Origin of the sequence: Paenibacillus sp. MER TA 81-3, from assembly GCF_023713585.1 — a bacterium.
GTDB classification, from domain to species: Bacteria; Bacillota; Bacilli; order Paenibacillales; family Paenibacillaceae; genus Paenibacillus_B; species Paenibacillus_B profundus.
Genome location: NZ_JAMAWB010000008.1, coordinates 115343 through 230685 on the forward strand (window position 1 = coordinate 115343; position 115343 = coordinate 230685).

107 protein-coding genes, 2 pseudogenes, 2 CRISPR repeat arrays, 2 riboswitches and 1 other annotated feature (1 of these 114 cut by a window edge) are annotated in these 115343 nt (G+C 49.2%); of the genes and pseudogenes, 85 read left to right on the forward strand and 24 right to left on the reverse strand.

All coding sequences use genetic code 11. The features are described from left to right. Positions 1-193 precede the first annotated feature (193 nt). The 15 genes and pseudogenes from M3650_RS13255 (at position 194) to M3650_RS13325 (ending at position 12128) form a co-directional block, all read left to right on the forward strand. Entirely contained in the window at positions 194-1294 is a 1101-nt protein-coding gene (locus M3650_RS13255) for an ABC transporter substrate-binding protein (RefSeq protein ID WP_251575354.1), read from the forward strand. Positions 1295-1364: 70 nt separating this feature from the next. Continuing rightward, positions 1365-2477 (forward strand): ABC transporter ATP-binding protein, encoded by a 1113-nt coding sequence (locus M3650_RS13260; protein WP_251575356.1) that lies wholly within the window; start codon positions 1365-1367, stop codon positions 2475-2477. Between the two features lie 3 nt (positions 2478-2480). Beyond that, entirely contained in the window at positions 2481-3344 is an 864-nt protein-coding gene (locus M3650_RS13265) for an ABC transporter permease (RefSeq protein WP_251575358.1), read from the forward strand. Next, positions 3341-4159: an ABC transporter permease gene (locus tag M3650_RS13270; RefSeq protein WP_251575359.1), complete on the forward strand. Its 819-nt coding sequence runs from the start codon at positions 3341-3343 to the stop codon at positions 4157-4159. Before M3650_RS13265 ends, M3650_RS13270 begins: the two co-directional genes overlap by 4 nt. Before the next feature lie 16 nt (positions 4160-4175). Further along, a complete protein-coding gene (locus tag M3650_RS13275) occupies positions 4176-5312 on the forward strand; it encodes a M20 family metallopeptidase (protein ID WP_251575362.1) in 1137 nt (378 codons plus the stop codon). 30 nt (positions 5313-5342) lie between these two features. Further along, entirely contained in the window at positions 5343-6779 is a 1437-nt protein-coding gene (locus tag M3650_RS13280) for an NAD-dependent malic enzyme (protein WP_251575364.1), read from the forward strand. Between the two features lie 11 nt (positions 6780-6790). Further along, a complete protein-coding gene (sda, locus tag M3650_RS13285) occupies positions 6791-6940 on the forward strand; it encodes a sporulation histidine kinase inhibitor Sda (protein WP_251575366.1) in 150 nt (49 codons plus the stop codon). A gap of 354 nt (positions 6941-7294) precedes the next feature. Then, positions 7295-7504, forward strand: coding sequence for an ABC transporter substrate binding protein (locus tag M3650_RS13290; protein WP_251575368.1), 210 nt, complete (start codon positions 7295-7297; stop codon positions 7502-7504). 25 nt (positions 7505-7529) lie between these two features. Continuing rightward, positions 7530-7709, forward strand: coding sequence for an ABC transporter substrate binding protein (locus M3650_RS32295; RefSeq protein WP_251575369.1), 180 nt, complete (start codon positions 7530-7532; stop codon positions 7707-7709). After that, positions 7633-7905, forward strand: coding sequence for an ABC transporter substrate binding protein (locus M3650_RS13300; protein WP_251575373.1), 273 nt, complete (start codon positions 7633-7635; stop codon positions 7903-7905). Before M3650_RS32295 ends, M3650_RS13300 begins: the two co-directional genes overlap by 77 nt. A gap of 161 nt (positions 7906-8066) precedes the next feature. Next, positions 8067-8888, forward strand: a pseudogene (locus M3650_RS13305) (ABC transporter permease). A 1-nt stretch (position 8889) separates the two neighbouring features. Further along, positions 8890-9681 carry an ABC transporter ATP-binding protein gene (locus M3650_RS13310; RefSeq protein WP_251575375.1) on the forward strand — a complete coding sequence of 264 codons (792 nt, stop codon included), beginning with the start codon at positions 8890-8892 and terminating at the stop codon, positions 9679-9681. A gap of 92 nt (positions 9682-9773) precedes the next feature. Beyond that, positions 9774-11552: a methyl-accepting chemotaxis protein gene (locus M3650_RS13315; protein WP_251575378.1), complete on the forward strand. Its 1779-nt coding sequence runs from the start codon at positions 9774-9776 to the stop codon at positions 11550-11552. Between the two features lie 64 nt (positions 11553-11616). Then, positions 11617-11754 carry a hypothetical protein gene (locus M3650_RS13320; RefSeq protein WP_019423569.1) on the forward strand — a complete coding sequence of 46 codons (138 nt, stop codon included), beginning with the start codon at positions 11617-11619 and terminating at the stop codon, positions 11752-11754. A 188-nt stretch (positions 11755-11942) separates the two neighbouring features. Next, positions 11943-12128: a DUF2524 domain-containing protein gene (locus tag M3650_RS13325; RefSeq protein ID WP_251575380.1), complete on the forward strand. Its 186-nt coding sequence runs from the start codon at positions 11943-11945 to the stop codon at positions 12126-12128. 217 nt (positions 12129-12345) lie between these two features. Here the strand turns inward: M3650_RS13325 and M3650_RS13330 are convergent, their stop codons facing one another. The 4 genes from M3650_RS13330 to M3650_RS13345 form a co-directional block, all read right to left on the reverse strand. Beyond that, the gene (locus tag M3650_RS13330) at positions 12346-14463 is read right to left on the reverse strand and encodes an ABC transporter ATP-binding protein (RefSeq protein ID WP_251575382.1); all 2118 of its coding nucleotides are present in this window, start codon (positions 14461-14463) and stop codon (positions 12346-12348) included. Between the two features lie 19 nt (positions 14464-14482). Next, entirely contained in the window at positions 14483-16219 is a 1737-nt protein-coding gene (locus tag M3650_RS13335; protein ID WP_251575384.1) for an ABC transporter ATP-binding protein, read from the reverse strand. Between the two features lie 594 nt (positions 16220-16813). Beyond that, positions 16814-16954 carry a hypothetical protein gene (locus M3650_RS13340; RefSeq protein ID WP_251575386.1) on the reverse strand — a complete coding sequence of 47 codons (141 nt, stop codon included), beginning with the start codon at positions 16952-16954 and terminating at the stop codon, positions 16814-16816. Positions 16955-17198: 244 nt separating this feature from the next. After that, positions 17199-17651, reverse strand: coding sequence for a DUF441 domain-containing protein (locus tag M3650_RS13345; protein WP_019423563.1), 453 nt, complete (start codon positions 17649-17651; stop codon positions 17199-17201). An 89-nt stretch (positions 17652-17740) separates the two neighbouring features. Here M3650_RS13345 and pcp point away from each other — a divergent pair, with 89 nt between their 5' ends. Both pcp and helD read left to right on the forward strand, forming a co-directional pair. Beyond that, entirely contained in the window at positions 17741-18400 is a 660-nt protein-coding gene (pcp, locus tag M3650_RS13350; protein ID WP_251575388.1) for a pyroglutamyl-peptidase I, read from the forward strand. Positions 18401-18503: 103 nt separating this feature from the next. Further along, on the forward strand, positions 18504-20813 hold the full coding sequence (gene helD / locus M3650_RS13355) for an RNA polymerase recycling motor HelD (RefSeq protein ID WP_251575390.1): 2310 nt from the start codon (positions 18504-18506) through the stop codon (positions 20811-20813). Positions 20814-20945: 132 nt separating this feature from the next. Here the strand turns inward: helD and M3650_RS13360 are convergent, their stop codons facing one another. Then, the gene (locus M3650_RS13360) at positions 20946-21116 is read right to left on the reverse strand and encodes a DUF2642 domain-containing protein (protein ID WP_251575392.1); all 171 of its coding nucleotides are present in this window, start codon (positions 21114-21116) and stop codon (positions 20946-20948) included. Between M3650_RS13360 and M3650_RS31960 the strand changes: the two genes are divergently transcribed. Then, positions 21115-21243 carry a hypothetical protein gene (locus tag M3650_RS31960; RefSeq protein ID WP_285848445.1) on the forward strand — a complete coding sequence of 43 codons (129 nt, stop codon included), beginning with the start codon at positions 21115-21117 and terminating at the stop codon, positions 21241-21243. The two genes, M3650_RS13360 and M3650_RS31960, sit on opposite strands and share 2 nt — an antisense overlap. Positions 21244-21441: 198 nt before the next feature. Here the strand turns inward: M3650_RS31960 and M3650_RS13365 are convergent, their stop codons facing one another. From M3650_RS13365 to M3650_RS13375, 3 genes are read right to left on the reverse strand one after another with little or no spacing between them, the layout of a single operon-like run. After that, positions 21442-22365: a glycine betaine ABC transporter substrate-binding protein gene (locus M3650_RS13365; protein ID WP_251575394.1), complete on the reverse strand. Its 924-nt coding sequence runs from the start codon at positions 22363-22365 to the stop codon at positions 21442-21444. A gap of 6 nt (positions 22366-22371) precedes the next feature. After that, a complete protein-coding gene (locus M3650_RS13370) occupies positions 22372-23211 on the reverse strand; it encodes an ABC transporter permease (protein ID WP_019423558.1) in 840 nt (279 codons plus the stop codon). Continuing rightward, complete coding sequence (locus M3650_RS13375) at positions 23192-24427, reverse strand: quaternary amine ABC transporter ATP-binding protein (protein ID WP_251575396.1); 1236 nt, start codon at positions 24425-24427, stop codon at positions 23192-23194. The genes M3650_RS13370 and M3650_RS13375 overlap by 20 nt, the downstream gene beginning before the upstream one ends. A 346-nt stretch (positions 24428-24773) precedes the next feature. Between M3650_RS13375 and M3650_RS13380 the strand changes: the two genes are divergently transcribed. Further along, positions 24774-25334, forward strand: coding sequence for a GbsR/MarR family transcriptional regulator (locus M3650_RS13380; RefSeq protein WP_251575397.1), 561 nt, complete (start codon positions 24774-24776; stop codon positions 25332-25334). A gap of 957 nt (positions 25335-26291) precedes the next feature. Then, the gene (locus tag M3650_RS13385) at positions 26292-27488 is read left to right on the forward strand and encodes a GntR family transcriptional regulator (protein ID WP_251575398.1); all 1197 of its coding nucleotides are present in this window, start codon (positions 26292-26294) and stop codon (positions 27486-27488) included. Positions 27489-27557: 69 nt separating this feature from the next. Here the strand turns inward: M3650_RS13385 and trhA are convergent, their stop codons facing one another. Further along, entirely contained in the window at positions 27558-28199 is a 642-nt protein-coding gene (gene trhA / locus M3650_RS13390) for a PAQR family membrane homeostasis protein TrhA (RefSeq protein WP_019423553.1), read from the reverse strand. Between the two features lie 85 nt (positions 28200-28284). On the opposite strand from trhA, the gene M3650_RS13395 reads away from it, so the two are divergent. Continuing rightward, entirely contained in the window at positions 28285-28539 is a 255-nt protein-coding gene (locus M3650_RS13395) for a hypothetical protein (RefSeq protein WP_251575399.1), read from the forward strand. Here the strand turns inward: M3650_RS13395 and M3650_RS13400 are convergent. Next, positions 28505-28708, reverse strand: coding sequence for a hypothetical protein (locus M3650_RS13400; protein WP_083858936.1), 204 nt, complete (start codon positions 28706-28708; stop codon positions 28505-28507). The two genes, M3650_RS13395 and M3650_RS13400, sit on opposite strands and share 35 nt — an antisense overlap. 161 nt (positions 28709-28869) lie before the next feature. On the opposite strand from M3650_RS13400, the gene M3650_RS13405 reads away from it, so the two are divergent. The 9 genes from M3650_RS13405 to M3650_RS13445 all read left to right on the forward strand — a co-directional run bounded on the left by M3650_RS13405 (position 28870) and on the right by M3650_RS13445 (position 36560). Then, complete coding sequence (locus M3650_RS13405) at positions 28870-29634, forward strand: DUF3891 family protein (RefSeq protein ID WP_251575400.1); 765 nt, start codon at positions 28870-28872, stop codon at positions 29632-29634. A gap of 167 nt (positions 29635-29801) precedes the next feature. Continuing rightward, positions 29802-30329: a hypothetical protein gene (locus M3650_RS13410; RefSeq protein WP_019423550.1), complete on the forward strand. Its 528-nt coding sequence runs from the start codon at positions 29802-29804 to the stop codon at positions 30327-30329. 139 nt (positions 30330-30468) lie between these two features. Beyond that, the gene (locus tag M3650_RS13415) at positions 30469-30909 is read left to right on the forward strand and encodes an Rrf2 family transcriptional regulator (protein ID WP_019423549.1); all 441 of its coding nucleotides are present in this window, start codon (positions 30469-30471) and stop codon (positions 30907-30909) included. A gap of 109 nt (positions 30910-31018) precedes the next feature. Then, positions 31019-31786, forward strand: a complete 768-nt coding sequence (locus M3650_RS13420; protein ID WP_251575401.1) for a dioxygenase family protein — start codon at positions 31019-31021, stop codon at positions 31784-31786. A 195-nt stretch (positions 31787-31981) separates the two neighbouring features. Further along, complete coding sequence (locus M3650_RS13425; RefSeq protein WP_251575402.1) at positions 31982-32425, forward strand: GTP-binding protein; 444 nt, start codon at positions 31982-31984, stop codon at positions 32423-32425. Next, positions 32425-32697, forward strand: coding sequence for a hypothetical protein (locus tag M3650_RS13430; RefSeq protein ID WP_251575403.1), 273 nt, complete (start codon positions 32425-32427; stop codon positions 32695-32697). The genes M3650_RS13425 and M3650_RS13430 overlap by 1 nt, the downstream gene beginning before the upstream one ends. 259 nt (positions 32698-32956) lie before the next feature. After that, positions 32957-34702 carry a methyl-accepting chemotaxis protein gene (locus tag M3650_RS13435; RefSeq protein WP_251575404.1) on the forward strand — a complete coding sequence of 582 codons (1746 nt, stop codon included), beginning with the start codon at positions 32957-32959 and terminating at the stop codon, positions 34700-34702. Positions 34703-34841: 139 nt separating this feature from the next. After that, positions 34842-36179, forward strand: coding sequence for an MATE family efflux transporter (locus tag M3650_RS13440; protein ID WP_251575405.1), 1338 nt, complete (start codon positions 34842-34844; stop codon positions 36177-36179). A 138-nt stretch (positions 36180-36317) separates the two neighbouring features. Continuing rightward, on the forward strand, positions 36318-36560 hold the full coding sequence (locus M3650_RS13445; RefSeq protein ID WP_251575406.1) for a hypothetical protein: 243 nt from the start codon (positions 36318-36320) through the stop codon (positions 36558-36560). A gap of 72 nt (positions 36561-36632) precedes the next feature. On the opposite strand, the gene M3650_RS13450 is transcribed toward M3650_RS13445, so the two are convergent. Continuing rightward, complete coding sequence (locus M3650_RS13450; protein WP_251575407.1) at positions 36633-37031, reverse strand: hypothetical protein; 399 nt, start codon at positions 37029-37031, stop codon at positions 36633-36635. 524 nt (positions 37032-37555) lie between these two features. Continuing rightward, positions 37556-37749: riboswitch (cyclic di-AMP (ydaO/yuaA leader) on the forward strand. A 95-nt stretch (positions 37750-37844) separates the two neighbouring features. Then, positions 37845-38010: riboswitch (cyclic di-AMP (ydaO/yuaA leader) on the forward strand. A gap of 257 nt (positions 38011-38267) precedes the next feature. Between M3650_RS13450 and kdpF the strand changes: the two genes are divergently transcribed. The 6 genes from kdpF to M3650_RS13475 all read left to right on the forward strand — a co-directional run bounded on the left by kdpF (position 38268) and on the right by M3650_RS13475 (position 45664). Further along, positions 38268-38342: a K(+)-transporting ATPase subunit F gene (gene kdpF / locus M3650_RS32605; RefSeq protein WP_369011121.1), complete on the forward strand. Its 75-nt coding sequence runs from the start codon at positions 38268-38270 to the stop codon at positions 38340-38342. Positions 38343-38381: 39 nt separating this feature from the next. Continuing rightward, positions 38382-40061 (forward strand): potassium-transporting ATPase subunit KdpA, encoded by a 1680-nt coding sequence (gene kdpA / locus M3650_RS13455; protein ID WP_285848446.1) that lies wholly within the window; start codon positions 38382-38384, stop codon positions 40059-40061. 59 nt (positions 40062-40120) lie between these two features. Then, positions 40121-42154, forward strand: coding sequence for a potassium-transporting ATPase subunit KdpB (kdpB, locus tag M3650_RS13460; RefSeq protein ID WP_251575408.1), 2034 nt, complete (start codon positions 40121-40123; stop codon positions 42152-42154). Positions 42155-42179: 25 nt separating this feature from the next. Beyond that, entirely contained in the window at positions 42180-42785 is a 606-nt protein-coding gene (gene kdpC, locus M3650_RS13465) for a potassium-transporting ATPase subunit KdpC (protein ID WP_251575409.1), read from the forward strand. 144 nt (positions 42786-42929) lie between these two features. Beyond that, positions 42930-45254 carry a universal stress protein gene (locus M3650_RS13470; protein ID WP_251575410.1) on the forward strand — a complete coding sequence of 775 codons (2325 nt, stop codon included), beginning with the start codon at positions 42930-42932 and terminating at the stop codon, positions 45252-45254. 149 nt (positions 45255-45403) lie between these two features. Beyond that, positions 45404-45664, forward strand: a complete 261-nt coding sequence (locus M3650_RS13475) for a hypothetical protein (RefSeq protein WP_251575411.1) — start codon at positions 45404-45406, stop codon at positions 45662-45664. Positions 45665-45703: 39 nt separating this feature from the next. On the opposite strand, the gene M3650_RS13480 is transcribed toward M3650_RS13475, so the two are convergent. Next, positions 45704-46579, reverse strand: a complete 876-nt coding sequence (locus M3650_RS13480) for a LysR family transcriptional regulator (RefSeq protein WP_251575412.1) — start codon at positions 46577-46579, stop codon at positions 45704-45706. A gap of 210 nt (positions 46580-46789) precedes the next feature. On the opposite strand from M3650_RS13480, the gene M3650_RS13485 reads away from it, so the two are divergent. The 3 genes from M3650_RS13485 to M3650_RS13495 all read left to right on the forward strand — a co-directional run bounded on the left by M3650_RS13485 (position 46790) and on the right by M3650_RS13495 (position 50512). Further along, positions 46790-47896, forward strand: a complete 1107-nt coding sequence (locus M3650_RS13485) for a C45 family autoproteolytic acyltransferase/hydrolase (protein ID WP_251575413.1) — start codon at positions 46790-46792, stop codon at positions 47894-47896. A gap of 21 nt (positions 47897-47917) precedes the next feature. After that, complete coding sequence (locus tag M3650_RS13490) at positions 47918-48793, forward strand: AraC family transcriptional regulator (protein WP_251575414.1); 876 nt, start codon at positions 47918-47920, stop codon at positions 48791-48793. 498 nt (positions 48794-49291) lie between these two features. After that, complete coding sequence (locus M3650_RS13495; RefSeq protein WP_251575417.1) at positions 49292-50512, forward strand: amidohydrolase; 1221 nt, start codon at positions 49292-49294, stop codon at positions 50510-50512. A gap of 100 nt (positions 50513-50612) precedes the next feature. Here the strand turns inward: M3650_RS13495 and M3650_RS13500 are convergent, their stop codons facing one another. Then, positions 50613-53210 (reverse strand): TPM domain-containing protein, encoded by a 2598-nt coding sequence (locus M3650_RS13500; protein WP_251575419.1) that lies wholly within the window; start codon positions 53208-53210, stop codon positions 50613-50615. Between the two features lie 264 nt (positions 53211-53474). On the opposite strand from M3650_RS13500, the gene M3650_RS13505 reads away from it, so the two are divergent. Continuing rightward, on the forward strand, positions 53475-53675 hold the full coding sequence (locus M3650_RS13505; protein ID WP_251575420.1) for a hypothetical protein: 201 nt from the start codon (positions 53475-53477) through the stop codon (positions 53673-53675). An 11-nt stretch (positions 53676-53686) separates the two neighbouring features. Here the strand turns inward: M3650_RS13505 and M3650_RS13510 are convergent, their stop codons facing one another. Together M3650_RS13510 and M3650_RS13515 are read right to left on the reverse strand one after the other, a co-directional pair. Then, positions 53687-53866, reverse strand: coding sequence for a hypothetical protein (locus M3650_RS13510; protein ID WP_251575422.1), 180 nt, complete (start codon positions 53864-53866; stop codon positions 53687-53689). 46 nt (positions 53867-53912) lie between these two features. Next, entirely contained in the window at positions 53913-54806 is an 894-nt protein-coding gene (locus M3650_RS13515) for a hypothetical protein (RefSeq protein WP_251575423.1), read from the reverse strand. A 651-nt stretch (positions 54807-55457) separates the two neighbouring features. On the opposite strand from M3650_RS13515, the gene M3650_RS13520 reads away from it, so the two are divergent. Beyond that, positions 55458-55709, forward strand: coding sequence for a hypothetical protein (locus M3650_RS13520; RefSeq protein WP_251575424.1), 252 nt, complete (start codon positions 55458-55460; stop codon positions 55707-55709). Between the two features lie 75 nt (positions 55710-55784). Further along, positions 55785-56117, forward strand: a complete 333-nt coding sequence (locus M3650_RS13525) for a hypothetical protein (protein ID WP_251575425.1) — start codon at positions 55785-55787, stop codon at positions 56115-56117. A gap of 1062 nt (positions 56118-57179) precedes the next feature. On the opposite strand, the gene M3650_RS13530 is transcribed toward M3650_RS13525, so the two are convergent. Next, entirely contained in the window at positions 57180-57902 is a 723-nt protein-coding gene (locus tag M3650_RS13530) for a restriction endonuclease (RefSeq protein ID WP_251575427.1), read from the reverse strand. 78 nt (positions 57903-57980) lie between these two features. Continuing rightward, complete coding sequence (locus M3650_RS13535) at positions 57981-59423, reverse strand: serine hydrolase domain-containing protein (protein ID WP_251575429.1); 1443 nt, start codon at positions 59421-59423, stop codon at positions 57981-57983. 402 nt (positions 59424-59825) lie between these two features. Here M3650_RS13535 and M3650_RS13540 point away from each other — a divergent pair, with 402 nt between their 5' ends. Both M3650_RS13540 and M3650_RS13545 read left to right on the forward strand, forming a co-directional pair. Next, positions 59826-60416 (forward strand): hypothetical protein, encoded by a 591-nt coding sequence (locus M3650_RS13540; RefSeq protein ID WP_251575430.1) that lies wholly within the window; start codon positions 59826-59828, stop codon positions 60414-60416. Further along, positions 60392-60661, forward strand: coding sequence for a hypothetical protein (locus M3650_RS13545; RefSeq protein ID WP_251575431.1), 270 nt, complete (start codon positions 60392-60394; stop codon positions 60659-60661). Before M3650_RS13540 ends, M3650_RS13545 begins: the two co-directional genes overlap by 25 nt. Before the next feature lie 394 nt (positions 60662-61055). Here the strand turns inward: M3650_RS13545 and M3650_RS13550 are convergent, their stop codons facing one another. Then, positions 61056-62729, reverse strand: a complete 1674-nt coding sequence (locus tag M3650_RS13550) for an SLC13 family permease (RefSeq protein WP_251575433.1) — start codon at positions 62727-62729, stop codon at positions 61056-61058. Between the two features lie 672 nt (positions 62730-63401). Continuing rightward, positions 63402-64364: direct repeats of the CRISPR family, unit length 32 nt; unit sequence GTCGCATCCTACGCGGATGCGTGGATTGAAAT. Between the two features lie 160 nt (positions 64365-64524). Here M3650_RS13550 and M3650_RS13555 point away from each other — a divergent pair. From M3650_RS13555 to cas2, 13 genes are all read left to right on the forward strand, one after another. Next, complete coding sequence (locus M3650_RS13555; RefSeq protein WP_251575435.1) at positions 64525-65076, forward strand: insulinase family protein; 552 nt, start codon at positions 64525-64527, stop codon at positions 65074-65076. Positions 65077-65136: 60 nt separating this feature from the next. Continuing rightward, the gene (locus M3650_RS13560) at positions 65137-65853 is read left to right on the forward strand and encodes a hypothetical protein (RefSeq protein WP_251575437.1); all 717 of its coding nucleotides are present in this window, start codon (positions 65137-65139) and stop codon (positions 65851-65853) included. A gap of 19 nt (positions 65854-65872) precedes the next feature. Further along, positions 65873-66571 (forward strand): ATP-binding cassette domain-containing protein, encoded by a 699-nt coding sequence (locus M3650_RS13565; RefSeq protein WP_251575438.1) that lies wholly within the window; start codon positions 65873-65875, stop codon positions 66569-66571. 1067 nt (positions 66572-67638) lie between these two features. Beyond that, entirely contained in the window at positions 67639-68022 is a 384-nt protein-coding gene (locus M3650_RS31965; RefSeq protein ID WP_285848447.1) for a PH domain-containing protein, read from the forward strand. Between the two features lie 125 nt (positions 68023-68147). Further along, positions 68148-69002, forward strand: a complete 855-nt coding sequence (locus M3650_RS13575) for a PH domain-containing protein (RefSeq protein ID WP_251575442.1) — start codon at positions 68148-68150, stop codon at positions 69000-69002. Between the two features lie 99 nt (positions 69003-69101). Beyond that, entirely contained in the window at positions 69102-69242 is a 141-nt protein-coding gene (locus M3650_RS13580; RefSeq protein WP_251575443.1) for a hypothetical protein, read from the forward strand. A 55-nt stretch (positions 69243-69297) separates the two neighbouring features. Further along, positions 69298-71781: a CRISPR-associated helicase Cas3' gene (cas3, locus tag M3650_RS13585; protein ID WP_251575446.1), complete on the forward strand. Its 2484-nt coding sequence runs from the start codon at positions 69298-69300 to the stop codon at positions 71779-71781. Positions 71782-72033: 252 nt separating this feature from the next. Further along, a complete protein-coding gene (gene cas5c, locus M3650_RS13590) occupies positions 72034-72753 on the forward strand; it encodes a type I-C CRISPR-associated protein Cas5c (protein WP_251575634.1) in 720 nt (239 codons plus the stop codon). Continuing rightward, entirely contained in the window at positions 72750-74669 is a 1920-nt protein-coding gene (gene cas8c, locus M3650_RS13595; protein ID WP_251575447.1) for a type I-C CRISPR-associated protein Cas8c/Csd1, read from the forward strand. The genes cas5c and cas8c overlap by 4 nt, the downstream gene beginning before the upstream one ends. Continuing rightward, positions 74666-75529 (forward strand): type I-C CRISPR-associated protein Cas7/Csd2, encoded by an 864-nt coding sequence (gene cas7c / locus M3650_RS13600; protein ID WP_251575450.1) that lies wholly within the window; start codon positions 74666-74668, stop codon positions 75527-75529. The genes cas8c and cas7c overlap by 4 nt, the downstream gene beginning before the upstream one ends. Then, a complete protein-coding gene (gene cas4, locus M3650_RS13605; RefSeq protein ID WP_251575454.1) occupies positions 75519-76190 on the forward strand; it encodes a CRISPR-associated protein Cas4 in 672 nt (223 codons plus the stop codon). Before cas7c ends, cas4 begins: the two co-directional genes overlap by 11 nt. Then, the gene (cas1c, locus tag M3650_RS13610; protein ID WP_251575456.1) at positions 76174-77205 is read left to right on the forward strand and encodes a type I-C CRISPR-associated endonuclease Cas1c; all 1032 of its coding nucleotides are present in this window, start codon (positions 76174-76176) and stop codon (positions 77203-77205) included. The genes cas4 and cas1c overlap by 17 nt, the downstream gene beginning before the upstream one ends. Before the next feature lie 9 nt (positions 77206-77214). Continuing rightward, complete coding sequence (gene cas2 / locus M3650_RS13615) at positions 77215-77505, forward strand: CRISPR-associated endonuclease Cas2 (RefSeq protein ID WP_233695269.1); 291 nt, start codon at positions 77215-77217, stop codon at positions 77503-77505. A 188-nt stretch (positions 77506-77693) separates the two neighbouring features. Beyond that, positions 77694-78795: a CRISPR direct-repeat array (repeat unit 32 nt; unit sequence GTCGCATCCTACGCGGATGCGTGGATTGAAAT). A gap of 285 nt (positions 78796-79080) precedes the next feature. On the opposite strand, the pseudogene M3650_RS13620 reads toward cas2, so the two are convergent. Further along, a pseudogene (locus M3650_RS13620) lies at positions 79081-80104 on the reverse strand (IS3 family transposase). Between the two features lie 994 nt (positions 80105-81098). Between M3650_RS13620 and sigK the strand changes: the two are divergent. After that, a complete protein-coding gene (sigK, locus tag M3650_RS13630) occupies positions 81099-81806 on the forward strand; it encodes an RNA polymerase sporulation sigma factor SigK (protein ID WP_019422569.1) in 708 nt (235 codons plus the stop codon). A gap of 222 nt (positions 81807-82028) precedes the next feature. Next, positions 82029-82697, forward strand: a complete 669-nt coding sequence (locus M3650_RS13635; protein ID WP_251575460.1) for a carbohydrate-binding family 9-like protein — start codon at positions 82029-82031, stop codon at positions 82695-82697. A gap of 72 nt (positions 82698-82769) precedes the next feature. Here the strand turns inward: M3650_RS13635 and M3650_RS13640 are convergent, their stop codons facing one another. Together M3650_RS13640 and M3650_RS13645 are read right to left on the reverse strand one after the other, a co-directional pair. Further along, complete coding sequence (locus M3650_RS13640) at positions 82770-83162, reverse strand: VOC family protein (protein WP_251575462.1); 393 nt, start codon at positions 83160-83162, stop codon at positions 82770-82772. Between the two features lie 670 nt (positions 83163-83832). Beyond that, entirely contained in the window at positions 83833-84687 is an 855-nt protein-coding gene (locus M3650_RS13645; protein ID WP_251575463.1) for a hypothetical protein, read from the reverse strand. 437 nt (positions 84688-85124) lie between these two features. Between M3650_RS13645 and spoVAC the strand changes: the two genes are divergently transcribed. The 16 genes from spoVAC to leuS all read left to right on the forward strand — a co-directional run bounded on the left by spoVAC (position 85125) and on the right by leuS (position 101244). Next, on the forward strand, positions 85125-85622 hold the full coding sequence (gene spoVAC / locus M3650_RS13650; RefSeq protein WP_019422565.1) for a stage V sporulation protein AC: 498 nt from the start codon (positions 85125-85127) through the stop codon (positions 85620-85622). A gap of 44 nt (positions 85623-85666) precedes the next feature. Continuing rightward, positions 85667-86677: a stage V sporulation protein AD gene (gene spoVAD / locus M3650_RS13655; RefSeq protein ID WP_019422564.1), complete on the forward strand. Its 1011-nt coding sequence runs from the start codon at positions 85667-85669 to the stop codon at positions 86675-86677. Between the two features lie 9 nt (positions 86678-86686). Further along, entirely contained in the window at positions 86687-87037 is a 351-nt protein-coding gene (gene spoVAE, locus M3650_RS13660) for a stage V sporulation protein AE (protein WP_026011174.1), read from the forward strand. A gap of 242 nt (positions 87038-87279) precedes the next feature. Next, positions 87280-88236, forward strand: coding sequence for an AAA family ATPase (locus M3650_RS13665; protein ID WP_251575464.1), 957 nt, complete (start codon positions 87280-87282; stop codon positions 88234-88236). Between the two features lie 2 nt (positions 88237-88238). Then, entirely contained in the window at positions 88239-89492 is a 1254-nt protein-coding gene (locus M3650_RS13670; protein ID WP_251575467.1) for a DUF58 domain-containing protein, read from the forward strand. Between the two features lie 5 nt (positions 89493-89497). After that, positions 89498-91765 (forward strand): DUF4129 domain-containing transglutaminase family protein, encoded by a 2268-nt coding sequence (locus tag M3650_RS13675; protein WP_251575636.1) that lies wholly within the window; start codon positions 89498-89500, stop codon positions 91763-91765. 165 nt (positions 91766-91930) lie between these two features. Further along, complete coding sequence (locus tag M3650_RS13680) at positions 91931-92455, forward strand: YqeG family HAD IIIA-type phosphatase (RefSeq protein WP_019422560.1); 525 nt, start codon at positions 91931-91933, stop codon at positions 92453-92455. Further along, positions 92452-93573 (forward strand): ribosome biogenesis GTPase YqeH, encoded by a 1122-nt coding sequence (yqeH, locus tag M3650_RS13685; protein ID WP_251575480.1) that lies wholly within the window; start codon positions 92452-92454, stop codon positions 93571-93573. Before M3650_RS13680 ends, yqeH begins: the two co-directional genes overlap by 4 nt. Positions 93574-93615: 42 nt before the next feature. Then, entirely contained in the window at positions 93616-94497 is an 882-nt protein-coding gene (gene aroE, locus M3650_RS13690; protein WP_251575488.1) for a shikimate dehydrogenase, read from the forward strand. Between the two features lie 151 nt (positions 94498-94648). Continuing rightward, positions 94649-94939: a ribosome assembly RNA-binding protein YhbY gene (yhbY, locus tag M3650_RS13695; RefSeq protein ID WP_019422557.1), complete on the forward strand. Its 291-nt coding sequence runs from the start codon at positions 94649-94651 to the stop codon at positions 94937-94939. 20 nt (positions 94940-94959) lie between these two features. Continuing rightward, positions 94960-95568 carry a nicotinate-nucleotide adenylyltransferase gene (locus tag M3650_RS13700; protein ID WP_251575495.1) on the forward strand — a complete coding sequence of 203 codons (609 nt, stop codon included), beginning with the start codon at positions 94960-94962 and terminating at the stop codon, positions 95566-95568. Beyond that, entirely contained in the window at positions 95540-96124 is a 585-nt protein-coding gene (gene yqeK / locus M3650_RS13705) for a bis(5'-nucleosyl)-tetraphosphatase (symmetrical) YqeK (protein WP_251575511.1), read from the forward strand. Before M3650_RS13700 ends, yqeK begins: the two co-directional genes overlap by 29 nt. Before the next feature lie 15 nt (positions 96125-96139). Continuing rightward, positions 96140-96487, forward strand: coding sequence for a ribosome silencing factor (rsfS, locus tag M3650_RS13710; protein WP_019422554.1), 348 nt, complete (start codon positions 96140-96142; stop codon positions 96485-96487). Next, on the forward strand, positions 96484-97437 hold the full coding sequence (locus tag M3650_RS13715) for a CvfB family protein (protein WP_019422553.1): 954 nt from the start codon (positions 96484-96486) through the stop codon (positions 97435-97437). The genes rsfS and M3650_RS13715 overlap by 4 nt, the downstream gene beginning before the upstream one ends. A 127-nt stretch (positions 97438-97564) precedes the next feature. Beyond that, positions 97565-98341, forward strand: a complete 777-nt coding sequence (locus tag M3650_RS13720) for a class I SAM-dependent DNA methyltransferase (protein ID WP_251575521.1) — start codon at positions 97565-97567, stop codon at positions 98339-98341. A gap of 94 nt (positions 98342-98435) precedes the next feature. Next, positions 98436-98665: a binding site (T-box leader), on the forward strand. Positions 98666-98802: 137 nt separating this feature from the next. Next, positions 98803-101244, forward strand: a complete 2442-nt coding sequence (leuS, locus tag M3650_RS13725) for a leucine--tRNA ligase (protein ID WP_251575523.1) — start codon at positions 98803-98805, stop codon at positions 101242-101244. On the opposite strand, the gene comER is transcribed toward leuS, so the two are convergent. After that, entirely contained in the window at positions 101225-102070 is an 846-nt protein-coding gene (gene comER, locus M3650_RS13730; protein WP_251575525.1) for a late competence protein ComER, read from the reverse strand. The two genes, leuS and comER, sit on opposite strands and share 20 nt — an antisense overlap. A gap of 138 nt (positions 102071-102208) precedes the next feature. Here comER and M3650_RS13735 point away from each other — a divergent pair, with 138 nt between their 5' ends. From M3650_RS13735 to holA, 6 genes are all read left to right on the forward strand, one after another. Further along, positions 102209-102883, forward strand: coding sequence for a ComEA family DNA-binding protein (locus M3650_RS13735; RefSeq protein ID WP_251575527.1), 675 nt, complete (start codon positions 102209-102211; stop codon positions 102881-102883). 134 nt (positions 102884-103017) lie between these two features. Then, positions 103018-103536, forward strand: coding sequence for a deoxycytidylate deaminase (locus tag M3650_RS13740; RefSeq protein ID WP_251575529.1), 519 nt, complete (start codon positions 103018-103020; stop codon positions 103534-103536). Between the two features lie 133 nt (positions 103537-103669). Beyond that, the gene (locus tag M3650_RS13745) at positions 103670-106285 is read left to right on the forward strand and encodes a ComEC/Rec2 family competence protein (protein WP_251575531.1); all 2616 of its coding nucleotides are present in this window, start codon (positions 103670-103672) and stop codon (positions 106283-106285) included. A 236-nt stretch (positions 106286-106521) separates the two neighbouring features. Next, a complete protein-coding gene (locus tag M3650_RS13750; protein ID WP_019422546.1) occupies positions 106522-107070 on the forward strand; it encodes an RNA polymerase sigma factor in 549 nt (182 codons plus the stop codon). Then, complete coding sequence (locus tag M3650_RS13755; protein WP_251575533.1) at positions 107067-108338, forward strand: anti-sigma factor family protein; 1272 nt, start codon at positions 107067-107069, stop codon at positions 108336-108338. The genes M3650_RS13750 and M3650_RS13755 overlap by 4 nt, the downstream gene beginning before the upstream one ends. A 257-nt stretch (positions 108339-108595) precedes the next feature. Continuing rightward, positions 108596-109645, forward strand: coding sequence for a DNA polymerase III subunit delta (gene holA, locus M3650_RS13760; RefSeq protein ID WP_251575535.1), 1050 nt, complete (start codon positions 108596-108598; stop codon positions 109643-109645). A gap of 59 nt (positions 109646-109704) precedes the next feature. On the opposite strand, the gene rpsT is transcribed toward holA, so the two are convergent. After that, complete coding sequence (rpsT, locus tag M3650_RS13765; RefSeq protein ID WP_019422543.1) at positions 109705-109977, reverse strand: 30S ribosomal protein S20; 273 nt, start codon at positions 109975-109977, stop codon at positions 109705-109707. 243 nt (positions 109978-110220) lie between these two features. Between rpsT and gpr the strand changes: the two genes are divergently transcribed. Further along, a complete protein-coding gene (gene gpr, locus M3650_RS13770) occupies positions 110221-111222 on the forward strand; it encodes a GPR endopeptidase (protein WP_206096339.1) in 1002 nt (333 codons plus the stop codon). 101 nt (positions 111223-111323) lie between these two features. Here gpr and M3650_RS13775 read toward each other — a convergent pair whose 3' ends face one another. Continuing rightward, complete coding sequence (locus M3650_RS13775; protein ID WP_251575537.1) at positions 111324-112223, reverse strand: M23 family metallopeptidase; 900 nt, start codon at positions 112221-112223, stop codon at positions 111324-111326. A 346-nt stretch (positions 112224-112569) separates the two neighbouring features. Here M3650_RS13775 and M3650_RS13780 point away from each other — a divergent pair, with 346 nt between their 5' ends. The 3 genes from M3650_RS13780 to M3650_RS13790 form a co-directional block, all read left to right on the forward strand. Next, on the forward strand, positions 112570-113352 hold the full coding sequence (locus M3650_RS13780) for a response regulator transcription factor (RefSeq protein ID WP_285848450.1): 783 nt from the start codon (positions 112570-112572) through the stop codon (positions 113350-113352). Further along, a complete protein-coding gene (locus tag M3650_RS13785; protein WP_251575539.1) occupies positions 113349-115133 on the forward strand; it encodes a sensor histidine kinase in 1785 nt (594 codons plus the stop codon). The genes M3650_RS13780 and M3650_RS13785 overlap by 4 nt, the downstream gene beginning before the upstream one ends. A 118-nt stretch (positions 115134-115251) precedes the next feature. Further along, positions 115252-115343, forward strand: partial view of a stage II sporulation protein P gene (locus tag M3650_RS13790; RefSeq protein ID WP_251575541.1) — the start only. Its footprint extends 1255 nt past the window's final position; the window shows 92 of its 1347 coding nt (coding positions 1-92); the start codon lies at positions 115252-115254; its stop codon lies beyond the right edge, outside the window.

Consider the following 115343-nt stretch of genomic DNA (forward strand, 5'->3'; position numbering starts at 1 on the left):
TTTGCAAATATGTTTTCCGTAAGACATCGAAAATTCACGAATGTGTTCAATATTTTTCCTGATAAGTGATTAAAATGTGACAAAATTCATGGTATCTGTATTGAACATACCAAATCGCTGTGCTAAAATCAAACCAATATTCACTATTCATAAACAGTGTTCACTATATGTGAACGAATTAGGGAGGGAAATAATGAAGGTACGTCGCTGGGCTTCGTTGATATTGGCTTTGACGTTAGCAGGAACTTTGTTGGCAGCTTGCGGAGAATCGGTTTCAACCCAGAGTAATGGAAGCGATTCCAATTCAACTGCGCTTGCAGGCGAACTGATTGTTGCCGGAAACGGCGCGACGGTCGAAGCCTTGATGAAGGATGAAATTTTTAAGAAGTTCAATGACAAATACCCAGAGGTCAAGCTGTCATATGTGTCGGGCGTGTCGACTGATATTGTAGCGAAAGTCACTGCCCAGCAAGGCTCGCCACAAATAGACGTCACCGTCATCGAGGGCGGTGAACAAGAGGCGGGACGCGCAAAAGGGTTGTGGGAAACACTTGACTCGAGCCAAATTCCGAATATGTCCAAGGTTGACGAATCATTAAAGGTGAACGAGAACAGCGGCGTAACCGTCAACTTTACCCCAATGGGTATTTCGTATAATGCCAAGCTTGTACGGGAAAAAGGGCTGCCTGTCCCTGAATCATGGAATGACCTGGCTCGTCCAGAGATGAAGGGAAATATTACGCTGACGGAAATGTCCAGCAATTTCGGACGATCCGCTACCATTATGCTTGCTTATGCCAATGGCGGATCAGAGAAAGACATGACCGCAGGGTTCGATAAGCTGAAAACGATTGCCGGGTATATGCCGACCTTTGCGAAGACGGCCGCCCAGCTGCAGCAAAATTTGCAAAATCATACATCCGTGTATACAGCATGGACGATGGCGCGCAGCATTGTGCAGAAGGATCAAGGTGTGGAGCTTGAATTCGTTATTCCGCAGGAAGGGGCAAATATCGTGCCGAACGTTGCCTCTTTGGTGAAAGGCGCCAAGCATCCGGAGGCTGCAAAAGCGTTCATTGATTTCCTGTTGACGGAGGATGTCCAGATTCTGTACGCGACCAAGCTGTATTATAATACGGCCGTCGATGTGAAATTGCCGGAGGACACGGGGAAGCTGCTTGATTTCGACAAGAGCAAAATTGTCGCACTTGATTATGAAGTCATCAGCCAAAAAATGAAGGAATGGCTAGATACGTTTAATAAAGAAGTAGCACCTCAGGTCGGCAAACAATAATTCGTGTTCAAATAGAGACTTTTTTGAGCAACCATTCATGGCGAATACTTATCGGAGCGGAGGCATGTTCATGACACAATATGACGTAGAACTGCAGGGCGTGCACAAGCGCTTTGGAGGAACGGCCGTCGTTGACAATTTCAACTTGCAGGTGGAACGGGGAGAGTGTGTCACATTCCTCGGTCCTTCAGGCTGCGGGAAGACGACGACATTAAATATGATCGCTGGCTTCCTGGAACCGGATGGAGGGGAACTGCGCATTAAAGGCAAATCGATGAATGGGGTCCCTGCGAACAAGCGCGATCTCGGCATGGTGTTCCAGACCTATTCGTTGTTCCCGCATATGACCGTGGAAGAGAATGTCGCTTACGGTCTGAAGCTGAGAAAGACGTCCAAGCGTGATATGCAGGCACGCGTGCGCAAGGTGCTCGAACTGGTGAAGCTGCCGCATGTAGCCGATCGTTATCCGAAGCAGCTATCCGGCGGACAGCGTCAGCGTATTGCGATTGCCCGGGCGCTGGTGACAGAACCGTCGTTGCTCTTGCTTGACGAGCCACTCAGCAACTTGGATGCGAAGCTGCGGGAAGAATTGCGCGAGGAGCTGAAGCGGCTGCAGCAGGAGATTGGGGTAACGACTATTTTCGTCACGCATGATCAGGAAGAAGCGATGTACTTATCCGACCGTATCGTCGTCTTGGACCACGGGAAGGTGGAGCAAATTGGTGCGCCAGAGGACATATACCATTCCCCAGCGTCCGCATTTGTGCACGAGTTTATTGGGAAATCGAATCGATTTGAGGCGGTCGTCACCTCCCAGTCAAACGGCATGGGGGCGCTCGTGACGACAAACGGCATCACATTGAAGGCGGAGCAACATATGTATTCGTTCCAGGAAGGGGAGCGGGTGTCGGCTTATATCCGCCCCGAGCATATCCGAATGGCTGCAGCTCATGAGGAACGCGATGCCAAGGCAGGCCTTGGTGAAGACAATACAGTCTTTGGCACGGTTCGCCTCATCTCTTTCCTCGGATCCTATGGCGAGCTTATCGTTGACGTGGAGGGAGCTCCGGTTACCGTTCGTACGCATACGCTGCGCCGTCAGGCGGGGTTTGGCGAAGGGGAGCGCATCAAGCTCATATGGGATGCCCATGACGTCAGTGTCTTTCCGTGGAAGGAGGAGTAAGCGATGTCCAAGCTTGCGCGCAACAAAGTGTGGGCAGCGCTGCTGCTGCTCGTCCCGAGCTTCATTATTATCTTAGGCGTGTTCGTGCTGCCGATGCTATACATGCTAATGATTAGCGTTCGTGAAGACGGAGGAACGGGAGCGTGGACGGCTGCTCAGTATAAGCTCTTTTTTCAAGATCCCTATTATATTGAAGTGTTATGGCGCACGGTCAGGCTTAGCTTGTGGACGGTGCTGGCTTGCCTTATTCTTGGTTACCCTGTGGCGATGTATATGGCGAGAGCAACGCCCAAGATGCGCGGTTTCATTACTTTTCTTATTTTATCGCCGCACTTAATCAGTGTTGTCATACGCAACTTCGGCTGGGTCGTCATTTTGAGCGATAACGGCTTTATTAACAATACATTATTGAAGCTTGGGCTTATCGATAAGCCGTTGCGCTTGCTTTACAATGAGCTCGGCGTCGTAATAGGGTTAACGGATTCCCTTATTGTCTACATGGTGCTGGCGGTGGCCACGAGCCTGTATGCGGTAGATGCTTCATTATATAAGGCGGCCGGAATTCTCGGGGCATCCAAGGCGCGCATGTTCTTCAGCGTGACCTTGCCGCTCAGCATGCCTGGCATCTTTGCGGGGACGACGCTCGTATTCAGTCTGGCAATGAGCGCGTTCGTGACGCCGGCCCTTATGGGAGGCACTTCTGTGAAGGTCATGCCTGTCATCGCGTATGAGAAGATGATGGCTGCTTACGATTGGTCGCTCGGAGCGGCGCTTGCTTTCTTACTGCTCGGTTCGACACTGGGGTTGGTTGCGCTCTTTACGAAGCTGGTCGAGACGAAGCGATATAAGGAGGTGTTCTCATCATGATGAGGGAATCAGGACGTTTCCGCCTCACGCCGCTTGGCCTAATTACGTTCTTTGTCGTGCTGATGGTCATTTCACCACTGCTTATTATCGTTCCCACCTCGTTCACATCGACAGGTGTGCTGAGATTTCCGCCGGAAGGCTTTTCACTGCAATGGTATATCAAAATATTCGATCGTCCCGAATTCGTCGATTCCTTCTGGCTCAGCTTGAAGCTAGCGGTGCTGGCCGCTGTCATTGCAACGCTCTTCGGCACGCTGGCTGCGTTGGCGCTTCACAAATACAGGCCGCCTGGCAGCGGTGCGATTAACGCTCTCTTGCTGTCGCCGCTAACGGTGCCTTCACTCATTATCGGGATTTCAGCACTCTTATTTTTTACACGGATCGGGCTCGCAGGAACGTTTACAGGACTTCTCTTATCTCATATACTCATTTCGGTGCCGTACGTAGTGCGGCTGGTGTTAACTGGACTCAGCTCCTTCGATTATACATTGGAACGAGCGGCTGCTATATTGGGCGCTCACCCGATACGCACCTTCTGGGACATTACGCTCCCGGTCATCCGGCCAGCGATCTTCTCCGGAATGGTGTTCGCCTTCTTAACTTCATTCGATAACGTGACGGTATCGCTCTTTCTCGTTTCGCCGTCGACGACCACGCTGCCGATGGCGATATTCAACTATATGCAGGAGTCGCTGACTCCGCTTGTCGCTTCGATTTCATCCATCATGATTTTACTTAGTCTTATTTTTATTTTCATCTTAGAACGGGTATATGGATTAGACCGCTTATTCGGTTCCAATTCGCATTCCCATTAAGGCAGGTCGAGAACCTATGAATTTTGTATCGCAGCTCGAACGTTGGTTGCCGGACATGGTCGCTCTCTTGGCGGAGAGTGTCAACATGGATTCTCCGTCCACGGACAAGTCATTAACGGACCGGATGATCGGTTGGTATGCTGCACGCTGCAGCGAAGTTCTCCAAGCACAGGTAGAGCGCGTTCCGAACCGGCAATACGGAGATCGGTTGGCCGTTCGTGTAGGCAATGGTCCGAGGCAAGTTCTGCTGGTCGGCCATGCGGATACGGTATGGCCTGCTGGCGAGGCGAAGCTCAGGCCGTTCCGAATTGATGGGGATCGCGCCTTCGGTCCTGGCGTCTACGATATGAAGGCAGGTCTTATTCAAGCATTATTTGCATTAAAATTGCTGCAAACGACAAATAAACTTTCCCAACAGCTATCAATTGTGTTATTAATTAATAGTGATGAAGAAATTGGGAGTCCCACCTCCCGGCAATGGATCGAATCTTATGCGCGCAAGAGCGAGGCCGCCTTTGTGCTGGAGCCTCCCATGGAACCGTATGGAGCGGTAAAGACCGCCCGCAAAGGCAGCGGTCGCTTCCTGCTGTCCTTGGAAGGACGGTCAGCCCACGCCGGAGTCAACCCGGAGGCGGGCGTGTCCGCAGTCGAGGAGATGGCGCGACAGATTATTAGATTGCATACTTGGTCCGAACCAAGCCGCGGCATTTATATCAACGTAGGTGTCGTAAACGGGGGCATCGGTGCGAATGTCATAGCAGATCGCGCGACGGCGGAAATTGATGTTCGCGTGCAGACGATGGACGATTTTCGGCATTTTGCAGCGAGAATGAACCATCTGACGCCCTTTCATCCCGAAGTTCGCATGCAAATGACTGGGGATATGAATCGCCCGCCGATGGAAAGAACGAAGCAAATCGAACGACTGTTCAATATCGCCCGCGGGGCTGCCTGGGATCAATTGAACCTTGATCTCGGTGAAACGAGCACGGGCGGAGTCAGTGATGGGAATTTTATTGCAGCATGCGGAACGCCGACATTGGACGGGCTTGGAGTCCGCGGAGACGGAGCACATTCATCGTCAGAATATATATGGCTTACAGAACTTCCGCGCAGAGCCGCATTGTTGGCGGGCATCTTAGAACGCTTATAAAGGATCTTACGCCAAGGGAGAGTGACGACAATGGCCAAGTCGTTAGGGTCAAGCACGAATATTATTATTCGTATGGAAATTGATAAAAATCAGTGCACATTTGCACAAGTTGCAGCAGCTATCGGTGAAGGCGGCGGTGACATTGTTGCGATTGACGTCATTCGCGGCACAGCGACATCAACAGTTCGCGACATTACGGTTAACGTATATGACGGCAGCGTAGGCGATCGCATCGTCCAACATTTGAAGCAAGTGGAAGGCGTCAAAATCGTTAACGTATCGGACCAGACGTTCCTGCTTCATTTGGGCGGCAAAATTGAAATGCAGCCAAAGGTTCCGATCCGGAACCGCGATGATTTGTCGCGTGTCTATACCCCAGGTGTAGCACGTGTCTGTATGGCAATTCACGAGGATCCTTCTCGTGCCTATACGCTGACGATTAAGCGGGATACGGTTGCCGTCGTCTCAGACGGAACGGCCGTGCTCGGACTGGGCGATATCGGTGCGATGGCCGCGATGCCGGTCATGGAAGGGAAGGCGATGCTGTTCAAGCAATTCGCGAATGTCGACGCGTTCCCGATCTGTCTCGATACGCAGGATACGGAAGAGATTATCCGGACGATTCAGGCGATCGCACCAGCCTTCGGCGGCATCAATTTGGAGGATATTTCAGCACCGCGCTGCTTCGAGATCGAACAGCGTCTGAACGAGCTGCTCGACATCCCGGTCTTCCATGACGATCAGCACGGTACGGCTGTCGTCTTGCTTGCCGGTATTTTGAACTCGCTGCGCATCGTCGGCAAGCGGATAGAAGATTGCAAGATCATATTGTGCGGCATCGGCGCAGCTGGAATGGCATGTACGGAAATGCTAATGTCCGCTGGAGCGGTCAACGTTATCGGCGTCGATCGGCAAGGAGCGCTTAATCGGGATGAATTGTACGCGAACGAGGCTTGGAACCGTTTTGCGGCGAAGACGAATCCGAATGGTGAGCGCGGCATGCTGTCTGATGTCATTAAAGGGGCGGACGTGTTCATCGGCGTATCGGGTCCAGGTGTGTTGAAGAAGGAAGACGTATCTGCGATGGCGTCGGATCCGATCATATTCGCGATGGCGAACCCGACACCCGAAATCGATCCAGAGGAAATCGAAGGCATAGCCCGCATTATTGCGACTGGCCGCTCGGATTACCCGAATCAGATTAACAATGTGCTCTGCTTCCCAGGGTTGTTCCGTGGCGTGCTGGATTGCCGCGCCTCCAAAGTGACCGAGCGCATGAAGCTGGCGGCGGCCCATGCGATTGCGGAAGTGGTGTCCCCTGAAGAATTAAGTGAACTATATATTATTCCGAGCGTCTTTAACACGCAGGTCGTGTCCAAGGTTCGCGACGCGGTGGTGGATGCCGCGTATGCAGATGGTGTGGCTCGCCGGCGTGATTATCGAGACAGCACGAACAAAGGAGTATAGAGAGAGCAATCATGTTTGCGCTATTAAAAGACGAATCTTTGTTAGAAGCTTATCAAGAAGCGCTCCGTATGGAGTTAGAGCCTTCTTTCGTAGAGCTGCTGCGCATTGAAATCGAGAGCAGGAAGCAGGGAGGCAGCCATCTTCATCACACAACGCAATAAAGAAAAATTCACATTCGTGTGAAACATACATCCAACAAAGCCATCTTTCGACAGCAGTGAAGAAAGATGGCTTTGTTTATATATGGAACAAGAAAGCTATAAAACACCCATTTTCCACCTAAAAAATACCATAAATATCAAACGTTTATATTGACGAGACGGCATAAATATATACAATTATGTCAATGGTACGTTACTGGGTTCATGCTTTTGTACATTAAACCATAAAAACGGTAATTGACTATCGATGCGTCGCATTAGTGCAGATTATAATTCAGTCCATATCGTGGGAGACAAGCGCAGGATATCCCGGTTCTGTTTACTGCTGTAACGGACCCGATTGGGGCAGGCTTGGTGAAGAGTATGGAGAGTCCGGGCGGTAACGTGACGGGAACGACTGACCTGCACCCGGAAGCGATTTCGAAGCTGATGGAGTTTATCAAGAACAATGTGAAGGACGTAACGGCGGTCGGCATATTAGCCAACGAAGGCGAGCAAAACACGATCGTGAACGTGACACAAGCGGAGGAGTCGCTGACAAAGCTAGGCTTAACCCGTTCATAAAGCGCCGGTCACGAACAGCTCTGAAGTGAAGCAGGCTGCCGAATCGCTTGTTGGCAAGGTGCAGGCAATCTATGTGCCTTCCGACAATACGGTGGTCAGCGCATTAAGCGCTGCGGTTGGCGTTGCGAATGACAACAAAATTCCGCCTGTTTGTGGCAGAGAAAGATTCGGTCAAGAACGGCGGTGTGGCATCCTATGGCTTTGAATATTTCGATCTTGGTTACACGACAGGCAAAATGGCAGTAGAAATATTGAAGGATGGCAAGAAGGCGTCGGATATCGCGGCCAAATTCCCTGAATCGCTTGATCTGGCCTTGAACTTGAAGGCTGCGGCAGCGCAAGGCTTTGAAGTGTCGGATGCGCTGAAACAAGAAGTGAAGCCAGATAACTTATTCGAATAAAAGCGATATCGCATCTGCCGAGGTACTGAGCGGAACGAAATGTATGGTCGGCAAGAACGGTCGGCAAGGTGACGGCACGTTGTCCGGTGAAGACGGATAATACGACCTGCATCATTGCAGGCCGTTCTTTATTTTATAAGATTATTAAGGAGGAACAAGTGATGAGTGGATTTTTGATGGCAATGCAAAAATCAGTTGAACTCGGTTTGTTATATGCCATTATGGCGCTTGGAGTATATATAACGTTTCGAATTTTGGATTTTCCGGATTTGACGGTAGACGGCAGCTTTACGACAGGGGCGGCGATTGCCGCGCTATGCATTACATCGGACATTCATCCGTTAATCGGCACAGTGCTCGCCTTTTTAGGAGGGGGCATAGCGGGGATGATTACGGGGCTTATCCATACGAAAGGTAAAATCAATGCGCTTTTGTCTGGTATTTTGATGATGATCGCCCTTTATTCCATCAACTTGCGCATTATGGGGAAGGCCAACATCGGGATAGTGAACACGGATACGGTATTGACCCCATTGTCGCTAGGATACACGATGCTCATCGTTATGGGAGGATACGCAGCTTCGGCGTTCATACCGACAGTACACTTATACTCGGGGTCAGTCTCTCCAATGCGCTTGTTGCTTTCTCAGGCGCCTTGATCGCACAGTCACAAGGCTTTGCCGACATTCAATCAGGCGTGGGCATGATCGTAGTCGGATTAGCTTCGGTTATTATCGGCGAAGCCACCCTTTGGACATCGCACCATCGCACGGGCGACATTTGCCGTTCTTCTGGGCGCTGTATTATATCGTGTTATCGTCGCGATCGCGCTGCGTTTGCAGATGAACGCGACTGATATGAAGCTGCTTACAGCCGTCATCGTCATCGTTGCCTTGACGCTGCCTATGATTCGCCGCTCGGTGAATCAGCGCAACATAAGCCGTCAGCGAGCTATTCAATATACAAAAGAGGGCGGTGAGTAAAATGTTGAAAATTGAACAGGTCAGTAAATTTTTTAATCCGAACACAGCGGACGAGAAGTTGGCACTGACGCATATTCATTTGCATCTGAATCAAGGTGATTTCGTGACGATTATCGGCAGCAACGGGGCAGGCAAATCGACGTTGATGAATATTATATCTGGTGTAATCCTTCCCGACATCGGGAATGTAATCATCGATGACCGCGATGTGACATCGATGCCCGAGCATCGGCGGAGCCGCTGGATTGGCAGAGTATTTCAAAATGGCAGGTACGGCGCATGCGATGACGATCGAGGAGAACTTGGCTATCGCCGCAGCACGCATAGGAAGGCGTGGACTAGGCCCAGGAGTGAACCGTCATCGCCGTACGTGGTTCAAGGAACAGCTGGCCAGCTGCGGCTGGGCCTTGAGGATCGCTTGAGTGCGAAGGTCGGCCTGTTATCTGGTGGGGAGCGCCAAGCGCTTAGCTTGCTGATGGCGACATTTACGAATCCTAGCATTTTGCTGTTAGATGAGCATACGGCGGCCCTTGATCCGGCTCGTGCCGAACTGATTACACGTTTGACGGAAGAAATCGTCCGGAGGTCCTCGCTAACGACATTAATGGTGACGCACAATATGGAGCAGGCGATTCGGTTCGGCAACCGGCTGATAATGATGGATAAAGGCAGAATCGTGCTAGATATTGCGGCAGCTGACAAAGGCTCACTGACGGTCGAGGAACTGCTGCGTGAGTTCGAACGGGTGCTTGGAGAGCAATTCGTCGATGATCGTGTCGTATTGGGGGGATAAATGATCTAAAAAGATGCATACGCGCTTCCAAAAATATGATAAAATCCATGAAGATTACTTTATTGTAAGCAAGATTGAAAAGGGGGACGCTCATGGATTGGTTTAAGCGCAGCATCATTCCGAAGCTTATTTTGGTTTCGTACATCATTGTGATGGCGATTAGCGGCTTTTTCATCATGCGGGAGTATTCTCGTGAAAAAGCGTTATACCTGGACTTTTTACAACAAAAGCATGAATTGTTCGTGAAGATGGAATTAACCGATGTAAAGGGCGCGATCCGGCAAGCATCCGACATGCTGCAGAGCAAAGAAGCCAATGCGCCGATGGAAGATTCGATCTTCAGGCTCATACGCGGACGTCTTAATGTCATTGCCAAGGATGACATTGTAAACGCCTTCCTTATTGTGCCTGAAGGGAAGCAAGAAGGGGCGGAACGTGCCGCATTTCGTATTCTGCAAGCGAATAGCGGCCTTGAACAGCAAGGGGTGACCGCGAACAAGACCTACGAAATGCCGCCATCCATTGAAGAGGCATATAAAGAGATGATGAAGAAGGGACAAGCCTTGTCCGACGAGTTCCTTATCGGTGATGATACGCTGATTAGCGCGATTGCGCCGGTCAAGGATGATCGCGGCAAGACGCTTGCTTACTTTGTGCTTGATTTTGACTACACACCGGTCAAGCAAGAGTTCATGAACTACTTGAAGCAGGCGCTCATTACCGGTTTGGCGTTGGGATTCGTCGGCATGCTTATTCTCACTTGGTATATTTACCGCCAACTCAAGCCGCTTAACGTCATCCATCGTCTTAGTGAGCAAGCAGCGGAAGGCGATCTGACGGTGAAGCTGGATGTGAAGACGCAAGACGAAATCGGGCGGCTGTCAACCGTATTCAATCATATGATTGATCGACTGGGGAATTTGCTGCAGAGCGTACAGCAAGCTGCGAACAATGTGTCGATATCGTCGCAAGAGCTGAAGCGCGGCGCGGAAGAAACAGCCATCGCGGCGCAAGAAGCGGCAAGCGCGATGATGGAAGTGACGAACGGAGCGTTGGAGCAGCAGCATAACGCGAAAGAGACGAAAGCAGCGATGGGTGAAATTGCAACAGGCGTTCAGCAGATCGCGGCATCATCTGATCAAGTAGCGCTATGGATGCAGCAATCTTCAACACAGGCAAATACTGGGCGTAATGTCGTGGAACGAGCGGTCGAGCAGATGAATGTCATCCAATCCGCATCCGAAGAGACGCACCACGCTTTTTCAAGCTTGTCTGAAGTGGTCAACCAGATTAACGGGGCCGCCAGCTTAATCCAAAATAGTGTCAAGCAGACGGAGCTGCTCGCGTTGAATACCTCGATTGAAGCTGCTCGCGCCGGTGAGCACGGACGGGGCTTCCAGGTAGTCGCGTTGGAAGTGCGCCAATTGGCAGAGCATTCGAAGCGTTCACTTCATACTATTATGGAGTTGATTCATGAAGTTCATGCAAAGCAAATGATGACCGAGCAAGCCGCGCTGCGGCAGCAGGATGCGGTTATGCATGGTCTGACGGCGGTCCAAGAGGCAGATAACGCCTTCAGCAGCATATCCTCAGCCATTGCTCAGACGAATGAGCAGGTGGAGCAGTATCGAACGATCGCTAAGCAGATTGCGCAATCCTGCGAAGATGTCTCGCTGCTCGTCGAGCAGTTGTCCAGCGTCGCCGAGAGCTCCCACGATCATACGTCCCGCGTCGCTGCTACGACGGAAGAACAGTCGGCGCTCACGGAACAGATTGCCGCCTCTGCTGACAGCTTATTGTCATTGAGTCGGGATATGGAATCGATGCTGACGCAATTCAAGGTCAACTCGAACGACAGCAACAAGCAGTAATTGCATCATGTCCTTCGTCATAAAAGAGTGTGCTGTGGGAAGGATAAGGGTGGAGGTGAGCGGCATGCCGCACAATAAAGCGGAACGCATTCATCAACAGCAGAACAAATCAAGCCAAAAAGAAGAAAGCATCACGCTTAAGCCTGAGAAAGCGGGCGCCCGACCACCAAGCCTCAACCGCATTCCTAAGCAGGAAGGCTAGTTGATGGGAATTCATTTGAATTCATTCATTGCAGCATACTAAACCATGACAAAGGATGTGTATAACAATGGCACACAAACAGCAAGGGCATTCCAGACAAAACACGACGACACGCACTTCGGACGCCAACAACGCAAAAGGAAAAAACAAAAGCAAATAGCAGCAGGCTTTAGGCTGGAGGGATTACGATGCTCGACAATATTGAAAGTGATTATAACTGTGCGCAAGTAAACGACGATCTGCCCCAGCTTATAGCAGAGCTCGAGTCGTTGCGCACAAAAGCCATCGGCGGCATGTCCGATGAGATCGAGCAGGAAATGAATCGCGTGGAAAACCAAATTCATTTTATAAAAAACAAATGCTCTTTACACTAGCACGACCAGCGTAGGTAAGGAGAAAGGAGCTATCCCAAAAGTAGTTAAATCTCTTGAGGGACAGCTCAGTTCATTAAAACAAAAAATGGTGGGGCAGGTTCTATTCTGCTCCACCATTTTGCGTTTTTATACGGCTTATGCGTAAATAATGGGAAGGCCCTTTACCTTGAGCCCCTTTTCGTTTTTTAAAATGTAATTTAACAGTTCGCCCTAACGCCTACAGGGAGGGCACGATGGTGGCGGCAGACTGTGCCGCGGCGGTGTGCTGCACACCGTACACATCCGTATTTGTAGCTGTATTGCCCGCGCCTTGCTGCAATTGATACATTTTGTAATAACGGCCTTTTAGCGCCATCAGCTCATCGTGAGATCCGCGTTCGGCGATTTCACCCCGATGTAGAACGAGAATGACGTCGGCGCTGCGAATTGTGGACAGACGGTGAGCAATGATGAATGTGGTGCGTCCGCGCTTCAGCACGTCTAGCGCCTCTTGAATGATAGACTCCGTCTCCGTATCGATATTGGCCGTTGCTTCATCCAGAATAAGAATGGCCGGTTGAAAGGCGAGCGCCCGTGCGAACGAGATTAACTGCCGCTGTCCGGCAGACAGTGTGCTTCCTTTCTCAACGACGGGTTCGTCGAACCCGTTAGGCAGCCCTTTCAGCACACGATCAGCCCCGACAGCCCGCAATGCGTCCTCTACTTGTTGACGCGAAATTCGCGGGTCATTCAAGCTGACGTTGCTCGCAATCGTCCCGGTGAACAAATACGGGTCCTGCAGCACAATGCCCATATGCTCGCGTATCCACTGCTTTGGCACGCTCGTTATCGGTGTGCCGTCAATGCGGACCTCGCCTTTTTGCGGATCATAGAAGCGGAATAGCAGGTTCATAATCGAGCTTTTTCCTGATCCAGTATGCCCGACAAGCGCCACCGTCTGACCCGGCTTTGCTTCGAACGAAATTTGTTTCAATACAAAGTCTTCTTTATAGGCGAAGGAAACTTGATCGAACTCGACATGACCTTGGTAACGAGGCATAGAGCCTTCGGAGAGCACTTCGCCCGGTTCATCCATCAACTCGAATACGCGGCCCGCCGAGACGAGTGATGAATCCAAGCTGGCCAACTGGTTGACCATGCCTGTAATCGGTTGGAACAAGCGATTCAACAGGTCTGAAAATGCATACAGCACACCGAGTGTAATCACCCCAGAACCACTCAGCGACGCTCCTCCGAAATACCACAGCACTACCGCAAAAGAAATATTTCGCAAGACGGTAACCAAATTATGAGACGTTAATGCGTTCAAATTCAACATCTTGTTCTGATTCGCCAAATATTCTTCATTCCAATTTTCGAATTCCTCCATCGTTTCTTTCTGACGGCGGAACGAGCGAATGACCGGGATCCCTTGAATGGATTCGTTAATCATTGCATTGATGGAGCTCAATCGCGAGCGTATCACTTTGTTATATTTTGTTGCAAATTTACGGTAGAGCACAATCCAAATAATAATAATCGGCAGCACGAACGTGCAAATCAATGCCAGCTTCACATCCAGAATGAACAGTGCCACATAAATACCTGTAATCGTAATGATACCTGAGGTGAAGCTCTCCAGCACCGAGACGAACAGATCCTTCACTGCCTCCGTGTCATTCGTTACCCGGGAGACGACTTTGCCCGCAGGTAAATTGTCGAAATACGGGATTGGCAGACGCTGCACGTGCGCATATACATCGCCCCGCAGCTTGCGGATGACCCGGTTCGCCGCCGTCTGCAGCCCCAGTATCTGGCCGAAGCTCATTATGACGCTAACGAGCAGGAGACCGACATATAAAGCCATATTTTGAATAATGCCGATAATTTCAGGCTGATAAAACGTTAAAAGCTGCTGCAAGGTCATTGCCGTTGCAGGGGACGACCATGTGGCAGCTCCCGTGCCAATCGTTAATGTACCCCCTTCGTAGCGACGCTCTCCCGCAATAGCAGGGACAGAGCCGTCCACGAAGATGAATTGCTTGCCAACTTGTAAAATACGGACCTCTTTGCCTTTCGAATCCACTTCTGCAAAGCGATCCTCTCGCTTGAAGTGGCGTCCTTCATAAGCAATTGCGCCCTTCGCATCAGCAGACGTTTCATAGTAAGGCTTTTCGATGCCCAGTATATGTTTATCAATTATATTTTTTGCAATAAACGGACCAGAGAGCTGTGCAGCAACGGTTAAAATCAGCATGAGCAAAGCGATGATGAAGCTCGCTTTGTACTGCAAAGCATATTGCCACAGGCGCTTGCCGACATGTTTCGGATCGGTCGTCTGTTGTTCCACTTCCATATACGAAGTCCTCCTATAATTATAATCCGGATTCCAGCTGCTGACGTTCGTATTGTTCTTTATACCAACCGTCTTGCTTCAACAGCTCTTCATGTGTGCCTTCTTCAATGATTTTGCCGTCATCGAGCACGATAATCCTATCAGCATGCTCCACGGCGGACAGCCGGTGCGTCGTAATAAGCGTCGTCTTGCCGGAGCGCTGCTCGCGGATGTTGGCGATAATATTGGCTTCCGTGCGGGCATCTACCGCCGAGAGCGCATCATCGAGTATCAAGATTTCCGGCTCTTTAATGAAGGCGCGCGCCAACGAAACACGCTGCTTCTGGCCTCCGGACAATGCGACGCCTCTCTCGCCGACAAGGGTCTCCACTCCGTTTAAGAGAGTCGGGATGTCATGGGTGAAGGAGGCGGTGTCGATGGCGTTCATGACATCGTCATCGCTGCCGCCCGAGCAACCGTATAATATATTTTGCTTGACTGTTTTGGAGAATAATATCTGCTCCTGCGGCACGTAGCCGATCCAACTATGAATGCGATCGATCGGAATCTGCTCGACCGGAACGCCGTTAATCCGAAACTCGCCGTCGCCCATCGGATATTCGCGCAGCAGTTGCTTGACGAAGGTGGACTTCCCGCTGCCGGTCCGGCCGACGATGCCAAGCGTCTGTCCTTTACGCAAAGTCAATGACACATGAGCCAAGTTGTCTGCCGTCGAAGCCGGATACCGGAATCGGTAATTGCTCCAGGTGAGCATTTCCGGAACGGCGACATCTTTGGTCTGTGCAGCATCTTGAACGTCTGGAGTATAGAACAGCACTTCATTGACCCGGTCGAGCGAGGCGTTGCCGCGCTGCATGACGTTAATCAAATTACCGATGGCGAACATCGGCCATATCATCATCCCGAGATACATATTGAACGCGAGCAGTTCTCCGAGCGACAGCTCGTTATGAATGATGAGATAAGCTCCGTAACCCAATCCGATCATGTAGCTCAAGCCGATACACAGCCGAATTGTCGGATCGAACAAGGCGTCGACTTTGGCGACTTCAATATTTTTTTCATATACGTCCTGGGTAATGCCGCGGAAGCGCGCCTCATCGGATTTCTCCTGCACATACGCACGGAGCACCCGCACGCCGCCGACGGATTCGAGTACCTGATCGTTCATACCTCCGAACGCATTCTGAGCAACCGTATAGCGTTCATGAATCTTTTTGCCGAACACGTTCATGGCCACGGCAATGAAGGGAAGCGGCAGCAAGGCCGCCAGTGTCAGCTTCCACTGGAGCAGGAACATAGCGAACAGCACGACGACCAAAAATGCGGTCGAGTCTGTCAAAGTAAGCATGCCAAATCCCGTCGTTTGCGATACCGAGCGCAGATCGTTCGTGGCGCGTGCCATCAAATCACCGGTACGGTGTTTTTCGAAAAATGGAGGAGTCATCTTGAGAAGATGACGCATCAGCTTGGAACGAAGCTTGCGCTCGACCAAGTTCGCGCCCCCAAAAATTTGGTACATCCATACGTATGTGATTCCATAAATAACGACCATGGAGATAAGGATGTAGGATAGGTAACGCAATAGCGATTCCGCCGTAATGACTCCATATACGATGTCGTCGATGGCTTGCCCCAGCAGCCGAGGCGGTATCAGTTCGATTACGCCAACCACTATTAGCATCGTCACTCCGATGATATATCTCGTCTTATGTTCTTTAAAGAACCAACCGAGCTTGCCTAGTACAGACAGCATGAAATTTCACTTCCTTTGTCTCTTTAGAGGATAATATGTAAAAATAAAAAAGGTATATCGTTCGTAGACGATATACCTCTGGGTTACGCAAGGTGTATGTTCGAGCGATATTAGCGCCCGTCTTGTTCATATGAAGTGATCGCATCGCTTCGCCTTGGACTGTGTCCGAACAGGGCTTGCGAGGCACGCCAGCGTATGCTGCGCGCAAAGGTACACTTCATGAGAGAATCACGATCCGGTTCGATGCTGGTGCATTATGCTTACGAATGATCGTTTCTTCCGGCAGGGCTCCAAACATATGAAATTAGTTGATGGAATACATGATTCCGTTGATTGGTATCAAATAATTTGCGCATGGAGTTCACCCGCCTTTCTGAAGTAATGTTCACTGCGACGATGTTTCCGCTCAATAAATTGTACGAAAAAGTCGCTTCTGTTTGTTGATTCTAGCATCGTTCTTCAAGCATTGTCAACTAATTTTTGCATCATTTTTACACCTTGTGCGTTATATTCCACGTAATCTTGTCTGCGTTCGCACCTTATCGAAACGAGGTGAAGACGGCATTAGCCTAGCATATGACGGCGCGTTCAACCTCATTCCATCAGTAAATAAAAAGCCGCCGCTCTACAAAAATTCGATGATATCGCGTTCCACGGCGGCATCGCCGCCAAGCTGCTCTGGCCGTACCGCATTAAGGTGACGTCCTGTCCCGCAGCAGCGAGATGCCGCGCCAAGACCGTCGCCGCGGTTATTGCCTTTACCGACGAGTACGACCCAATGTCATCGCGCCCATGCGGTTATTTCGCTCTTTTTGAATCCTTTATCCCGATTGTAACGCTTCCATTCATTTGCTGGCAAACCGGATTCGTCGTATGATGTGTGAGGGCGAAAAGCGGTTCATGGAAAGAAAAGGACGCCCCGATCGAACCGTCCGAAGCGTCTTGTGCGTACTGTTTTACGATTCCTATATTGCAATGATTACGATTTGCCAATGAATAACGATAGAATCCCAGCGGCAATGAGCGGTCCGACTGGCACGCCGCGGAACAAGGCGACGCCGAGCACCGTGCCGACCAATAATCCGGCGACGATCGTCGGGGATTGGCCCATTAGCTGAGCACCCCGTCCACCTAGGTAAGCGACGAGCATTCCGATGACGACAGCCAAGAGCGATTTCCAGTTCACAAAGGAAGCCAAAATCGTCTCGACGGACATTTTTCCGCTTGCAATCGGCGACATGACCCCGATCGTTAAAATAATAATTCCGACGGTGAGCCCGTATTTTTCTATCCAAGGGAACAGGCTGTTCAGGTTGGTTACGCGCAGCAGCAGCAGCACGATCATGGCGATCGTAATGGTGGAATTGCCGCTAACAATGCCCAAACCCGCCATTCCGAGTAATAGAAGTGATGAGATATCAAGCTGTGACATAGTTCGCTGCTCCTTTCACACGTTGACAAGGATATCATATTTTCCGCCAGATTGAAATGAACCATACTATACATAAGAGGTGCATCAATATGAGCAAAAACTTATTACTAACGGGCTTTGACCCATTCGGAGCAGACAGCATCAACCCTTCATGGGAAGCGGTACGCTCCCTCCATGGACGTACTATTGGCAGTTACCAAGTACACGCGGTGCAGCTGCCGACTTCGTTCGCGCGTGCAGGAACTGCGCTGCGTGAAGCGATGAATACGTTCGCGCCAGATGCCATGCTCTGCATCGGACAAGCGGGAGGAAGACCGGATATTACATTGGAACGGGTAGCCATCAATCTGATGGATGCGCGCATACCGGATAACGACGGAGCACAGCCGACAGATGACGAGGTCATGCGGGGCGGACCTGCCGCGTATTGGTCGCGTCTGCCCGTAAAAGCGCTGCGCCAAGCATTGCGTGCTGCCGGCATACCATGCTCGATCTCATATACAGCGGGGACATTTGTCTGCAACGCGATCTTCTATACGTTAATGCATGAGCTTCATATTGAGCCTGACGGTTCAGGAAAGCGCGGCGGCTTCATCCATATTCCGTATTTGCCCGAGCAAGCGGCCGTCCATCCCAATGCCGCAAGCATGTCATTAAGCTCCATCACCCATGGCTTGGAAACCATCATTTTACATCTGGATGACGTTGAAGATACTAACTGTAGCGCCGGGACGTTACATGGGGCCTAAAGTAGGCTATAATAGTGCGTGTTCAAAAAAGACTTTTTGAACAGCTTTTATATATTTTGAAAATTGATTTCGTGTTGCCCAACGGGCAGAAAGGAGTGCCGACGTGCACGGTAAACCTTCTAACATAGATGACGAGCAGCTCTATTTAACGCGCGTGCTGCAGTTGATGGACCGACAGATCGCCGAATTGGAAGCGACCGTTGACGACCGTCAATCCGAAATTGTAGAAATGAAACGCCATTTCTGGGATGAGGTGACCGTCGATAAAGACGAGATGTTCGAAACGTATGTCAGCATCATGCAGCAGGCGAAGGACTTAGCGAGTCATGAGCGCGTTCAAGCGCACGCTGCCAAGTGGATGAACAAACTGCGCAAACATATTGATACTCCCTATTTCGGACGTGTCGACTTTGTGGAAACGACGGACCCAGAAGTGCTGCCAGTCTATATCGGCCTTATGTCCGTAACGGATGAAGCGAGCGGAGAGCATCTCGTCTACGATTGGCGCACGCCAATTGCGAGCCTCTTCTATGATTATGCCCCTGGGCCAGTCCGCTATCGAACTCCGGCAGACATGATTGAAGGCGAGATGACGTTGAAGCGGCAATATTTGATTCGAGGCGGACGATTGGAAGCCGTGTTCGATACCGGTATTCAGATCGGCGACGATATGCTGCAAGAAATGCTGAAGCGTAGCGCAGATACGAAGATGAAGACCATAGTCAGCACAATCCAGCGCGAGCAGAATGCGATCATTCGCGATGATGCGCATGATGTGCTCGTCGTGCAAGGTGCGGCAGGCAGCGGGAAGACGTCGGCCGCGATGCAGCGTATTGCCTATTTACTTTATAAATATCGCGACAGCATGCGGTCGGAGCAAATTGTGCTGTTCTCACCCAATGATTTGTTTAACGACTATGTATCTAACATTTTGCCAGAGCTGGGCGAGTCCAATATGACCCAGACAACTTACCAGTCATATATCGAGCATCGCCTTGTGACGGAACGCCGTATTGAGGATATTTATGACCAGAAGGAGCGGCTCATGGGCACTGCTTCGCAATTAGTGGGTGAAGACATCGCCGACATAGAATCGGTAGCTGCATGCTGGAAAGCGTCTGCCTCTTACAAGCTGGTGCTGGATACGTACATGGATTCGCTCAAGACAGAGGGAATGCGATTCATCCGCTTTGGTACACCAAAACGGACGATCATCTCGGCGGAGCAGCTGGCGGATCAATTTTACGGGCCGCTTGCGGATTGGTCCCTGCCGGCGCGCATTGATAAGCTGAAGGATTGGGTGCTGACCGAGCTGAAGGCTTGGGCGGAACGAGAGGTGAAGCGCGTATATCGCAAGCTGGCAGCCCAGCCTAATTATTTGGGAACGGATGATGAGCTGCGGAGCATGAGCAGGAAGCAGGTCAATAAATGGCTTAAGCTCATGCGCGTGCAAGCCAAGAAGCTGCGGTTTGTCGAATGGGAAGAAATGTACTTGGACCTGATGCGAGGGTTGCCAACCTGGACAGAGCAAGCCGGCGTAACTGTTCAGGAGTCTGGAGCGGCCACGGATCCGATGGCATCGGAGCGATATGCTGATGACATCGGCAAGCGCACGGTGGAACGTTTCGAAGCAGGTGTGATCCCGTTTGAAGATGCTTCACCGCTGTTATATTTAATAGAGAGCGTGGAGGGCTTCGACACATTTAACCATATCCGGCATGTGGTTATGGACGAAGCGCAGGACTATTCGCCGTTCCAGTATGCGCTGCTGAAGCGTTTGTTCCCGCGCAGCCGCTTTACGATATTGGGGGATTGGAACCAAGCGATCTATGAAGCGAACCGTATGAGCTCCGTCGCTTCGGTGGAGGAGATGTTTGCGGACAAGCAGGTTGGAGTCATCCGCTTGACGAAGAGCTATCGTTCAACGCTTGATATTATGGAGTTGGCCCGTACTGTTCTGCCTTATGGGGAAGAGGCGGAGCCATTCAATCGCGAGGGCGATAAGCCCGAGCTTCATATGCTGTCTGATGAGTCGGAACGATTGCAGTATTTGGATTCTTGCTTGCAGAGGATGAAGGCAGACAAGCTGTTATCGACAGCGATTATTACAAAGGATGAAGCGGCGGCAGAACGCGTGCACGCGCAGCTGCATGCTCTCCATCCGCAGCTGAAGCGCGTATCGAAGCATACGAAGCAGTTCGTATCCGGGCAATGGGTAGTGCCGTCTTACTTGGCAAAAGGCCTTGAATTTGACGCCGTCATCGTCTACGACGCAGAGGAACAGACCTATGGACACGAATCGGATCGGAAGCTGTTCTATACGGTATGTACGCGCGCATTGCACCGGCTGACGTTCCTCGTGGTCGGCCAGCCGACCTCGTTCCTGAATAATTGGTTATCTGCTATAAAATGATAAGAAGCGCCTCGTCAACGTAAAGCATTACATTCAGCCCATGTTGACAGGCGCTTTTCCTATTCAGGCGAGAGGTTGCAGGATGGCAGCAGGGGAAGTCCGGCTTGCTTTCCGCAACGCCCCCGGATTACTTTACATGAAATAGCAGATCTGATCGTACAGCACGTGTGCTTTCTTGCTGTGTGATCCGTGCGTCATGAGGGCCAGGTGATCGATACAGACGTCGCATAGCTTGCCTTCAAGCTTTCCGCATTTGGTTACTACCGTAATGTGCTCGCCCAGATGTTCCATAAGGTGTTCCATGAATTTCGGTCTTACATTCGTCACGTTGGCGGATGGCATCGGAGGAAGGCATGGCTTCGGTTTTTTCATGGCAGCTGGCTTCACCATCGGCATGGTCATGGGCATCGGCTTGGGACAACAACCATGATCAGGATAAGGGTAGCCACTCACGGCTTGGGGTCCATAGTTGGACGAACGGACATAGTGTGTCATCGGTGGAAATCGCTCCTTTTGGAATGGGATTATGACATGGATAGCATATGCCCTGTTCCGCAGCTGTGCGTGGATGAAAGCCTAGCATAACATGAAAAATCGGGGGCGGCATGCCCCCGATACGTTGTTTATTCTATTTCAATAAATCCTCGATCGAATTGATATCCATATATTTCGGTACAACGAGACCAATCTTCGTTCCGTCCAGATTCGGTCCCAAGTCGTCGATCTTGTCTTTAAATTTGTCATAGTAATCTTTGTGCGTTGTCGGCAGCCATGCCGCGACGATGGCGTCTACATCGCCGTTGGCGACGCCGGTCCACATCGGTCCGGCTTCCACCTGAACGAGATTTACCTTATATCCGAGTTTCTCTTCCAGCACTTGCGCGACAACATGCGTGCTTGCGATTTCCGAATCCCATGCGACATATCCTAGTTTTAGCTTCTGACCTTCGACAGGCTGTGCGCCGGACACCCACGCTTCAACTTTGTCTCCGTTTGCGCTAACCCATTCCTTAGCTGCTTCTTTTGGATCCTGTCCGTCATGAACGGCAACCATCACTTTCGCCATATCATCTGGGGTCCATTCAAATTGGTCCAACACCCTGTAAGCCTCAGGCTGATCTTCCTTCAGACCTGTGCGGGCGATCGTATGGATTTGCTCGTCTCCGCCGTATACGCCTTTTGGATCCTCTAAATATTTCAAATCATATTTGGCGAATTTCCAGTGGGGTGTCCAACCGGTTATAATGATTGGCTCTTCTTTCTTCATCGCTTTAGCCAAAGCGGCGGTCATCGCTGCTCCCGAGCCTTCAATAAGCTTCCAATCCTTCAAGCCGTATTGCTCGATCGCTTGTTCGGTCGCTTGCATAATGCCTGCGCCAGCATCAATGCCGATAATTTTGTAATCGACTTGAGCGCCTACGCTGCCCGTCTTCGTGTCTTCATTCTTTTTGGAGTCTGACGAACCCGATGAATTAGAGCAGGCGGCTAATGTCCATCCGATGACGACGATAAGTCCCAATACCATCCAACGTTTCATTGAGTTATGCTTCATGCACAATCACGCTCCTTGTTTTTGAGTATTGCGTTTCTTCAAGCTATGTTGGGAGAAACGGTCAATAATAATGGCCAGCAATACGACCGCGAGCCCGGCTTCAAATCCTTGGCCGATCTTGAGCTGCGTCACAGCCCGGTATACTTCAGCCCCGATGCCTTGAGCGCCGATCATCGATGCGATTACGACCATGGACAAAGACAACATAATCGTCTGATTGACACCGGCCATCAAGGTTGGCATAGCTACGGGCAGCTGGACTTTCCACAGTGTCTGCATCGAAGTGGATCCAAAGGCGGAGGCGGCTTCCATCATGTCATGGGGAACTTGCCTAATCCCTAGCTCGGTCAGTCGAATTGTAGGAGGAACTGCAAAGATAACAGAGGCAATAACACCGGGTACAATACCTAAACCGAAGAATGTTACCGCAGGCAGCAAATATACAAATGCTGGCATCGTCTGCATGAAGTCAAGCAGCGGGCGGACGATGCTTGATAATCGGTCCATTTTGCCGCATGCGATTCCTAATGGGATGCCGATGATAACGGACAACAGCGTCGATATAATAACGAGCGCCAACGTGTTCATCGTAGGCTCCCAGTAACCTAGCGCTTCAATAATAAAGAGACCAATGAGCGTCAACAAGGATAAGGACCACCGTCCTACCCAGAACGCCAGTAAAGTTAATATGATAATAAATACATAAGCAGGAGGCCATAAAAATAAGCCGGATATTCCGTCTACGCTGCCTTCAATCCCGGTCGACATCACCTGGAAAAAACCGTCCGCATACGTTGCCAGCCAATCTACGCCCTGCTCGACCCATTCACCGATGTTGAGCCGCATCAGGCTTCACTCCTTCCGTCTCTTCCGCGATGGCGCCGTTCGGCATATTGCCTGCCAGTGCGCCAAGTATGGCTCCGCGCACAATCGCTCCAAGCAGCTTGCCATCCGGATCGACAACTGCAATCGGCAGCTTCACTTCTCCAGACAAAGCAAATAAATCATTTAGTACGATGTCTGGCGAGACTACCGGAATGTCAGTCGTCATAACATCCTGCAGCGATTGTCCACTGCGGGCCGCTTCGCTCGCCTGCTCGGCCGTAACGACTCCTTGAAGAGACTTATCCTTTCCAACGACGAACAACGTGGAAATTCCGATATCCCGCATCAATTGCAGAGCGACACGCGGACCGCGGTCGAGGGATATCGTCTCCGGTCTGCGCATAATATGAGCAGCCGTTAACACTTTAGATAAGTCCACGCCTTCAACGAATCGCTCCACATATTCGTCCGCCGGTTCCATCAGCATTTGCTCCGGCGTTCCGATCTGCACGAGATTGCCATCTTTCAATAAGGCAATGCGGTCTCCGATGCGAAGCGCTTCATCCAGATCATGCGTAATAAAAATAATTGTCTTATGCATCTTTTGCTGCAGGGCAATCAGCTCATCCTGCATGTCGCGGCGTATGAGCGGATCGAGTGCACTGAATGCCTCGTCCATGAGCAATACGTCCGGATCGTTGGCCAAGGCCCTTGCGAGTCCGACACGCTGCTGCATCCCGCCGCTCAATTCGTCGGGATATTTGTCTTCCCATCCGTTCAGACCGACCAGACCGAGCGCTTCGCTTGCTTTCTTGTAACGCTCATCTTTCGGCATGCCTTGAATTTCCAAGCCGTAGGCCGCGTTCTCGAGCACGGTACGATGGGGAAAGAGGGCGAATTTCTGAAATACCATTCCGATCGTTTTGCGTCGGACCTGTCGTAAATCCACATCATTTAGCTTGGAAATATCGCGATCCTTCAACCAAATTTCACCTGCGGTCGGCTCAATCAGCCGATTCAGCATACGTACGAGCGTGGACTTCCCGCTGCCCGACAGTCCCATAATGACGAATATTTCGCCTTCTTCTACCGAGAAGGACACTTGATTGACAGCTACGGTCGCTTGTTTTTCTTTCGCAAGCCGTTCCCTTGACCACCCTTGCTGCAGCAGAGTGAACGCTCTTTGTTCTTGTGTGCCAAATATTTTCGTCACTCCATTGACGTTAATGATGGACACTCGCTTCACCTCTCTTGCGTGTTTGAATAGTGAGAGTAATCACTGCTTCTATTGTATCCTTTGGAAATTTTAGAGAACAACCTTGGAAACAGTTTGTATAATACGTTCAGAAAAAACTGTACAAACTTATCCGTCCATATCCTCCCGTATCCTGAATATTCCTACCCCATTTGGTGCTTTACTTTTCGTTTGGCCTCCCATACAATGTTTGTTGGAACCTTGGAGAAGACTTTTTATCAAGGATTTACAATAGAAATACGCAACAAATATAAAGTGAGCAGACAGCGGTTTCGAATCGATAGGAGCGCGTTGCATCTTTTACGATTCGGCACAGGAGGATTGGCATATGGCAACGTTCGCACAGTTGACGGAGTACCAGCAGAATATGGTGGAGAAGGCTCGCAATCGTGTCATTGAAGCGATCGGACAAAATATGGATTTGTACGGAATGACGCATTCGACAGGTCATTTATACGGATTGCTGTTTTTTAGCGACCATCCCATGACTTTGGATGAGATGGGAAAAGAAATGGAAATGAGCAAAACAAGCATGAGCACGGGTGTTCGAACGCTTGTCGATATGAAAATGGTGCACAAAGTATGGGAAAAAGGAAAACGCAAAGATTTGTATGAAGTCGAAGCGGATTGGTATCAGACATTTGCCGATTATTTCAGTTTAGAGTGGAGAAAAGCGGTTGAAATGAATCTGTTGGCGATACGCCGTTCGATGAGAGAGCTTGAAGGGCTTATGAACGAACATCTGGATGATGATACGCTGGCTGTCATTGTCAGACGGGATCTAACGAAGATGCACGAGGCTGAAGCTTATTATCATTGGTTGGAGCGGTTAATCGAGACGTTTGAAACCGGACAGATTTTTGATTTTGTACCGAAGACTGCGGAATAGAAAACCTGGTTGGAGCGGATAATTCCGCTCTTTTTTATAATTATTGAAAGTATAATTCCCCCTTTTACGTTTGAGCATCTCTAAGCTATCACTCCTGTACACTTTTCCTGTTTCGAATTGCTCTTTTGTCCACTCTCCCAATGAATCAGATTGCGTATTTTGGTTCGGTACTTATTGATCTAACGGGTTATTGGATGGAAAGTGGATGACTAAATGTTCTTTTGGAGCGGGCGACGCAGAACGCGTTTTTTTTCGTGGTCTGAGGTCGAGGCAAGTTGAAGTAAACGCCGTTGGAAAATATACAGTCAAATGTACGGACTCGGTGGCTAAACGGCGTGTGAACTGTAATTTGTCCAATGGATCGGGCTGTTTTCCAGCCATCGGAGCGGAGGGAGTGTCAATCGATTGGATGAACTCCAATGGAACCAACCGTAAAGAGCTCTACGTCGCTGTTTTATTGGATCAAATCCAATGGATGAGGCAAGGGGTACCCCAAACTATCCTTCTTGCTTTTTTCGAATTGAGCAGGAGGTAGGCCAGACGAATATCATCGAACACCACTTATGTTGGTCTCCACTGCAAGTACTAACGGCTTGGGCGGTACATATTTGCAAGCTTATTCGGACGAGTACTGCTACCGTTGCAATCTTGAGCTCGAATGCTTATGAGGATGGCAGATTCGGTATTGTTCGCAATTTTCTGAATAATTGGGATAGTGGCCGAAAGGTCTTTATGGCAAACCTTCTCTAGAAGCGCGAGCGGTTTCAAGCAAATATCTTAAATGGACTGTCTGAACAAGGCCCTTCTGCATGAGACGATATAACGAAACTTTAAACGCGGCCGCTCATTTTCGAAAGGGTCGATAGAGGTTTTTCTTATGTTTTAACCGCTTTAATATTGTATCTTGTTCGTAAATGATATATTATATATATTAAATTATAATTAAGGATGATTCGGATGAGTTATGATTCTCGTTCCCCGCTCTACATGCAGGTTCATCGCTATATTGAAGAGATGATTCAAAGCGGGAAGCTGCAAAGCAATGACCGTATTCCAACGGAAAAAGAGCTCATGGAGCAATTTCAAGTCAGCCGCATTACCGTAGTGAATGCGCTTGCAGCTCTTGTAAAGGAAGGGTGGATTTATCGCGTTCCTGGTCGCGGCAGCTTCGTGGCGACTAATCTCCCGCAGAGTGCGGGCCTTCGTGAAGAGGAGGAACAGAATGTTCCGAAGATGGCTTCTGCTTCACGTACAACGGGTATCGTGCCAAGAGATGCGGCAGACAGACGGCTGGTTGGTTTTCTTATGCCGACGCTTGATGATTATTTTGCAATTCGTTTAATTAATTCCATTCAGAACACGCTGCAAGAACGAGGCTATTCGATTATCGTCGCGTTCAGTGGCGGGTCTAAAAGCCGCGAAGAGCAGCAAATTCGTGAATTCATTCGAATGGGCGTCAACGGTCTGCTTCTCTTCCCGGTCGATGAGGACACGTATAATGAAGAAATTCTTTCTTTGAAGGTGAGCGGCTTTCCGTTTGTGCTTATCGATCGCTATTTGCCTGGGGTGGAGACACATTACGTCTGCTCTAATAACCGGAAGGGCGCGCAGATGGCGGTGGAGCATTTATGGGAGCTTGGACATCGCGATATTGCGATTTGTACGGATGCATATCGGGAATGTGTGAGTGTGCAGGATCGCATTACAGGATATATGAATGAGTTCGAACGCCGCGGGGCGATGATTAATCCGGCACTTATTTTGACGGACTTCTCGATCCCGGTGGGCACAGAGGCGGATGAGTCGGTGCTTGCCCGCTACATGCGGAGCCGGATGGCAAGTGCATATATCGCGCTGCATGGCAAGCTGGGCATGCGCATGGCTCAGATTGCGACACGTATGGGACTTCGCGTACCAGAAGATATTTCAATTGTAACGTTTGACGATCCGGAACATTTTGAAGAACGGGAGACGTTCTTCACCCATGTGTATCAGAATGAAGCGGAAATCGGTCGCCGCGCCGCCACCATTTTGGCCGATATTATGGAACAGGGCGCGCAAGAGGACGGAAGCCGAGACTTGACTTACCAGAAGGTAGTGCTTGAACCGGAACTGGTTGTCCGCCGCTCTACAGCACCATTTCAAGAAACATAGCCGTTCAGGTATATACAACAATCGCCAACCTCTGCCGAAGCGGGGATTGGCGATTACATATCATCGTTATTAAATCTGTACAAGCGACAGCACAGCGAAGAAGTGAGCCGCTGAACCCCCTAGCACGAATAGATGCCAAATCATATGATGAAACGGGAATCCGCGCCACACATAAAATATCGTACCTACCGTATATAGTATGCCTCCCGTCACTAGCAGCGTCAGCCCAGCTGGCGGCATCGCCGCCGAGAGCGGTCCCCATGCCCACACGATGAGCCAGCCCATTCCGATATAGAGAAGCGTCGACATAAAGAGAAAGCGCTTCGTAAAGAACGCCTTGAACACGACCCCGCCGGCGGCGAGCGTCCATACGACGGCAAAGAGCGTCCAGCCGAGCATCTTCGGCAATGCAATGAGAACGAGCGGCGTGTACGTTCCCGCTATAAATAAATAGATGGACGCATGATCGAACGTTTCGAACAGATCCTTGACTTTGCCTTCAGGAAAGCTGTGTACTAAGGTGGAGGATGTGTATAGGAGCAGCATGGAAATTCCGTAAATGATAAAGCTGACGACATGAATTGCGTCACCATATAACGCAGCAAATACGATGAGCAGTGTCAAGGCTGCGACACTGAGCACGACGCCGACGCCATGGGTGATCGCATTGGCGATTTCTTCGCCGCGAGAATAGGTATGCGTGTTGGCCATTGCGTTCTTCCTTTCTTTCCGAGCCATTCTTTATCCTTATTGTATAAGAGTATAAGGTGTCCTGCAAATGAGAGGAGGGTTTCCTATGCACAAATCCGTACTGGGTGTAATTATTGGCTGTTTTACTCTGGTCGCTCTATTTGTTTGCTATTTGTTCGTGGAGGAATTGGCATTTTTGATCGGAATAAGCATTATTGTCGCGTTGCAGAGCGTAATCGTAATGAATGTGTCAGAAAGTGCAAAGCTTGAGCGAGCCGCAGCTAGAAAGGAGCGTGAAGAGAGAATTAGGTGCAACAATAAGCGGGTTATCGAGCAATTAAATGCGGACCAGGAAAAATAAAAACAGCACCGTCGTCTATCCCTTTGCGGCATAGCTTCCGGCGCTGCTCGGCTCTCTTATTCGGTACGATTTGGGTACGCGGTTTGCGCGTCCAGCAATTGCGGATCAATTCCGGATTCATGTGTCCGGCGCGTTCGGCCTTTTGGCGCGATCGTTTCGCTTTGCTCATAATGATCTTCCCCCTATATACTTGTCTCTTCATAGCGTAAATTACAATGTGGAATAAATCAAGGCCATTTGGTCCTGATTCGGTTAATATAGTAAGAAAGCAGTTATTTCAATAGACATAGGAACTGATTCTCTTATCGTAAACATAAGGAGGAGACAAATATGATCATCCGCACAAATGAGCAAGAAATCATATTTATTCAGCAGCATGACCATGGTTTTCTTTCTGGTGAAATGGCGCGCCACTTTAATCCACAGCTGTTGGGACGCACGGAGCGCTTCGAAGATGTCGTATTAGCGGCTTATGAGCATGATCGCAGTTGGATTGGACTTGACAAGACTCCGATCTGGTACGATGCAGAGCAGGTGCCATATACGTTCATGGATTTTCCACTCGCGCTGAAGCTGGCCTTCTACCGGATCGGGCTCGATGAGATTGAAGCGATGAACCCGTATGCAAGCCTGCTGTGCAGTATGCACTTTGCGTCCTTCTTCCATCTGGAGGAGCAGCAGGAAGTGGTTGGGTTCCTGCGCAAAGAACGTGAACGGCAGAAGCGAGTGCGAGAACAGCTTGGCGAATTGCCCGAAGATCTTATTCATAGTCACTTCAGGCTGCTGCAATTTTGCGACGATTTGTCGCTGTTCGTGTGTCTTAATAAGCCTGGGGTGAGCAAGGAAGACGAGTTCCCGTGGTATCAGGAAGGCTTCGAACGGACGGAACCGTTCAACCGAGATACAGGCAAGCCTCTCGTTGCGGAGTGGGTGAGCGAGAAAGAAATTCGAGTCGCTCCATTCCCGTTCACGGTGCCGTTTACAACGATATTGAAATATAAGACGGTAGCAAAAGAGAACATCCACAAGCTAGGTATCGATAAAGCGTATCACGCAGCTTCGTGGCTGGAGCAGGAAATTACGTTTGTTCAATAAGTTGAACCAATAAAAGTTGACCCAATAAATTCACCCAGAATGCCAATTTTTTTGTCCCTATATTGAAGGAATGCTCATAGGTTGAAACGTCTTATCAGGGACAATGGAATAATGTCATTTAATTAAAGAAAATAGAAAAAAGAATTTGAAAGAAAAGGGTGAATCGCATGATAACAAGAAGAAATGCGGAAGCAAGCGTATTTATCGGATTAGGGCTGCTTCTCGTCTTATTTTCATGGAGCGGCTGGGGGAATTTACGGCTGAGCGACCCCGGATTTATTTTCGGCTATTTCTGGCCGATTCTATTTGTAATTCCGCTGGGAATTTTGTTTCATGTTATGTATTTCGTCTTTTTGCATAGACGGGCACCAGGGCTGTTAATTCCGGGAGGTATCTTGCTCGTCAGCGGCGTCGTATGTCAGATTTCAATGCTGTTCGACGCCTGGGAGTATATGTGGCCTGGATTTCCTTTGGCCGTCGCATTTGGACTGTTCGAATTTTATTTGCTCGGCATACGCAACAAATGGCTGCTTATTCCGGTTTACATTTTAGGAAGCATGTCCTTGCTTTTTTTCGCTATCTTTTCCTTCGGCGTATTTACGAGCTCTGGCGCCGGCAGCGGTACGCTCGCCTTGCTGTTGATTGTAGCCGGCATTGCGCTGATGTACCGGCGCAAACCTTCATATGAATATTGATGAGGTTCGAAGCGGCAGCGGGCTTGAGTAGTTCAAGCACGATGCCGCTTTTGTTTTGATTGCCCCGACGGAACGATCCGACACGTCTTGACATCCACCTGCGCTGTAACTATAATTGTTACAAGAAAGGGTGAGCAGCATGAAAATTAGCAGCCGCTTTAGTGTAGCCGTTCACATTCTGTCATTGTTGTCACTCGAGCCGAACGCACATCATACATCGGAATGGATGGCGGGCAGTGTTAACACGAATCCAGTCATTATCCGGCGCGTCACGAGCCAGCTGAAGAAGGCAGGCTTGGTGGCAGTTCGTTCGGGAACAGGTGGTGCCACGCTGATGAAGCCGGCAGAGCAGATCTCACTCCTCGACGTGTACCGGGCGGTGGAAGCAGTGGAGGAAGGCGAATTGTTCGGCTTCCATGAGCATCCGAATCCGCAATGTCCAGTCGGCGCCAATATTGAATCGGTGCTGCAGCTCGTAATGCTGCGTGCGCAGACTGCGATGGAGCAAGTGCTGGGGGAAATAACGCTCGACCAACTTTCAGCCGAGTTGAAGCATAAAATAGACGAGAAAATGTGCTAATTTTTTTAATGTAGTTGTAATTGATTTGGTTACAACTAGTTGAAGTTATTCTGGCTGTTTTATCTGCATTATAACGAGACGAGCACATGAGCAAAAAGGAGAGGAAATGATGGGCAAGTCGATTTTTCTAAGCCACGGATCACCGATGATTGCGGTGGAGAATAATGAATATACCCGCTTTTTGGCGGAACTGGGTGCAAGCTGGACTCCCGAATTTATCGTCATATTTAGTGCCCATTGGGAAAGTGACGACTTGACGCTCTCCTGCACAAATGAGACATACGAGACGATATATGATTTCTATGGATTCCCGGATGAGCTGTATCGCGTTCAATATCCGGCCCGCGGATCTGAGCAAGCGTCCGCTCGGTTGGAGGAGCTTTTTACCGCCAGTGGGATACAAGTCCAGCGGGATACATCGCGAGGACTTGATCACGGCTCATGGTCGCTGTTAAAGCACATGTATCCGCAAGCGAATATACCAGTCGTCCAAGTATCGGTCAATGCGTATTTGTCAGCTGAGGAGCAGGTGAAGATTGGAGCAGCTTTACGTGAACTCCAGCATGAAGATGTGCTTATCATCGGCAGCGGAGCTTCCGTCCACAATTTGCGCACGTTGAAATGGGGACAAAAGACAGCGGAGACATGGGCTCTTCAATTCGATGATTGGCTCATCGATAAGGTGGAGAGTAAGAAAATGAACGATTTATTTGCTTACCAAGACCTGGCGCCGCATGCTTCATTAGCGGTTCCAAGAGAGGAGCATTTTGTCCCGCTGCTGATCGCATTGGGAAGCTCTAATCCGGACAGCAAGGCCAAAGTGCTGCATCGCAGCTATGATGTAGGAACGCTCAGCTACTTGTGCTTTGAATTTTAAGCAATTGCATATAACGCACAGGCATATATCTGTCAATGAATGACGATGATGCTTGTGCGTTTTTTTGTGCTGTTAGATCGCGAAGTATCATCAGCTGTGGTTGAACTTGGGCAGAAGTTGCATTATATTCAACAACAGGACTTGATTCAACAAGTGAACAACGAATGAAGACATAGAGCGGCGAGGGGAAGCAGCATGGCTAAAACAACAGTAGTCCGGCGCAATGTGGGCGTGTTCGCCCATGTGGATGCCGGGAAGACGACGACGACCGAGCATATGTTATATGAAAGCGGGCAAATTCGCGCTGTGCTCCGCTTCAAAATCGAACCGGGCCCATGCGGAAGCGGTCTGCAGTACGACTCGCAGGTTCGTGCCGAGAATTTACTGCCCCAATATCAGAATGAAGTGGCGCGCCGCGTTCCTCAGGCTTTGCAGCAAGGGCTGTACGGCTGGGAAGTCGTCGACCTGAAGGTGACTCTTATCGAAGGGGAACACCATGTATGGCATACGCACCCGCTCGATTTTGCCGTAGCGACGCCGATGGGCATTATGGACGGGCTTGTCAATACGGAAACGATGCTGCTGGAGCCGATGCTGCAATTCCGCATTACAGTGCCCGAAGAGTTCGGGGGAAAATAATGAATGATCTTGTGCAAATGCGCGGTGTATTCGAAGCCCCGGTTCCGCATGGCGGGCGGATGACGCTGGAAGGGAGGATGCCGGCGGCCACCTCGTTAGACTATCCGATCAAGCTTGGCTCCATGACGAAAGGGCGCGGCACGATCGCAACCTTTTTTGACGGCTATGAACAATGTCCGCCGGACATCTCGGTTACTTGCCCGCGGCGAGGAGTTAATCCGCTCGATCAATCCAAATATATATTAAGCGTCCGCAAGGCGCTGCAATCATGAACTGGCTTCATGTCACGAATCGGAAGCGGTATGGGTAAGCGTGTCATCTTCTAAAGAGGGGCGCGCTTTTTTTTTGTAAAGAAAAATTCACATAAAATTTATTTAAAATTTAAACTATCGCTATTCATTTTTGTCGAATATTGACGATATATAGCTGGTAAAATTGCTACTACAGCAGACATACGGTACGTGTACACCGGCGACAACGCAAGGAACAGCCCGTATTCAACCTGCTCATCAGTCAAAAGGGGGCTAATCTATGAGAAACAAAAGTCTGGTATTCAAGTCTGTCGTCGCTATGACGGTGCTTCTCGCTGTCATGTCAGGTGTGTTCACGACCTTCTCTTACATGATGGAACGGAGCATTTACAATGGAGAACTATCTTCTCTCCATACGACCCTTACCAAACAAATCGAACTCGAATGGGAGGGCATCGCCGGAGCGGCCGAGAAGCTAAAATCGTTAGACGCATTGCAATATGTCAAGGATCAGAGTATTGCATGGATACATAATAGCTTGAATGGCATGATTCGGGACAATTTCATCAGCAATACGTATTTGCTCTTTCCCGAAATGATCGAACAGGATGGGAAATCGTATTTGAAATTGCTGCAGGGGAGCCAGTCTTTCATTGACACGGGCATAAAGCCTGGTGACAACTACGAGCTTCCGCCCGAGCTTATTCAAGCGGTTCAGGACATGAAGGAGACGGGCACCGGGCTTAGCGATATGTACGAGGATGAGGATGGGGAATGGATTACGGCCTTTAAACCAATCCAGAACAAACAAAATCAAACCGTAGCGATTTTTGCCGTCGATTTCAATAATGAAACAATTAATGACGACCTGAACGTGATGCTGTGGAAAACAGTTGGAGTCGGAGCGGCTACCGGTGCCATGTTTATTGCTATTATTGTCTTGCTGATCCGCCGTCTCATCCTGCCGTTGAAGCAATTGTCCGAGCTGTCGAAGCGGGCGGCGAACGGCGATTTGACCGTGACGATCCCGGTCACGTCCAAAGATGAGATTGGTGTTCTGTCAGACAACTTCAATGTGATGATGATCCACATTAAGCAGCTTGTTGCGAATGTAAAGTCTACGGCGGACCATGTGGCTGAATCGTCAGATCAACTATCGATTATCGCGGAGCAAACGGCTCAGTCGAGTCATGAAATATCCGGATCCATTCAGGAAGTCGCCTCCGGCTCGGAGACACAGCTGCAGGGTGCGGAAGAGAGCAAAGCGGCGATGTCGGAAATTGCGATCGGCATTCAACGGATCGCCGAATCAACCGCGACGGTATCAGAGCTCAGCCTTGAGGCAGCAGGTGCGGCGCAGCAAGGTAATGAAGTCGTGCAGCAGACGATGAAGCAGATGAATCATATCAACACCTCTGTCCACCGTTCCGTGGAGATTACGAAGTCGTTAACCGAACAATCGAAGCAGATTGAACAGGTTGTTGGCATTATCGGCAATGTAGCGACGCAGACGAATCTGTTGGCGCTCAATGCTTCCATAGAGGCGGCGCGAGCGGGCGAGCACGGACGGGGCTTCGGTGTGGTTGCGCAAGAAGTGCGGCAACTAGCCGAACAAACGAAGGCTTCGACAGAGCAAATCGCCGAAATGCTCCATTCCATCGTGAAGTATACGAGACAGTTGGCGGAAGCGATGGAAAACAGCGCGATTGAGGTGCAGGAAGGGGCGAAAATCGTTCAGGTCGCAGGCGATAACTTTCAACTGTTATGGACATCTGTGCAAGATGTTACTGAACAGGTTCAAGAAGTGTCTGCCGCAGCTCAAGAAATGTCCGCTGGCAGTGAAGAGGTGGCGGCTTCCCTTGAGAATCTGGCGGAAATTGCAAGAAGCTCATCAGAAAGTTCGCAGAGCGTGGCCGCTTCTTCCGAAGAACAATTGGCAATCGTCGAAGAAATTTCGGATTCTGCAGTCGTGTTGAATCGGAAAATGAAGGAATTGCAAGAAGAGCTGCGCAAGTTTACTTTGTAGTGATGAAAGTCCCTGCTCCATTAACGAGCAGGGGCTTTTTTCGCGAATTGACGGGAAATTGCTCATTGGTACTTCTGACCGCGTTCAGTATACTAGAACTCAGGCTTTACAAATCGATCATATTGAATGAGGACACAACATGAATGACAGCTCGATATCTGAACATCCCGTAACGTATAAGCAGATGCTTGCCTTTTTCCTGCCCTTAGGATTCTCTTCTACTCTTGTTACGGTATCCCACGTTATTATTAACAGTACGCTTGCAAGGTCACCGAATCCGGAATTTATTATTTCTACCTATGCCATCGCATTGAGCCTGTACAGCTTGACGGAGCGGCCGGGTATTCTGCTTAGGCAGACCTGCTCAACCTTGGTTCGGGATCGGAATTCTTTCCGGGCGATGACCTCAATCAGCAACTATGTGTTGGCCTGCATTATGCTGCTCAACACGATTATTGCATACACTCCGCTCGGTACGGTCGTATTTCGCCACTTCTTCGGTGTGGAGGAGGCAGCCTTAGAGCCGACGCTTGGTGTATACCGGATATTAATGTTCGTCAGTATATTTTCGGGAATCCGCTGCTTATATCATGGCATCATTATTTATAATATGCGGACGAAGTGGCTGACCATCGGGATGGTAATCCGTTTGGCTGCCATGTATGGTCTGTCGCTGTATTTTATTCGGACGGGTGTGAACAGCGGCAAGGCTGGAGCTATCATTTTTTTGTCGGGGATGGCTATAGAATGTCTGGTCGCTTGGTTGGAGGGACGCAACTTGTTGAGACATAGCATTCCCGATAAGGTGGAAGGTCACGCCATTACGAACCGATCCCATATTTTCAAATTCTATAAGCCGCTATTATATTCATCCTTTATTGCCGTTCTGATCGGACCATCTATCAATGCCATGCTGGGGAAAACGGCGGAACAGCAGCTTGCGGTTGCTTCGTTTGCGCTTGCGAGCAGCATTAACCTGCTTGTGCTCAGTTTTTTTACTTATTTGCATCAAATCGTGCTCAATTTCTATGCGAAGGATAGCAGGAAAGTCAAACGCTTTGCGTTTACACTCGCCTTTCTTCCCGGGTTGCTGACGGCTCTGCTCAGCTTCACACCGATTGGACCATGGATATTGACGCAGGTGATGGGGGCGAACGAGGAATTGATGCGTGCGAGCCTAGACACGCTGCGGGTCCTCATGCTGTACAGCTTCATTTTTCCGTGGATCGACTATGGCAACGGAATCATCATGATGCGCGGACAGACGAAAATGATGATGAGATCTCAAATGGGGAACGTCGTTCTTACGATTGCGACTCTCATCTTATGTGTCTGGATGACGCCTGGATGGAACGGCACTATCGGTGCGCTTGCCCAATCGCTAGGAGTGGCGGCGGAGTTGACAATCGTCATGATTGTCGTCAATTCGGGAAATACGCCTGTCCGCCCGGCTCGCGATAAGGGCGCTTCTCTATAAATTCATGCATAAGGATAAATGAGGTAATTGACTTCGCCTTTTAGGCTGTATTTATTATTTGGCGGGATAGGAGTCGGGTTTCTTCAAGCTTTACTGTTCAAGGTGCTGCCCTATTCTAGCTATGGTGTCTTGGACTTTATGTTTTATACGATTCCGTTAAGCGCGGTTGCTGGTTATTCCTTTCTGCTAGGAGTATGGCTGACGCTTATATCCAGCGATATCAAGTATTTGCCGTATGGCCTTTGGGCGAAAGCCGTTCTGATTTTGTTTCCCTTTATGGCCATTAGTGTTAATTCCCTGATCTCTGTAGCTGTATATGCTTACCTCGGTTATCTCGCATTTAAATACTCGGCCTCTTCTTTTGCGGAGCAAGCAGCCTGACTTATTCATTGAGTTCAAATATACATACGGCCCCCAATTTTTGGGGGCTTTCGCTGTTTATCCGCAGCCCATTCAGATAATGCAATAATAGGCTTGCGATCTCTCCATTAAGAGGCGTTCCTTTGGACAGAAACGGTGTCTGGACAGAGGAAGTAAATCCCTTAAGGCGAGCTTTGCAAGCTGAACTTTCTCAAAGCACCACGTTCCCTTCATCTCCTCCACAAGCTCGAATGCTTCCACTACAGTTTTCCCTTTTACCTGATCCAGCCGCCGCGACCAGTGAATGAGATCAAAGTGCGGAGCAGTATGATAAAACAGTAACTTGCCCCAACCAACGGCGCCGTTTGCGCAGGAAATTTTCAATACCAACGTTAGCGGCCTTGAGCCGCCTTCCAATCCGTGTCCGGACGACACAGATATTTGATACAATTCCAAATTGCTAATGATTCGTTCCGCTTGCTGCTTTGCCATGTTCATTCCCTCCAGGCATTGTCTTGCGCGCAGCGAAGCCATCATGACTGATTGCCGCGGGTTGCTGCGGCATAATTGAACAATCAGAAAGAATGATGGTGTACGACACGTATCTTACTCATTTCCTTTATGCTTTGTACAATGTGAAAACAGTTAAAAAACCGTATATTTTCATCGAATCGGCTGGGAAATTGGTTTTATTTACAAATAGGAACTGTTTATTTCGCGATTTTACGGTTGTTTCTTCGAAAAGCTAATGTTTTCTGAAAATGCAGAAACCGCATCACGATTTCTGCGCAAAATGGGTGAAGGGAGACTGTGCTCATATGATGCGCCCTACAGAGGAAGTATTCTGAAATACCGAGCAAGAACGAGATAATGAACGCGATAAATGGATTTAGAAGTATAAATCGATTTTGGCAGACCAAAAGCCGCCGTTTTCTAGTCATTTTTGGAAATTTGGCTGCTTTACAAAGTAACTGCCGAGACGTAATATACGTTCATGAATTAAATTATCCGTTCAGCATTCTGAATCGCTTAATTTCTGCACAGCAGAAAGCGGGGGAACCAACATCTGATCGAATTCCGATGTGAGAGTCGGAGAACGGTCATGGGGTGAATCCTGCGGAATTGGATTCTATGGGTCTAATTCCGGGGTAGGGCAACTCTCACTGCCCGAATCCGTCAGCTAACCTCGTAAGCGTAGGAGAGAGGATGAGGACTCGTGATCGATTAATCGGCCACAGGGTTTATGCCTCTGTGGCTTTTTATTGTCTTCTCATGAAAATAATGAAAATCATAGCTTGTACCTTTTCAAATTTATCGCTTAATTTCTGTAAAGCAGAAAGCGGGGGAACCAACGAGCTTGGGCGCATAGTTGACCGAGCTCACGGGGTGAATCCGACAGTTCACTGTCGGTAGGGCGACTCTCGCGCCCGAATCCGTCAGCTAACCTCGTAAGCGTACGGAGAGAGGCAACGATCGTCGTGTGTGACACGGTTTAATAGACTGTGCCCAGAAACCACGAGAAAGTTCCTTTTCTCGCAGGTTTCTTTTTTATTGCCTTTTTTGGGCGTGAGAGCACGATTGCGTGTTAAAAACAATGCTAATGAAGAGAGGTTGTCACATGTCTGATCTATATATGATTGCTGCTCTAGCCCTTGTCTTTTCCATGTTCTGCGGATTTTTGGCATGGTGCGGCAAAGTTGTCGAACAAACGGGAGGAGACGAACGATGATGTTCCTCACCATTTGTATCGTGTTTCTGTTCCTGTACTTAATTTACGCGCTGATTCATCCGGAAAAATTTTAACCGAACGACGAACTTATACATTAGAGGGGGAGCCTATCCATGGGGATTTTGCAAATTGCGGCGGTTCTTATTCTGCTGCTTCTACTTGTCAAACCATTAGGGAGCTATATGTACCATGTGTTCTCTAATCAACCGAACCGGACCGACAAGCTGTTTACACCGTTCGAGAATGTCATTTATGGCATTGCGGGTCTGAAGAACCGCTCCGGCATGTCGTGGAAGAAATATACGCTCAGTTTGATTTTGACCAACATTGTGCTGGTCGTGCTAGGATATATCATTTTGCGAGTGCAGAAGCTGCTGCCGCTGAATCCGAACGGCATCGACAATATGGAGCCGACACTCTCGTTCAATACGATTATCAGCTTTATGACTAACACGAATTTACAGCATTACAGCGGTGAATCCGGGCTGACCTATTTCTCGCAAATGGCGGTCATTATGATGATGATGTTCACGTCAGCGGCCACCGGTATCGTCGTGGCCATCGCCTTTATTCGCGGGATTACGTCCAAAGGAAATACGCTTGGCAACTTTTTCGTTGACTTTGTCAAGGCGCATACGCGCTTACTGCTGCCACTCGCAGTTGTTGTGACGCTTATTCTTGTTGCATTGCAAGTTCCGCAAACCTTCGGGGCTACGGTGCAGGCGACAACGCTGCAAGGAGACGTGCAATCCATTGCGCGGGGCCCGGTTGCCTCGCTGGTGTCGATTAAGCACTTGGGTACGAACGGCGGCGGATTTTTCGGGGTGAACTCTTCTCATCCGTTCGAGAACCCGAACCCGCTTACGAATGTGATTGAGATATTATCGATGTGGTGCATCCCGGCTGCATTGACTTACACCTTCGGCAAATTTGCCCGCAATCAGAAGCAAGGGTGGGTCATCTTCGGTGCGATGAGCATGCTGTTTCTCATGTTTTTGTCGCTGGCCTATTATGCGGAAAGTCAAGGCAATCCGGCGATAAACGCACTTGGCATCGATGCTGCGCAAGGCAGCATGGAGGGGAAGGAGGTGCGCTTCGGCATTGCCCAATCCGCCCTATTCACGACCGTAACGACGGCAGCTACGACCGGCACAGTCAACAATATGCATGATACATTAACGCCGCTCGGCGGCTTAGTGCCGCTGGGGCAAATGATGCTGAACTGTGTGTTCGGCGGAGACGGTGTCGGCTTGGTCAATATGTTGATGTATGCCATACTGGGCGTGTTCTTGTGCGGTCTTATGGTCGGGAGAACGCCGGAATTTCTGGGACGCAAGATTGAGGCCAGGGAAATGAAGTTGGTGGCGATTGCTATTTTGGCCCATCCGTTCATTATTTTAGTTCCAACGGCGATCGCTTTCCTGACCGATTTGGGCAGGGGGTCCATAACCAATCCGGGTTATCACGGCATCTCTCAAGTGCTGTATGAGTTTACGTCGTCGGCAGCAAACAATGGATCTGGATTCGAGGGGCTGGCAGACAACACGCCATTTTGGAATATTTCTACGGGCCTGGTTATGCTGTTCGGACGGTATATCTCGATTATTGCGCTGCTCGGTGTAGCAGACTCGATGGTTAAGAAGCAGTGGATACCAGAAACGATCGGAACGTTTCGTACGGACAATGCGCTGTATACGGCCATCCTCGTCGGAACCGTGTTCATTATCGGCGCACTGACCTTCTTGCCCGTGCTTGTATTGGGACCCATTGCGGAACATCTGACACTCCGATAGTAGAGGTTGTTCAATAATATCCCTTTTGATCAGGAACTAGTAGATGAGGTGAAACGGAAATGAACTCAGCCAACAAAAAATCGTTGTTAACCGGCGAATTGATCAAGCAAGCCGCGATAGATAGTATTAAGAAGCTCAATCCCGTAATCATGATGAAAAATCCGGTCATGTTCGTGGTTGAATTGGGAACGTTCGTCGTTCTTCTCATGGTGCTTCTGCCAGAAGTTTTTGGCGCGGAGGAGCGTATCGGTTTTAACGTGACCGTGTTCTTTATTTTGTTGTTTACCGTGCTGTTCGCCAACTTCGCAGAGGCCCTCGCCGAAGGGCGGGGCAAGGCGCAGGCGGATTCGTTGAAGAAGGCGAAGAAAGATATCGTCGCGAACAAAGTAGTCGGCAATGGAATCAAGGTTGTATCGTCGGCCAATCTGCGTAAAGGGGATATCGTCATCGTAGCGCAAGGCGATATGATTCCGGGTGACGGTGAAGTTATTAAAGGTCTGGCTTCGGTTGATGAATCCGCGATTACTGGTGAATCGGCCCCGGTCATCAAGGAAGCGGGCGGAGATTTCAGTTCCGTCACCGGCGGCACTCGGGTCGTCAGTGACAAGATTACGGTGAAGATTACGAGTGACCCGGGCGAATCGTTCATGGATCGGATGATATCGCTCGTCGAAGGGGCGAAGCGGCAGAAAACGCCGAACGAAATCGCATTGAACACGTTGCTTATCAGCTTGACGCTCATTTTCCTCATCGTTGTCATGACGCTTGCCCCGATAGCGAATTATTTAGGAATCGAATTGGAAATTCCAGTGCTCATTTCCCTGCTTGTCTGCCTCATTCCGACGACGATTGGCGGGCTGTTGTCCGCTATCGGGATCGCCGGGATGGACCGCGTGACCCAATTCAACGTACTGGCGATGTCCGGTAAAGCGGTGGAAGCGGCTGGAGATATTAATACGATGATTCTCGATAAGACCGGCACGATTACGTTCGGGAACCGGATGGCAAGCGAATTCATTCCTGTCAGCGACCAATCGCTCGCTGCAGTAGCAGAATGGGCAGCGATCAGCTCGGTGAAGGATGAAACGCCGGAAGGTCGATCGGTCATCGAGCTGATGAAGAAACAACTGCTTTCGTATGAAGCCTCTCTTGCGGAAGGCGGCGAATTTATCGAATTCAAAGCGGAAACTCGGATGAGCGGCATCGATTTACTGGACGGACGCCAAGTGCGCAAAGGGGCGGTTGACGCCGTGAAGACATGGGTGGCTGCGCAAGGCGGTGTCATTCCCGCCGACTTGGATGACAAAGCGAACGCGGTTGCGCGGGAGGGCGGCACGCCGCTGGCAGTCGCTGTCGACAATGTCATGTACGGCATCATTTATTTGAAGGATATGGTAAAGCCGGGCATGAAGGAACGGTTCGACCAGCTGCGCAAAATGGGCATCAAGACGATTATGTGCACGGGCGACAATCCGCTTACCGCTGCCACGATTGCACGGGATGCAGGCGTGGATGATTTCATTGCGGAGAGCAAGCCGGAAGACAAAATTGCGGTCATTCGCCGCGAACAAGCTGAAGGAAAGCTGGTCGCTATGACCGGTGACGGGACAAATGATGCGCCAGCCTTGGCGCAAGCGGATGTGGGACTTGCGATGAACAGCGGCACCGTGGCGGCGAAAGAAGCGGCGAACATGGTCGATCTAGACTCCGACCCGTCCAAAATTATCGAAGTGGTCGCAATCGGCAAGCAGTTGCTTATGACGCGCGGCGCACTGACAACCTTCAGTATTGCGAACGACGTGGCGAAGTATTTTGCCATTATTCCGGCGATGTTTACACTTGCAATTCCGCATATGGAGGCTTTGAACATTATGGGACTAGGTTCCCCGACTTCGGCGATTTTGTCAGCGTTAATCTTCAATGCGGTCATTATTCCGCTGCTCATTCCGTTGGCGATGAAAGGTGTAACGTACAAACCGATGAGCTCGTCGCAGCTGTTGAGCCGCAACATCATCATTTACGGTCTGGGCGGAATTATCGTTCCGTTCATTGGCATCAAGCTTATCGATATAGCCGTAAATCTATGGATATAGAGAGGAATGAAAAAGGATGAAACCAATGACAAATCAAACGACAGAGGACGTTTCTGGAAGTTCTTATCTATTTTCGATTGTCAGAATCGGCATTTTGTTTATTATTATGTGCGGATTTATTTATCCATTAGTAAGCACCGGTCTGGCGCAGCTCCTCATGCCCAGCTATGCGGAAGGGAGCTTCATCAAGAATGCGGAAGGCGGAATTATCGGATCAGAATTAATCGGGCAGAAATTTACGGATCCGCATTATTTCCAAGGACGCGTATCCAGCATTGAATATGTGGCAGATGCATCGGGATCGAACAACTACGGTCCGTCTAATCCTGAACTAGTGAAGCGGGTGCAGCAATCGGTTGCGGATTGGCAGAAGAGCAATCCTGATGTGCCGGTAAGCGAGCTGCCGGCAGATTTGATTACGAATTCGGGCTCAGGATTGGATCCTCACATCACTCCAGATTCGGCGGAAGTGCAAATTCCGCGAATAAGCAAGCTGACGGGAATTCCAGCAGCCGAGCTCGACAAGATCGTTGCGCAGCATACCGAAGGGCGCTCGCTTGGCCTCTTTGGCGAACCGCGGGTCAATGTGCTGAAGCTGAACCTGGCTCTGGATGAGCTGATGAAAAAATAAAGCTGCCGCCCTGCTTGCGTACCGCCCCGCTTCACTTCTGTAGAGCGGGGTTGCTGCAATAAACGGCAGGCACCGCAGCGTGGGTGTATGATGATAATAAGTCGTGGCAGTATGTGTGAACAATTACTGGAAAGGAGGAATTCAATGGACAGCTTTCGCCGCCGCACTCCGGAAGAGATTCTTGCCTCCATTTCCGACATCCGGCGCGGGAAATTAAAAGTATATATCGGTCCGGTCAGCGGCTCGGGGAAGACCTATCATATGCTGCGCGAAGGCCAGATATTGAAGAAGCAAGGCATTGATGTCGTCATTTGCGCTGTCTCTACGAATCAAAGTCCGGAAACGATCGGGCAGCTTGGCGATTTGGAACGGATACCGAGCATACACTGGCACAAAAGCGGCGTAGAACGCAAAGATTTGAACGTCGACTCGCTTATTGAACGGAACCCCGAAGTTGTGTTGACCGATGGCCTTGCTCACCGCAACCGCAAAGGTGCCCCGTTAGCGACCCGCGAGGAAGATATTCGCTGTTTGCTGCAGCATGGAATCAGCGTCATCACTACAGTTAACGTGTATGAGTTGGAAGGGGCGACAGAGATCGCCCGCCGCTTGACCGGCATTGCGGTGGAGGAGACGGTGTCGGCGGATGTGCTCAATCTCGCGGACGAAGTGAGATTGATTGACGTCACGCCGGAGACGATTTTGACGAGGGTGTCTGAAGGCAATCTAGGATATCATTCCGATGCCTCGCTGTTCCAGCGAGGGAACTTGGGTAAATTGCGGGAATTGGCACTCAGACTTGTAGCTGAAGATGTGAATGAGTCTCTGCAGAAGCACAGGGAACAGTTAGGCTTGGCAGGGCCTTCCGGCACGGCTGAACGAATTTTGGTATCTGCCCAGTACTATTGGAACGGCTCCATTCATGTCCGCCGCGGACAACAGATTGCCAAGCGATTGAATGGCGACCTATGGGTTGTATCCCTTGTGAATCCGCAGCGGCCGCTCACGAAGGACGCGGCAGCATTCAAGCGCTCTATATTGAAGCTGACCGACAAAATCGGGGCCTCATTCGAAGAACTGCATGTGCCTTCACGCAGAGCCATTCCGAAGGTGCTGGTCCGGTACGCGATAGAGCATAATGCCACGCGTATCGTTATCGGCCATTCGAAGCAGACGCCTTGGCAAGAGTTCTGGCGGGGTTCGATCGTCAACAATGTATTGACACGAATCCACAACATCGACGTTTTTTTCGTAGCTGACCGCTCGAATAAGGAAGGTGAGCGGATTCTTCCCACGAAGCGCAATGAGCAGGAGTCGGAACGCGATTGGTACCGCAGGCTGAGCAATAAAGAAATGGAGCAAAAAATTAAACAGATGAAGCGAGGGACGTTTAAAGTGTATATTGGCGCGGCCCCTGGTGTTGGAAAGACGTACACAATGCTGCGCGAAGGGAACGATTTGCTGCGCAAAGGGATCGATGTCGTCATCGGTCTTCTGGAAACGCATGAGCGTCAAGAGACGATGGAGCAGGTGGGAGATCTGTGCGCGATTCAGCGTCAACAGGTGCGTTATCGCGAATTTGAGCTCGAAGAGATGGATACGGAAGCGATAATCCGGCGCAATCCCGAAGTTGTGCTGGTCGATGAGCTGGCCCATACGAATGTGCCGGGAAGCAAGCGCAAAAAACGGTATGAAGACGTATCAGCCATCCTGGACGCAGGCATTTCGGTCATCTCTACGGTCAATGTGCAGCATTTGGAAAGCTTGAACGACGCGATCGAACAAATTACCGGGGTCCGGGTTCGGGAAACGGTGCCGGATAGTATTTTGAATATGGCAGACGAGGTGGAGCTGATTGACGTAGCGCCGAAATCACTGCAGCAGCGCATGAGGGAAGGGAAGATTTATGCACTGAACAAGGTGGATCAAGCATTGAACCACTTTTTCAAGACCGGCAATCTCATCGCACTACGCGAGCTGGCGCTGCGGGAAATCGCGGACGATGTCGATGAGAAGCTGGAGTCTTGGGATCGCAACGACTCCTTGCGCGGTCCATGGCGAAGACGAGAGGTTATCTTCGTCGGCGTGACAGCCAGCCCGAATGCGGAACGGCTTATCCGGAGAGGGTTCCGCATCGCCTATCGCTTGAAGGCGGAATGGATCGTCACATATGTCCATGACGAGATGAGCATTCCCGAATCGCTGCATCCGCGGCTGGAGAGCTTGCGAGCATTGACCAAGCGTCTGGGCGGAACATTTGAAGCGCATGTGACCCATTCTCCGCGGAACATTCCGCTGCTGCTGCTGGATAAGGCCAACGAAAAAAAGAGCACGCAAATCATTATCGGCCAGTCGCAACGCGGATTGCTGCATACGCTGCTGCGCCGATCCGTAGTGGGTACAATTCTTCGTTCAGCCCGCCATATGGATGTGCTCGTCGTTTCCGATTTTGTCCCAAATCACAAATAACACAACCCATCTAAAAATAACAAATTTACCTTTCGGAAAAACGTTCAACCAACTCGTGCTGGAGTTGAACCGTGGGGATAACATTCAGGAATACCGGATTCAATATTCAGATGAAGGCGAACAATGGCGGGATGCATTTATTAAAAATAATGCGGACACCTGACTTCTGGGTGGTCGTAGACGATCCGGAAGAGTATCTGAACGCAGATGTTGTTGCGAACACAGCCTTATCCCACCCCACGATGAAGACGGAAATCGGGCTGCCTGCAGTTATCGCTTCAGGGGATGCTTATCCAACCGTTGCCGTGCGGTCGAATGTGTATGGCAGCATGGGTGGCACACTGTTCCGAAATCGTACGGAGGAAGTGCTTATAACGGATGCAATTCTGTTAATTGCTGGTGCCGGATGACGATTTCAGTTACCATGGACGAAAGAAAGCTGTTACTCCTTATTCCTGCGTGTTCTTCAATAGTTCGATGAAGCTGCGCGCGCTCTTCGAGACATAATGATCCTTCAGCCAGATGAGCGCGGAGGATGCAGGCTGTGATCCTTCGATCTCCAGCGAATGAATGCCGGAGAATGGCTGCAGGCGCAACACGGATGCGGGTACGACGGCTGCTCCGAAGCCGGATGACACCAACGTCATTAACATCGCAATATCAGAGCATTCGCAGACGATGTCTGGCGTCAGCTGTCGGCGCGCAAACTGTTCCATTATCGTGTAATATACCCCAAGTCCTTGCGTGCTCGGCAGAATAAGCGGCCGATGCGCAATATCCTCGAACGTCACGGATGCAGAGTTGGAAGCAGGAGGATCTGAAGTAATATAATAGAACGGCTCTGCAGGCAAGTGCAGGACGGTGAAATCGCTCAGCTCGAGCGGAAGCCAGACGATGGCAAGCTCGAGTGTCCGTTCCTTGACCATGCTGCACAGCTGGGCTGACTCGTTCTGCCGGATCGAGTACGTGATATTCGGGTAGGTGGTCCTGAAGGAGCGCAAGAGCGCAGGCAGACGGACATTCGATAGCGTGTTCACGCCGATGGTCAACTGGCCGCGCAGACCGTTTCCGATTTCCTTCACTTCGGCCGCCGATTCATCCATCCGTTTCGTAATATGCAGCGCATGACGATACAGTGACCGCCCCGCTTCCGTCAACTCCAGAGCCCTTCCGTTTCGCAGCACGAGCGTTACGCCGAGCTCGGTCTCCATTTGCTTCAGCTGCTGGCTGAGCGGGGGCTGGGCTATATGAAGCCGGTTCGCCGCAGCCGTAATCTGCCGCTCCTCGGCAATCGCAATAAAATAGCGCAATTGTCTAATGTCCATTGTGCTGATGCCTCCCTTTGGCGCATGAACCGCGCCATACTGACCTATTTCATGTATTTTCATATCCTCTTCATTCGTATTTTTAATATAATATATGTTTTTCCTATATAACAACTCGCATCGGCAAAATAGCAAAAACTGTCCAAACAGTCTCAGCCTGTTTTTATACAATGAAGATATCTTGTTGAGCAGGAAATAGGAGGAGATAGGATGAAAGAGATAACCGGTTATTTTACGCAGCTGAAAGGCACAAGTGAGGAAGCAGGCAGGCAGCAAGGAGTGTTCGCCGTGGAACAATCGGCCTTTATGCGCATGGCGGTATTGCCGGAGCGCATGCCGGAGCAGCGGCTGCACGAGGCAATCAAGCTTCTGGACCAGTATTGCCCAGGCATTAATGACGAAATTCACGGTGCAGCTGAAGCGATTGGCGTGGAACCCGGGCGGATGGCCTACTATGCGGGCACAGACATACAAGCGGGCTGCAGTCATTGCGCCGTGCTGCCGGGCAAATCGGCGGACGGCCGGACTTACGTGCTGCGCAATTATGATTTATCGCCGGAGCTTACGGATATGCGGCTTTGCTATACGGACATTCAAGGTCTGTATCGGCATACAGGATTCTCCGCATCGTTGTTCGGGCGCACCGAAGGCATGAACGAGCATGGTCTATGCGTCACGTTCTCGGCTTGCGGGCAGCCAGTAGGTGAAGTGCAGGGCATGCGGCCTGCGAAGGTGCGCGGATTGCAGTTCTGGGCAGTCGTGCGCACGGTGCTGGAGCAGTGCCGGAGCACGGCAGAAGCGGTGGATGCGATTCGGGAGATGCCAATCGCCTCGAACATGAACCTGATTATAGCAGATCCGTCAGGGACGGCTGCGCTCATCGAGACGTTCGATGGCAAGCTGGCGGTACATGACACGGACGGGAGCTCCAGTCAGCCGTATGTTACTGCGACGAACCATCCTCTGTTTGCGGAAGTGGAACGGCTCGAACCGCGCAAGTTGAACCATTCCGTCATCCGTCACAGACTGCTGAATGACATGCTCGAGAAGCAGGATTCGGTTGGCAAGCAAGACTTGAAAGCGATGGTAGAGACTGAGTATCCGCACGGCCTGACCGTGCACAATTATCGCCAATGGTTCGGCACACTGCATTCCATCCTCTTCGATCTTAAGGAGCGTTCGATGGACGTTTGTTTCGGTTCGCCGCTTATGAACCCGTGGTATACTTTACGGATGGGGGAACAGCTTCCTTTTGCGAAGGTGAATGTACAGGTGGAGCATCGGGAGGCAGGTCCCGACTTCTGGAAGCTAGTATAACGAAAAAAAGGAGGCACCGGCATGGATCTGTCCTTGATAGAAAGTGCTGTTCAGTACATTGAGACTAATCTGAAGCAGCCGCTTCTTGCAGAAGATGTGTCGCGATCCGTACATGTCTCTTACTATCATTTTCACCGTATCTTTCATGCGATGACCGGAGAGACGATCGGGGACTATATTCGCAGGCGGCGGCTGACGGAAGCGGCACTGGAACTATTGGCCGGACAGCGGCCGATTTTGGACATCGCGCTTGATTATCAATTCGAATCGCAGGAGGCGTTCGGCAGGGCATTCAAGAAAGTGTTCGGTTTCACCCCGAACGGATTTCGCCGCAAAAGCGCTCGTCCTGTCGTCAATGAGAAGGGGGCGCTTGTCGGTCGGCGGCTGCAGCACCGTTTCGATAACATCAGCATTGAACCGGAACTTACAGAGCTGACAACCGCGATTTCCCTTGTCGGCCTGCAGGGACGAACGAATTTACGCGACAACCGCATTCCGCTGATGTGGTCCGAGCTCGTTCGGCGGCGGCAGGAGTTGACGAATGCAGGCGCAGGCGGTACCGCCTACGGCATATGTCAGGCGATGGACGCGATGCCGGTGCACGATTTGACGGAAGATACGGAGTTTACGCAATTCGTCGGCTTTGAAGGCGCTGAATGCGGCGATATCCCTTCCGGCATGTTGGTATATACGATTCAATGTGGAAAATATGCGGTGTTCCGGCACCGAGGGCCGACTGCCTTGCTAAGGGACAGTTACGAATACATTTGGGGAACATGGTTGTACAGCACGTCATACGAACTGGATAATCGTGATGATTTTGAGATGTATGGGGACGATTTCCGCGGAACAGAGAACGAGGAGTCCGTAATCTGGATCTATATTCCGGTGAGGTAGCTTGATTCATTATGTCATGTCATTGCTTAACTTGAATAGGAATACCGCTGGACCTGGCCATTCGGCCAGGTTTTTATTTCCAGTGTAGAAATTATAAAAGAGCCGGGCTTCCGTACAATGGCCCTTAGCTCCATTCTCCCATACAGTCAGAAGAGAACGAGGATAAGTCCCGTGCCGTTTCGTATATCATTCCATGAAGCGGCCGATTGTGTTGGCGGTTAACCAGAGTCGTCCGTAGGCATGCCGCCTACTGAAGGACGGGGAGATTGAAGCAAAGGGTTGGATGAGCGAATCCCCGTCAGTCTGAACGCGCCACCGCACATACGGAACGTTTGTTTCATCTTTGAAAGACCTTGATAGGGGTATTTACATTGATGAAGTATACACAATACATATGCAAAATAGATATTTTAAATATTTTTTATATACTTTTGGGCGTGGTAGCATGTAATCAAGCAAAGCAATAGTTGATGATAAATAGTGAGAGGATGAATGAGGATGGAAGCGAAATATTGGCTGACTGATGTATCGTTAGAGCACAGCTTTCGATATGAAGCTGGAGTGATTGCGGGTACGATGATCGAACCGAGCCATTTGCTTATTGAGCAAGGACGCATCTCTAGAATTGTTCCAGCCAGCATGCGCTTAGATGATGACTTGCCGCGACGGAGCGCCCGCGGTCTGCTGGCGCTTCCTGCATTTGTCGAGAAGCACTGCCATTTAGATAAGACGATATTGGGTGATAAATGGAGAGCCGTACGACCGGCAGCGAACATTTTGGAACGGTTCGAGATCGAGAAGAACGTGCTGCCACACTTATCTACCACGTTGAAGGATAGAGCGCGAATACTTGTTGAGAGGCTGCTTAATGCAGGCTCCACTCATATCCGCACGCATGTGGACATTTACCCGGAAGTCGGCCTGCGTCATCTGGAAGAGGTGGAAGAAGTGTTGGCGCAGTACGATGACAGACTGACATACGAAATTGTCGCGTTTCCGCAGCATGGACTGCTGCGCACGGACTGCGGCGAATTGCTGCGTGAGGCGCTGCGGCGCGGAGCGGGTCTCGTCGGCGGCGTCGATCCGGCCACGGTCGACGGCGACATGGAGACGTCCCTGCAGACGATGATGGACATTGCAGTGCAGGGTGATGCGGACATTGATCTGCATCTGCATGATGGCGGAGCAGTCGGCCTGCAGACGATAAAGAGGCTGTGCGAACTTGCCGGGGAAGCAGGCTGGCAGGGCCGCGTGGCGGTTAGCCACGCCTTTGCGTTAGGGGATGCGGCTGGTCAAGAAGCGGATGACATCGCACAGATGCTGTCCGAGTATGGGGTTACCATTGTGACAAGTGTTCCGCTCGCCCGCACGATGCCACCGGTGAATTTCTTGCATGAGAAGGGTGTATCGCTCGCAGTCGGTTGCGACAATATATATGATTCGTGGTCGCCATTCGGCACCGGGGACATTCTGGAGCGTGCCGGGCGGCTGGCGGAACGATTCGGTAGAGTGACGGAACAGAAACTTGCGGAGACGCTAGGCTTTATTACGGGAGGGAGAACCCCGCTTGATAAGGAAGGGAAGCGAGTCTGGCCCGCAGCAGGAGATGAAGCAAACCTCGTATTGGTAGACGCAAGCTGCTCGGCCGAGGCGGTGGCGAGAAGAGCGGTTCGGAAGGCGGTGCTGTTCCAAGGGCGAATTGTGGCAGGCATATTGTAATTCTATGTGCTGATCGGCCGAAAAGCGACAACATCCACTTAAGCTCAATGCTTGAGTGGATGTTGGATGTTGGTGGGTATTATTCCGTTTTGGAGCAATGCTACCAGTTCGAACCGCCGGATGAATTGTTGTTCTTGTTGCTCCAATTGGAGCCGCTGGATGAGTTGCTGCTATCGCCCCAGCTGGAGCCGCCGGAAGAATTGCTGCCACCGATCCAACTGGAGCCGCTTGAAGACTGGTTGTTGCGTTGTTGCGCTTGACGTTCCCGTTCTCGTTCCCGTCGTTCGGCTTCACGGCGCCTCTCTTCCTGTCGGCGTTCCTCCCGGATGACCTCATCGTATGCCCGGTCCATCGCCGTGATGATGCCAGCCAATGTAGCGGCGCTCCGGGCAGCTTGATCGTAGGCGCCTAACCGCATGAGATGACTGATTTCGTTGTTCACGCTGGAATATTGCGACTGATACGGAGACACGTTTATTTTGCGTCTGACCCGCGAATGGACGGAATGGTAGCGGCTTTCCAATTTATCGATTTCGCGCTCGGCGTTCCGCTTTTGAACGGCTGCCCGTTCGATTTCCCCTAAATATTGCTCCGCCTCGGCCACGAACTGATTGCTGACTTCGGCCAAGAGAACAAGATCGTATGGCTCGTCGGCGAACAACTGCTGCAAGCCGGATTGCAATTTCGCCAAGCTGTTTTCCTGACGGCTCCACACATGCACAAGTCTGTGCCGGGATATCGCCTGCCGCCCTTTGGCATATGCGGTTTCAGCCGCAGCCTGCTTCCGTCTTGCTTCCTCCAGCATGCTATCGAGCTTGCGTACCAGCTGAGAGTAATGCTCAGCCCGTTCATCCAGTTCCGCTAGCGTATGAAGCATCTGGTCAAGCTCTTTCCGTGCCATCTCATATTCTTGAACTTCCTCATCGCACCAGTGCTGCACTTGACGCAGCGACTCTGCGATATCTGCTGTGTACGGCACCTTATCCCGATAATCGTGCCATGCCTGTTCCCAATGCTTCGTCCGGTACATCCGCCGGACCCGTTCGGTCAGACCTTGAAGCTGTTCGTCCTGCTGGGGATAGCCGGCAAGCTTCGATACGATTAAAGCGATATCGCTCGCATTTTTGATTTTCAAATCCGCCTGCCGTTGCGTCATTTGGACGGCTTCGATTAGAAGCTGGCGCATGAGTTCCACCTGTCGCGCGACTTCAGGCATTTCCCCCTGCTGCAGGCAGGCGAGCATTTGTTCATTTGCTTGGCGCGCCTGCTCGACATTCCCGTACGGATCGATTCGAACAAGCTTCAGCCTATGTTCCTGTATAATGTGCTCGAAGCGCTGTCTGCTTTCTCCCATTTCATTCGGAAAGCTCCGATATAAATCGGCAAACGAAGAAATCGAGGAGACATCCTGTTCCAGCCGCAGCAGCGTTTCATTGGCATGGTTGACCCGATGCTCCGCGCCGAGCGGATCGAAGATTTCCAGCTGCTTGCTCTGTCCAAGCTCGGCTTCGATCGCATCCTGACGGATTCCAAGCCCCCCGAGCGGCCAGCCGCGGTTCGCTTGTTCTGCGGCCAGCGCCGTCTTTAGCGTGTCCAAGCGGCTGTCCGCATCGGCAATCGTCTGCTTCAACGTGCGATCCACCTCTTCGATGTGAGCGATCTGCTGGGCGAGCTCCGTTGCCTGCCCTGTCATTTCGGCCACCTCGGCCAAAGCCGACTTGAGCTGCTTGCGCAGGCGTGGCAACAACCATTCCTTCATCTGAATTCGCAAGAGCGCTTGCTCTAATGCATTGAGCTGGATCAACATATTCGACAGTTGATTGTCGATAGACTTCGCGGTTTGCAGCGTCTCTCCTTGAGACAGGCCGACAAAAGGCTGGATGCCTTCCATTCCATGATTGGCTTGAACCATTAGCTTTGGAAGCTTTTTGCGTATCCCGCGCAGGCGCAGCGCCTGAAATCCGATTTCAGCGAGAGCCGCTAGCAGAAGCAGGGTGACGGCAACTGCAATGACCAAGCTCCAATTGATTTTGGCGTTAACGGCAAGTTCGGGCTTCACTTGTTTATCTGATGAAGGCGAAGCAGGCCCGTTGTTCCGCTCCGTTGAAGGCTGCTCCACTGAAGATTCGGCTTGTACCGCCGATGCCTGCTCGTTCGCGCTTGGCTTGGCCTCTGTTCCTGTTTCGCTCGCAACGGGTTCCACCGGCTTCAACGCGTGGGTTGCCTTCATCAGTTGAATTGATGCTTTTGCGAAATTGCCTTCTTTGGCATGAGGGATGAAGTTCGCATCGACAAATTCTGTCAGCTTCTGATCCGTCTTTCCGTCGCCATTCAAGTCATTCGGAAGCGCATCGATCTTTTCTTGCAGCATGGCGTTGTTGAAGTTCATTTCTATGCGGCGGTCTTCCTTGGACAAGAGAAGCAGGATGTCGTCCGTGCCAAGGCCCCATTTCGTGTAGACGTCTGTCGCATATGAAGCGGGATCCGCTCCGCCCAGATTGGCAATTGTCAGCACATAGAAGGTGTACAGCTTGCCTTGGGCCGCCTTTTCAATTTGGGGTATCGCTTCTTTGGAAAGCATTTTGGCCGTATCCTGTATGAGCCCCTTTTTGGCGGGAATGTTGGCTGCCGCGATGATGCTTGGAAAGGCGAGACACATCACAATCATAAGCAGGAATAGGCGTTGCGCATGTTTCACAATCAACCCTCCAGTTATCCAGTTATATCGTGCAAAATGGAATGCAGTATGATACCAGTATAACGGATTTACGGATATCGTTGAATGAAAGTTCCTGTTTTTCGCAAAATGACACAAATAAATTGGAGGGCAGATTCATCAGATGAGAGCAGAACGGGCTCGTCGAGGGAGCGTACCGTGTAGATTTTGGATAATTAGGGGAATACAATAGAAAAGAACAACTTGTATATTTAACATTCACGACAGATATGGGATGTGTTGGAGTTGAGCATGGCGGAGGTGTATAAAAAAATACGGCGCGGCGAAACGTTTAAAACGATATCGGATCTAGACTTTGCTCATCTGAACATTAAAAATCCTGCCGAATTGGCCGCAAATTCGCCGGTCATGCAGCAAGTGATCGCCAAACAGTGGAACCGAATTCAAATGACCGGCAGCAAAGAAGCAAACAAAACCCGCCAATAATGGCGGGTTGCTTATCTAATGGCTTTCAAAATACGAGTCACGCTCGGATCATCCTTCGGGACTTCGACCATTCGGACGATATTGCCGCTTACGGAATGGTTTCCGGCGTTCGCCTTGGCCTTATTCAAGTTCTCTAATGCTCGATTATAGACATCCTGTCTATTAATAGGAGAAGCTGTTCGTTGAATCATCATCCATCACTCCTTACCTCCATTATAATCGGATGACAAAATCTGGTCAATGCGCTTGTGGAGGTGTCGTTGCCGGTATCGTCACCAACACCATGAACTCGATGCTTTCCACGTAAGTGTCGATCGTGCTGTGCAGAAGCTGAAGCAGATGCCGGTCGAAGATATCAAACTGGGTGGAATGACTGCTGATAACGGTGACGAGGCGATCTTGCCTGTACGGATAGGAGTATACCAAGTAGTTTTTCCGGAGTAAATTGTCGTTGTCTGTTTTGTTGCGGATAACGGCCTGCCTCTCCTCTGCGGATTGCTCCGCCAATTCTTTCATTTCATGAGGAAGGTCCTGCACATATAGTTGGAACGAGAACCCGGTGTTGAACACTTTCAGATATCCCGCTTGAATTTCCTCAAGAAAATAAGTGAGCACCTCGTAGTAGTTGATCGTGTTGTTGTGCAAAAAGCCCCATGTTTTTGCTTTCGCGTCATCGCTGCAAAGGTAGGACATCAGGTTCGCTTTGGTTGCGTTGATGACAGCCAAATCGACAGCTGCGTTTTCCTTCCTTTCGACTTCGAATTCCAATTGGAACAGCTTAAATTTCTTCAATTTTAAAAAGTCTACCGGAATGATGAGAAATAGCATCATCCATACCATTAAATAAAATAGTGTTCGAAATATGATCTGATTAATGTCGGAGGACACGATTGGTGTAACGACGATGTTCAGCCATGTCTCATTATCCGTTGCTACTATTGGCTGCTTGGAAGGAGACCTCCCGGCAGATGTTTTGTCAGATTGGGACGGTTCGGGGGCGGAAAACGGTTTGCTATCTTGGTGAGGACCATGGAATCCGAGCTGGACGAACGAAACGAATAGCTGGTGTGGATGATCGGTACGAAGTACATAGAGTGACCGAAGGAGAATATAAAGTTGGGAAGTATGCACTCATGATTTGCTTGAAGATGGATTATGTATCATCGACCGAAGAAGTTATTTCATTCATTGAACGAGGTTTTTAATCGTGCAGAAAATCAAAGAAATACGAAGAAAACGGGGGATCGTAAATGTTGCGATTTGCCCGTTTTTTTGTGATGTTCCACGGAAGAAAATTCGCCGCTCAAGGCTGAATTTGCACGAATACGGCGTTCGAGAGGCTAGACTATTTCACAAAATCCGGGATTTTGTGCACAGTCTTTACAACCGTCTGAATTCCTACAATATGGTCAGTCCGTTTTTTTGAAAATATTTTTAATTGAAGAAAATATTTTATCAAAGAAGTTACTTAGATATTTTTTGACTAGAAAACCTACCAGAGCAAAGAATAGTGAAATACCTATTATAAAAACAAATAGTTTTAGTCCTATTTCTATAAATTCCATTTAGATACAGCAGCTCCTTTTCATTTATGATTATATACTTGCTGGACGAGTTAACACAAATCGCTGAAATGGAATCGTGTTGGAGGCGTATTTGAAGCGAGAGGAGTATAGTCATTTCCAAAAGTCTATTTACAATTTATTTCAATTAACTGAAAAATATACTAGTAAATATGTACATAGTATGGTGAAGTGGTAAAAAAAGGAGGAGGGTAGTCCGATGGTAAGAAAATCTATTAGTTTATGTATCGCTCTATGTCTATCTATCGCTCTAATTTTACCGGTTGGTGGACAGGCGAGCGCAAGTGGAGCACTATCAACGGACACAATTGTAACTGAAGAGAATGTAAACCAAGTTATTGAATATCTAGGATTAGATACTAGAGATCTAAAAAAAGCTGATGCTGCTGCTTTTTCAGATGATCCGTTACTGTTACTGTCGGGGAATTGGAACAAGCCCTTAATCAATTAAAAAGAAGTTACATCAACAGAAAACCCTAATGCAATAGCTCCTCTAGCTTCGTCTGATTTTTGTACTGGATTAAAAATGTTATATTATACAACTAATCTTGGTGGATCGTTTGAATTATCTTATGAAGCAAGTGCAAATTACTCGTGGAACAAATTTACTGCTGTCAATAATGCGACCGTTTCAGTAATAGATAACGATGATAATTTATTAACAACTTTCACAATAGCTAGTAGAGATGTTGGAGCTAAAGTTATTGATGACGGCAAAAAAGTTGAACTGAAAGCTAAAGTTAAAGTAGATTCGTGGATATCAGTTGGAAACATAGGACTTGTTAAGGTAACGACAACAACAGTTAATACAACAAAGGAATGGACTACTGCACAAGCAGGAATCCCAGGTTGCATTTAGTAGAATATCAAGCGCGTATCTAAAAGGGCTGCTGCTGGCAGTCCTTTTTATTGTTTGGAGAACCCACGCGAGTTATTTTAGTATATCTGCCGTTCTTGGACTCCGAAAGGATCTCTAGGAACATGAAGAGCTCCCATTGTTGGGAGCTCTTTATTATTTTCGATTTACTTTCCTACTTGATCATGTAGACTCTTATGATTATCAGATATGTATCTGCAGATGACTTTAAAATCCGTGGTATTTGGGAGCTTTTCTATCATTTTCAATAAATCAGACTTATCTATCCAATTAATCGATTCCTTCAGCTTTAATACCTCATCAGGCAAATACTTTGACCAGGAATCAAGGTACGCCTTTAGACTGATATCATCATGATCTTGAATGAAATCATATTCGGACAGAAGTACACATGTATGGTCGGTGAAAAGAAGTATGTTGCCCATCTTCTTCAATATTGTCTTTCCTTCAGTATCATTCGATAATGTAGGAATATCGAATTTCTTTAACAAAGATGTGATTTCATCACTCATTCAGTATTGTTCCTCTCTTTAGAACATAACAGTCCCAACGTTACCCTTTTCGATACGTTCCATCAAACATCTCCATGAGAAGGCTTAGTGGTACCTCCAATCTTTGACCCAAAACCCGATCCAAGATGACCCAATAATAAAAGGGGGCGACCCTACATTTTAGGTAGAAGCGCGTTATAAATGGAAGAAGTTTTATTATTAAATAAATTACTTGGGTCTCAAAACCAACGCCCATCCTAATATTAGCGTGATTCCGATTCCGTACAGATAAGGTGCAAGTGTGTTCAACCATTGCCATATCGAAGGCTTCGGTTCCTTGCTCATCGCAGGCTCCATCTCTCCTTTTTCAAAAAAACAATGATCTTCTTCCAAATGAATACGTTAGGGTCAGCATATCCTATTCAACATCTGATGTGGGAATTCCTTCTATTTTAACAATGGGTAACTTGGGTAAGATTCAGTCATACCATGTTGATACTCGAAGAGGAGATCAGACGTGAATCATTATCTGCCTCCTCAATCATTCAAATGTTTATTGGAACGGTTTAATGTTCCTGCATTTAGGAAACGTGCTGCAGCCAAAAAACTCGCCTTTTGGTCCCTTTCTAGTGACCATAGGGTGGCCGCATCTATCACATGTTCTCGTTGCTTGAGGTATTTCTTGCAGGATCTGTTTGGGTTCAGGAACAGCCCCGGGATTCATTTTAAGAATCATTGCTACTAGCTCTTTGCGATTTATTAATCGTACTCCGTTTGCTTTGGCTAAATTAACGGCAGCTTCCGTATAATTGCGATTAGACAGTACCCACGCCTCGGATGCGCCATAATAATTCATTGAACTATGTATTTGTTGAACAGCGTCTATACCTACATTTTTGCTGTATCGCTTTGCTTGAACAACAATTTTCCGGCCGTCTCTCGCAATGACAAGGTCTGCTCCATAGTCACCAGCTGCTCTTGTCACCTTAACCGAATATCCCTGTGATTTAAATAGAAGTCCGAGATAGTGTTCAAATTGCCGTCCATCCATTTGATCAATCTCAGCAATTCCGGACTTTTTTAATCGTTCTGTCTTGTTCACATGCCGTACAATGAGAATGGCGACCAACATGCCAATTGCAATGATACCCACGACAGTGGAGATATTTATAGACTTCGTATAATAATAGGTTCCTACAAAAGATCCAATGCCAACTAATCCAAACATTGCTTTTAAAAATTCTTCTTCCTGTTTGGATTTGCTCTTTCTAGCCACTTCCTCAACTCCTGATCATATTATCGGCCGCGTTGGATTCTAGGCTGCAACTACCCAAAGTGTATTGGAACTTACACCTTATCCCTTGTTCTTAGTTGCTTTCAATTGCAGGAATGGCTTCAGGTCGGTACCTATACCTCGTGACAAGTCTATCGTTAACGTATCCTTATGAAAATGACAGACAATTTTTTGACAGGACGGAGTCGCTAGCAATCTGCAGGTTATTACAAAGGTAGCGTCATCTTGCCATGTGCCGCTGGCGGCGATAGGTTGCCGGATTTCTTGATCCGTTATTTCACCTGCCAACCAAGCGCCGATTCCGCATGTCAACTGCTTCTTTGCTCCCTGTTCATGCCATGTGATCTCTGCCGCATCCTCTTCAAATTCGAACTGAATCGAATCCCACTGCATCTCGTTATCATTGAAGATGTAGAGAGCACCAGACACTGTTGTTGACAGTTCGGACCTACAGATCGACGTGTGCGGAGGAATAGCGAGCGTCGATAGCTTGGCAGTCAAAGCCTGCTGTTCCTTAACGTCAGCCTGCATCGCTCCTTCCCTGCATGCGGGAAGCAGGTGGTCCCAGACTTGATTCAAGACGGCTTGCATATCACTTAGACCGCTTGTAATGGCAATTACGGCATCTTGCTCGGGCATGACGATGACGAACTGTCCGTATGCGCCATCCCCGCGATATGCATCATGCCGGCAGCGCCAGAATTGATACCCGTATCCTTGCGTCCAGTCACTGTCTGCGCTCTGACCGTTCGAAATGTGGCGGGAAGTGGCTTGTTGAATCCAAGCTGCCGGAATGATCGGACGCCCGTTCCATAGCCCTTGCCGCAAATACAATTGACCGAACTTGGCAACGTCCTCCGTGGTCAAGCTCAAGCCCCAGCCGCCTGTGTTGATGCCGAGCGGACAAGTCTCCCACGCAACGCCGGCAATCCCGAGCGGTTCGAATAAGCGGGGTTGCAAATAGTCGACCAACGTCTGGCCCGTGCGCTTCTGCATGATGGCAGATAACATGTAAGTAGCATCGCTGCTATATAGGAACTGAGTGCCCGGCGTATGAGATAACATGCTCTCAAAATATGCTTTGACCCAGTCGCCGTCTTTCGAACCCCTTATATTGGGCGCATTATTTGCGTCATGCCCCGTGGACATAGTCAACAAATGACGCACCTGCAGCTTTCCGAAATGTTCCTTCACTTTAGGAGTTACTTCTTCTGGAAAAAACGAAATAACCGATTCCTCCACAGAGAACAGACCTTCCTCCACCGCGAAGCCAATTGCCGTTGAAGTGAAGCTTTTACTTAACGAGAACAAGGCGTGCGGGTGATTCGCGGCGTAAGGTGCCCACCATCCTTCCGCGACGACATGACCATGGCGCAGGAACATGAAGCTATGCAGTTCCAATTGCTGTTGTTCTATATGTTCAATGAAAGAATGGATGGCCTTCGATGATATACCTTGCTCTTCCGGATTGCTGCGGGGCAAACGGTGCTGGGTAGCAAGCATGACATTTCCTCCTCGGGTTCTCTATTTTCGTTACGATAATCCCATGTATTTCCTGTTTTAGGTTAAGCCCAGTATAAGCCTCACAGGATGGATGCTCAATCATCATTTAGACAGAGTCGCTTCGCTGTCGAACGCGAAAAGGACGCCCCTGTTGATTCACAATATTAGATGCTAAAAATAATTCTTTTTGGGTACATGAAACGACGAATCGGGTATGGAGCCCTGTTGGTGTCCGCAGTATACTTTTGGAAAAGACAGGAACTCCGCAGAATCTCTAAGAATCGGGTCGATTAAGGCATGGGGCTGCCTGCCATTATCCGCTGCAGGGCGCGGCTCTATCTGCCGAGCGGATGGCTTTATTGTCAACGAGCTTATTTTACATATATCGCGGGAGGACTGGAGATGGCTGAACAAAAGCAAATGAAACTGGGGGCGCTGCTTCTGGCAGAAGGCGGCAGTGCCAGTGGCTGGAGACATCCAGATGCAGGTACAGAGGGCGGTGCCAAGTTTGGAAGATTCAAGGAATGGACGCGGCAAGCGGAAGCTGGCAAGCTGGATTTAGTCTTTATTGCAGATGTGCTGTATATTACCGGCAAGAGCTTCTCTGCCAAAAACGCTGATGCCATATTCACTACTCAAAGAACAATGGAGGATGGAATTGCCTTTAAGAAGGAAATTGCGGAGCGTGCAGCTGCTCAAACCGTTCCGGCGATCAGGTCCTCATATTTAATGGAATTGGACCAATCATCGGACGGACGGAGGAAGAGGCAGAGCGCAAATACGAGCAGTTGGCTGAATTGCTGGACATTGACAAGGCGCTGGAATACCTGGGATTGTATTTCGAGCATCATGATTCTACACAATATGCGCTGGACGAACCGTTTCCGGAAATTGGCAATCTGGGCAATGACAGCTTCAAGATCAACGCGCTCAAAATCAAGCAGGATGCCAGAGACAACGGCTAGACATTGCGGCAGGTTGCTGTGCAGGTAGCGACGCCTCGCGATCCGTTTACAGGAACAGCGGTGCAAATTGCCGATCGCATGGAGGAATGGGTGAAGCGGGAAGCAACAGACGGGTTCCTGCTGTTCGAGACTGTACCGAACGGACTGGCTGATTTCGTAGAGCAGGCCATCCCGATTCTGCAGGAGCGGGGATTGTTCCGCACGGAATACGAGAGCAGCACGCTTCGTGGCCATCTCGGTCTTGCCATGCCTGTAAACCGCCATAACGTATAAGCCATTGAATCAGGATAATCAATATTCCACCTAGACTCTACCAAGATATAAAAAACATGCCGAATGGGGAGCGTGTTTTTTGTGTTAGTGGAGAGCTCTATAGGGGGCGAATCTCGGATTACGCTGATCGCGATTCACAACCATTGAATATGAAATTACCTTACTTTGATGAAACGTGGAGGCAGTTGCTCAAATTCGGTTTTGGATAGAGCGCGCGCTTAGAGACCCATGAGCTGCATAAGACGGCATACGCGCTTACGATTGAGACTCCGAAATGTGCCGATCACATCAATATGTAAAAAGAAGGGACTACTAGGGGGTTACAGAAACTAAAATCACCTTCAAATCGTTGCATAAACATCGTTCAGAAAAACGATTTGAAGGTGATAGAAGCTTAGCCTTGTGCCTTATTCAATAAACTTTCAGGAACAACGTTGAGATCAATTCCAAAGACGATGGGAAGCAAATAATAAACGGAAAGGATAATAATGATGGTGGCAAACACGTTCACGGAAAAACCTGCTCGGACCATGTCAATAATCTTTATTTTCCCCGTACCGAATATGATTGCATTGGGCGGTGTGCCGACAGGCAGCATGAAGGCACAGTTAGCCGCCATGGCACAAGGTATCATAAGAGCGAACGGATGAATGCCGAGGGCCATCGCCAACGCTGCCACAACAGGCAATATCATCGTTGCCGTTGCTGTATTCGACGTAATTTCTGTCAGCATCATAATGAGAAGTGTAGCGCATGAAATAATGACAATGAGATGAAAGCCATCGAGCATGGTCAACTGTTCTCCCATCCAGGCAGAAAGGCCGCTGGAACGGAATCCGGCCGCGATCGCCAGGCCTCCTCCAAAAAGCAGGAGCACTCCCCACGGAATTTCCTTTGAATCACTCCAATTTAAAATACGAGAGCTTGTTTTTGCTTTAGCTGGAATCATAAACAAAAGGGCGGTTGCCATAATAGCAATCATCCCATCTGAGATACCTGGTATTTGTATGATCAACCCATTTTCTACCCATAAAAACTCACGAGAGATCCACATAAAAGCAGCGAATACAAAGACCCCACCAACCATACCTTCTTCAAAAGATATCTTGCCAAGCTTTCTGCGCTCGCCTTGAATCAAATCTCGTCCACCTGGAAGTTGTTTGATCGATGTATTGAACTTCAGTCTCCCCAAATAAAACCATGTGAAGAAAAGCATTAAAATGACGACGGGGACGGCAAACAGCATCCACTGGGCAAATGAAATGGTAATGCCAAATAACTCATTCATTTGGGCCACAAGAATAATATTGGGCGGAGTACCTATTAATGTTCCGAGTCCACCGATCGTACCTGCATAGCCGATACCAAAAATAAGGGACTTCTCAAATTTCGGCAGATCCTCTTCTTCCGGCTTTCCTTTCAATGCACTGGCAATCTGAGCCGTAATCGCCAGACCCATCGGGACCATCATCATCACAGCTGCTGTATTGGACACCCACATCGACAAAAATCCAGTTGCGGCCATAAAACCAAGCAAGATGCGCTGTGTGCTAGTACCGATCATGGAGATAATAAAAAGAGCCATTCTCTTATGCAAATTCCACTTTTCCATCGCTGTGGCGATGAAAAAGCCGCCCAGGAATAGAAAAATAATATCGTTGCCGTATGATGATGCGACCACACTGCCTTGCATCGCTCCTGTGATAGGAAGCAGTATGAGTGGCAGCAGTGATGTAGCCGGTATAGGAATCGCCTCTGTAATCCACCATGTGGCAATCCATAACGTAACGGCGAGCACAGCTTTCCCTTCTGCAGAAAGTCCGTCTGGTTGGAAGAATAACATCGTTAAGATAAACAATACAGGTCCTAGTATAAGTCCAATTAACTGAGCTCTTGAATACGGGTTATTAGGTTTTTCAGCTTCGTTATGTTGATCGGCTCTCTTGTCTGATGCTTGTATAAATCCGGTTTTTGCTTGCTTCCGATCAGAGAAAACATACACGATGTCTTTCGTCCGCTTATGCTGTGCCCACAGGCTGCGCCAAGCTGATAAAGCTAATTGTTTCATAACCTCTCTCCTTTATGTAAGCGCTTTCCATTGTCCTGACAGATTTGTCTTTCCGTATCTGTTTTTTACTAATGTTAGGTTATGCAACCATTCAATTTTTCCATTCCTCCCATCTTCATATATGTTCGCTCAATTATTTTAAAATCATTTTACTCATTTTACCATAGTAAAATGTAAAAATCTTCTTATGGGCAGAGGAATCTTAAGAAAAAGTTTCGTTTCTATTCTCAACTGAGGGGTGCTTTTATGAAAATTCAACTTGTAAAATCCAAAAAATTACTTTTAACGACCCATGCTGGAATTAGCCGGAGAACAGGAATATGTTCCTCTGGACATCGATCTCTCACCATTTTACAACTCAGGTACGAAAAAAGAAGGCGTGTCCGCACGTATAAAGGGTACTATTATGAACCTATAAAATGTGGTAACTTGTAATTTGTAGATAGTAGGATGTAAAAATAGATGATATAGATGCAGTATTGGTTCATTCTCTAGTGCGAATGTATAGTGCACATGAATTTACGGGGGGATTCGCACCGTAATTTTTCCAAAATATAGGTGTTTCTTCTTGCTGTATTTGTAATTAATTTTAGATTTGATTTTTTCAATCGTTTAATTGATTATTTTGCTCGATTATATAGCGCGAATTGAGAGTTACTATCAAATTTCGCTGTCGCATCCTACGCGGATGCGTGGATTGAAATTTTTTCGATCCGCCGCCCGTCTTTCACAACCCTAGTCGCATCCTACGCGGATGCGTGGATTGAAATGAGATTAAATGTCCTCATAGTGTCATACCTATTGTCGCATCCTACGCGGATGCGTGGATTGAAATGCCTTTCTCCGGGAGCCTGATCGCAATATTTCCGCCGTCGCATCCTACGCGGATGCGTGGATTGAAATTCATATACAGCCTCGTCGAACAGGACGAGCTTGGTCGCATCCTACGCGGATGCGTGGATTGAAATGGATAATAGATATCCGTCTTTGTAGTAACCTCAGACAAGTCGCATCCTACGCGGATGCGTGGATTGAAATCGCGCCCGATATCTGTCGACGGAAAGACGTATGAGTCGCATCCTACGCGGATGCGTGGATTGAAATTCCGATGAATCATAGATATAATCCAAGTTCATTTCGTCGCATCCTACGCGGATGCGTGGATTGAAATAAGATTGTTGATGTATTCGATGCTTAAGTAATTCGTCGCATCCTACGCGGATGCGTGGATTGAAATGAGATACACGCCTGAGGTCGATATATAGATACAGTGTCGCATCCTACGCGGATGCGTGGATTGAAATAAACCGGATGACTGGGAAGAAGAGCAGCGGATTGTCGCATCCTACGCGGATGCGTGGATTGAAATCTTACAAGAACCGACAATCTGGAAGATGCCAAGGGTCGCATCCTACGCGGATGCGTGGATTGAAATTCACCAGGAAGGTTGGGGTCGTCCGATTCAAAGTGTCGCATCCTACGCGGATGCGTGGATTGAAATCTGATACTAAGACCAAACTCAAGAAAGCCGTATAGTCGCATCCTACGCGGATGCGTGGATTGAAATGGTATAGAGCAGGTCGAAAACCGGATGATCGCGCGCGTCGCATCCTACGCGGATGCGTGGATTGAAATGATTCGGCGGCAAGTACATCCCAGTAGTCAACTATGATGATCATTTTTCCACCGAAGAAATGGTAATCACAATCTCAGGCAAAGTAAATGGTGACATGCAAATCGAGAAAATAAAGTGCATTGTAAGTAATATTAGAAAAAAACAAAAAATAATAAACGTTTGATTCCAGAGCTTATCATCACGACAGCAGAGCAAATTATTTATAGACGGACATATCAAAATTATTTTTGCTTTGGTTACCCAACAATTTCTTATATACATAAGGACATCGTGAAATTATTGACGCTTGTCCAAATACTTGGGATTGGGTCGAGATCCATACTAGCAAAAAAAATGCGCGGCGAAGAGGGATTAGTATACTCATTACTAGCAAGCCCTGTTTTATATAGAGAAGGGGGGATATTACTGTTTAAACTTTCAAGCCCATCCGAGAATGACATCGATAGAATATTAAGCATTTTTGAAAATACTGTATATCATGTGGTTCAGAAAGGTATTTCTGACGGTGATTACTTAAGAGCAATTAATACAATAAAGAGTCATATGATATTCAGTTCGGAAAATAATCAGTACCGAATGCTAGAATCGGGTAAGCGTTTACTACTAGGCATAGAAACAGAGAAACATTTTGATGTATTTGATTTTGATAAATACTTCGCATTATTTGAAGAATTAACGGTCGAAAACCTGAATACTTTTGCAAGTAACTAACTCCACGATGAGCCTTCTTACTCAATACTCCTATCGAACTGAAGAGAAGGAAGTGAAATCATGTTCAAAAAAATTTATGGATTTACGGTCTTGAATTTAAAAATCCTCCTGTCAGAGAAGGTTGTTTTCCTGTGGACGGTGGCACTTCCTGTGATTATAACGCTTTTTTTTCAAAAAAGTACCACGGACAGTCTATCGATTCATGATAGCAAGATTTGGTATATGAAGTGGTTCTGGTGCTATATTATCATTGCATCGTTTGTAAATGGAATTGGATTACAGCTTGCCCGAATGCGAGAATATGGGCTGTTGAAGACGTACGTTTTAATCTCCGGGAGTAAATCTCCATTTGTTATCGCTACTTTTCTGACTCAGATCATATTTAGTTTGCTTAGTCTTTCGCTTTATAATTTAATTGTGGGACTTTATTTCCATGTATTTTCCATTGATCTCATCGTCCAATCATTTTTATTAATATGCGTAAGCATCCCTTTCGGGCTTTTTACTCTTTTACTAACCGTACTTCCGCTGAAAATAGGCAATCTTGGTACTGTAATTAACATCATTCTATACCCATTATTTATTTTGGCCTTTAAAGACGAACATTTATCTTCTATTTGGAACCTGTTAAATCCGTTTAGCTTTGTATATCAAATGAATAAGGCTATTAGCTTTGGTACGGTTCATTTTTCGCTAATAGCAGTTGGTTTCCTCTATTTACTCGTTGGAACGCTATCGTTCAAAAAAATGAACCTCATCTCGTATGTACAAAGATAAGGAAGGCAGGAGGGATGGTATGAAGGCAGAACATATTACCTTTACATACAAGAAAGCAAAAAGGGTTTTGTTTGAGGATGTCAGTTTTCGCCTGCATCCGGACAAAATTAACGTGTTGGTCGGCCCGAATGGGGCGGGGAAAACAACATTGTTCGACTGTATATCAGGCATTTTGCGTCCACAAGCTGGCAATATGGTTTTTCCTAGGATGGACGATATTTTATACGTTACACAATCCGTTTTTTTCTCACCGGAATTGAAAGGGAAGGATTTCCTGAAGTTTATAAAGCGGATCGGCAATCAGCCGGCAAGCTCCCAACCCTTGGATTACATGAAATCTGAAGATGAAAGGGAGAAGGAATTATTACTGAAGCTGTGGGATCTGAAAATCGGTAAAATGTCGGTTGGCGAGCGGAAATGGTTGTTTATTATGATGCTTACACAAATCGAGAGGGAATTATATTTGTTGGATGAACCGACGAGCGGAGTCGATCCGACGTCAAGAAAAAGGATTTTCAATCTAGTTAATCATTTAGTAGCACGGAAAAAGATAGTGGTGATTTCCACGCACCAATTGAACGAACTGTTGCATCTTGATTGCCACATGATCCTTCTTCATAAAGGAAAAATCCGCTACGAAGGGAATATTGACAAATGGTTGGAAATGCATGATACGGACGACCCGGATCATGCGTTCGATTTAGCTACATCTTTGTAAAGCGTTAAGGAGAGCATAGAATTTGAGAAAACCAAGAGGATCCTTATGGCAGGGATCCTTTTTTTTATTGTTGAAAAAAGTTTTATTTTGTAATTTTCCTAAAATTGGGATCGATAGATGGGAGGAAATTAATGATAAATTTGCACCAAGAGCAATTATTTAATGAAAGAGTCAAACGGTTAGGAAGAGATTGTGGCAACGATCCGTTTTTGGAGAAGTTGGAGTTGGCCATATTTTAGGACTTATCTCAGGAGAGTTAGCGTCATAGGAAGCAAACGAAGCAATCTACTTTGGCTCGTGGTGAAATTGATTTTATATCAAGTATGCATTATCGTGTAAGTAAAAGATGGAAAACTGATTGTATCTGAATGATGCTTGCTTATGTTCGAATGTTGATGAGAAAATCATCCATTCATTCTCAAAATTCGCTGTCGCATCCTACGCGGATGCGTGGATTGAAATAAACATCACGCGGCGATTCGTTGAATCTATGACGGCGTCGCATCCTACGCGGATGCGTGGATTGAAATGCGTAATACTCGATGTTGGCCGCCGACGGTGCCGAGGTCGCATCCTACGCGGATGCGTGGATTGAAATGCCGATGGCTTAGGCTGCTGCTTCGGTTTGAGCCGTGTCGCATCCTACGCGGATGCGTGGATTGAAATTGCTAGCCCAAAAAGGTGAACAAAATCAAGCAAAAGTCGCATCCAACTCGCATTCGTGGACCGCTCAAGCGCACATTGAGCGTCGCATCTTGCACGGACGCGTAGAAAACATTATGAAACCAAAAAAAGCATCTACCCCCGTGTCAAAAGATGACGTGGGGGTGGGATGCTTGTTTTTTTGTAGAACATACGTTCTCCGACAGGCTGTTGTCACTTTCTTCAACCATAATAGAACTTAGAGTATCAATACGAAGGAATATGAGGATGTACGCAGCTATGAATACGACAGTTAGCGAGCAGCAACAATTGCATCCAAATGTGTTGCTATATTGGCGAATTAACGTCTTTTCTCTGCATTGAAGCGGACTGCGCTGGCAATCATTCCTATCATCGTTTGTTTGATGTGGCTGCCCCAATGGAAGTGGATTATATATGTTTCTGCTTTTTATCTTTTGCTTCATTGGAGCAAGGACTTATTCTATATCATATATGGAGTTCGCTTCAGCTATGCCCGAAGAAGTTACGTTCTGACAAAGGATGAAATTGTGATTCGGTGGGGCAGCATATGGTCCGTTAATTCATCGGTTATTCCGCTTAGCCGTGTTCAGCATGTAGATATTGAACAGGACGTCATCCAGAAAAAGCTGGGCATATCGGAAGTCGTTATCGTAACGGCAGGTGATGCGACTGGCATCGTCGGTTTATTGGAAGATGATGCGAATAAACTGCGGCGCCAGGTCATTGAACTGGCGAAAATAGGTGAGACTGATGCGTACAATCCATAGACAGCATCCGATCAAGATTGCCGTACATTTGTATCGAACGATCCGCTATATGATCATCCCCTATACTCTCTTGTTATTCAGGGAGATCAAGCCGGCACAGGCAACAGCCTTATTGGGTATATGGGGTGGCTGTCGTCATTGGTCTATCTATCTTGCTGTGGTCTATTATTTCCTGGTGGAAGCTTCTTGGCATTATTGCCTTGTGCGTATTCACGTCTTGGTTGTTGTCTTTGGTCATGATGCAAATTCGCTATCACAAATGGTCCGTTATCCGAGACAGTTCCTATATTCATATCCAGTACGGATGGTATGAGAGGAAATCAACCTCCCTCCATACTGTGAAGATTCAGTCGATCCGGGTCAAGGAGCAGTTGTTTAGTCGTTATTTTGGTTATGTGTCCATCTGGATGGATTGCGTTGGGTATGCAGGGGAGAAGAAGGTAAAACTGCTACTGCCCGCGATCCACAGGTCAGAGATGCATGCTGCATTGGAGATGCTGTTGCCCGAATTTACAATCGTGAACCCGCAGCGCAATTTACCAGCGGGAAAGGCGATATATTTTGTGTGGCTGCCGGTCATTGCTGTAAGCCTTGTCATCTTAGTCGCCGCAATTTTGTCTCCGTGGGCATGGTTGACGATCCCGTTCGCGGCAGCGATATATTGGCGGGGGAGCCGAAAATATTCGGGAACGCTATGGGAAGTTCATGGCAATCAATGTGTGATCGCGAAACCGGGTCTTACGCGAACCACAGTCTATGTACAGCGCAAAGCGGTTCAATCGATAACCTCTCGTCAAACTTGGATTCAATATTTATTCGGTATTTTCCAGATTGAGCTCGTAATAGATTCGCCATCGAAAGCAAAGGAATACGTATTTACCGGCGCTTCCCAAGAGGATGTACAACACCTAATAAAATGGTATAAAAATATAGGCAATTCCAAATCTCTATACATTGTTAAAGAGGAAGAGGTTGTTTAGTCCTGTTTATTTGCAGGAGTAGGCAGGTAGACCTATAGATGATGTCGAATATCCAATATTTATAGGATCTTATGATAGCATCTGGAGGAGAGTACAACGATGTCGGATAAAATGATTCGGCTGATGAAAATGGTCATAGCCATACAGGCGAACCCTGGCATATCGGCGCAGGAACGGGCCGACAAATGCGAGGCTTCCGAGCTAATGCATCATCCTGAATATAAGTTCCCTAACATATAGTTGTCACCATGTGTGCGGTACAGTAACTATGAGCGTTGTAGAAAGGGGTGCTGAAATGCAATCAATTGCTCATATTCGGGCGAGCGATAAGAAGGTGCAAACCGTGGAACGGCATTTGCTGGAAGTGAAGACGCTGGCGGAAGAGTACGGTAAAAAATTGAATATTCCTCATGTCACCGGGCTGGCGGGCATGCTTCATGATATGGGGAAATATACGGAGAAGTTCAGGACATACATATTGGAGGCTGTAAGCGGAGCCGAGGATCGGCTGCGTCGGGGGGATGTTGATCATTCTACGGCCGGAGGGCGGTTGCTTTATGATCGTTTTCATGCGGATGCGAAAGCGCCTTATAAAGCGATTTTGGCTGAGGTTGTAGGCAATGCGATTATTTCGCATCATTCCTATTTGCATGATTTTCTGGATCCGGATTTGGAATCTCCTTATTTGAGGCGGGTTGCTTGCAAAAAGTTGGAGGAGTTTGATCAGAGCGTCGAAGCCTTTTTTACACATGTCATGAGCGAGCAGGAGTTCCAGGGATATGTGGATCAGGCCGCTGCGGAAGTGGAACAATTTCTGGCCAGAGTACCTGCCAAAACTATAGAACTGAAGCTTATGCTCCTGACGAAGTTCGTATTTAGCGCATTAATTGATGCTGATCGAACGAACACGAGATGGTTTGAGATGGGAGAGCCGGACGAGCCGGAACGGAACACTAAAGAATTGTTTTCAAGTTATTATGAAAGGCTGATGGAGCAGATTCATTCTTTTAAGAAAAAGAAGGACGCCCATACGCCGATTGCACTGTTGCGAAGCGAAATGTCCGAGCTATGCGAACGTTTTGCCGCGAAGCCGTCTTCTATTTATACGTTGTCGATTCCAACTGGGGGCGGCAAGACGCTGGCCAGCTTGAGATATGCCTTGAAGCACGCGTTAACCTTTGACAAAAAACGGATTATTTATGTCGTCCCTTTTACGACGATTATTGAGCAGAATGCAGCTACGGTACGAAAAATATTGCAAGATGAAGCGAATATCCTGGAGCATCATTCCAACGTCGTAGAAGTCGAGGTGGAGGAAGACGACGAGGATCAGGACGGGCTGGCGCTGACTGTGCGGCAAAAGGCGAACCTGGCTAAGGACAATTGGGATGCGCCGATTATTTTTACGACGATGGTGCAATTTCTGAACGTGTTTTTTGCGCACGGGAGCCGGAACATACGGAGGCTCCATAACTTGTGTGATGCCGTCATTATATTTGACGAAGTGCAGAAGGTGCCTACGCATTGCATTTCGCTGTTCAACCAGGCGCTGAACTTTTTGAAGGAGTATGGCGGCTCCAGTATCGTGCTGTGTACGGCGACGCAGCCAGCGCTGCAGTTCGTGGAGCAGAAGCTGGAATTGGCAGAGGACGCTGAGATGATAAGCAATCTCGATGAGGTAATTGATGCGTTCAAGCGTGTTGATTTGATCGATAAAGCTACCGAGCGGGCCTGGAGTACGGAAGAATTGGCATGCTTTGTCCAGGACACTATTCAGGAAGCAGGCAATATTCTGGTCATCTTGAATACGAAGTCGGTCGTTAAGTCGTTGTATGAGCGGTTGGAGGCGATGCGGGAACAGCATCAGTTCGGCGAGGACGAGGAAATCTTTTTGTATCATTTGAGTACGTCGATGTGTGCCGCCCACCGGTCTGCCATTTTAGAAAAAGTAAGGGCGCATCTTGAGGCCGAGGAAAAAGTGATTTGCGTCAGCACGCAGTTGATTGAAGCCGGAGTAGATGTCAGCTTCGAGTGCGTTATACGCTCCCTAGCCGGATTGGATTCGATCGCGCAAGCGGCGGGACGGTGCAATCGGCATAGGAAGGATGAGATCCGGAACGTCTACATTATCGACCACGCGGAAGAGAATCTGAAGCATTTGAAGGAGATTCAAATTGGCAAGGAACTCACACGCACGATGCTTGTCGATATGAAGCGGGATGCGGCGGCGCATGGAGGCCATTTATTGTCGCAGCAGGCGATGGAATTTTATTTTCAGAGGTTCTATATGAGGATGGAAGCGGATTTGAATAATTTTGTACCTAAGCTGTACAAAAATATGACGGACTTGCTATATGCCGGACGGTATGAAACGGACAGCTATTTCCAGGCCTATCACAAGAAGAAGGAAGAGGAGAAGGCGAAGGACACATGGCTGCCGCTAGTTCTCGCCAATAGCTATGGCACCGCGGCGAAATATTTTCATGTTATTGACGATTATACCCGTGCTGTCATTGCTCCCTATGGAGAGGGAGGCAAGAAAGTGATTGCCGACCTGAACGGAAGCGGCACGATCGATGATTTGACGCGTCTGCTGAAGCAGGCGCAGCAATTCACGGTCAACCTGTATGAACACGATCTCCGCCAGTTGGATCGCAGCGGCGGACTGGAGAGTTGTCTGGACGGAAAGGTGTTCGTATTGAAAGAGGGAGCCTACAGCGAGTATTTTGGAGTTGAGCTGAACAGCGACAGCGCCATGGGATTTTTAGGTTGTTTCTAAAAGAGTGAAGCCTATCTTTTACAGATAGGCTCCTAATAAAATACTATATTTTTCAATCCGCGCTATTCTAGCGACAATATAAGCTATTATAGCATAACTAAGGCATTTGAGAATGCGGACATTTTTTGATTTTCTGTTCAGGTCTGAAACAAAAAATTCATATAATATTTTATTAGATTAATATTGACCCTGTTAAGAAGAGAGTATAGTATAAAAGATGTAGGAAAATTATGGAAAGGAGGCGGCGCGTTGATACGCAACAGCATTGAGTTCGAAGTGTTTGGGAATTACGCGTTGTTTACAGATCCGTTAACGAAACTGGGCGGGGAGAAGATGTCATATCCAGTCCCGACGTTTCAGGCCTTAAAGGGAATTTCGGAATCTATTTATTGGAAGCCGACGATTCTTTTTATTGTGGATGCAGTTCGCGTAATGAACCCGATTCGGATGGAGTCCAAAGGAGTCCGGCCGATTGATTATGGAGGAGGAAATACGCTTGCGTACTATTCCTATTTGAAGGATGTTCGCTACCAATGCCGGGCTCATTTCGTGTTCAACCCGAATCGGCCGGACTTGGAGTATGATCGCGACGAAAATAAACACCACAATATTTTGAAGCGCGCGTTGCGGGCGGGAGGACGCCGGGATATTTTCTTGGGAGCAAGAGAATGTCAAGGTTACGTAGAACCATGCGAGTTTGGCGCAGGAGAGGGCTTCTATGACAATTATGGCGAACTTCATCTCGGAACGATGGTGCACGGCATTAACTATCCCGACGAGACAGGAAGGCAGCAGATGGAGACGAGGTTATGGAACCCGGTCATGAAGGATGGCATCATTGAGTTTATCACGCCGGAACAATGCAAGCTTGTTCGCCCTGTGGCGCAGATGGAGCCAAAGCGGTTCGCGGCAGGGGAGAACGAGGCGGTTGAGGAACTGGAGGCTCGGCTGGAAGCGGAGGGAAGCCGATGAGCTGGTTGCAGCAATTATATGAGACGTATGAGTTGAACCTTGATCGGGTCGGGGTTGTCGAGAAGAAGCATAACGGGCAGGAATTTACGCTGCTTCCGATTTCTCATACGACACAGACGGCGCATATTGAAGTTCGTGTTACGGAAGACGGAGAATTCCATTCAGCCATCGTCGTTGACAAGAGCGATGCCAGTACTTTGATTCCGTGCACAGAGGACTCCTCCAGCCGTTCGGGGACTGCCGTATTTCCTTATCCGTTGCATGATAAGCTAAGCTATGTGGCTGGGGACTACATTAACTATGGCGGACAAGCCAAGAAAGCGGATCAGTTCAAAGCCTATATCGAAAAGCTGGAAGAATGGGCTTTATCGCCATTTTGCCATCCTCATGTGGCCAGTATTTTTACGTACCTGAATAAAAAAAGGCTCGTTCGCGATCTGGTCGAAAAAGAGAACCTGTTGTCCCTCGATGGGAACGGGTGTCTGCTTGGGAAATGGGATAAAAAATACGGTGACGAGAAACCGCCGTTGTTTGGCGTGCTCAATGGCGAACAAGAAAGCGCATTCATTCGTTTTACGGTCTACTCCCCGGTTCGGCCGCTTAAGGAAGTGTGGAAAGATCCGGAGGTCTATGATTCGTTCATCCGCTACTATAACAGCAAGCTGAGCAACAACAAGCTGTGTTATGTGACGGGTCAATTGGTGCCAGGTACGGACAAGCATGCGAACAAAATACGAAATCCGGCAGACAAAGCGAAGTTGATCTCGGCCAGCGATACAAGCGGCTTTACGTTCCGGGGCCGGTTCAGCAGCAGCCAGGAAGCGGCGGGCATTAGCTATGAGGTATCGCAAAAAGCCCATAATGCGCTGAAATGGCTGATTAACCGCCAAGGGAAAATCATTGATGGGCGCGTATTTCTCGTGTGGTCGAACGATGCGGTAGACGTGCCGGGTCCCGGAGAGGATACCTTTGCCCTATTTCCGGAACAAAGCGCGGCGCATAAAAGGGAGTCTTTCACGAACGAAGGGCTGGCGCGGGACATTGGGAGCGCCCTGGCTGGGTATGGAGCAGGACAGAAGCTGTCGATTACGAATCCCGCTGTGAACCTGTTGATTCTTGATTCTGCCACGACCGGGCGCATGGCGGTGCTCTATTATCGTAATCTGGACAAGAAGCATTATTTTGAGAAGCTGGTGGAATGGCATTCCAGTTGTGTATGGCTGCACCGTTATCGCAAAGATGAGAATGGTGATTATGTTCAATTTTTCGGCACACCGGCGACGAAAGATATTGCTTATGCCGCTTACGGTTCTTCAGCCAGCGACAAGCTCATAAAAGGGCTGATGGAACGCATGCTGCCGTGCATGGTCGACGGCGTCAAAATTCCGGCGGATATTGTGAATAGCGTCGTTCGCCGGGCGTCCAATCCGGTGGCGATGGAGAAGTGGGAATGGGAGAAGACGCTGAGCATTGCTTGCTCGTTAGTCAATAAAGCTTATGAGAAGGAGGGGTTCCAGGTGGCGCTGGACAAGGAGAATACGGACCGAAGCTATTTGTTTGGGAGATTGCTGGCGGTGGCTGATATTTTGGAACGGCGTGCGCTAGGTTCGGAAGAGACGCGCGCAACGAATGCGATTCGCTATATGAATTCGTTTGTGCAACATCCAGAGCGGACATGGAAGGTGATTCAATCGAGTTTGCATCCGTATCAGATGCGCTTAGGGGCGAAATGTACGGATCTGTTGAGATTGATGGGTGAAATTATAGATAAATTCGAGTTTAAGGATTTTGATGACAGGTCTTTATCCGGAAAATATGTGTTAGGGTACTTTAGCCAAAGACATGATTATTACCAAGGTAAGAAAAGTGAAACCAATCAAAATCAACAATCCAACGAAGGAGCGAACGAACAATGACAATTCTCGATCATAAAATTGATTTTGCGGTCGTATTCTCAGTCACGAAAGCGAATCCGAACGGCGATCCGTTAAACGGCAACCGGCCGCGTCAAAACTATGACGGTCATGGTGAAGTGTCGGATGTGGCGCTGAAACGGAAAATTCGAAACCGGCTGCAAGATCTCGGCGAGCCTATTTTTGTCCAGTCCAATGATAGAAATGATGATCAGCTTAAAAGCTTGCGCGAGCGCGCAGAAGCAAACGAGGCACTGGCGAAAATATTAAAACAAAAAGACGGTTCCGGCGAAGAGTTTGCGAAAATCGCTTGCGAGCAGTGGATCGATGTCCGCAGCTTCGGCCAGGTATTTGCCTTCAAGGGCAGTGGAGATAAAGGGGTCTCTGTTGGTGTGCGCGGTCCGGTGTCGATACATACGGCAACGAGCGTTGATCCGATTGATATTACGAGTATGCAAATTACAAAGAGCGTCAACTCGGAGCCAGGCAAGGAGAGAGGGTCGGATACGATGGGGATGAAGCACCGCGTAGACTTCGGCGTGTACGTATTTTACGGCAGCATCAATACGCAGTTGGCGGAAAAGACAGGCTTCACTACGGAAGATGCGGAGAAAATCAAGCAGACGCTTGTTACACTGTTCGAAAATGACGCTTCTTCCGCCAGACCGGAAGGAAGTATGGAAGTGCACAAGGTATATTGGTGGGAGCATAGCTCCAAGTTGGGTCAATATTCATCCGCGAAAGTGCACCGCTCATTGCATGTCAGCAAAAACAAGGAAGAACCAAAATCCTTTGAAGAAGACTATGACATTACGCTGAACGAGCTGGAAGGGCTGAAGGTTGAGATCATCGATGGCCTATAATGATGAGGACAACTACTTATTGCTATCGGGCATCCAGCATTTTCAATTCTGCAAGCGGCAATGGGCGTTGATTCACATAGAACAGCAATGGGAAGAAAATGTGAAGACGATCGAAGGGCAACATCTCCATCGCAATGCAGATCAACCGTTCACGAGGGAAAAGCGCGGCGACAAGCTTGTCGTTCGCGCTATGTCTGTCAAGTCGCATGAATTGAAATTGGCAGGTATCTGCGATGTGGTCGAGTTCGTACAAGACAGCTGCGGAGTAGAGATTCGTGGGGCTGAAGGCAAATATATCGCTTATCCTGTTGAGTACAAGCGCGGCAAGCCGAAGACGGATGAATCAGATGTATTGCAACTGGCTGCGCAAGCGCTCTGTCTGGAAGAGATGCTGTTGTGCGATGTACAGACCGGATATATTTTTTATCAAGAGTTGAAGCATCGAATTGAAGTTCCGCTTACGGATGATGTGAAGCAGAGGGTCAGAGTTGTCGCAGCGGAGATGCATGATTATTACAAGCGCAACCATACACCCAAAGTAAAAGGCGGGCCATATTGCAAAAACTGCTCGCTGCAGTCCATCTGTCTCCCAGCTCTGATGAATAAACGGACGGTAAAAAGTTATATTGAGGGGAAGATCAGGGATGAAGCGTCTTCTTAACACGTTATATGTAAACCAGCCGGACGTTTATATGGCATTGGACGGGGACAATATTGTGCTGCTGAAGGGAGAAGAGAAGCTGGGTCGTCTTCCGTTGCACAATCTGGAAGCTATCGTCGCTTTTGGTTATACAGGAGCAAGTCCTGCGTTGATGGGGTATTGTGCGGATCGGAATATAGCGATCACCTTTATGACGATGAGTGGGCGGTTTTTGGCGCGTGTCATTGGACAGAGCAAAGGGAACGTTGTTCTGCGAAAAAAACAATATCTTGTCTCCGAGAATGAGACTTCGTCAGCCCAAATTGCACGCAACTTTATAGTGGCCAAAATTTTCAATCATAAATGGATGATTGAACGAATGACGAGAGACTACCCGCTAAGGATAGATGTCGCTCAGTTCAAGGAGATTTCCGGGCAGTTATCATCCCTTATGCTGGAAGTGAGAGAGTGTGAGGATCTGGAGCGGTTAAGAGGCTTGGAAGGACAGGCTGCGGTCAGTTACAATAAGGCGTTGGGTCAAATGATTCTGCAGCAGACAGACGATTTTTATTTTCGTTCCCGTTCACGCAGACCACCGTTGGATAAAGTGAATGCGATGCTGTCCCTTGCATATACGTTATTAGCGAATGATATGGCAGCTGCCCTGGAAGCGGTTGGGCTGGATGCATATGTTGGGTTCCTGCATCGGGATCGTCCGGGACGGGCTTCACTGGCGTTGGATGTTATGGAAGAATTGCGGGGAATCTATGCAGATAAATTTGTTCTAACGATGATCAATAAGAAAATCGTGAACAAAGATGATTTTTATACAAAGGAAAATGGCGCTGTTCTTATGACAGATGAGGCCAGGAAGAAATTTTTGACGGCATGGCAAAATAAAAAACAAGAGAAAATCATGCACCCGTATCTAGGTGAGAAAATAAGCTGGGGCTTAGTGCCACATGCCCAAGCATTGTTGCTGGCGCGTTATTTGCGCAATGATCTGGATGAATACCCTCCATTTCTATGGAAGTAGGTGTTTAGATTGCTAGTGTTAATCACATATGATGTAAAGACAACGACCAGTGCGGGCCAACGAAGGCTGCGCAGAGTCTCAAAACTGTGCCAGAACTACGGCCAGAGAGTTCAAAACTCCGTCTTTGAATGTAATGTAGACGCTGCTCAATTCGCCAGCCTGAAGATTCAATTGGCGGATATTATAGATCAAAAGGAAGACAGCCTACGCTTCTATCAATTGGGGAACAACTATAAAAACAAGGTTGAGCATATCGGCGTAAAAGAATCAATTGATATGGAGGGGCCACTAATTATCTAGTGCGAATGTATAGTGCACATGAAATCCCCGGGGGATTCGCACCAAGTTTTTTCTATAATATAGGTAAAATCCATTTTGTGGTTTGTCACAAAAATGAAAAAGACCTACTTTTAGACTGATTCTATAGGTATTTTGATTAATTAAATCATATTAAGAACGAAATGTGATTGTCACAATCATTTTTCGCTGTCGCATCCTACGCGGATGCGTGGATTGAAATTACAGCCATCTCAGGATGAATCCATTTGAGCCAGGGTCGCATCCTACGCGGATGCGTGGATTGAAATGTCTTACCCGTCACTGAATCTTTGTATGACGTAGTCGCATCCTACGCGGATGCGTGGATTGAAATTACTGGAGCTGGTGACCAAACGAGCACATCAAGGATAGTCGCATCCTACGCGGATGCGTGGATTGAAATCCAAGCGCTTGGGATTATGAGGGGGTGGCCAAGTCGCATCCTACGCGGATGCGTGGATTGAAATCGTGATGGCAAGAAGTCTATAGAAATAAATGATCAGGGTCGCATCCTACGCGGATGCGTGGATTGAAATGTTTTGACTTGGAGGAGCACGCAAAAAACAAAAAGTCGCATCCTACGCGGATGCGTGGATTGAAATACATTTAAAGGAGAGATAGCTATGAGAAGACATAGTCGCATCCTACGCGGATGCGTGGATTGAAATCATTATGGGTGGCTATATCTTGGAATAGAAAGGTGTCGCATCCTACGCGGATGCGTGGATTGAAATGTTACCAAGCGGAAATGTTCGATTGGTCCGCCGAACAAGTCGCATCCTACGCGGATGCGTGGATTGAAATGATCAGACAACGGGTTTGATTGGGAGAAACATTACAAGTCGCATCCTACGCGGATGCGTGGATTGAAATATCATAAATCTTGCGTAAATACGGGAATTTCTCGTCGCATCCTACGCGGATGCGTGGATTGAAATTTCCAACGATGACACTCCACCATGGGAGCAGCCGTGTCGCATCCTACGCGGATGCGTGGATTGAAATAAACTGTTACTATGGTGAAAATGTATGAAGATGTCGTCGCATCCTACGCGGATGCGTGGATTGAAATTAACAAGGAGGTTGAGAATGGTATGCCACGGAAACAGTCGCATCCTACGTGGATGCGTGGATTGAAATCTTACCAATCATTTTATCCTAGCCTTAATTTCAGTCGCATCCTACGTGGATGCGTGGATTGAAATACTAGTGCGTAAACCATTTTAGTCACCCTCCTATGTCGCATCCTACGTGGATGCGTGGATTGAAATGGAACATGCGACGGAATTATGCTATACCGAACGGAGTCGCATCCTACGTGGATGCGTTTGATTGAAATCGTGTCTATAAAGATCGGGCGGGGGAACTGGGCGGCGTCGCATCCTACGTGGATGCGTGGATTGAAATTATGCGCACAAGGTTAATCAGTTGAGTACGTGGAGGGTCGCATCCTACGTGGATGCGTGGATTGAAATTAACTTCGTTGAAAGTTGCATGAATTGAGTAGAGGTCGCATTGGACTACTGTCAATAGATTGGACACAAAGAATCGAGAGAATTACGCAGCTGAACGGTACATACGTTCGTATTGATTGGGTGTAAAATACCCAATTGAGGAATGGATTCGTTTCCCATTGTAGAAGCAAGCAATGTACTCAAAAATCCGAGCCTTAGCATCTTTGCGGGTCTTGAACTTCTCTAAATAAACGAGTTCTTTCTTCAGTACACTGTGGAACGACTCGATACAAGCGTTATCATAGCAATTCCCTTTACGGCTCATGCTGCCTTTCATCTTATACGTTTTAAGCCGTTCCTGGTACTCCTGAGAAGCATACTGGCTTCCGCGATCAGAGTGATGGAGAACTTCGCCGCGTGGCTTTTGAACTCGGTAGGCTTGATCTAGCGCCTTGATCACAAGTGACTTGGTCATTCGTTCATCCATATGAAATCCTACGATTTTACGGCTGTGTAAGTCCATGACACTGGCTAAATAAAGCCACCCCACATCGGTTGGGATGTAAGTGATGTCTGTCATCCAGATCTGGTTAGGCGCACTCGCTTGAAACTGTAGGTTCAGCACATTTGCGGCGACCGGCAAGTTATGTTTGGAATTCGTAGTCGCTTTATATTTCTTGACCGTACGAGATTTAAGGTCCAGTTCCTTCATGATACGAGCAACAGTTTTCTCGGTTACCTCTATCCCTTGCTTCTTTAGGGTTTCCCAGACTTTCCTGCTTCCGTAAAGATGCTTGTTGTCAAGAAAAATGCGGCGAATTTTCTTTTTCAGCCACTCATGGCGTTTGCTACGCTTGCTTTCTTTTCGCCGAGTCCAATCATAATAACCGCTTCGGGAGATTCCAAATACGGTGCACATCTTCACGACACGGAGCTTGAAGCGGTGATCATGAATAAATTGATAGATCAGCGCGGTCTTTTGCAAAGTAGTGCATCGCCTTTTTTAAGATTTCGTTCTCCTCTTCCAAATCACGAATCCCCTTCTGAAGATCACGCATGGCCTTTCCTTCTTCTTGAATGAGTCGAACGGTTTGCAACTTGAATTCTTTGTCGTACTTTTTCGTCATGTCGGACACCTCGATTAAGAATGATTTTATTTTCGCATTCTCGGTTCTCCGTGTCCAATATTGAGTCTAGCACCACATCCTACGCGGATGCGTGAATTGAAATTTATTTGCGTGATGCGGAATAACCGCGAACGAGAAGTCGCATCCTACGCGGATGCGTGGATTGAAAAAGCATGGAGCATTACGATTCCGCCATGACATGAATGTATTAGAGACTCAACCGCAGTCACTTCTGAGCGGTGCGTAAACAGCAAGCTGATGTCCCGAGAGACAAGAGCTTGCTGTTCTTTGCTTTCCATGATGTTATTGAAAACATACCTTTATAATCTGATATTATCCCCGTATATGAGATATCTTTCAGACTCTGCTGCAAACATCTTCAAACTGAAAAATACTTTTCAATATTAGTTTGGTGAGACTGTATCGCTTCCATTAAAATGCTTTCTATCGTAATCTGTGGTGTTCTTTGAATGAGAGTTACTCTAACCAAGATAAGGTGTTTTCCAAAGCTCCCAATGAACCTCAGCTTCCTCAATCGTGCCCTGTTCGACTGCGTCTCAGCATACCCACTATAAGAAAGTTGGAGTTTGCCCGAGGCTTGTATAGTTCCTTGAGTGAAATTTTTGTTAACAGTAAAATTACCAGAGTATGGAGCGGGTATCCTGATTCAGTCTGGTAATCTGTGAATTTTCAACAGCAACATGATTAGATTGCATGAACAGTGGTGCATATTTTGCTGGAAAAGTGTTTGGAATAGGTACACATTCTCCTGTTGGTTTACTTTGGAATCTTGATGAATCGTATTCTACAGCGTGTCTCAAATACGAGACTTACACCGTATTTACAACGATTAAGAGATGAACTTGACTTAAATCACCGGACTTTTAAAGCGATTCATTTTCGTACATGCACTTCTAGGCCGCCGCCCACATACAATGTATAACTGTGTTGGGAGAAATACAGAACGTCGTCAGACATCTGGAGGTGGCATGGCATGACCGGATTGTTTGCGACGATTGTCTTGTTCATCAAGCAATTGTCGCTCCTTGTGTCCTACGTAAAGAACAACGCCTTCCCGCAGCCACTGGCCGAAGAGGATGAAATGAAGCATTTGCAGCTCATGGCAGCAGGCAACGCTCAGTCGCGCAATACGCTTATTGAGCACAACCTCCGATTGGTGGCACACATTGTGAAGAAGTTTGACAACACTGGCGAAGACTTGGAAGATTTGATTTCCATCGGCACGATCGGACTGATCAAAGCGATTGAGAGCTTTCAACCGAATAAAGGGACGAAGCTTGCGACGTTTGCCGCGCGCTGTATCGAAAATGAGATTTTAATGCACCTGCGCTCACTGAAAAAGACACGCAAAGATGTATCGCTCCACGATCCAATCGGGACAGATAAGGAAGGGAACGAAATTACATTAATTGACATTCTCGGAACAGAAAGTGATGAAGTGGTCGAAAAGGTACAGTTGAAAATTGAAAAGAGTAAAATATACCGCAATCTGGATATATTGGACGAACGGGAGCAAGAAGTTATTCGGGGACGCTTCGGTCTGGATGGAGGCGGGGACGAACGCACCCAGCGGGAGATTGCCAAGGAATTAGGCATTTCACGCAGCTATGTATCACGGATTGAAAAACGGGCGCTCATGAAGCTGTATCATGAATTTTATAAAAATAAAGGCCGAATTTGACCGAGTCCCTGCCTGATACCAACCTGAGGTGTCAGCGCGGGGGTTTCCTTTCCCAGCGCCGTTATTCACTTCCTGCGAAAGGCTTGACGTAATCTTCTTCCATATCGCGTCTCCCTTGGACGGCTGCCTGCTCCAACTATTACTTGAGAATTGAAATTTGCTATAATGGGCAAGTAATTGCAAGGCAAGAAGCATTTTGCTGCAACGAGGGGAGACAACAACATGAATGCAAGTCAGGATGAAAGTAGTGAAATAAAGCAGGAAGGCAAGCCGACATTGCCGCCGCTTCCGGAATATCGGTGTATGTACATTAGCGGAGACGCTCCGGATTGGACCGGGATCGCAGCGATAGAGCTAGCGGATGTGGTGACTGGAGCAGTGCCGCGGATGCGCACCGCCATCCGATCGTGCTGGACGGATACGACACTGCATATCCGCTTTGAATGCGAGGATGATTGCGTGGTCAGTCCGTATACGAAACGCGACGATCCTTTATTTGAAGCTGACGTGGTCGAATGCTTCATCGACACGGCCGGTGAGGGCCGGGCTTATTACGAATTCAATCTCAGTCCGCATAACGTCGTATTCGATTCATACATAACGAACAATCCAGGCGAGCCGAAAGTATTCCATCCGGAATGGGATGCACAGCAATTAGGTACATCCGTCGCTTATGTATCTCAGCCTGAGCGCCGGGTCATTTACGAATACGCCATCGCATTTTCCGATTTGCAGGCTACGCCGCATACAGGGACGGAATGGCGCATCAACTTGTTCCGCATCGACGAGGATGAGCTGGGAACGCGTGAATATACCGCTTGGTCCCCGACCGGCGCCGTCAACTTCCACGTTCCCGAACGGTTCGGCAGATTTCGGTTCACACAGGAATAGGAATGAAGTGTCTCGTCCTCTGGCTCATGCGAGCGGGAGCGAGGCACTTTTTTGATCTTAGAGATGAAGTTCTCAATTTTCCTCAAGCCGCTCAGCATTCAATTCAATAATATTTTGATCCGGATCGAGGATGAAGATTTGCGGGAAACCTGCTTTGCCATACGGTTTTGCTGTGTAGGTTATCCCGCATTGATCAAGCCATTTTTGCGTATTTTCATAACTGGAAACTCTGAGTGCAAAATGTCCATCCTTTGTGTCGATTTCACCTGTACGCAGTGTCTCCCCTTTGTAGACGATGAGGTGCAGCTGTTGATCTGTTGTGCCAATCGCGTACCAAGCGCCTTCAAAATCAAAGGCAGGACGAGGGAGTTCCTGCAGTCCAAGAATCCGTTCATAAAAATCCTTGGAGCGGCGTAAATCCCGCACATTCAAACTAACGTGATGAATGCCTTCAATTGTGATCATGTTAACCCTCTTTTCCCATCAACGATGTACAGTTGTTATGTAAATAATTGATTATACGACCCAATATATGACCAAAAATTTAGCTTGATCCCCACGTCTACAATAAAGCGATATACAAATCAAGGCAAGCGGTTTAATAATGGTGCACCAGCTTCTTTTGAGTGTACATGGTTGACGCTGAACATACGTATTTAGTCGCTTATGCTCATTCTCCCATGCGCTCAGGGAGCATACTGCTTAGAGATTGACCCGTTCAGGAATGAGATCACTACAGAGCTGAACGCGGAAAAAATCAGAGAACGTGATAGGGTGACGAATATTGAACTTATGCCTTCAATCACATGGGTGTGTTTATATAATTCCCTCTGTATTGCCCGTAATTATAAATGAAGTCCCAAAGAGCCTGTTCACTGACATAAGGGGATAGTGGGCAAAGGGAGGAACCGAAGAGAGTCGTAGTTCACCGAAGATAACCGCAAGCCTCCGATATGCCGTTAACGCGTCTGACGTGGCACTTCCTGATGGTAGGGGAGAATGGAGCAAAGAGATCAATGCAGAACATAACCCCCCCTGAGGAAGATCCTCGGGGGGCAATTTGCATCGTTGTTATGGTGTATCGACCGTTGCCAGCATTGCTTGGATGCTAAGCGCATCTGTTGCTTGTACGATATTAGGCTCCGGCCATTTCCACCGTTAAACGCACCCCGCTTGCGGGGTGCATAAACGAAACGGTAAAGGTGGAGGATGCAGCATCCCACTCCCATTCATGAGGATGCTGCTGCCCGTTCCGTTCGACCGTCACCCGTTCGGGAGCGACCGTGGCGGCAAACCGCAGCACAGCGCGCACACCCTCCGGCCCGCGCACGGTGTAGCGACAGGTGCGGAGCGGCTCTTCATTCGTGCTGCTGTCGGCAGGCAGCTCCGTTACCCGTCCCGCGGCCGCTACCAGCACGGGGCGCTCACTCATTGCCGCGTACGCATGATTAAGGTCGACCAGCAATGCTTGATCGCCCGGCTGGATTACTACGTGCGCACGTACGGCGAGTCGGCCGTCGAACAGGTCGACGAAAGGCCCCTCTAACCGGACGGGTTCAGCGCTGACGCTTTCGTCCAGTACGGCGGCCGCCACGTAAGGACCGCGGCAGGCGATAAGCGCATGGCTGCGATCCCACCGCGCGTCAGCGCCGTGAACGGACTGCAGCGCAGCCAGCACCGTCTCGCGCAGCCGATCCGCTCCGGCTTCTGACGAGGAGAATGCCGCCGGATGCTCATGTAGATAGGCGAACGCGCCTTTGCCGACATGCGTAATCAAGGCTTCACCTTCTGGTGGCGCTTCCAGTGGCACGCCTATCGTCTCTAAGAGATGGTGAGCCGGATTGGCATACGAATGCTGGCCTTCACTCCACCATTCGCGCACGCCATGATATGCATCGCTGCCATCGCCGACATACAGCAGCACGCCGCCTGCCTGCACCCATTGCGTCAGCGCGCAGCTTTCCTTCTTTCTGTACTGTTTCTGTTCCATTCTTAGGTTGAGCATTTCGAATATTTCGACAATATTGAGCAGGACGATTCCAAGAGTGAAGCCGACGCTTGATCGCATTGTACACCAATTTACAGATGAAATCCTCCGCCTGCAACGCAGCACGCTTCGCTTACCGAGGAGAGATGGGATGAACGCTTTCTTCCCTCATGCATACACTAACCTATGCCCATGCACTTTGATGCGGCACAGACGATTATTGGAGAGGATGGAGAACTTTGAAGCCGAATGTTTCGTCATTTGACTGTCTGGCCCTTGTGCTGTTTGTGCTGCTTGCCTTGTGCTGCCTCCTGTTGCTTCATATACAAAATGTTACATTTTAACGATTGGCATGCCTAGACATATTCCGAATCGAAAAGACAAATACTGTGATGGAATGAAATAGAACCATAGTATAGTTTGACGCAGGAGGTGGGGGCATGGCAGCTTCAAGCAAATCCCAGTCCGCAAAATGGAAGCTGGGGAATTGGACCCTGTCGGAGCAGGAGTACAAACAAATTGCCAAACAGCGTGAGCCGTCCCGGTCCGTATTCAAAAACTGCATACGGGCTTTTTTGGTCGGCGGCACGATCTGTCTAATCGGACAAGCCATACAACAGATGTACATGACGCTCTTCCATATGAGCGAGAAGCAGGCAACCAATCCGACGGTGGTGACGTTGATTTTGGTATCGGTCATCCTGACATGCTTCGGAGTGTATGACAAAATCGCGCAGTGGGCCGGAGCGGGTTCAGCCGTTCCCGTCACCGGATTCGCTAACTCGATGTGCTCGGCAGCCTTGGAGCATCGCAGTGAGGGACTTGTGCTCGGCGTTGGGGGCAACATGTTCAAGCTCGCTGGCTCCGTCGTCGTGTTCGGAACGGTGGCTGCTTTTGTTGTGGCGCTTGTCTATTACCTGTTCGGTCTTCAACACTAAGGCGAAGACGGACATTCGAGCAAGAAGAAGGAGGAGGCATTCCGATGCAAGTAGGACGCCGTACGTGGCAGTTTGCGAACCGTCCGGTCATTATCGGCACCGCAACTGTCGTCGGGCCGGATGAGGGAGAGGGGCCTCTCGCAGCCGACTTTGATTTTATTCATGATGATTTGGACATGCAGGAGAAAAGTTGGGAGAAGGCCGAGCGCAAGCTGTTGGAGCAGGCAACCCAGTTAGCTATCGTGAACGCGAATATAACGCAGGACCAATTGAATTTCTTTGTCGGCGGCGACTTGTTGAACCAGATTATAAGCAATTCATTTGCCGCCCGTACGCTCGGCGTCCCTTATATCGGCGTTTTTGGCGCGTGCTCTACTTCGATGGAGACGCTGGCGATTGCCTCGCTGCTCGTCGACTCTGGCAATGCGAACTATGCGATGGCGGGGACGTGCAGTCATAATTGCACAGCCGAGAAGCAGTTCCGCTATCCGACGGAATACGGTTCCCAGAAACCGCCTACCGCTCAATATACAGTAACAGGCGCAGGAGCGGCGGTTGTAGCCAAGAAAGGAAAGGGCCCGCAAGTAACCGCAGCGACAATCGGGAAGATTGTTGATCTTGGCATAACGGATCCCTTTAATATGGGAGCGGCGATGGCTCCTGCGGCAGTAGATACCATATTGACGCATTTAAAGGACTTGAATCGATCTCCTCAGGACTATGATCTCATCGTGACCGGCGACTTGGCCAATGTCGGACATCCAATTGCGAAAGACTTGTTCAAAAAGCACGGTGTGCCGATGGATGAAGCCAATTTCCAAGATTGTGGACTCATGGTGTTTGACGTAGAGAAACAAGCTGTGCAAGCCGGTGGCAGCGGATGCGCCTGCTCCGCTGTAGTGACGTACGGACATATTTTGAAGCGCATGCAAAAAGGCGAGCTGCGGCGTGTGCTTATTGCTGCGACGGGGGCGCTGCTATCCCCGCTGTCTTATCAGCAAGGGGAGACCATTCCCAGCATTGCGCATGCCGTTACGATTGAAATGGAAGGATGATATTCAATGATGACTTACTTATGGGCCTTCATTATCGGGGGACTCATTTGTGTGATAGGCCAGCTAATGTTTGATGTGGCTAAGCTGACGCCGGCGCATACGATGAGCATCCTTGTCGTGACAGGCGCGATTGTCGATGGCTTTGGCTGGTATGAGCCGCTGATCGACTTTGCTGGCGCAGGCGTGACCGTGCCGATTACAAGCTTCGGGAACTCGCTCGTTCACGGTGCACTGACGGATTTGAAGTCAGATGGCTGGGTCGGAGCTGTAAGCGGAATTTTCAAGACAACGAGCGCCGGAATATCGGCGGCCATCGTCTTCTCCTTTCTAGCTGCCTTAGTCGTGCGCCCGAAAGGCTAGTATATGTGCGTGTTCAACCTCTATATGTAATGGTATCCATAACGATAAGCTCCGAGCCGATCCATGGCAACGGGGCTTTATTTTTTTGCTAAAGCTTCCAAATCTATTCGGACGATCCGCACATGTACCTTATTCCTAGAATGGTGTAAAATGAAAAAATGTAAGCGCAGCTCATGTGATCCAGCTCATAAGACATATTGTGAATCCGCCAAATTTTTAATATTGAAGGGGAGGTCGTTGCCATGCCATCCTATCATTCACTGCATTCCGTTATGAAGCAGATGCAATCGACATTGGAACGATGTATTTTGGGAAAAGCATTTGAAATTGAATTGCTGCTCACTGCCTTGCTTGCCGGCGGCCACGTCCTCATTGAAGATGTGCCGGGCACAGGCAAGACTCAACTTGTGAAGTCACTCGCCCGTACGATGAATGGACAATTCCGCCGAGTTCAATGTAATCCGGATATACTGCCTACCGATATTACCGGAGTTTTTATTTTTCATCCGAAAGAGCAGCAATTCGTGTTTCGGCCAGGTCCGGTGATGACGAATGTGCTGCTCGTCGACGAGATTAACCGCGCGACGACGAAGACGCAGTCGGCGCTGCTTGAAGCGATGGAGGAGCACCACATTACAGTAGACGGCGAGACATTCGACTTGCCTTCGCCGTTTGTTCTCTTCGCAACGCAGAATCCGATTGAATTCGAGGGGACCTTTATGTTACCGGAAGCGCAGCTTGACCGATTCATGTTCAAGGTTCATCTCGGGTATCCGGACGAGATAACCGAACGGACGATGCTGGCCCGTCACATGGAAGGACTGCCTTCGGAGAGGGTTGAATCGGTGACGGACATTGCTGCAATCAAAGAAATGCAGGAAGCGGTTCGCTGCGTTCATATCGATGATGCGGTCGCTGCATATATCATTGACATTGTGCGCGCGACACGCGAACATCCTCATGTCGTCTTGGGCGCAAGCCCGCGTGCTTCAGTCTCTTTGATGCAAGCAGCCAAAGCCCGCGCTTGGATTCGCGAACGAAGCTTCGTTACGCCAGATGACGTGAAAATATTGCTTCCTTATGCGCTGAATCATCGCCTCGTGCTTGGCATGGAGGCAAAAATGGACGGGATAACTGCCAATCATATTTTGCGGGAAGTGGTGCAGAACATACCGGTACCGATTCGAATGGGGATATGAACATGAATAACATGGAACTTGTTCCACGCCAAGGTCGTTCGCGCAAGCGGTCGATTGTTATCGCGGTTGGAATCTATGTCTCGTGTCTGTTCTATTTTCTATTCCAAGGCGGTAAGACTTCATTTATGCTTCTGTCGATGGCGACGCTCCTTGCGGTCTACTGGTTGTCCGGATTGGCAGGAGGTATTCGCAGAGTAAGCGGAGAACGCATGCTAGGAGCCGGGATGAGCAAGTTCGTTCCTGCACGTTCCAGACTTAATGTATCTGTGAGGATTACCGTCCCTGGCTGGTTTCCGCTTCCATATGTTATTGTGCGAGAGGAATTGTTGCGTTTCGGAGAGCGTTACTATGAGGAAGAAACCGTCGTCACATTGGATGCGAAGCGTACAGTCGTGTTGTCTTATCGTACGCCGTTTTTACAGAGAGGCTGGTACCGTTATGAGGCGACTTCATGCTGTTCACGGGATTTATTCGGTGTGTTCGAGCATCATGGCAAGTTCGAAGCTCCCGCAGCCTTCTATGTTATGCCGACAACCGTATCCATTCCGAGGTGGAATCAGGCGGAGCGGCAGGACGGTCAAGGTCATCTAGAGCAGAACCGCCATATGAGAAGAAGGGAATCCACCCAATTAAATGGAGTGCGTGAATACGTCCATGGCGATAGGCTCTCGCGCATTCATTGGAATGCGACCGCAAAGACGGGGGTATTGAAATCGAAGCAGTTCGATCACGAATCTTTTTCTCCCATTCTCATTGTGTTGGATGTGAGAGCTGCGCTTTACGAGGAAGCGAACGCCTTTGAGACGGCCATAAGCGCGGCTGCTTCATTGGCTGACTATGCTAGAACACATGAGAGGCCAGCTTACATCGCTGCCATTGGCAACGGACTGAAGTGGTGGGATGCCGATACAGTTCGTACGCAGTCGCTATTCTTCAAGCAATGGTTGTCGGCTGTGCATCGGGAACGGACAGAGCAGGAAGATGGCCGCATTTACAAGCAGCTTATGGAGCATAGCTTACGCTTAAATGGCGCTGCGGTTGCTTGGATTAGCGGCGGATTAACAGGCGAGGACATATCAGCAGTCAGTTCCTTTTTCAAGGCAGGGGGATATGGCACTTACCTTCACATTCATGGCAGCGATTATGCCCCGGCAGACAATGCTCGGATTCGAATGCTTGGGAAGCATCGATTCCAATATATTCCGCTTGGCCAACTTCAACAGTTGCCTCAGCTGCTGGGAGGTGAGGCACGTTGAATCTCGTGAGGCGATCGAACACGACGAAGCGTTCGGCATCACAGAAGCCGCCTTCGTCAACGAAGTACTTACAGCAGTTTCTGTTCTCGTATTGGGATGAAAGGCTAGTATGGACTTGCCTAATCGCAATGTGCTGGCAATGGATCGTCATGCTTGAGCCGTACTGGTTCGAAGAGACGATTGTTATGTCCAAGGCATCCTTGATTGTGCTCTGGGTCGCTTCTCTCCTCTTTCCCAGACATTTTTCCGGGAGACTCTTCATCGGTCTTCCTCTAATTTTGTGGGTCGTCTATAAAGAACTCATTCAATACGATCTATGGGTTGCCGGCAGCAAAATATCGGAATCATTTGTTTCCTTCCATCCTTATATTTGGTTTGTGCTCGGCTTGTGGCTGGTCTACGAAGCTATTGGCCAAATTGTCAGAGGAAGCGGCAGGGTTATTATTTGGCTTCTTATGCAAATTATCGTATTTGGAATATTAGACTCCTTCACGGAAACGATGCTCTGGGAGCAAGTGGCTTGGATTGTCGGCGCTTCATTAGTGTGGCTCATTACTTTGCATTTTGGACAAATGAAGCAGCAGTACCCCCATATGTGGCGCAACTCGTTGCGTTATCCGCTTCAAATGGGGATGAGTGCCTTCTTTATCATTGCCGTTATCATGTCTATCGGAGTTAGCGTGCCAGAGTTCGAACCGATTTTAACGGATCCTTATACCGCTTGGAGTAATCGCTACGGCGATGGTGACAATATCGTCAAGCGAATGATGTCGGACGTCACAGGCTCCAACGATGCGCCGCGCACGAGCACATCGGGGTACAGCCAGCAGGATAGCCAGCTCGGGAACGGGTTTCAAATGGACTATATGCCTGTTATGACCGTACAATCCGATGCGAGAGGATACTGGCGGGGTGAGGCAAAGGAGCTGTACACCGGGCAAGGCTGGAGGGATCTGAACCGGACCGACGGGCAGGAACGAGTGAAAACAAACACGCGTATTGAATCGGAAGGTGCGCCATCTAGCGATATACAGACCCGTGAGATTAAGCAGACATTCCATATGTTGAGCGGACAACCATATCCGGTGCTGTTCGGCATGCAGGCGATTGAATCCATTAACGACATTAAGACCGAAAATATCGGTGAACTCTGGTGGAATGGAAGAGATAGCGAGATTCATTATATGGGTTCGCCAAGTGCTCCATATCCGGAGAGCTACACGGTGATTTCCCGGGTTCCTGTCGTGTCGGAGGAGAAGCTGCGCCAAGCTTCTGCAGGTGATGACAACGCCGCAGAGCATCTCGGCTTCAGCAAGTACATTCAACTTCCGGAGAAGCTGCCGCCCCGTGTGCGCGATCTTGCCGAGCAGTTGACGGCTGATGCGACGAACAATTACGATAAAGCGAAGCAAATCGAGAGCTATTTGCGCAGCCAGTTCCAGTATACGAATACACCGGATATCTCACTGCGCACCAGTGAAGATTTCGTAGATGGGTTCTTGTTTGAAGTGAAGGAAGGGTATTGTGATTATTTCTCAACGGCGATGGCCGTGATGCTCCGCTCGGTCAACGTGCCGACCCGCTGGGTCAAAGGCTATGCGCCAGGCGTGCGTGAAGGGATGAGCGAGCATATGATGCTGGGCCAATTCGATCCTGATTCCGGTGGAACTTTCCGTGTAACGAATGCAGATGCTCATTCATGGGTGGAAGTGTATATGGGCGATTACGGTTGGATCGCATTTGAGCCAACACCTGGATTCAGCTTGCCTCGATGGGAACCGAAGGAAGAAGAGAAGACTGAACCAATAGCGGAGCAAGAGAAGAACAAAGAGAAGGATGAGGACAAATCAGCTCCGGGCCAGCAAGATCAGACACAAGCGTCTTTACCGGCTTGGGTGACAACAGTAGCTCGAATCATCGTCCTTGCTGTCCTTATCGGTACGCTTGTGCTTCTCTTATGGAGATGGCGGTCGGTTGGTTTCTCGCTGCGGTGGATCCGCATGTTGAAGCGCAATCTGACGCCTGATGAAAAAATTGTTCTGGAGACCGAAATGTGGATCAGTTATTGCCGCCTGAAGGGGTTGCGCAAAGCGCCGCATGAAACGGTTCGAGAAGCGGCCTTCCGTTGGTGTAGAGGCAATGATGAACGCTATGCCTCCGTCAATACGATCGTTCCGCTGTTTGAACAAGCAAAATATGGTCACGATCTCACTCAGGAAGCAGATATTGAGCGATTGAAAGCTGCTGTCCGTCAGTTTAAACGGGCGGGATGATTATAGAACGTAACGAATGGATACGGTAAAATGAAAGAGAGAGAAAGGTAGAGAATGAGCTCGTGATTGTGACGATTACATGTCGTTCCGCACAGGAACGGCATTTTTTTGCACGAAAAACAAAGAATATGGTATAGTTTTTCGTATGAAAACGAGGTGACTGCTTTGTTGGAAGGGCTTATTCCCCGTCTTCGGGTAAGCACGGTCTATGATATTGATCTGGCTATGCTTAAGGAGAAAGGGATTCAAGGGATTATTACGGACTTGGATAATACCCTTGTAGGTGCGAAAGACCCTCTGGCGACACCGCAACTAGCCGCATGGCTGGAGGAAGTGAAACGCCAAAAATTTAAAGTGGTCATTGTATCGAACAATGATCATACACGCGTATCCCGCTTCGCAACGCCGCTCGATATTCAGTTCGTTCATGCGGCGCGCAAGCCATCGCAACGAGCCTTTCATAAGGCGCTTCAGCTAATGGGGCTCACACCAGATCAAACGGTCGTCGTCGGCGACCAGATGCTTACAGATGTTCTTGGAGGCAATCGCATTGGTATGTTTACAATATTGGTCCAGCCGATAGCCATTCAGGACGAAGGCTGGATGACACGCGTCAATCGACGCATCGAGCGCATCGTTACGGCTCGACTGCGTAAAAAAGGATTGTGGCACGAGGAGGAACGACATTGAGTGATGAAACAAAAGAGGCACGAGCTTGCAGTGGTTGTGGCGTGACGCTGCAAACGGAGCTCTCTGAACAACCAGGATATGTGCCAGCAAAAGCATTGGAACGGACGCCGATCATTTGTCAGCGCTGTTTCCGGATTAAACATTATAACGAAGCGGCTTCTGTCGCAATAGACCAGGATGAATTTTTGCGCATGCTGGGACGCATCGGCAAGGAAGACGCGCTCGTCATTCATATCGTTGACTTGTTCGATTTTGATGGGAGCGTCATTTCGGGGTTGCAGCGCTTCGTTGGCACCAACCCGGTGCTGCTGGTCGTGAACAAAATTGACTTGCTGCCGAAAGCGACGAACTGGAATCGCATTACGAATTGGGTACAGCGGCAGGCGAAGGAGCACGGCTTGCGCATCGTTGACGTCATTCTCGTCAGCGCAAAGCGCAACCTTGGCTTCGATCGACTGGTAGACCAGGTGGGTGAGTGGCGGCAAAGACGCGATGTGTATGTCGTCGGTGCTACCAATGTCGGAAAATCAACCCTGATTAACCGTCTCATCAACGATTACAGCGATATGGAACAAGAATTGACGACATCGCGCTATCCGGGTACGACACTCGATGTTGTGCATATTCCGCTTGATGACGGCAAGCATATTATCGATACACCGGGAATTGTATACCCGAGCCGCATGACTGAGCTGGCGCATCGTGATGATTTGGGCGCGCTGCTGCCGGACAAGCCGCTGAAGCCTGCAGTATATCAGTTGAATGAAGGGCAGACGTTGTTCTTCGGCGCTTTTGCACGTTTCGACTTCGTGGAAGGGGAACGCCAGTCATTTACTTGCTATGTGTCGAATGGGCTTCCGATTCACCGGACCAAATTAGAACGGGCTGACGAGTTGTACCGTGACCACCGCGGCGATATGTTGGCTCCGCCTACGCGTGAACGTGTGGACGAGCTGCCTGCTTGGACGAAGCATCAATTTCGAATTGCGCGCGGAAGCGAGACGGACGTCTTTATTTCAGGTCTCGGATGGGTAACTTGCAACGGAACGACCGGGGCGCTGGTGGAGGTTCATGCTCCCAAAGGAGTAAAGGTGCTGACACGCCATTCGTTGCTTTAAACGATAATGATTTATACAAACATGGGTAGGGAGCGTAGAACGATGGAACCGGATGCGGTAGTATCAGTGGGGAATGTTCGGACGTTGGACAGTTCAACGACGTTGTATGCGGTCATCGGCGATCCGATAAAGCATTCCAAATCACCGCTTATGCATAACGCGGCTTTGCAGAGCCTTGATGTAAATGGGATCTATACCGCATTTCATGTGCCGCCGGATGAGCTGGAGCAGGCCATAAAGGGAATTCGCGCGCTTGGCATCGGCGGAGTTAATGTGACGATTCCACATAAAGAACGTGTCATGGCGTATTTGGATAATATCGACGAGAGCGCCCAAGTTATCGGAGCGGTCAACACGATCGTCCGCCGCGACGGGAAGCTTATCGGATATAATACGGATGGTCTCGGCTATGTACGATCTTTGAAGGAAGAGATGATTCCACATGTTTCTGCTGCCCGGATTCTGTTAATCGGTGCCGGCGGCGCGGCACGCGGAATCGCCTATGCACTGTTGAAGGAAGGCTGTCAGGAGCTAATCATTGCCAATCGGACGGTCGAAAGAGCGCAGGCGTTAGCCGACGATTTGTCTCCTTATGGTCCGATACGTGTCGTACCGTTGCTGGATGCTCCAGTCATCGATGCGGAGCAGGTTGATATCGTCATCAATACGACATCTGTCGGCATGCATCCTGACGTTGCAGCCATTCCTCTCAATCCGGATTGGCTGCAGCCTCATATGATTGTGAGCGATATCGTCTATAATCCGCTCGAGACTGCGCTGGTGCAGGCCGCACAGCGGACAGGCTGCCGAACGCATAGCGGCCTCGGAATGTTCGTCTATCAGGGCGCGATCGCGTTTGAAATGTGGACCGGCAAACAGGCTCCTGCGGAGCTGATGAGACAAGAAGTATTACGTACGCTATAATTAACTGCAGGCGAACTCGTTCGGATTGTCGATGTCGGCATGGAAGTTAGTGAGGCCGCAGGTTACTTCATGTGCGTGCTCAAAAGGGACTTTTTGAGTACCTTTTTCAAGAATTTTATAACATTATGATACAGATAAGGCAGGTAAACATATGCTAACGGGTAAACAGAAACGCTATTTGCGATCTCTCGCACATCATGTACAGCCTATTTTTCAAGTAGGCAAGGGCGGAACGAACGATCAACTCATTCGTCACATTCAAGAAGCATTGGAAGTGCGCGAATTGATTAAAGTGTCGATCTTGAATAATTGTATGGAAGATCGCTATGAAGTGGCAGAGCAATTGTCTTCACGTTCGGGTGCAGAGCTTGTGCAGGTTATCGGCAAGATGATTGTCCTGTATAAGGAGTCTGAAGAGAAAAAACAGATTGAATTACCTTAATCGGCACAGGAGGCCTACCCATGAAACAAATCGGCATCATGGGCGGTACGTTTGACCCGATACATCTCGGACATCTGATCGCTGCGGAGTGTGCGCTGGAAGCGGCACGGCTGGATGAAGTGTGGTTCATGCCGGCTAGCGTTCCTCCACATAAATCCCGCCAGCCGTTCGCTTCTATTGAGCAACGTCTAGAGATGACGAAGCTTGCGGCGCAGGGAAATCCGTGCTTTCGAGTGAGCGACTGGGAGTATGCGCGCGGAGGAGTATCGTATACAGTAGATACTGCAACAGGCTTGCGGGAGACGCATCCAGATGTGGAATGGTCATGGATCATCGGAGGCGATATGGTCGCTTATTTACCGCAATGGCATCGTATCGATGAATTAATGACCAGCATAACATTTATTGGGCTCCGCCGTCCGGGAACGCCGTGGCACTTGGATATGCTGCCCGCTGCATGGCGTGAACGCATTAGCGCTGCATACATGCCGCAAATGGACATATCGTCTACGATGATTAGACAGCGCCTTGCTGAGGGCAGATCCATTCGTTACTTGGTGCCGGATGCGGTTGAACAATATATAGCAAGGTGGGGGCTTTATGAATCAAGTACGCGAAGAAATGATTGAGTCCGTCCAAGCTCAAATGCCGGAACAGCGCTGGCAGCATACTCAAGGAGTAATGGATACGGCGATCCGGCTCGCGAACAAATACGGAGCAGACCCAATTAAGGCGGAGATCGCAGCCATTCTGCATGATGTAGCCAAATATTGGCCGACGGCGCGAATGGAAGAGATCATCCGCGAGCAGCATATGCCGCCGGAGCTGCTGCAGCATGACAAGCAGTTGTGGCACGCTCCTGTCGGAGCATATGTTGCTCAGCATGAATACGGGATCGAAGACGAAGAAATACTGGATGCCATACGGTATCACACATCAGGACGCGTTCATATGACGCTGCTGGACAAAATCGTATGTTTGGCAGATTATATCGAACCTGGACGCGATTTTCCAGGTGTTGACCTCATCCGCGAGTTGGCAGAGCGCGATGTGAACACGGCCCTCGTAGCGGGGTTTGATTCGACGATCAGCTTCTTGCTCGGCAAACGCCGGCGCGTCTTTCCGCTTACGATACTGGCAAGAAACAGTTTGATTGAAGAGCTGGAACAAGAGCTTTACAAATGAGATGGAGGTTGAACAATGGCAATCACTTCAAAACAATTGCTTGAGATCGCCGTAGACGCGGCTGAAGATAAAAAGGCGATGAATCTCGTCGTCCTGGATTTGCAAGGCATTTCCCTCATAGCGGACTACTTTGTCGTCTGTCACGGGAACTCGGACACTCAGGTCCAAGCTATTACGAACGAAATTCGCAAGCGCGCACATGAAGCAGGCGTTCACATTCGCGGTACGGAAGGCTTTGATTCGGCTCGCTGGGTTCTTGTGGACATGGGCGATGTCATCGTGCATGTGTTCCATCGCGACGAACGGGAATACTACAGCATTGAGAAGCTGTGGTCCGATGCGAAAGTTGTGGAAATGGCATGACCTTGGTTGCAGGTATGATTCAACAATTAACGGTTGCGCGTGAAGTCTCTCCATACGGTTATTTTTTAACAGATGGCGAACTGGACGTGCTGCTGCACTACTCGGAAATGACCGGACCGATAAAGCCAGGCGAGCAGGTGGATGTATTTCTGTTCTTCGATACAGAAGACCGACTAGCCTCCACGATGAAGCGCCCGTATTTGACACTTGGCGAAGTAGCTTGTCTGAAGGTGGCCGACATCCACCCGAAGTACGGCTGCTTCTTGGAAATGGGCATTGGACGCCAATTGCTGCTGCCGAGGGGCGAACTGCCGGAATACGAACCGCTTCATCCTCAGTTGGGTGATGATGTGTACGTCAAAATGGCACACGATAAGTTTGGCCGTCTCGTTGCACTTCCCGCGCGGGAGGACGATTTAATTCCACTCGTTTTTCATGCTCCGGAAGCATGGCTCAATACTTGGCATGAGGCGATTGTGTACCGTGCTCTGAAGATGGGGACGTTCTTCGTGATCGACGGCGCACCGCTTGGCTTCGGCATCATCGGCCTGCTGCATGAATCCCAACGCCCGCGGCCGCTCCGTCTCGGTGAACGGGTTCGTGTTCGAATTACGCACGTGCGCGAGGACGGGCGCGTAAACGTCACGACCGCAGAACGCAAGGAAGTCGGCATGGATAAGGATGCGGATCGGTTGTTCCGTTTCTTGAAGGAGCGCCCGAACGGGACGATGCCATACTCGGATGAGACGCCGGCTGATATCGTGAAGCAGCGCTTTAACATGAGCAAATCCGCATTTAAGAGATCGATTGGCCGCTTGATGAAAGCGGGACTTATTGACCAGAACGGAAGCTGGACGGAGTTGACTCAAGCCGGGAAGGATCTGGCAGCCGATGAATTGGCGGGCGTGCTGCAGCAGGCGCAGTCGGAGCCGCGCAAGCCGAGCCGCTAAAAGAGGTTGTCCAAAAGGGCCCCTTTTCAGCACCGGACTTTCGAGAGTGAATGCAGGATTCGATGTTGAATGACATCTTAGGATGCTTCGTAATCAAAAAGGGACGGGATGAGGAAGGACGAGAGTAATGGAATCGTACGGTCGATTTGCAGAGGTGTATGACCGCTTAATGGCGGATATGCCCTATGAAGAATGGATTGCTTTCGCCGAAGCGGCATGGCGGCGATACGGAAGCGGGAAGCTTGAACGCGTTGTTGATCTTGGATGTGGAACTGGCAATATTTCACTGCCGTTAGCGGCGCTAGGCTATGAGGTCATTGGGATAGATCTATCTGAGACGATGCTATCCATCGCCCAGAACAAGATGGCTGCTCATCCTCCGCTGCAGGGGAACATGCAATGGGTGTGCCAAGATATGCGTCACTGGTCAGTTCCTAATTCCGTGGATGCAGTCGTTTCCTTTTGCGATTGCTTGAACTATATTACGGAACAAAGTGAAGTCAAGCAGGTGCTCCAGGCGACTTACGACCAGTTGCGTCAGGGTGGAATATTTCTCTTCGATGTGCTGTCTATTCGCCAATTCGAAGAGTATGCGAATACGCAGCCTTTTGCCTATGATGAGGAAGACATCGCCTACATATGGTTCTCCGATTTCGATGAGGGACGCAAGGAGATCGAGCATCAGTTGACGTTGTTTGTTCGTCAAGAGAACGGCGGTTTGTTTGAACGGGTGGATGAAGCCCATGTGCAGCGCGCCTATGATATTCAGTGGCTTGCACAAAGTTTAAGAGATGCCGGTTTCAATAAGATTGAGATGTTTGCCGATTTTACATGGGAGAAGCCGGATGCTGACGCGCAGCGAATTTTCTTCGCCGCGGTGAAAGAGGAAGCAGCGTGCTCGTGATGCGACAAACATTGACAATATGCGTTTTTTTCTTTACAATATAGCTACTTGCGACTGATCGCAGGTACATACACGTTACATTTGAATAGGTGTAGCAAAGACAACGAAGAGGAATAGTAGCTTGTCGACCATCTGTCAGAGAGCCGGTGTTGGGTGGGAACCGGTGGTGGAAGAAGGTGAACTCGCCTTAGAGTCGCGCAGCGGAAGCGGAAGGGCTATGCTGCGACGCGTCACCCGCGTTACAGGTGCAGAGGGAGTGAAAGGCAAAGCATGTCTTTCGCTAACTAGGGTGGTACCACGGGAATTATGCCTCTCGTCCCTAGCGATTACGCTACGGACGGGGGGCTTTTTTGCTGAATAATGGAGTTACGGCGTTGCATTATTACAGCTTGCATTATTGCTTAGGCACTTCAATGTGGCTTGCGCGTGCAGCTACATGGTGCAGCATGAGGAGGATTAGGATGAGTCAAGAAATAAAACAACAGCATGGCTATCAGCCACAATCCATCGAGCCGAAGTGGCAAACGTACTGGGATGAGCAGAAGACGTTTGCGACGCTTGAAGACGAAGATAAGCCAAAGTTCTACGCGCTCGATATGTTCCCTTATCCATCCGGCGCGGGCCTTCACGTAGGCCATCCGGAAGGATATACGGCAACCGATATCATCTCCCGTTACAAGCGGATGCAAGGATATAACGTGCTTCATCCGATGGCATGGGACGCCTTCGGACTGCCTGCCGAGCAGCATGCGCTCGATACGGGCGAGCATCCGCGCGACATTACGGTGAAGAATATCAACAACTACCGCCGCCAGATTAAATCTCTCGGCTTCTCGTACGATTGGGACCGCGAATTCAGCACGACCGATCCCGATTATTACAAATGGACGCAATGGATTTTCATCCAGCTGTACAAGAAGGGGCTTGCATACGTCTCGGAGCTTCCGGTGAACTGGTGTCCTGAGCTCGGCACGGTGCTGGCGAATGAAGAGGTTATCGATGGAAAGTCCGAACGCGGCGGCCATCCAGTCATCCGCAGGCCGATGCGTCAATGGGTGCTGCGAATTACAGAATACGCAGAGCGGCTGCTGGAAGATCTGGAAGAGCTGGATTGGCCGGAAAGCATCAAAGACATGCAGCGCAATTGGATCGGCAAATCGAAAGGCGCGGAAGCGCGCTTTGCGATTGACGGATTCGAGGATGAACTCGTCGTCTTCACGACGCGTCCCGATACGCTGTTCGGCGCGACCTATTGCGTTCTGGCGCCGGAGCACGAGCTCGTAGAGCGAATTACGACTCCGGAACAGGAAGCTGCCGTGAAGGCTTACCAAGATCAAGCTGCACGCAAGAGCGACCTGGAGCGTACGGACTTGGCGAAAGACAAGACGGGCGTATTCACGGGCACCTATGCGGTGAATCCAGCCAATGGAGCTAAGCTGCCTATCTGGATCGCAGACTATGTGCTTGCCGGTTACGGTACGGGTGCGATTATGGCCGTTCCAGGCCATGACCAACGCGACTGGGAATTCGCGAAGCAGTTCGAGCTTCCAATTGTGGAGATCGTTGCAGGTGGCGACGTAGCGAAGGAAGCCTATTCCGGCGACGGCGCTCACGTCAATTCCGACTTCTTGAACGGCTTGTCGAACGAGCAGGCGATGGCTCGCATGATTGAATGGCTGGAAGCGGAGGGCAAAGGGAAAGGCAAGATCACGTATCGTCTGCGTGACTGGCTGTTCAGCCGTCAGCGCTACTGGGGTGAGCCGATTCCGATTCTTCATCTGGAAGACGGCACGATAAAGCCGGTACCGGAATCCGAACTGCCGGTCATGCTGCCGGATATCGACCAGATCCGTCCTTCCGGTACGGGAGAATCGCCGCTTGCGAACGTGACCGAGTGGGTGAATACGGTCGATTCCGAGACGGGGCTCAAGGCGCGCCGCGAGACGAATACGATGCCGCAATGGGCGGGAAGCTGCTGGTATTACCTGCGCTTCATCGATCCGAAGAACGAGAACGAGCTCTGTTCGAAGGAGAAGCTGGCGAAATGGCTTCCGGTGGACTTGTATATCGGAGGAGTGGAGCATGCGGTGCTTCATTTGCTCTATGCCCGTTTCTGGCACAAGGTGCTCTACGATCTCGGTGTCGTGGAGACGAAGGAGCCATTCTATAAGCTGGTCAACCAAGGGATGATTCTCGGTACAAACGGCGAGAAAATGTCTAAATCCCGCGGCAACGTGATCAACCCGGACAATATTGTTAACGAGTTCGGCGGCGACACGCTCCGCATGTATGAAATGTTCATGGGGCCGCTGGAAGTGACCAAACCTTGGAACACGAACGGCGTGGAAGGCATGTTCCGCTTCCTGAACCGGATCTGGCGCTTGTTTGTAAATGAAGAGGACCAATTGAACAGCAAAATCGTTGACGGGAATGCGGACGATGCATTTTTGCGCACATGGCATAAGACCGTGAAGAAAGTTACCGAAGACATGGAGAACTTGCGCTTCAACACGGCGATTAGCCAACTGATGATTTTCATCAATGAAGCGTACAAGACCGATGTTCTGCCGCGGCAAGCAATGGAGAATTTCGTGCAAATGCTGTCGCCGCTTGCACCGCATATTGCCGAAGAGCTATGGCTGCGTCTCGGCCATAACGAATCGATTACGTACGTGTCATGGCCGACTTATGACGAAGCGTTGACGATAGATGCCGAAGTGGAAATCGTCATTCAAGTAAATGGGAAAATAGCGGATCGCATGAACGTAGCTGCCGATGCTGACGAAGCTGCGATGCAAGAAAAAGCGATGTCCCTGCAGAACGTTCAAGATGCCATTGCTGGCAAGACCGTTCGCAAAGTCATCGCAGTAAAAGGCCGTCTCGTCAATATTGTGGTCGGTTAACTTCATGGTCGCAGAGTTGAGCGTGGACCTTCTCTAGGTCCTCCTCATATTTCGCGTGAGTGACTCCAATGAGCTTCTGGAACACACCTTCTAGTTCTTCATTCAACAGCCGCAGCGCCTCGGCGGTAATGCCGCCGGGGACCGCTACGCGCTGCTGCAGCAGCTCGAGCGTAAAGCCGCCTTCCGTTAACAGCTTGCCTGTTCCCAGCAACATTTCGCACGCCAGACGCGAAGCTTCTTCCTGGTCAATACCGGTCTCCTCTACAGCGGCTTCCACCCATTTCTGCAAGAAGAACGCAATAAATGCAGGTCCGCAGCTCGCCAAATCCGAAGTGATGCGAGTGAACTGTTCCGATACTTGCAGCGGACGACTGATGGCCATCATCAACTGCTCCAGCAGCAATCGATCTTCGGTCTGAATGCGGCCCCCATACATGCATAGCGATGCCCCGCTCCATACATAATTTGTGATGCTCGGAATAATTTTAGCGATTTTACACTTTAAGCTATTTTCCAAATGCTTGATCAGAACCGGACTTGTGATGGACACAAGGATGAGCTCAGATCGCGCTGTCCCAGCGATTTCATCCAGCACATGCTTGAATTCCGATGGCTTAACGCATAAAAAGACGATGTCGCTCTGCTCCACCGTCTCCGTATTGCTAAGTGCGACTTGAAGTCCGGGGTATTGAGAAGCAAGGCTTTGCACTTTCTGTATCGTACGGTTGCTGGCGATGACCTGCTCCGGTTCCAAGGCTCCCGATTGAATGAGTGCTTCAATGAGCGTCGAACCCATACTGCCCGTACCGATAAATCCGACCTTCACGGATGTTCCCTCCTTTGCTACACACTATTCATTTAACGCTGTAAAGCCACATTATACGATTAGCGCATGTTACTTCAAACTATATGATGGATTGGTTGACCATTATACCCTTATCGCTCTGTCGAAAGGAGTAGTAGCATGAAAGATTTCAAAATACCGTTATCTTCTTTTTTGCAGCGCTGGTTCATGGGAACTAGCATCGCAATTATCGGGTTGGCCCTATGTATGTGGCTATGGCTCAGACCGCAGTGGGAACAAGATACGGAGACATGGCAACCTGTTAATGATGAAATTGCCCAGTTGCTGGGACCGCTTGAAGGCACAGAGTCTAATGAAGCTAATAAGTCATCGCCAAATCGTACAAAGGCTGATAAGGCTGCGGCATCCTCATCGTCCTCACCTTCAGCCAAGTCTGCACTGAACGGATCCGAACAGTCGGCAGAGCCACCTTCTTCATCCGGCGCATCCGACGTAATGGACAAGGAGTCACATGCTAATCCGAGCCGAGCAGCGGCACAATCGGATCAGAACACTTCGGGGGCTGGCGCTTCCAACTCACCGCAGCAGACAGATATAAGAGCATCTGAACCCCCGGCCGCCAACCGTTCAAGCTCAGCGAACTTGATTAATATCAATCAAGCGGACGCTAATCTCTTGACTGAGCTGCCAGGGATTGGACCGAGCAAGGCAAAGGCGATTATCGCTTATCGCGAGCAGCATGGGGCTTTCAACAAAGTGAACGATATAACAAAAGTGAAGGGCATCGGCCCCAAAATGTTTGCCAAGCTGCGCGACAAAATAAGTGTCGAGTAATGGCATACAGTTGCATATCACAGCAGGCCTGCTTACAATATAAGTGCGTGTTCAAAAGGGGGCCTTTTGAACAGCCTCTATAGGGTGAAAACACATAAGAACTAAGGCAGAACGAGACAGGGGATTGTGATGTCATGACAACGACAACGCGCAAAGATTGGGACACTTACTTCATGGACATTGCGTATATGGTTTCTACACGTTCGCGCTGTCCGAGACGGCATGTCGGCGCAGTGCTTGTGCAAGGAAAGAAGCTGCTTGGCACAGCTTACAACGGGGCGCCTATGGGGGTTCCGGACTGTAGTGAAGCGGGCTGTATGATTGCGGAGCAATATGAAAAGGTCGTCATAGACGGTCAAGAGCAAATGGTGAAGAAGCAGCGCTGTATCCGCACGATTCACGCAGAACAGAATTTACTTCTATTCACCGATCGGATTGATCGAGAAGGCTCTACCGTATATGTGACGGATCAACCGTGCTGGACATGCGCCAATATGCTGGCCAACAGCGGCGTAACGGAAATTGCGTTTCACCGTCCGTATCCGAAGGACAGCGACAAAGTAAGGGCAATGATGGCACAGAAGGGAATCATATTCCGGCAATTGGACCATTATCAGCCGCCGCGCGAGACGGAGATGGAAACGATAAATTAATAGCATAATGGAATGATGATGGAGGAAGAACCTCTATGCAGCGATGAGTGTCGCTTCGTTAACTGTGGTTGACGGGGCGGGACAAGGCATCGGCATAGAGGTTCTTTTTTTTGTATGGAACAGGAGGCTTGAAATGCTGCAACGACGACCGATAGTGGTCATAGCATGCTGCTTCGTTATAGGTGTTCACTTCGGTGCTGCACTAAGTGCAGGGGCGGCGCTCATCGCAGCGCTTGGCTTGGTTCTTATCCTGCCACTATGCTGCCGATTGAAGTGGTGCAGTTGGAGACTGGCTGTGCTTTATGCGCTTACGCTGCTACTGGCCGTCACTTATTTTATTTGGTCCGTACAGCTTGACCGCAGTTACTGGCCTGAATCCCACGGCGAAGGCGCATCAACTGAAGAACAGGCTGCCATATGGAACGGATTCATCTCTTCACCGGTCGAAAGGGATGGTGACCGTGTACAATTTTATTTTATGTCTACGGACTGGAAATCGACGGAAATGAATGTGCCTGCTCCTGCACGAGAGAAGCTTCTCGTTCAAGTGCGCTTACACATGAAACAGGAAATCGAAGCCGCTGCGCAATGGAAAAGAGGTCAGCAGGTTCAAATTGCCGGTACATTGAGCTTGCCTGGCGAAGCGACGAATTTTGGCGCCTTCAGCTACCGTGATTATTTGCGGACGGCACGCATCCATTGGATTGTTAAAGTGAGCGGGGCAGAACAAGTAACAGATACAGCATCGGAGGCTGCTGTCTCGCTCCTAGACATACAGTGGACAGTTCAGAAAATGTTGGCTTATATAGACGGACTCAGAGAACATTTATCTGGATTGCTGCAGCGACTGTATGAACAGCCTCATAGCGGCTATGTTCAAGGGTTGATTTTGGGCAGCCGCCGCGAATTGGATCCGAATACGTATCAGCAGTTCTCAGAGCTGGGATTGACCCATGTGCTCGCCATTTCTGGGCTGCATGTCGGCGTATTCGTGGGTGCGTTGCTCGGTATGTTCCGTCTGTTAAGAATGACGAAAGAGACAAGCATTGCAGCGGTACTATGGCTCATTCCATTTTACGTGCTGCTTACCGGAGCAGCAGCTTCAGTAGTGAGGGCGGGAATGATGTCCATAGCAGCACTGTATGGACTGCGAAGAGGGTGGCTGAAGGACGGATTGCACATCTTGTCCGCAGCCTTGTTGCTCATGCTTCTATGGCAGCCGCGCTATGCGCTGCAAGTTGGATTTCAGCTGTCCTTCATCGTAACGGCAGGACTTATCGTATTCGTCCCGCATGTGGTTCGTCTGCTTCCGGCTTGGCCAAGCTGGCTCACTTCTTCTATTGCCGTGACGCTCGTAGCACAAGCCGTATCATTTCCGGTAACCGTCTATTATTTTAATCAATTCTCGTTGCTGTCCTTCGGCGCTAACTTCCTGCTTGTACCATTTATAAGCATGGGTGTGCTTCCGCTAGGAACGATTTCACTGCTTGCAGCCGCGATATATGAACCGTTAGCTCGGCCAGTCGCCTGGATTGTAGTGCGGATGAACGATCTGACCTTTACCATCGTCCAACGACTGAGCCTAATCGAAGGGACGACAATCATATGGCCAACGCCGCACATATGGTGGATTATTATATATTATGTCAGCCTGAGTCTGCTCATCGTTTCCATGGTCCGATGGATGAACACATATCGTCTTCAACGCCGCTTCCGCCGCCAAACCGGCAGCGCCTCAGAAGATACACAACCGCTAGATACGTTTATTACGCTGCGTTCGGTTACACCTCGGTTCGTGTTATCTGGTCTGCTCGGTGCCTCGCTTCTATTCGGGACGATTATTTACACGGGATATCATAGGGAACGCTCTCTGGATGCCACTATCAGCATTATTGATGTGGGGCAAGGCGACAGTATTCTCATTCGGACAGCAACCGGGCGCCACATCTTGATTGACGGCGGGGGAACCGTTAATTTTCGCAAGCCTGCAGACCGCTGGCGGGACCGCCGGGTGCCGTTTGAGGTAGGGGAAAAGGTCGTTGTACCTCTTTTGAAGCAACGGGGAGTCAGAAGCTTGGATGCCGTCGTGCTGACGCATGCTGATCAGGACCATGCGGGCGGTCTGCAAGCGGTGCTGGAGCAAATTCCGACGAAGCGATTCGTCATGAATGGAACATGGAAGTCGTCCGCTTCAATGCATTCGCTCTATCGGACTGCGCTGCAGAAACAAATACCAATTATAAAGTGGGAACTGGGCGATACGTGGTCGCTTGATGCATGGACACAAATTAAGGTGCTATATCCCGAAGCATCGTCCGCAGGGAATCATATTTCTACATCGGACCAACAAAACGATTCTTCTATTGTTCTGCATGTGACACTGACACATCCACGCAGCAAGGAGCAGTCGTCCATTTTACTGACTGGTGATTTGGAGGCGGACGGGGAGCAGATGATGCTTACGAATTCGGACATGTATGAATCCCTGTCGATCGATGTGCTGAAGGTGGCGCATCATGGAAGCAAAACTTCGACGGCTCCCGAATGGCTGCAAGCGTGGCAACCACGCCTTGCCGTTATTTCCGCAGGCCGCAACAATCGATATGGCCATCCGCATCCGCTCGTGCTGGAGGCACTGTCACAAGCGGACGTGCCGGTGCTGCGCACGGATCTGAATGGTGAAGTACAGTTTAAGCTTACAGGCAGTGGATTGAAGGTACGCAAAAAGCATGATAGGATATTTCCATAGTATTTTTAAAAGCACGTCGCCTTGGCGTGCTTTACTTCATTCAAATTCAATTCATATTCCATTCAATTTAAATTGAATCATCTTACAATGAAATCGAGTTGAATTTTTGCTATGCTAGGAATGAATTTCTACTCTTTATATGAACATGATAGATTATTCTACAAAATGGAATCGGATGAACTGCAACCATTTGCGTGGTCAGCACGTCAATGGATATGCAAGAGAGGGGGATCAAGGTGGTAGAGCCAGAACTCATACGAGCCGCCCAATCCGGCGATCGCGACGCTCTAATCACTCTTTTGCGCGAAATCGAACAATACGTGTATCGTACCGCTTATTATGTTCTGAATAATGAGCAGGATGCACTGGACGCGTCCCAAGAAGCTTTAATCCGGATTTATACAAAAATTCAATCTTATGAGGAAAAGGCCCAATTTAAGACATGGGTACAACGGATCGTAACGAATATTTGCATTGATAAATTTCGCCGAACCCGGCCAACTGTATCCATCGATGAGCATAACCTCGTATTTCTTGGGGATCAGAGTGTAGAGAGAGAAGTTTTATCCGCATATGCGGCTCAAGATATACGTGCTGCGATTGACCGGCTGCCTGAACATCATCGAGCTGTCGTCGTCCTGCGGTATCTGCAAGATTTCTCCTACAACGAAATAGCGGATAGTATGAATTTGCCGCTTAACACGGTGAAGTCTTATTTATTCCGCGCCCGACAACAGCTGCAGACGATGCTGCAAGATTATGAGAAAGGTGGTGTGCGAGGATGAACTGTTCAGAGGTGATGGAACTGATACAACGCAATTTGGATCATGATCTGGATGCATCGGAAAAAAACCTGCTGGCAGATCATGTAAGCCGTTGCCCCGCCTGTGCTGAAATGTCCGAACGATTAGAACAATTGCATGGAGAATTGGCCCAACTTCCCAAGGTCGCTCCGCGATTTAGTCTGGTTGATGCGATTATGCCGAAGTTGGATCAAATTGATTTGGAGCAGCAGGTGGCTGCGGTCGCTGTCGCTCCGCTTGCCCGATATAAACAGCCCATACCAATCACAGAACAGGGACACGATCTGGATGTTCAGCGGGAGGAGCAAGAACAGACGGATCATGCTGCGCCGGGGCGCAAGCATTGGTTTAAGCGCAAGAATTGGCGTGTGGCAAGCGCAGTTATCGCTGCAGGAGTTGTGTTCGGTCTATTTATGATTACATTTAAACCGCCGATGTCGGAGCAAGCTGGAGATTTCCCAGAGATGAACTCTCAACAACAAGCTCCCTCCTCCAGCGATTCCGCTGATTCTACAACTATGACGACCAGTCCGACGAAGGAGAGCGCGACGCCGGAGCCGAAGATGCAGGAACCGCGGGAGCCGGAGGATAGGGCGGTCGTGGGGGCGCAGACGCCGGATGACAGTGCTGATTCTGCGAAGAAGGAAGTATCCGATCAGAAGAAAGATAGACAGAGCACTGGCGCCGACAAGCCCGTGAAGACTCCCTTGAAGGAAGAAACGTCCAAAAAACAGATCGAAGCTCCAGATGAACCGTCTGCGTTCAACAATTCGGCCGGGCAAGAAACGCATGAAGGAATTGCAGGCAATCCGCCGCAGGATAAGCACATATCGGCTGATGAGGATCCAGAGGTTAAGGGAAAGGGAGAGACGAGGAGTCCCGACCCGGATGGTGCAGTGCAAGATCGTGATGGCAATTCCATGAACTTCATCATGAAGCAATCGATGGAAGCGACGTCTCCGGACGGCAGCTGGATGGTGCTGTGGGAGAATGGACAACTGGTTCTGTTCAAAGTGGCGGACAATCAACAGAGTAAAGTCCATACGCTCGCTTTTGCCGGAACGCCGACCGAAATTTTATGGTCCTCCGACAGCAAGAGCATTGGTGTCAGAACAGTGTCAGAAGACGGCACCGCTCAAGAGAGCAAATATGCCGTGCAGAAGGATAGTTTGGTGCCCGCTTCAGAGATAGGGGCAAATTCGGAATCGGAGCCCGATGTGATTCAAGGTACGGTCCAAGAGACGCCTTGATATACGAAAAAGTTTCAATTCATGCACACAAGTAACGCTGCTTGCGTATAGTATTTTAGAATTGCATATAAGCAATGACGTTCCCGTACGTCGTATGACCGTTCGCAGGAAGTTTCTAGAGCTTTACTGCGGACGTTTATCATAGATGTTAGGGGACAGAGGGACTTCGTAATCTGGCTCAAGATTGCGCAAGTCCCTTTGTTTTTGCTGCAAAATTTGCTATGATGAGGTTCGGAAATGTGAGGGGAGGCATCGCGGTGGATGTAAAATCTGCTATGAAAGAAATACAGCGGGGCAACCCGCGTTCCATATATGTGCTATACGGGACGGAGAAATATCGAATGCAAGAGTTTGTTCAATTCCTTGTCCAACATACTGTAGAGGAAGAGAACCGCGAATTGGCCGTGACGAAAATGGACACTGGAGAATCTCCGATTGAGCTGGTGATTGAAGAGGCGGAGACGCTTCCGTTTCTAGTGGCGCGCAAATGTATTCTCGTTAAGGATCAGAGCATTTTCGCAGCGGGTAAAGACGGTAAAATCGATCATCGTACGGAGCGGCTGCTTGAGTACATGGATCAACCGATGGAAACGAGTATTATCGTATTTCTCGTGCAAGCGGACAAGCTGGACGAACGGAAAAAGACGGTAAAGAAAGCGAAGGCTGAGGGGGCCGTTCTGCCGTTTCTGCCTCTAAGTGCGGAAGAATTGGTGCGATGGGTGAAAAAGCAAATCGAGAGCAATCAATGCTCGATAGCAGATGATGCAGTCGAAGCTTTGCTCAACAGTGCCGGCACTAATTTGCAGTCCCTATCCGCAGAAATAGAAAAGTGCTGTCTGTTTGCCGGATCGGGCGGCATTATCGACGTCCCAACTGTGGATCGCCTCATTGCTAAAAATACGGAGCAAAATGTGTTTCAGCTCGTGGAGGATATTGTGCGGCGGCGTGCCGATCGCGCGCTTGCCACCTTATATGAGTTGCTGAAGCAAAAGGAAGAGCCGATTAAGATAATGGCACTGATTGTGCGCCAGTTGAGAATGATGATGCAGGTCAAAGAGCTGACCAACCAAAGCTTCAGCCAGCAGCAGGCAGCATCTCAGCTCGGCTTGCATCCGTACGCGGTCAAGATGGCTGCAGAACAAGCCCGGCAATATGATATAGCGGTATTGTCCAACTGGATTGCGGAAGCGGCAGAGCTTGATTATGAGATGAAGTCAGGGCGCGTGGAGAAGGCGCTTGGCTTGGAGCTGTTCATCATGCGGATAGCTGCCGGCGTATCCAGCCAGATGAAAGAAGCCCGGAGATAAGCGCATATGCGTTTATCTCCGGGCTTCTTCGCTTCAAGCTAAGTATGAAAGGCTCGGGCTTACGCTTGCGCAAGCAGAGCGTTCAATTTTTGTGCCAAGCGAGACTTTTTGCGGGCAGCCGCATTTTTGTGGACTAGGCCTTTTGTCACAGCCTTATCCAATTTCTTAGAAGCCAAAGCGACAGCTGCTTTAGCTGTTTCAGCTTCGTTATTCGCCAAAGAGATGTCAGCTGCTTTCACAGCTGTGCGAAGTGCAGACTTTTGGGAAGCGTTCAACATACGACGCTTGTCGTTTGATTTCACGCGTTTAACAGCGGATTTAATGTTTGGCATTGCTTTCACCTCCGTTGCATCGTAGTGCGACAACAGAATCAATTTCAATAGGATGTGTAAAGAAATAGATTCACAACTTAAAGTATTCTATCATGACGAACGGCAAAATGCAATACATTTACCTTGGTTTACATATGCCTATATATGAACATGAAGTCGTTTACATCAGAAGGAAATCGTATAAGATTTCTTTCCTTGCACACAATACAAAGCAAGATATGTTCAAATGGGAGGATAATGCCTATGACTGCGGATTTAAGAGCTTACTCAGTGCGAACGGACTTGGCGCTGGAAGCCAGAGAACTGGCGCAACCGGACGCTGCCGTACCCATTCCCGGAGTTCAGGAGGACGTAGAAGACGTTCGCGGGGTAAAGGTGACGAGAATACACGTCCAGACGGAGGAAGGCTCTCGTGCCATCGGACGAATGCCTGGGCGCTATATTACGATTGAAGTGCCGGGATTACGGCGTAAAGATACTGACCTGCAGGATCGTGTCGCGACGAAATTTGCGCAGCTATTTGAAGCGTTTCTGGAGGAAGTAGGAGTGAAGAAGGGCGACAAGGCGCTTATCGTCGGTCTGGGCAACTGGAACGTTACGCCGGATGCCCTTGGCCCATTAGTCGTGGAAAATGTGTTGGTAACGCGCCACTACTTTGAAATTATGCCAGACCAAGTGAGCCCGGGATACCGGGAAGTCAGTGCTGTCGCGCCGGGTGTATTGGGCGTGACAGGCATTGAATCCAGCGAAATTGTCCAAGGGATTGTGGAACGGACGAAGCCTGACGTCATCATTGCAATCGATGCGCTTGCCTCGAAGGCGCTGGAACGTGTCAATACGACGATTCAGATTGCCGATATCGGCATCCACCCCGGTTCAGGCATTGGCAATAAAAGGCGCGGCCTGACTAAGGACATTCTTGGCATCCCGTGCATTGCGATCGGAGTGCCGACCGTCTGCTATGCTTCCACGATCGTGAACAACGCCATTGATATGATGAAGGAGCATTTTAAGCAGGAAACGAGCAATACACGGGAGATTCTCGGAATGCTGGACGATATCGGGGAGCAGGAGAGGCTGATGCTGGTGAAGGAAGTGCTGGAGCCGCTTGGTCATGATCTCGTCGTAACGCCGAAGGAAGTCGATGAATTTATGGAGGATATGGCGAACATTATTGCCAGCGGGCTCAATGCTTCATTGCACGAAGCAGTTGATACGGATAATGTGGCGGCATATACGCATTAACGTTGGTGATTCAAAAGGCTTCTCAACAGCCTGACGCCTGTGTCGAGCAGGCGTCTTTAGGCTGCCGGGAAAAATGTAGCATTGCATGAAATCAAAGTAGATTAAGATTGCCCCCGAATTACATCCCCTTGAAGAGGGTCTGCATCATGTTCGAATTGAATCGGTATGGACATGCCCTTCGTCAGGGAAGGCGCATCAGATACTTGAAAATGAATGTGGGCTTCACTTGAATTGCCAGAGTTGCCGCACTCCCCTAGCAGTTGCCCTGCCTTCACGACATCGCCTTGCTTCACCTCGATCGTGCCTTGCTTGAAATGCGCAAGCAGACTGTATTCGTCATTTCCGTGATCCAGAATGACATAATTTCCTTCTGGCTGCTGCTCATTCATCTGTCCGACCGGATAATTATCAGGAATATCGTTGACGACGCCGACAACTTTTCCCTCGAGCGGGGCGACGACAGGCTGACCGAATGCGTAGTAGCTTTCGTTCTTTGTCGGATCGCCCTTAAAGCTGAACCCGTCATGTGTGATGACTAGATCGTAGGCATAGCGTTGATTCGGGTAAGCGTAGTGGTAGTTGATGAGCTCATTGCGGCCGCCCCAGAACACCAGCCATTTATCTTGAAATGGCATGCGATAGCTGTTGGTGGTCGGTTTAAGATCCGTTTCCGCTGAGACGAGCGGGATGAATTGCATGGAGATGATCTGATTGTCCGCCAACATTGCCATCACTCCCTTCTGACCGGCAGCATCTGTCCAGACATATTTGTCTGCACCATTCAGTGTCATGCTCGACAATCGCTTCGGAGTCTCCCCTTTATTCCAAAAATTTTGCAGCTGCTGCTCCACTTCTTGTTGAGACACCTTCTGTTGAAAGCTTGCGGATAAGCTTTGATGCAGTGTGGCCGCGTCATGGTCTCTAATCCAGTCCTCAATCTGTTCCGGTGAAATGTCGGCGGAAGGCGCAGACGATTCTGCTGGAGCTTGTGTCGCCTTCATTGCAGTTTCTCCTTTCTTCTCGGCTTGAAATGAGCAGCCTGTCGTCAAGAGGCCAGTACAGACCGTTAATGTTAATACGCACATAGTAAGACGGTAATTCACTTCCATCATCCTCTCATCTTTGCGTCACTACCCTCATAAGGGTAATCACTGCACTATCTTTATCATAATGGGCCAGCTTGAACGGAGCCGTAAGCGCTGCCCATTCTTTTCTTAACTTTTCATGCGAGAAAGGCTTCTAAATACGAATCTGTTAAGGTTCCGTTAAGATAGCGTTGAATGGCGTGAAAGGTGAACATGATAGAATAGAATGGAAGGCGAGAGGGAAAAGAGAGGAAGAACTTTGATGGAAACAGATATTCGAGCAGCACACATCTTAATTGTGGAAGATGAAGCAGCTTTAAGCAAAATGGTGCACACCGTCCTGCAAAAGGAAGGCTTTACTCATATAACTTGCGTGGCGACAGGGGAAGAGGCGGTTCACTGCTGCCGCAGCCAGCCTGTTGATCTGGTTGTGCTGGATGTTATGCTGCCTGGCAAAAGCGGCTTCGAGCTTGCTCCGTTCATTCGGGAGCAGACGGATGCCCCGATTATATTCGTTACAGCGCGCACGACGGATTTGGATAAGCTGACAGGCTTCGCCTTAGGAGGCGACGACTACATGACGAAGCCGTTCAACCCGCTGGAGCTCGTTGCGCGCATCAAGGCGCAGTTGAAACGTTATATGGCCGTTGTGAGCAGCCAAGCGGACAAGCGGCGTGAACCGGAACTAACCGTATATCAATGCGGGCGGTTTCAACTAGATGAAGCAGCTGGAGAATTAAGGGTGGAGGGCAGACCGGTTGAGTGTCCGGCGATGGTATTTCAGCTGCTCTTGTTTTTATGCAAGCATCCGAACCGGATTTTCTCTAAAAGCGAACTGTATGAAAGCGTGTGGGGACACGATGCGGTAAGCGATGATAATACGGTGATGGTGCACATCCATCGCATTCGGGAACGCATCGAAGTAAGTCCGAGCCAGCCTGAAGTTCTGGTTACCGTGCGCGGCATGGGCTATAAGCTTGTTCCGCCGGCCAAAGCGATTCCAGTACGCCTGATCTCATCGTCAACAGAAGGTGAAGGAAGATGAAGACGAGCAGAAGGCTGGCTTGGCATTACGGTTGGCAGTGGCTTGTAGTCGGGGCGGTGCTGCTCTGTACGGTGTTCGCCGCCTTCTTATGGGTGGCCGATCGCATGATAGCGCTCGATCTGAATCGGAGCTTTGCCCGACATGGTCCGAACCAAGTATCCGAGTCTTTGTCGATGGACCAGCATGGTAATGTGCGATGGGATGACGAACTGCAGGAACAGGTGAGAGCGAGCGGCGGTTGGATGCAACTCATCGATGAGGAAGGGAATGTTCTCACATCTTTTGAGACGCCATCCGATGTGCCAACGCATTACTCGGCCGGTGAGGTTGCCGCCTACGCGCAGGGCAAGAGTCCGTTCCCTTATGATTTATATATTTACATCAAGCAACTGGATAATCGTGCCGTCACACTGCTGTACGGCGTAAATCCGAAGGATGAGAGGCTGCTGGAGACGTGGCTCGCAGCACATAGCGGAGACACCGGCGATGGAGCAGATGCTCTTGAGACTATGCTGGAGAAGCATCAAGCATGGGTGCAGCGGCTGAACGCGGACGGGACGGAGATCGCTTCGTGGAACAAGCCGGAAGACGCGCCTAATCGGTACTCGTTGCAGGATATCGTCATGCAGACGATGTATGAAGAGCGCTACGGACAGCGCGTGGCCTACCGCTATGATACGGCATCGCGCGAGACATGGCTGCTCCACATGCCATTTTCGCCTTCGGTTCCGGGAGTGAAGGCGGCGGGATTTACGATTGAATCCTATGATCAGCTGTTTGTGATAGCCATTGCCGGCACCGTGGCATTTATGCTATTCGTATTTATTATGATGGCGTGGTGGCAAAGCTCGCGTCTTGCCCGGCCGTTGCAGCATGTCATGAAATGGACCGAGAGCATATCATCGGGACATTATGAGGAGCCGGTCAATGCGCGCGGAATCACCCATTCGGAACGGAAAAATGGGAAGTTGAAGCGGAATTACCGCATATATGGGGATATTATGCAGTCACTGCAGCAGATGGCCTTGCGCTTAAAGAGCGCCGATGAAGAGCGGATAAGGCACGAAACGTACAGGGAGGAGTGGCTGGCTGGACTATCACATGACTTGAAGACGCCACTTGCGTCCATTATCGGTTATGCGCATTTGCTAAGCGCAAAAGAATACGCTTGGGAACCGGAAGAAGCGTCAGAATTTGTGAACATCATGAAGCAAAAAGCGGAGACGATGGACGATCTGATACAGGATCTCAATTTGACGTATCAGCTCCAGAGCGGGAGTCTGCCGCTGCAGCGCGAACTGATAGATATACGTCATTGGTTAACCGAGACGCTCCAGGACATATTTGTGCTCCCGCAATTATCTGAAGCGGAGTTCGAAACCTTCTTCCCCGAGCAGGAAGTTCTCTTTAAGATTGATACGCGTTATTTCCGCCGTATGGTGGACAATGTATGTATGAATGCCTTCTTGCATAATCCGCCTGGAACGAAGTTGAAGGTGGAATTAATGACGGAAGATAACAAGCTGACGCTCAGCTTCACTGATAACGGTAAAGGAATGGACGCGAACACATTGAAACGGTTGTTTACCCGGTACTACCGCGGTACGACCACAGACGAGACAGCGAAGGGGAGCGGGCTTGGATTGGCGATTACGAAGCAGCTCGTCGAAGCTCACGGTGGCTCAGTGGAGGCTAGCAGCACATTAGGCGGCGGAACGCTCATCGCTTTTCATTTTTTACTAGAGGTTGTTCAACATGAATTAATAGACTCTCAAATGTAATAGTTCTACTTCATAGATTGTCCTCATAGATTCTACTAAATGCACTCTCTTAAATACAGCATGAAGCGCGGTTGTTGCTTGCAGTTAGAGAGGGACAGCAGGTGGAGGAGGACATCGCATGTTTCGGATATTTAATGTTGGGAAGCTGAAGCAAAAATGGATGCAGGCGCTCGTGATGGGACGAACGTTTGTGTTATTGTCTATCGGTTC

Coding starts and splice junctions, on each gene's coding strand:
- M3650_RS13255 (WP_251575354.1), top strand. CDS start 194: ATGAAGGTACGTCGCTGGGCTTCGTTGATATTGGCTTTGACGTTAGCA.
- M3650_RS13260 (WP_251575356.1), top strand. CDS start 1,365: ATGACACAATATGACGTAGAACTGCAGGGCGTGCACAAGCGCTTTGGA.
- M3650_RS13265 (WP_251575358.1), top strand. CDS start 2,481: ATGTCCAAGCTTGCGCGCAACAAAGTGTGGGCAGCGCTGCTGCTGCTC.
- M3650_RS13270 (WP_251575359.1), top strand. CDS start 3,341: ATGATGAGGGAATCAGGACGTTTCCGCCTCACGCCGCTTGGCCTAATT.
- M3650_RS13275 (WP_251575362.1), top strand. CDS start 4,176: ATGAATTTTGTATCGCAGCTCGAACGTTGGTTGCCGGACATGGTCGCT.
- M3650_RS13280 (WP_251575364.1), top strand. CDS start 5,343: ATGGCCAAGTCGTTAGGGTCAAGCACGAATATTATTATTCGTATGGAA.
- sda (WP_251575366.1), top strand. CDS start 6,791: ATGTTTGCGCTATTAAAAGACGAATCTTTGTTAGAAGCTTATCAAGAA.
- M3650_RS13300 (WP_251575373.1), top strand. CDS start 7,633: ATGACAACAAAATTCCGCCTGTTTGTGGCAGAGAAAGATTCGGTCAAG.
- M3650_RS13310 (WP_251575375.1), top strand. CDS start 8,890: ATGTTGAAAATTGAACAGGTCAGTAAATTTTTTAATCCGAACACAGCG.
- M3650_RS13315 (WP_251575378.1), top strand. CDS start 9,774: ATGGATTGGTTTAAGCGCAGCATCATTCCGAAGCTTATTTTGGTTTCG.
- M3650_RS13320 (WP_019423569.1), top strand. CDS start 11,617: ATGCCGCACAATAAAGCGGAACGCATTCATCAACAGCAGAACAAATCA.
- M3650_RS13325 (WP_251575380.1), top strand. CDS start 11,943: ATGCTCGACAATATTGAAAGTGATTATAACTGTGCGCAAGTAAACGAC.
- M3650_RS13330 (WP_251575382.1), bottom strand. CDS start 14,463: ATGGAAGTGGAACAACAGACGACCGATCCGAAACATGTCGGCAAGCGC.
- M3650_RS13335 (WP_251575384.1), bottom strand. CDS start 16,219: ATGCTGTCTGTACTAGGCAAGCTCGGTTGGTTCTTTAAAGAACATAAG.
- M3650_RS13345 (WP_019423563.1), bottom strand. CDS start 17,651: ATGTCACAGCTTGATATCTCATCACTTCTATTACTCGGAATGGCGGGT.
- pcp (WP_251575388.1), top strand. CDS start 17,741: ATGAGCAAAAACTTATTACTAACGGGCTTTGACCCATTCGGAGCAGAC.
- M3650_RS31960 (WP_285848445.1), top strand. CDS start 21,115: ATGAATTTCGGTCTTACATTCGTCACGTTGGCGGATGGCATCGGAGGA.
- M3650_RS13360 (WP_251575392.1), bottom strand. CDS start 21,116: ATGGAACACCTTATGGAACATCTGGGCGAGCACATTACGGTAGTAACC.
- M3650_RS13365 (WP_251575394.1), bottom strand. CDS start 22,365: ATGAAGCATAACTCAATGAAACGTTGGATGGTATTGGGACTTATCGTC.
- M3650_RS13370 (WP_019423558.1), bottom strand. CDS start 23,211: ATGCGGCTCAACATCGGTGAATGGGTCGAGCAGGGCGTAGATTGGCTG.
- M3650_RS13380 (WP_251575397.1), top strand. CDS start 24,774: ATGGCAACGTTCGCACAGTTGACGGAGTACCAGCAGAATATGGTGGAG.
- M3650_RS13385 (WP_251575398.1), top strand. CDS start 26,292: ATGAGTTATGATTCTCGTTCCCCGCTCTACATGCAGGTTCATCGCTAT.
- trhA (WP_019423553.1), bottom strand. CDS start 28,199: ATGGCCAACACGCATACCTATTCTCGCGGCGAAGAAATCGCCAATGCG.
- M3650_RS13395 (WP_251575399.1), top strand. CDS start 28,285: ATGCACAAATCCGTACTGGGTGTAATTATTGGCTGTTTTACTCTGGTC.
- M3650_RS13400 (WP_083858936.1), bottom strand. CDS start 28,708: ATGAGCAAAGCGAAACGATCGCGCCAAAAGGCCGAACGCGCCGGACAC.
- M3650_RS13405 (WP_251575400.1), top strand. CDS start 28,870: ATGATCATCCGCACAAATGAGCAAGAAATCATATTTATTCAGCAGCAT.
- M3650_RS13410 (WP_019423550.1), top strand. CDS start 29,802: ATGATAACAAGAAGAAATGCGGAAGCAAGCGTATTTATCGGATTAGGG.
- M3650_RS13415 (WP_019423549.1), top strand. CDS start 30,469: ATGAAAATTAGCAGCCGCTTTAGTGTAGCCGTTCACATTCTGTCATTG.
- M3650_RS13420 (WP_251575401.1), top strand. CDS start 31,019: ATGGGCAAGTCGATTTTTCTAAGCCACGGATCACCGATGATTGCGGTG.
- M3650_RS13425 (WP_251575402.1), top strand. CDS start 31,982: ATGGCTAAAACAACAGTAGTCCGGCGCAATGTGGGCGTGTTCGCCCAT.
- M3650_RS13430 (WP_251575403.1), top strand. CDS start 32,425: ATGAATGATCTTGTGCAAATGCGCGGTGTATTCGAAGCCCCGGTTCCG.
- M3650_RS13435 (WP_251575404.1), top strand. CDS start 32,957: ATGAGAAACAAAAGTCTGGTATTCAAGTCTGTCGTCGCTATGACGGTG.
- M3650_RS13440 (WP_251575405.1), top strand. CDS start 34,842: ATGAATGACAGCTCGATATCTGAACATCCCGTAACGTATAAGCAGATG.
- M3650_RS13445 (WP_251575406.1), top strand. CDS start 36,318: ATGTTTTATACGATTCCGTTAAGCGCGGTTGCTGGTTATTCCTTTCTG.
- M3650_RS13450 (WP_251575407.1), bottom strand. CDS start 37,031: ATGGCAAAGCAGCAAGCGGAACGAATCATTAGCAATTTGGAATTGTAT.
- kdpA (WP_285848446.1), top strand. CDS start 38,382: ATGGGGATTTTGCAAATTGCGGCGGTTCTTATTCTGCTGCTTCTACTT.
- kdpB (WP_251575408.1), top strand. CDS start 40,121: ATGAACTCAGCCAACAAAAAATCGTTGTTAACCGGCGAATTGATCAAG.
- kdpC (WP_251575409.1), top strand. CDS start 42,180: ATGACAAATCAAACGACAGAGGACGTTTCTGGAAGTTCTTATCTATTT.
- M3650_RS13470 (WP_251575410.1), top strand. CDS start 42,930: ATGGACAGCTTTCGCCGCCGCACTCCGGAAGAGATTCTTGCCTCCATT.
- M3650_RS13475 (WP_251575411.1), top strand. CDS start 45,404: ATGCGGACACCTGACTTCTGGGTGGTCGTAGACGATCCGGAAGAGTAT.
- M3650_RS13480 (WP_251575412.1), bottom strand. CDS start 46,579: ATGGACATTAGACAATTGCGCTATTTTATTGCGATTGCCGAGGAGCGG.
- M3650_RS13485 (WP_251575413.1), top strand. CDS start 46,790: ATGAAAGAGATAACCGGTTATTTTACGCAGCTGAAAGGCACAAGTGAG.
- M3650_RS13490 (WP_251575414.1), top strand. CDS start 47,918: ATGGATCTGTCCTTGATAGAAAGTGCTGTTCAGTACATTGAGACTAAT.
- M3650_RS13495 (WP_251575417.1), top strand. CDS start 49,292: ATGGAAGCGAAATATTGGCTGACTGATGTATCGTTAGAGCACAGCTTT.
- M3650_RS13510 (WP_251575422.1), bottom strand. CDS start 53,866: ATGATTCAACGAACAGCTTCTCCTATTAATAGACAGGATGTCTATAAT.
- M3650_RS13520 (WP_251575424.1), top strand. CDS start 55,458: ATGGTAAGAAAATCTATTAGTTTATGTATCGCTCTATGTCTATCTATC.
- M3650_RS13525 (WP_251575425.1), top strand. CDS start 55,785: ATGTTATATTATACAACTAATCTTGGTGGATCGTTTGAATTATCTTAT.
- M3650_RS13535 (WP_251575429.1), bottom strand. CDS start 59,423: ATGCTTGCTACCCAGCACCGTTTGCCCCGCAGCAATCCGGAAGAGCAA.
- M3650_RS13540 (WP_251575430.1), top strand. CDS start 59,826: ATGGCTGAACAAAAGCAAATGAAACTGGGGGCGCTGCTTCTGGCAGAA.
- M3650_RS13550 (WP_251575433.1), bottom strand. CDS start 62,729: ATGAAACAATTAGCTTTATCAGCTTGGCGCAGCCTGTGGGCACAGCAT.
- M3650_RS13560 (WP_251575437.1), top strand. CDS start 65,137: ATGTTCAAAAAAATTTATGGATTTACGGTCTTGAATTTAAAAATCCTC.
- M3650_RS13565 (WP_251575438.1), top strand. CDS start 65,873: ATGAAGGCAGAACATATTACCTTTACATACAAGAAAGCAAAAAGGGTT.
- M3650_RS31965 (WP_285848447.1), top strand. CDS start 67,639: ATGTGGCTGCCCCAATGGAAGTGGATTATATATGTTTCTGCTTTTTAT.
- M3650_RS13580 (WP_251575443.1), top strand. CDS start 69,102: ATGTCGGATAAAATGATTCGGCTGATGAAAATGGTCATAGCCATACAG.
- cas3 (WP_251575446.1), top strand. CDS start 69,298: ATGCAATCAATTGCTCATATTCGGGCGAGCGATAAGAAGGTGCAAACC.
- cas8c (WP_251575447.1), top strand. CDS start 72,750: ATGAGCTGGTTGCAGCAATTATATGAGACGTATGAGTTGAACCTTGAT.
- cas7c (WP_251575450.1), top strand. CDS start 74,666: ATGACAATTCTCGATCATAAAATTGATTTTGCGGTCGTATTCTCAGTC.
- cas4 (WP_251575454.1), top strand. CDS start 75,519: ATGGCCTATAATGATGAGGACAACTACTTATTGCTATCGGGCATCCAG.
- cas1c (WP_251575456.1), top strand. CDS start 76,174: ATGAAGCGTCTTCTTAACACGTTATATGTAAACCAGCCGGACGTTTAT.
- sigK (WP_019422569.1), top strand. CDS start 81,099: ATGACCGGATTGTTTGCGACGATTGTCTTGTTCATCAAGCAATTGTCG.
- M3650_RS13635 (WP_251575460.1), top strand. CDS start 82,029: ATGAATGCAAGTCAGGATGAAAGTAGTGAAATAAAGCAGGAAGGCAAG.
- M3650_RS13640 (WP_251575462.1), bottom strand. CDS start 83,162: ATGATCACAATTGAAGGCATTCATCACGTTAGTTTGAATGTGCGGGAT.
- M3650_RS13645 (WP_251575463.1), bottom strand. CDS start 84,687: ATGGAACAGAAACAGTACAGAAAGAAGGAAAGCTGCGCGCTGACGCAA.
- spoVAC (WP_019422565.1), top strand. CDS start 85,125: ATGGCAGCTTCAAGCAAATCCCAGTCCGCAAAATGGAAGCTGGGGAAT.
- spoVAD (WP_019422564.1), top strand. CDS start 85,667: ATGCAAGTAGGACGCCGTACGTGGCAGTTTGCGAACCGTCCGGTCATT.
- spoVAE (WP_026011174.1), top strand. CDS start 86,687: ATGACTTACTTATGGGCCTTCATTATCGGGGGACTCATTTGTGTGATA.
- M3650_RS13665 (WP_251575464.1), top strand. CDS start 87,280: ATGCCATCCTATCATTCACTGCATTCCGTTATGAAGCAGATGCAATCG.
- M3650_RS13670 (WP_251575467.1), top strand. CDS start 88,239: ATGAATAACATGGAACTTGTTCCACGCCAAGGTCGTTCGCGCAAGCGG.
- aroE (WP_251575488.1), top strand. CDS start 93,616: ATGGAACCGGATGCGGTAGTATCAGTGGGGAATGTTCGGACGTTGGAC.
- yhbY (WP_019422557.1), top strand. CDS start 94,649: ATGCTAACGGGTAAACAGAAACGCTATTTGCGATCTCTCGCACATCAT.
- M3650_RS13700 (WP_251575495.1), top strand. CDS start 94,960: ATGAAACAAATCGGCATCATGGGCGGTACGTTTGACCCGATACATCTC.
- yqeK (WP_251575511.1), top strand. CDS start 95,540: ATGAATCAAGTACGCGAAGAAATGATTGAGTCCGTCCAAGCTCAAATG.
- rsfS (WP_019422554.1), top strand. CDS start 96,140: ATGGCAATCACTTCAAAACAATTGCTTGAGATCGCCGTAGACGCGGCT.
- M3650_RS13715 (WP_019422553.1), top strand. CDS start 96,484: ATGACCTTGGTTGCAGGTATGATTCAACAATTAACGGTTGCGCGTGAA.
- M3650_RS13720 (WP_251575521.1), top strand. CDS start 97,565: ATGGAATCGTACGGTCGATTTGCAGAGGTGTATGACCGCTTAATGGCG.
- leuS (WP_251575523.1), top strand. CDS start 98,803: ATGAGTCAAGAAATAAAACAACAGCATGGCTATCAGCCACAATCCATC.
- M3650_RS13735 (WP_251575527.1), top strand. CDS start 102,209: ATGAAAGATTTCAAAATACCGTTATCTTCTTTTTTGCAGCGCTGGTTC.
- M3650_RS13740 (WP_251575529.1), top strand. CDS start 103,018: ATGACAACGACAACGCGCAAAGATTGGGACACTTACTTCATGGACATT.
- M3650_RS13745 (WP_251575531.1), top strand. CDS start 103,670: ATGCTGCAACGACGACCGATAGTGGTCATAGCATGCTGCTTCGTTATA.
- M3650_RS13755 (WP_251575533.1), top strand. CDS start 107,067: ATGAACTGTTCAGAGGTGATGGAACTGATACAACGCAATTTGGATCAT.
- rpsT (WP_019422543.1), bottom strand. CDS start 109,977: ATGCCAAACATTAAATCCGCTGTTAAACGCGTGAAATCAAACGACAAG.
- gpr (WP_206096339.1), top strand. CDS start 110,221: ATGACTGCGGATTTAAGAGCTTACTCAGTGCGAACGGACTTGGCGCTG.
- M3650_RS13775 (WP_251575537.1), bottom strand. CDS start 112,223: ATGAAGGCGACACAAGCTCCAGCAGAATCGTCTGCGCCTTCCGCCGAC.
- M3650_RS13780 (WP_285848450.1), top strand. CDS start 112,570: ATGGAAACAGATATTCGAGCAGCACACATCTTAATTGTGGAAGATGAA.
- M3650_RS13785 (WP_251575539.1), top strand. CDS start 113,349: ATGAAGACGAGCAGAAGGCTGGCTTGGCATTACGGTTGGCAGTGGCTT.